Origin of the sequence: Actinomycetospora chibensis (assembly GCF_028737215.1) — a bacterium.
In the GTDB taxonomy this organism is placed as follows: Bacteria; Actinomycetota; Actinomycetes; order Mycobacteriales; family Pseudonocardiaceae; genus Actinomycetospora; species Actinomycetospora chibensis.
Window position 1 is genome coordinate 282,687 of sequence record NZ_JAQZAM010000004.1, and the last position, 88,982, is coordinate 371,668.

At 74.2% G+C, this 88,982-nt stretch carries 87 protein-coding genes, 3 tRNA genes and 1 other RNA gene (1 of these 91 only partly in view); 61 read left to right on the top strand and 30 right to left on the bottom strand.

Annotated features, from left to right (window positions below; genetic code table 11):
- Positions 1-966, bottom strand: partial view of a ThiF family adenylyltransferase gene (locus PH189_RS08170; protein WP_274188266.1) — the 5' portion only. It extends 33 nt beyond the left edge of the window; only the first 966 of its 999 coding nucleotides appear in the window; the start codon lies at positions 964-966; its stop codon lies off the left edge, out of view.
- An 82-nt stretch (positions 967-1,048) separates the two neighbouring features.
- Between PH189_RS08170 and PH189_RS08175 the strand changes: the two genes are divergently transcribed.
- The gene (locus tag PH189_RS08175; RefSeq protein ID WP_274188267.1) at positions 1,049-1,633 is read left to right on the top strand and encodes a M48 metallopeptidase family protein; all 585 of its coding nucleotides are present in this window, start codon (positions 1,049-1,051) and stop codon (positions 1,631-1,633) included.
- Positions 1,634-1,636: 3 nt separating this feature from the next.
- On the opposite strand, the gene PH189_RS08180 is transcribed toward PH189_RS08175, so the two are convergent.
- Positions 1,637-3,094: a zinc-dependent metalloprotease gene (locus tag PH189_RS08180; RefSeq protein ID WP_274188268.1), complete on the bottom strand. Its 1,458-nt coding sequence runs from the start codon at positions 3,092-3,094 to the stop codon at positions 1,637-1,639.
- A gap of 176 nt (positions 3,095-3,270) precedes the next feature.
- Between PH189_RS08180 and PH189_RS08185 the strand changes: the two genes are divergently transcribed.
- The 3 genes from PH189_RS08185 to PH189_RS08195 all read left to right on the top strand — a co-directional run bounded on the left by PH189_RS08185 (position 3,271) and on the right by PH189_RS08195 (position 7,661).
- Positions 3,271-4,314, top strand: a complete 1,044-nt coding sequence (locus PH189_RS08185) for a YlbL family protein (protein ID WP_274188269.1) — start codon at positions 3,271-3,273, stop codon at positions 4,312-4,314.
- A gap of 173 nt (positions 4,315-4,487) precedes the next feature.
- Positions 4,488-7,502, top strand: a complete 3,015-nt coding sequence (locus PH189_RS08190) for a UPF0182 family membrane protein (protein ID WP_274188270.1) — start codon at positions 4,488-4,490, stop codon at positions 7,500-7,502.
- Positions 7,503-7,587: 85 nt separating this feature from the next.
- Positions 7,588-7,661, top strand: a tRNA-Met gene (locus PH189_RS08195).
- A 258-nt stretch (positions 7,662-7,919) separates the two neighbouring features.
- On the opposite strand, the gene PH189_RS08200 is transcribed toward PH189_RS08195, so the two are convergent.
- Both PH189_RS08200 and PH189_RS08205 read right to left on the bottom strand, forming a co-directional pair.
- Positions 7,920-8,309, bottom strand: a complete 390-nt coding sequence (locus tag PH189_RS08200; RefSeq protein WP_274188271.1) for a DUF952 domain-containing protein — start codon at positions 8,307-8,309, stop codon at positions 7,920-7,922.
- Between the two features lie 6 nt (positions 8,310-8,315).
- The gene (locus PH189_RS08205) at positions 8,316-8,870 is read right to left on the bottom strand and encodes a GNAT family N-acetyltransferase (protein ID WP_274188272.1); all 555 of its coding nucleotides are present in this window, start codon (positions 8,868-8,870) and stop codon (positions 8,316-8,318) included.
- Positions 8,871-8,977: 107 nt separating this feature from the next.
- On the opposite strand from PH189_RS08205, the gene PH189_RS08210 reads away from it, so the two are divergent.
- Both PH189_RS08210 and PH189_RS08215 read left to right on the top strand, forming a co-directional pair.
- Complete coding sequence (locus tag PH189_RS08210) at positions 8,978-9,262, top strand: YggT family protein (protein ID WP_274188273.1); 285 nt, start codon at positions 8,978-8,980, stop codon at positions 9,260-9,262.
- Between the two features lie 98 nt (positions 9,263-9,360).
- A complete protein-coding gene (locus PH189_RS08215; protein ID WP_274188274.1) occupies positions 9,361-9,954 on the top strand; it encodes a class I SAM-dependent methyltransferase in 594 nt (197 codons plus the stop codon).
- A 3-nt stretch (positions 9,955-9,957) separates the two neighbouring features.
- Here the strand turns inward: PH189_RS08215 and PH189_RS08220 are convergent, their stop codons facing one another.
- Positions 9,958-10,917, bottom strand: coding sequence for an alpha/beta fold hydrolase (locus PH189_RS08220; RefSeq protein WP_274188275.1), 960 nt, complete (start codon positions 10,915-10,917; stop codon positions 9,958-9,960).
- Between the two features lie 119 nt (positions 10,918-11,036).
- Here PH189_RS08220 and PH189_RS08225 point away from each other — a divergent pair, with 119 nt between their 5' ends.
- From PH189_RS08225 to PH189_RS08235, 3 genes are all read left to right on the top strand, one after another.
- The gene (locus PH189_RS08225; protein WP_274188276.1) at positions 11,037-12,248 is read left to right on the top strand and encodes a glycoside hydrolase family 3 N-terminal domain-containing protein; all 1,212 of its coding nucleotides are present in this window, start codon (positions 11,037-11,039) and stop codon (positions 12,246-12,248) included.
- A gap of 61 nt (positions 12,249-12,309) precedes the next feature.
- A complete protein-coding gene (locus tag PH189_RS08230; protein ID WP_274188277.1) occupies positions 12,310-13,482 on the top strand; it encodes an acyl-CoA dehydrogenase family protein in 1,173 nt (390 codons plus the stop codon).
- Between the two features lie 11 nt (positions 13,483-13,493).
- Positions 13,494-14,603 (top strand): acyl-CoA dehydrogenase family protein, encoded by a 1,110-nt coding sequence (locus tag PH189_RS08235; RefSeq protein ID WP_274188278.1) that lies wholly within the window; start codon positions 13,494-13,496, stop codon positions 14,601-14,603.
- 6 nt (positions 14,604-14,609) lie between these two features.
- On the opposite strand, the gene PH189_RS08240 is transcribed toward PH189_RS08235, so the two are convergent.
- Positions 14,610-15,206, bottom strand: coding sequence for a TetR/AcrR family transcriptional regulator (locus PH189_RS08240; RefSeq protein WP_274188279.1), 597 nt, complete (start codon positions 15,204-15,206; stop codon positions 14,610-14,612).
- Between the two features lie 89 nt (positions 15,207-15,295).
- Between PH189_RS08240 and PH189_RS08245 the strand changes: the two genes are divergently transcribed.
- From PH189_RS08245 to PH189_RS08325, 17 genes are all read left to right on the top strand, one after another.
- Complete coding sequence (locus PH189_RS08245) at positions 15,296-16,030, top strand: SDR family NAD(P)-dependent oxidoreductase (protein ID WP_274188280.1); 735 nt, start codon at positions 15,296-15,298, stop codon at positions 16,028-16,030.
- A 124-nt stretch (positions 16,031-16,154) separates the two neighbouring features.
- Complete coding sequence (locus tag PH189_RS08250) at positions 16,155-18,281, top strand: elongation factor G (RefSeq protein WP_274188281.1); 2,127 nt, start codon at positions 16,155-16,157, stop codon at positions 18,279-18,281.
- Between the two features lie 70 nt (positions 18,282-18,351).
- Complete coding sequence (locus PH189_RS08255) at positions 18,352-19,668, top strand: MFS transporter (protein WP_274188282.1); 1,317 nt, start codon at positions 18,352-18,354, stop codon at positions 19,666-19,668.
- 60 nt (positions 19,669-19,728) lie between these two features.
- On the top strand, positions 19,729-20,844 hold the full coding sequence (gene prfB, locus PH189_RS08260) for a peptide chain release factor 2 (RefSeq protein ID WP_274188283.1): 1,116 nt from the start codon (positions 19,729-19,731) through the stop codon (positions 20,842-20,844).
- A 37-nt stretch (positions 20,845-20,881) separates the two neighbouring features.
- Complete coding sequence (ftsE, locus tag PH189_RS08265) at positions 20,882-21,571, top strand: cell division ATP-binding protein FtsE (RefSeq protein ID WP_274188284.1); 690 nt, start codon at positions 20,882-20,884, stop codon at positions 21,569-21,571.
- A complete protein-coding gene (gene ftsX / locus PH189_RS08270) occupies positions 21,572-22,468 on the top strand; it encodes a permease-like cell division protein FtsX (protein WP_274188285.1) in 897 nt (298 codons plus the stop codon).
- Positions 22,469-22,491: 23 nt separating this feature from the next.
- Positions 22,492-23,001, top strand: coding sequence for an SsrA-binding protein SmpB (smpB, locus tag PH189_RS08275; RefSeq protein WP_274188286.1), 510 nt, complete (start codon positions 22,492-22,494; stop codon positions 22,999-23,001).
- A gap of 10 nt (positions 23,002-23,011) precedes the next feature.
- Positions 23,012-23,947 carry an amidohydrolase family protein gene (locus tag PH189_RS08280; RefSeq protein ID WP_378014940.1) on the top strand — a complete coding sequence of 312 codons (936 nt, stop codon included), beginning with the start codon at positions 23,012-23,014 and terminating at the stop codon, positions 23,945-23,947.
- A gap of 81 nt (positions 23,948-24,028) precedes the next feature.
- Positions 24,029-24,403: a transfer-messenger RNA gene (gene ssrA, locus PH189_RS08285) on the top strand.
- Between the two features lie 204 nt (positions 24,404-24,607).
- Positions 24,608-25,954 (top strand): protein kinase family protein, encoded by a 1,347-nt coding sequence (locus tag PH189_RS08290; protein ID WP_274188288.1) that lies wholly within the window; start codon positions 24,608-24,610, stop codon positions 25,952-25,954.
- Positions 25,955-26,109: 155 nt separating this feature from the next.
- Positions 26,110-27,432, top strand: a complete 1,323-nt coding sequence (locus tag PH189_RS08295; protein ID WP_274188289.1) for an MFS transporter — start codon at positions 26,110-26,112, stop codon at positions 27,430-27,432.
- Positions 27,433-27,473: 41 nt separating this feature from the next.
- Complete coding sequence (locus tag PH189_RS08300) at positions 27,474-29,003, top strand: cryptochrome/photolyase family protein (protein WP_337994138.1); 1,530 nt, start codon at positions 27,474-27,476, stop codon at positions 29,001-29,003.
- 86 nt (positions 29,004-29,089) lie between these two features.
- A tRNA-Ala gene (locus PH189_RS08305) sits at positions 29,090-29,162 on the top strand.
- 206 nt (positions 29,163-29,368) lie between these two features.
- Positions 29,369-31,123: an aa3-type cytochrome oxidase subunit I gene (ctaD, locus tag PH189_RS08310; protein ID WP_274188365.1), complete on the top strand. Its 1,755-nt coding sequence runs from the start codon at positions 29,369-29,371 to the stop codon at positions 31,121-31,123.
- Positions 31,124-31,176: 53 nt separating this feature from the next.
- A complete protein-coding gene (gene serB / locus PH189_RS08315) occupies positions 31,177-32,421 on the top strand; it encodes a phosphoserine phosphatase SerB (RefSeq protein ID WP_378014939.1) in 1,245 nt (414 codons plus the stop codon).
- Positions 32,418-33,197, top strand: coding sequence for an aminoacyl-tRNA hydrolase (locus tag PH189_RS08320; protein WP_274188291.1), 780 nt, complete (start codon positions 32,418-32,420; stop codon positions 33,195-33,197). Before serB ends, PH189_RS08320 begins: the two co-directional genes overlap by 4 nt.
- Positions 33,194-34,072, top strand: coding sequence for an ATP-grasp domain-containing protein (locus tag PH189_RS08325; protein WP_274188292.1), 879 nt, complete (start codon positions 33,194-33,196; stop codon positions 34,070-34,072). Before PH189_RS08320 ends, PH189_RS08325 begins: the two co-directional genes overlap by 4 nt.
- 43 nt (positions 34,073-34,115) lie before the next feature.
- Here the strand turns inward: PH189_RS08325 and PH189_RS08330 are convergent, their stop codons facing one another.
- The 3 genes from PH189_RS08330 to PH189_RS08340 all read right to left on the bottom strand — a co-directional run bounded on the left by PH189_RS08330 (position 34,116) and on the right by PH189_RS08340 (position 38,187).
- Positions 34,116-36,203, bottom strand: coding sequence for an ATP-dependent DNA helicase (locus tag PH189_RS08330; RefSeq protein WP_274188293.1), 2,088 nt, complete (start codon positions 36,201-36,203; stop codon positions 34,116-34,118).
- A 90-nt stretch (positions 36,204-36,293) separates the two neighbouring features.
- On the bottom strand, positions 36,294-36,863 hold the full coding sequence (locus tag PH189_RS08335) for an isochorismatase family protein (RefSeq protein WP_274188294.1): 570 nt from the start codon (positions 36,861-36,863) through the stop codon (positions 36,294-36,296).
- A gap of 85 nt (positions 36,864-36,948) precedes the next feature.
- Entirely contained in the window at positions 36,949-38,187 is a 1,239-nt protein-coding gene (locus PH189_RS08340) for a nicotinate phosphoribosyltransferase (protein WP_378014938.1), read from the bottom strand.
- Positions 38,188-38,366: 179 nt separating this feature from the next.
- On the opposite strand from PH189_RS08340, the gene clpS reads away from it, so the two are divergent.
- From clpS to PH189_RS08375, 7 genes are all read left to right on the top strand, one after another.
- Positions 38,367-38,669, top strand: coding sequence for an ATP-dependent Clp protease adapter ClpS (gene clpS / locus PH189_RS08345; RefSeq protein ID WP_378014937.1), 303 nt, complete (start codon positions 38,367-38,369; stop codon positions 38,667-38,669).
- A gap of 19 nt (positions 38,670-38,688) precedes the next feature.
- A complete protein-coding gene (locus tag PH189_RS08350; RefSeq protein ID WP_274188297.1) occupies positions 38,689-39,246 on the top strand; it encodes a DUF2017 domain-containing protein in 558 nt (185 codons plus the stop codon).
- Between the two features lie 39 nt (positions 39,247-39,285).
- Entirely contained in the window at positions 39,286-39,768 is a 483-nt protein-coding gene (locus PH189_RS08355; protein WP_274188298.1) for a M67 family metallopeptidase, read from the top strand.
- Positions 39,769-39,888: 120 nt separating this feature from the next.
- A complete protein-coding gene (locus tag PH189_RS08360; protein ID WP_274188299.1) occupies positions 39,889-40,167 on the top strand; it encodes a MoaD/ThiS family protein in 279 nt (92 codons plus the stop codon).
- A gap of 22 nt (positions 40,168-40,189) precedes the next feature.
- Positions 40,190-41,140 carry a PLP-dependent cysteine synthase family protein gene (locus PH189_RS08365; RefSeq protein ID WP_274188300.1) on the top strand — a complete coding sequence of 317 codons (951 nt, stop codon included), beginning with the start codon at positions 40,190-40,192 and terminating at the stop codon, positions 41,138-41,140.
- An 80-nt stretch (positions 41,141-41,220) separates the two neighbouring features.
- Entirely contained in the window at positions 41,221-41,871 is a 651-nt protein-coding gene (locus PH189_RS08370; protein ID WP_274188301.1) for a rhomboid family intramembrane serine protease, read from the top strand.
- Between the two features lie 86 nt (positions 41,872-41,957).
- Positions 41,958-42,716 carry an MBL fold metallo-hydrolase gene (locus PH189_RS08375; RefSeq protein WP_274188302.1) on the top strand — a complete coding sequence of 253 codons (759 nt, stop codon included), beginning with the start codon at positions 41,958-41,960 and terminating at the stop codon, positions 42,714-42,716.
- Here the strand turns inward: PH189_RS08375 and PH189_RS08380 are convergent, their stop codons facing one another.
- Positions 42,717-44,135, bottom strand: a complete 1,419-nt coding sequence (locus tag PH189_RS08380; protein WP_274188303.1) for a DHA2 family efflux MFS transporter permease subunit — start codon at positions 44,133-44,135, stop codon at positions 42,717-42,719.
- A 60-nt stretch (positions 44,136-44,195) separates the two neighbouring features.
- Between PH189_RS08380 and rph the strand changes: the two genes are divergently transcribed.
- The 5 genes from rph to PH189_RS08405 all read left to right on the top strand — a co-directional run bounded on the left by rph (position 44,196) and on the right by PH189_RS08405 (position 47,175).
- Positions 44,196-44,939 carry a ribonuclease PH gene (gene rph / locus PH189_RS08385; protein ID WP_274188304.1) on the top strand — a complete coding sequence of 248 codons (744 nt, stop codon included), beginning with the start codon at positions 44,196-44,198 and terminating at the stop codon, positions 44,937-44,939.
- Positions 44,936-45,547, top strand: coding sequence for an RdgB/HAM1 family non-canonical purine NTP pyrophosphatase (rdgB, locus tag PH189_RS08390; RefSeq protein WP_274188305.1), 612 nt, complete (start codon positions 44,936-44,938; stop codon positions 45,545-45,547). The genes rph and rdgB overlap by 4 nt, the downstream gene beginning before the upstream one ends.
- A 3-nt stretch (positions 45,548-45,550) precedes the next feature.
- On the top strand, positions 45,551-46,150 hold the full coding sequence (locus PH189_RS08395) for a class I SAM-dependent methyltransferase (protein ID WP_274188306.1): 600 nt from the start codon (positions 45,551-45,553) through the stop codon (positions 46,148-46,150).
- Positions 46,147-46,983, top strand: coding sequence for an alpha/beta fold hydrolase (locus tag PH189_RS08400; protein ID WP_274188307.1), 837 nt, complete (start codon positions 46,147-46,149; stop codon positions 46,981-46,983). The genes PH189_RS08395 and PH189_RS08400 overlap by 4 nt, the downstream gene beginning before the upstream one ends.
- Before the next feature lie 119 nt (positions 46,984-47,102).
- A tRNA-Leu gene (locus PH189_RS08405) sits at positions 47,103-47,175 on the top strand.
- Between the two features lie 4 nt (positions 47,176-47,179).
- Here the strand turns inward: PH189_RS08405 and bcp are convergent.
- Entirely contained in the window at positions 47,180-47,653 is a 474-nt protein-coding gene (bcp, locus tag PH189_RS08410; protein ID WP_274188308.1) for a thioredoxin-dependent thiol peroxidase, read from the bottom strand.
- 82 nt (positions 47,654-47,735) lie between these two features.
- Between bcp and PH189_RS08415 the strand changes: the two genes are divergently transcribed.
- The 3 genes from PH189_RS08415 to PH189_RS08425 all read left to right on the top strand — a co-directional run bounded on the left by PH189_RS08415 (position 47,736) and on the right by PH189_RS08425 (position 50,170).
- Positions 47,736-47,957 (top strand): DUF3618 domain-containing protein, encoded by a 222-nt coding sequence (locus PH189_RS08415; RefSeq protein ID WP_274188309.1) that lies wholly within the window; start codon positions 47,736-47,738, stop codon positions 47,955-47,957.
- 81 nt (positions 47,958-48,038) lie between these two features.
- Positions 48,039-49,766, top strand: coding sequence for an AMP-binding protein (locus PH189_RS08420; RefSeq protein ID WP_378014936.1), 1,728 nt, complete (start codon positions 48,039-48,041; stop codon positions 49,764-49,766).
- Positions 49,763-50,170 carry an acyl-CoA thioesterase gene (locus PH189_RS08425; protein ID WP_274188311.1) on the top strand — a complete coding sequence of 136 codons (408 nt, stop codon included), beginning with the start codon at positions 49,763-49,765 and terminating at the stop codon, positions 50,168-50,170. Before PH189_RS08420 ends, PH189_RS08425 begins: the two co-directional genes overlap by 4 nt.
- 7 nt (positions 50,171-50,177) lie before the next feature.
- On the opposite strand, the gene PH189_RS08430 is transcribed toward PH189_RS08425, so the two are convergent.
- The 3 genes from PH189_RS08430 to PH189_RS08445 are packed head-to-tail and all read right to left on the bottom strand — an operon-like array spanning position 50,178 to position 53,018.
- Positions 50,178-50,555 carry a hypothetical protein gene (locus PH189_RS08430; protein ID WP_274188312.1) on the bottom strand — a complete coding sequence of 126 codons (378 nt, stop codon included), beginning with the start codon at positions 50,553-50,555 and terminating at the stop codon, positions 50,178-50,180.
- Positions 50,556-50,586: 31 nt separating this feature from the next.
- Complete coding sequence (speD, locus tag PH189_RS08435) at positions 50,587-51,858, bottom strand: adenosylmethionine decarboxylase (RefSeq protein WP_337994139.1); 1,272 nt, start codon at positions 51,856-51,858, stop codon at positions 50,587-50,589.
- A complete protein-coding gene (locus PH189_RS08445) occupies positions 51,855-53,018 on the bottom strand; it encodes a type III PLP-dependent enzyme (protein ID WP_378014928.1) in 1,164 nt (387 codons plus the stop codon). Before PH189_RS08445 ends, speD begins: the two co-directional genes overlap by 4 nt.
- Positions 53,019-53,271: 253 nt before the next feature.
- Here PH189_RS08445 and PH189_RS08450 point away from each other — a divergent pair, with 253 nt between their 5' ends.
- Both PH189_RS08450 and PH189_RS08455 read left to right on the top strand, forming a co-directional pair.
- The gene (locus tag PH189_RS08450) at positions 53,272-55,047 is read left to right on the top strand and encodes a hypothetical protein (RefSeq protein WP_274188314.1); all 1,776 of its coding nucleotides are present in this window, start codon (positions 53,272-53,274) and stop codon (positions 55,045-55,047) included.
- A 36-nt stretch (positions 55,048-55,083) separates the two neighbouring features.
- Positions 55,084-55,494: a pyridoxamine 5'-phosphate oxidase family protein gene (locus tag PH189_RS08455; protein ID WP_274188315.1), complete on the top strand. Its 411-nt coding sequence runs from the start codon at positions 55,084-55,086 to the stop codon at positions 55,492-55,494.
- Between the two features lie 12 nt (positions 55,495-55,506).
- Here PH189_RS08455 and PH189_RS08460 read toward each other — a convergent pair whose 3' ends face one another.
- The gene (locus tag PH189_RS08460; protein WP_274188316.1) at positions 55,507-56,436 is read right to left on the bottom strand and encodes a TIGR03854 family LLM class F420-dependent oxidoreductase; all 930 of its coding nucleotides are present in this window, start codon (positions 56,434-56,436) and stop codon (positions 55,507-55,509) included.
- On the bottom strand, positions 56,433-57,155 hold the full coding sequence (locus PH189_RS08465) for a type 1 glutamine amidotransferase (protein ID WP_274188317.1): 723 nt from the start codon (positions 57,153-57,155) through the stop codon (positions 56,433-56,435). The genes PH189_RS08460 and PH189_RS08465 overlap by 4 nt, the downstream gene beginning before the upstream one ends.
- 58 nt (positions 57,156-57,213) lie before the next feature.
- On the opposite strand from PH189_RS08465, the gene PH189_RS08470 reads away from it, so the two are divergent.
- Both PH189_RS08470 and PH189_RS08475 read left to right on the top strand, forming a co-directional pair.
- Complete coding sequence (locus tag PH189_RS08470; protein ID WP_274188318.1) at positions 57,214-57,636, top strand: HIT family protein; 423 nt, start codon at positions 57,214-57,216, stop codon at positions 57,634-57,636.
- A 217-nt stretch (positions 57,637-57,853) separates the two neighbouring features.
- Positions 57,854-58,165: a hypothetical protein gene (locus PH189_RS08475; RefSeq protein ID WP_274188319.1), complete on the top strand. Its 312-nt coding sequence runs from the start codon at positions 57,854-57,856 to the stop codon at positions 58,163-58,165.
- A gap of 25 nt (positions 58,166-58,190) precedes the next feature.
- On the opposite strand, the gene PH189_RS08480 is transcribed toward PH189_RS08475, so the two are convergent.
- On the bottom strand, positions 58,191-59,216 hold the full coding sequence (locus PH189_RS08480) for a tryptophan--tRNA ligase (RefSeq protein WP_274188368.1): 1,026 nt from the start codon (positions 59,214-59,216) through the stop codon (positions 58,191-58,193).
- 74 nt (positions 59,217-59,290) lie between these two features.
- Here PH189_RS08480 and PH189_RS08485 point away from each other — a divergent pair, with 74 nt between their 5' ends.
- From PH189_RS08485 to PH189_RS08500, 4 genes are all read left to right on the top strand, one after another.
- Positions 59,291-61,408 carry a S9 family peptidase gene (locus tag PH189_RS08485; protein WP_274188320.1) on the top strand — a complete coding sequence of 706 codons (2,118 nt, stop codon included), beginning with the start codon at positions 59,291-59,293 and terminating at the stop codon, positions 61,406-61,408.
- Positions 61,409-61,570: 162 nt separating this feature from the next.
- Positions 61,571-64,441 carry a cutinase family protein gene (locus tag PH189_RS08490; RefSeq protein ID WP_274188321.1) on the top strand — a complete coding sequence of 957 codons (2,871 nt, stop codon included), beginning with the start codon at positions 61,571-61,573 and terminating at the stop codon, positions 64,439-64,441.
- A gap of 76 nt (positions 64,442-64,517) precedes the next feature.
- Positions 64,518-66,182, top strand: coding sequence for an acetolactate synthase large subunit (locus PH189_RS08495; protein WP_274188322.1), 1,665 nt, complete (start codon positions 64,518-64,520; stop codon positions 66,180-66,182).
- A gap of 130 nt (positions 66,183-66,312) precedes the next feature.
- Positions 66,313-67,068, top strand: coding sequence for an ANTAR domain-containing protein (locus PH189_RS08500; RefSeq protein ID WP_274188323.1), 756 nt, complete (start codon positions 66,313-66,315; stop codon positions 67,066-67,068).
- Positions 67,069-67,073: 5 nt separating this feature from the next.
- Here PH189_RS08500 and PH189_RS08505 read toward each other — a convergent pair whose 3' ends face one another.
- Positions 67,074-68,360, bottom strand: coding sequence for a cytochrome P450 (locus PH189_RS08505; RefSeq protein ID WP_337994140.1), 1,287 nt, complete (start codon positions 68,358-68,360; stop codon positions 67,074-67,076).
- The gene (locus tag PH189_RS08510; RefSeq protein ID WP_274188324.1) at positions 68,357-68,905 is read right to left on the bottom strand and encodes a PadR family transcriptional regulator; all 549 of its coding nucleotides are present in this window, start codon (positions 68,903-68,905) and stop codon (positions 68,357-68,359) included. The genes PH189_RS08505 and PH189_RS08510 overlap by 4 nt, the downstream gene beginning before the upstream one ends.
- A gap of 125 nt (positions 68,906-69,030) precedes the next feature.
- Between PH189_RS08510 and budC the strand changes: the two genes are divergently transcribed.
- A complete protein-coding gene (gene budC / locus PH189_RS08515; protein WP_274188325.1) occupies positions 69,031-69,804 on the top strand; it encodes a meso-2,3-butanediol dehydrogenase in 774 nt (257 codons plus the stop codon).
- 20 nt (positions 69,805-69,824) lie between these two features.
- Here the strand turns inward: budC and PH189_RS08520 are convergent, their stop codons facing one another.
- The 3 genes from PH189_RS08520 to PH189_RS08530 form a co-directional block, all read right to left on the bottom strand.
- Entirely contained in the window at positions 69,825-70,244 is a 420-nt protein-coding gene (locus PH189_RS08520) for a hypothetical protein (protein ID WP_274188326.1), read from the bottom strand.
- Positions 70,245-70,342: 98 nt separating this feature from the next.
- Positions 70,343-70,786, bottom strand: a complete 444-nt coding sequence (locus PH189_RS08525) for a universal stress protein (RefSeq protein WP_274188327.1) — start codon at positions 70,784-70,786, stop codon at positions 70,343-70,345.
- Between the two features lie 26 nt (positions 70,787-70,812).
- Entirely contained in the window at positions 70,813-71,121 is a 309-nt protein-coding gene (locus PH189_RS08530; RefSeq protein WP_274188328.1) for a Dabb family protein, read from the bottom strand.
- A gap of 47 nt (positions 71,122-71,168) precedes the next feature.
- Here PH189_RS08530 and PH189_RS08535 point away from each other — a divergent pair, with 47 nt between their 5' ends.
- Together PH189_RS08535 and PH189_RS08540 are read left to right on the top strand one after the other, a co-directional pair.
- Positions 71,169-71,876 (top strand): M24 family metallopeptidase, encoded by a 708-nt coding sequence (locus tag PH189_RS08535; RefSeq protein ID WP_274188329.1) that lies wholly within the window; start codon positions 71,169-71,171, stop codon positions 71,874-71,876.
- 210 nt (positions 71,877-72,086) lie between these two features.
- Positions 72,087-72,509 carry a PPOX class F420-dependent oxidoreductase gene (locus tag PH189_RS08540; protein ID WP_274188330.1) on the top strand — a complete coding sequence of 141 codons (423 nt, stop codon included), beginning with the start codon at positions 72,087-72,089 and terminating at the stop codon, positions 72,507-72,509.
- Here the strand turns inward: PH189_RS08540 and PH189_RS08545 are convergent, their stop codons facing one another.
- Entirely contained in the window at positions 72,510-72,875 is a 366-nt protein-coding gene (locus PH189_RS08545; protein ID WP_274188331.1) for a MerR family transcriptional regulator, read from the bottom strand.
- Positions 72,876-72,995: 120 nt separating this feature from the next.
- Positions 72,996-73,472 carry an Hsp20/alpha crystallin family protein gene (locus PH189_RS08550; RefSeq protein WP_274188332.1) on the bottom strand — a complete coding sequence of 159 codons (477 nt, stop codon included), beginning with the start codon at positions 73,470-73,472 and terminating at the stop codon, positions 72,996-72,998.
- A 129-nt stretch (positions 73,473-73,601) separates the two neighbouring features.
- Between PH189_RS08550 and dinB the strand changes: the two genes are divergently transcribed.
- Entirely contained in the window at positions 73,602-74,801 is a 1,200-nt protein-coding gene (gene dinB, locus PH189_RS08555) for a DNA polymerase IV (RefSeq protein ID WP_274188333.1), read from the top strand.
- A gap of 300 nt (positions 74,802-75,101) precedes the next feature.
- Here the strand turns inward: dinB and zwf are convergent, their stop codons facing one another.
- The 3 genes from zwf to PH189_RS08570 are packed head-to-tail and all read right to left on the bottom strand — an operon-like array spanning position 75,102 to position 78,176.
- Positions 75,102-76,598, bottom strand: coding sequence for a glucose-6-phosphate dehydrogenase (zwf, locus tag PH189_RS08560; protein ID WP_274188334.1), 1,497 nt, complete (start codon positions 76,596-76,598; stop codon positions 75,102-75,104).
- A gap of 54 nt (positions 76,599-76,652) precedes the next feature.
- Positions 76,653-77,081 carry an SRPBCC family protein gene (locus tag PH189_RS08565; protein WP_274188335.1) on the bottom strand — a complete coding sequence of 143 codons (429 nt, stop codon included), beginning with the start codon at positions 77,079-77,081 and terminating at the stop codon, positions 76,653-76,655.
- Positions 77,082-77,141: 60 nt separating this feature from the next.
- Complete coding sequence (locus PH189_RS08570; RefSeq protein ID WP_274188336.1) at positions 77,142-78,176, bottom strand: NAD(P)-dependent alcohol dehydrogenase; 1,035 nt, start codon at positions 78,174-78,176, stop codon at positions 77,142-77,144.
- Between the two features lie 90 nt (positions 78,177-78,266).
- Here PH189_RS08570 and PH189_RS08575 point away from each other — a divergent pair, with 90 nt between their 5' ends.
- From PH189_RS08575 to PH189_RS08590, 4 genes are all read left to right on the top strand, one after another.
- The gene (locus PH189_RS08575; RefSeq protein WP_274188337.1) at positions 78,267-78,851 is read left to right on the top strand and encodes a TetR family transcriptional regulator; all 585 of its coding nucleotides are present in this window, start codon (positions 78,267-78,269) and stop codon (positions 78,849-78,851) included.
- Between the two features lie 95 nt (positions 78,852-78,946).
- Positions 78,947-79,879, top strand: coding sequence for an endonuclease/exonuclease/phosphatase family protein (locus PH189_RS08580; protein WP_274188338.1), 933 nt, complete (start codon positions 78,947-78,949; stop codon positions 79,877-79,879).
- 129 nt (positions 79,880-80,008) lie between these two features.
- Positions 80,009-80,485, top strand: a complete 477-nt coding sequence (locus PH189_RS08585) for a DUF2243 domain-containing protein (RefSeq protein WP_274188339.1) — start codon at positions 80,009-80,011, stop codon at positions 80,483-80,485.
- Positions 80,486-80,490: 5 nt separating this feature from the next.
- Complete coding sequence (locus PH189_RS08590; protein WP_274188340.1) at positions 80,491-81,333, top strand: cytochrome c oxidase assembly protein; 843 nt, start codon at positions 80,491-80,493, stop codon at positions 81,331-81,333.
- Here PH189_RS08590 and PH189_RS08595 read toward each other — a convergent pair.
- Complete coding sequence (locus PH189_RS08595) at positions 81,293-82,987, bottom strand: alpha-keto acid decarboxylase family protein (RefSeq protein WP_274188341.1); 1,695 nt, start codon at positions 82,985-82,987, stop codon at positions 81,293-81,295. The two genes, PH189_RS08590 and PH189_RS08595, sit on opposite strands and share 41 nt — an antisense overlap.
- 16 nt (positions 82,988-83,003) lie before the next feature.
- Positions 83,004-84,518, bottom strand: a complete 1,515-nt coding sequence (locus PH189_RS08600; RefSeq protein ID WP_274188342.1) for a class I adenylate-forming enzyme family protein — start codon at positions 84,516-84,518, stop codon at positions 83,004-83,006.
- A gap of 91 nt (positions 84,519-84,609) precedes the next feature.
- Here PH189_RS08600 and PH189_RS08605 point away from each other — a divergent pair, with 91 nt between their 5' ends.
- The 3 genes from PH189_RS08605 to PH189_RS08615 all read left to right on the top strand — a co-directional run bounded on the left by PH189_RS08605 (position 84,610) and on the right by PH189_RS08615 (position 87,343).
- Complete coding sequence (locus PH189_RS08605) at positions 84,610-85,539, top strand: pseudouridine-5'-phosphate glycosidase (protein ID WP_274188343.1); 930 nt, start codon at positions 84,610-84,612, stop codon at positions 85,537-85,539.
- Between the two features lie 77 nt (positions 85,540-85,616).
- Positions 85,617-86,471: a GAF and ANTAR domain-containing protein gene (locus tag PH189_RS08610; protein WP_274188344.1), complete on the top strand. Its 855-nt coding sequence runs from the start codon at positions 85,617-85,619 to the stop codon at positions 86,469-86,471.
- Positions 86,472-86,485: 14 nt separating this feature from the next.
- The gene (locus tag PH189_RS08615; protein ID WP_274188345.1) at positions 86,486-87,343 is read left to right on the top strand and encodes an adenylate/guanylate cyclase domain-containing protein; all 858 of its coding nucleotides are present in this window, start codon (positions 86,486-86,488) and stop codon (positions 87,341-87,343) included.
- Between the two features lie 134 nt (positions 87,344-87,477).
- On the opposite strand, the gene PH189_RS08620 is transcribed toward PH189_RS08615, so the two are convergent.
- Positions 87,478-88,461 carry an AraC family transcriptional regulator gene (locus PH189_RS08620; RefSeq protein ID WP_274188346.1) on the bottom strand — a complete coding sequence of 328 codons (984 nt, stop codon included), beginning with the start codon at positions 88,459-88,461 and terminating at the stop codon, positions 87,478-87,480.
- Positions 88,462-88,595: 134 nt separating this feature from the next.
- Here PH189_RS08620 and PH189_RS08625 point away from each other — a divergent pair, with 134 nt between their 5' ends.
- Positions 88,596-88,922 carry a DMT family transporter gene (locus PH189_RS08625; protein ID WP_274188347.1) on the top strand — a complete coding sequence of 109 codons (327 nt, stop codon included), beginning with the start codon at positions 88,596-88,598 and terminating at the stop codon, positions 88,920-88,922.
- The last annotated feature ends 60 nt before the right edge of the window (positions 88,923-88,982 follow it).

Here is an 88,982-nt window from a genome sequence, read left to right on the forward strand (position 1 = left end):
CGGACGCACGGTCAGAGCCCGGCACCCGCAGTCCGGGTGCCGCCGGGCCGGTCGGGACCGGTGGGTGCCGTCCGGCTCGAGCACGAGCGCCGCGCCGCGCGCGGCGGGGACGGCGCCCTCGAGGTGCGCGAGCGACTGGCCGGCGGCGAGCGCGGCGGTCGCCGCGGCGAGGGCCACCGGCACGGCGACACGACGGCCCGCCAGCTCGGCGGCGACCCTCGGCCAGACGGGGTCCACGTCGGTGCGCCGGAGGTCCTCGCACCGCAGGCAGGGCGTCATTCCGGGCACGACGAGCGGCCCCACCGTGCCGACGCCGTCGACGACGCCCACCGGGAGGTGGACCCGGCCCGCGACCACGAGCTCCGACGTCGCCACCGGATCGGGACGGGCGCCGTCGGCGAGGACGACGAGGTCGGCGCGGGCCGCGAGCCAGCGGCGCGCCGGGGCGTCGGCCGGTGGCGGGATACCGGGCGACGCCCGCGCCACGGCGTCCGCGACCGCCCACGCGGACGGACGACCGACGTCCCCGGCCAGCAGACCGGTGCCGACGTCGTCGCGCACCACCGTTCCCCCGGCCTCGACGAGCACCCGCCCGACACCGGCCGCGGCGAGCAGACAGGCCACCGACACCGCGACCCGGCCGGCGCCGCGCACGACGACCCGGCAGCCGGCCAGCGGGTCGGTGCGCGGTGCTCCGACGAGCAGGCCTGCGGCGTGCAGGTGCTCGAGCAGGTCGCGCGCGGCGACCGGGGCCGCGCCGGCGGCGACGGCCTCGGCCAGCACGCGCGCCGGGGAACGTGTGCCGTCGAGGGCGTCGACCATCCGCACGAGCGGCGGCGTCAGGCCGTCGACGACCACGGCCTCGGCCGGGTCGGCGCCGAACTGCAGGACGTCGGGCGCGCGGTGCAGCGCCGCGTGTCGCAGACGCGGCCGGCCAGGGAGGGACGAGCGCGGGAGGGTGGGCACGGGGGAGAGCACGGGAGCCGGGAGCACACCTGGTTCGACGCAGCGGAGGGCCGTCCGGATCCCGCCTTCTAGGCTCGACGCCATGGTCGAATCGCGTCCCGAGGTCGAGGTGCGTCGCAGCGCCCGGCGGCGGCGGACGGTGGACGCCCACCGCGAGGGCTCGACCGTCGTGGTGAACATCCCGGCGTCGATGTCGCGGGCGCAGGAGCGGCACTGGGTCGAGGAGATGCTCCAGCGCCTGGAGCGCGCCGACGCCCGTCGCCGTCCGGGCCGCCGGGCGGGGGACGCCGACCTCGGTGACCGCGCCGACGCCCTGGCGCGCGCCCACCTGGACCCGATCGCCCCCGACGGCGCCTGGCCGCGGCCGGCGTCGGTGCGCTGGACGAAGCCGATGCGCACCCGGTGGGCGTCGTGCACGCCTGCCGACGCGACGATCCGCGTCAGCGAGAAGCTCCGCGAGGTGCCCGGGTGGGTGCTCGACCACGTGCTGGTGCACGAACTCGTCCACCTGCGCGAACCGCGGCACGGCCCGGCGTTCCGGGCGGCCGAGGCCGCGTACCCGCGCAGCGAGCGCGCGATCGGCTACCTCGAGGGCCTCGCCGCCGGCGCCGGGCTCCCGATCACCGAGACCGACGGAGAGCCCGACGAGGCCCCTGCCGAGGACTGAGTCCTAGGACGACGGACCCTCGCCCTCCTCGGGCTCGTCCTTCGTCGGCTCCTTGGCGTCCTTCGCCTCCTGCTCGGCCTTCATCTCGGCCTCGAGGCGCGCCAGCGGGTCGTCGAGGTCGGCGAAGCTCTCGGCCGAGCCCTCCGCCGCGCCGCTCGCCACGGTCTTCGTGCCCCCGACGAAGGCGGCCGGGTCGTCGAGGTCGTCGGCGGTCGGCATGAGGTCGGGGTGCGACCAGACCGCGTCGCGGCCCTCGATGCCGCGCTCGTCGGTGAGCGCCCGCCACAGCGCGGCGGCGTCGCGCAGCCGGCGCGGCCGCAGCTCCAGCCCGACGAGCGTGGCGAAGGTCTGCTCCGCGGGCCCGCCGGAGGCGCGGCGGCGACGCAGCGTCTCCCCGAGGGCGGAGGCGCCGGGCAGGCGCTCGCCCACGGCGTCGGCGACCACCACGTCGACCCAGCCCTCGACGAGCGCGAGGAGGGTCTCGAGGCGGCGCAGCGCGACCTTCTGCGACTCGGTGGTCTGCGGCTCGAACATCCCCGAGCTCATGAGCTGCTGCAGGGACTCGGGGTTCATCGGGTCGACGTCGCGCGCGAGCTCCTCCATGCGTGACGTGTCGATGGAGATGCCCCGGGCGAACTCCTCGACGGTCGCGAGCAGGCGCTGGCGCAGCCACGGCACGTGCCCGAACAGGCGCTGGTGCGCGGCCTCGCGGGCGGCGAGGAAGACGAGCACCTCGCCCGCCGGGCGGTCGATGCCCTCGGTGAAGGTGGTGATCGCGGCCGGCAGGAGCGCGGCGGTGCCCTCCGGGCCGAGGGGCAGGCCGACCTCCGAGGAGGTGAGCACCTCCTTGGCGAGCTGGGCGAGCCCGGCGCCGAGCTGCGAGCCGAAGGCCATGCCGCCGACCTGGGAGATCATGCCGAGCATCGGGCCGGCCATCTGGCGGGCCTCCTCGGGCAGGCCCTCGACCCAGGCGCCCGCGACGCGCTGCGCCACGGGGTCGCACAGGCGCTGCCAGGTGGGCATCGTCGTGTCCACCCACTGAGCCGGCGACCAGACCGCGACCTGGGAGGTGCCCGACGGCAGGGTCGTCGCGTCCTCGAGCCACAGCTCGGCCAGACGCACCGACTCCTCGGCCGCGCGCTGCTGCTCGCTCGTCGGCTTCGCGGTGCCCTCGGCGCCGAGCTGCTGGTGCGCCATCTGCGCGGCCAGCTTGTAGTTCACGGGGCCCTCGGCACCCGGGCCCGACGACTGGCTGAGCATCTGCCCGAGCTGCGTGAGCATCTGCCCGAGCTGACCCATGTCGAAGCCACCGGGGCCGCCGGCGCCGCCCATCCCGGGCAGGCCGAAGCCCATCGGGCCGCCGGGACCCCCGGGGCCGGAGCCACCGGACCCGCCGGAACCGGAGCGGCGGGACTCGTCGTCGGGGTCGGACGGCCCGAAGCCGAAGGGCAGGTCACTCATGGTGCCGACGGTACGCGGCCCCGACACCCCCGTGGGCCGTCAGCGCACGCCCACGGCGAACGCCCAGGAACTTCACAGTCGGGGGGTCCGCCCCCGATGCCCTCCGAAGAACGACTCCGGCACCCGACACGGGTGCGGATCGGCCGCGTCCGAGCGAATCACTACCCTGAGCGCCCGTGACCCGGCTGCGCGCGACCCTGGCGCTCGGACTCGTGCTGGCCGGGGTCCTGGGCCTGCTGGGCGCCACGGTGCGGGTGCCGTTCGTGGCACTCGGCGACGGCCCGACGTTCGACGTCCTCGGCGCGGGCGCGGACGGGCGCACGGTGGTGGACGTCAGCGGCCCGGTCCCCGTCTACCCGACCACCGGCCAGCTGCGGATGACGACGGTCGCGGTGACCACGCAGGTGACGCTCTTCGGCGCGATGGCCATGTGGGCCTCGGGCGAGGAGCAGGTGCTCCCGCGCGAGTCGGTCTACCCGCCGGGGCGCTCCAGCGAGCAGGTCGACCAGGAGAACACCCGCCAGTTCGCGCAGTCGGAGACCGACGCGGAGGCCGCGGCCCTGCGCTACCTCGGCTACCCGACCGCCGTGCAGGTCGGCTCGGTGCTCGACAACTCCCCGTCCGCCGGCCGTCTCGCCCCCGGCGACCGCATCGTCGCGGTCGACGGCCGCCCGGTGACGACGCCGCAGGAGGTCGTCGACGCCCTGGCGCCGACCCGGCCGGGTCAGACGGTGACGGTGACCGTGCAGCGCGGCCCGCTCGGGGCGCCGGGCCCGCGCACCGACATCGCCGTCGTCGCCGCGGCCCGTCCCGACGGCGACCCGCGCGGCTTCCTGGGCGTGACCCCGACCAACGTCGTCGACTCGCCGGTCGACGTGCGGATCAGCCTCGGCGACATCGGCGGGCCCTCGGCCGGGCTGATCTTCGCCTCGGCGATCGTCGACAAGCTCACGCCCGGCGACCTCGTCGGGGGACGGGTCGTGGCCGGCACCGGGACGATCGACGCCACCGGACGCGTCGGCGACATCGGCGGGATCCGCTTCAAGATGGACGCCGCCCGCAACGACGGCGCGCAGGTGTTCCTCGTCCCCGCGGGCAACTGCGCGGAGGCCGTCACGGGCGTCCCCGACGGGCTGCAGCTGGCCAGGGTCGGGACACTGAGCGAAGGGATCGCCGCCCTCGAGGCGATCCGCGCCGGGCGCGCGCCGACACCCTGTTGAGGTCCCGACACCCCTGGTGAGGGGGCCCACCGCCCCCGGAGCAGGGCATGAGGGGATCCGGACATGCCGGGCCACGTCGACCCCACACGGTATTCGTAGAGTGGCGCCCTGAGATACACGCACGCCCGGCCACGATTGCGCGTCCGGCCCCCCGCTATCAGGAGAGTGACCCCGTGGCCAACCGGCCCCCGACGGCGACCCCCCAGCTGTCGCGACGGACGAAGACGCTGCTGATCGTCGGCGCGGTGGCGCTCGTCGTGCTCCTCGGCGGCGCGCGCCTGGTCGACGTGTACGTCGACTGGGCCTGGTTCGGCGAGGTCGGCTTCCGCGGCGTCTTCACGACCATCCTGTGGACCCGTGTGCTGCAGTTCGTCGTCGCCGCCGTGCTCATGGGCGGCCTGCTCGCCCTCAACCTGGTGATCGCCTACCGGGTGCGGCCCGTGTTCGTGCCCGTGGCCGGCGCGGCCGGCGAGGACCCCGTCGCCCGGTACCGCACGGTCGTGCTCGCGCGCCCCCGCTGGTTCGCGATCGGCATCCCCGCGGTCGTCGCGCTCATCGCCGGGCTCTCGGCGCAGGCCGACTGGCAGACCGTGCAGCTCTTCCTGAACTCGACGCCGTTCGGCGTCGCCGACCCGGTGTTCGGCCACGACATCTCGTTCTACGTCTTCCAGCTGCCGTTCTACCGCTGGCTGCTGAGCTGGCTGTTCGTCGCGATCGCCGTGAGCTTCGTGGCCGCGCTCGTGGCGCACTACCTCTTCGGCGGCATCCGCCTGGCCGGGCGCAACGGCGCGGTCGCCCCGCCGGCCCGCGCCCACCTCGCGGTCCTCGCGGGCACGTTCGTGCTGTTCAAGGCCGTGGCCTACTTCTTCGACCGCTACGAGCTGCTGTTCTCCGACCGCAAGGCGGCCGAGGGCGGCGCCAACTTCTTCGGTGCCACCTACACCGACCTCAACGCCGCGATGCCGGCGAAGCTGATCCTGCTGATCATCGCGGTGATCTGCGCGGCGGCCTTCTTCTCCGCGGTGGTGCTGCGCAACCTGCAGATCCCCGCCATCGCGCTCGCGCTGCTCGTGCTCTCCAGCGTCCTGGTCGGGGCGGCGTGGCCCGCGGTGCTCGAGCAGTTCTCGGTGCGCCCCAACGCCATCGACCGCGAGGCGGAGTCGATCTCGCGCAACATCGCGGCGACGCGCCAGGCCTTCGCGCTCAACAACGTCGGCGTCATCCCCTACGCCCCGCAGGTCGCGTCGGCCGCCGGGAACGCCGCCATCCCGCCGCAGGACGTCGCCAACAGCCAGGCGACGCTGAACAACATCCGCATCCAGGACCCGTCGCGGCTCAACCGGACGTTCGCGGTCCAGCAGCAGCTGACGAACTTCTACAGCTTCTCGCCGGACCTCGACATCGACCGCTACACGGTCGGCGGTCAGCGGCAGGACTACGTGCTGGCCGCGCGCGAGATCAACCCCGACGCCCTGATCGGCAACCAGCAGGACTGGATCAACCGGCACCTCGTCTACACCCACGGCCAGGGCCTCGTGTCGGCGCCGGCCGACCGCGTCAACGCCCCGGCGAGCGCCGAGGCGAGCCAGGGTGGGCTGCCGCAGTTCGAGGTCAGCGACTCGAGCAACCCGGGGCCGTTCGGCATCAGCCCCGACGGCGCCCGCATCTACTACGGCGAGTTCCTCGGCGGCGCCGACGACTACGCGATCGTCGGCGGCAACCCCGGCGAGCCGGGTCGTGAGTACGACGGCCCCGGCCGCCCGGCCACGGCCTACGAGGGCCCCGGCGGCGTCCCGGTGGGCAACTGGGCCCAGCGGCTGATCTTCGCCGCCGCCTACGGCGAGCGGAACATCCTGTTCAACGGCTCGATCGGCGAGAACTCGCGGATCATGTACAACCGCACGCCCGTCGAGCGCGTCCAGAAGATCGCGCCGTGGCTGCGCACCGACGTCGACCCGTATCCCGCGGTGGTCGACGGCCGGATGCAGTGGATCATCGACGGCTACACGACGCTGCCGCGCTACCCCTACGCCCAGCAGGTCGACCTCGGGCAGGCCACCAGCGACTCGCTGCGCCCGGCCACCCCGAACGGCTCCGCCGGCTACATGCGGAACTCGGTCAAGGCCACCGTCGACGCCTACAGCGGCGAGGTGCACCTCTACGCGGTCGACGAGCAGGACCCGGTGCTGCGCACCTGGATGGGGGCCTTCCCCGGCGTCGTCCAGCCGTCCTCGGACGTCCCGCCGTCCCTGCGGGCGCACTTCCGGTACCCGGAGGACATCTTCAAGGTCCAGCGCGACCTGCTGACCCGGTACCACGTCGAGAACCCGCGCGACTTCTTCTCGACCCAGAACTTCTGGACCGTCCCGGAGGACCCGACGCGGGAGAGCAACGCGTCGATCCCGCCGTACTACCTGCTCGCGGGTGACCCCCGGCCGGGCGCGGCGCCGGACACCCAGTTCCAGATGACGAGCACGCTGCTCGCCCTCTCGCGGCCGAACCTCTCGGCCTACCTGTCGGTGAGCTCGGAGCCCGAGAGCTACGGGCGGATGACCGTCCTCGAGCTGCCCGCGCAGCTGACCGGCGACCAGCGGGGCCCGCAGGGTCCGCAGCAGGTCCAGGCCGAGCTGCTGACCAGCCAGTCGGTCAACGGTGGGCTGTTCACGCTGCGGCAGTCGGGCACGCCGGTGCAGGTGCAGTACGGCAACCTGCTCACGCTGCCCGTCGCCGGCGGTCTGCTCTACGTCGAGCCGATCTACGTCGAGCGGAACGCGCAGACGTCGTTCCCGCAGCTGTTCGGCGTCATCGCCCGCTTCAACAATGGCGACATCGGCTACGCGCCGACGCTGCAGGGCGCGCTGCAGGCCGCGTTCCAGGGCGTGCCGCTCCCGCCGGGGCTCAGCGTCCCGGGCCTCGGTGCGGTGGCATCGCAGCCGCCGGCACCGGGCGTCAACACCGGTGGCGGGCCGCTGCCCACCGGCGCGCAGGGCCAGACGCTAAGCCCGGAGCTCAACCAGGCCGTCACCGGGATGAACGACGCCCTCGACCGGCTCTCGCAGGCTCAGGCCGCGCGGGACTTCCGGGGCATCGGTGACGCCGAGGCCGCGCTCGACGCCGCGATCGCGCAGTTCCGGGCGGCCACCGGGGCCGCGCCGGCCACCCCCACGCCGGCCACCGCCGGCGGCTGACGGGTCCCCGGACGGGCTGCCGGCCCACCCCACCCCCTCGGCGGGGTGGGGTGGGCGCCGGTGTACCGTTACGGGCAGAACGCAGCGCGGGGTGGAGCAGCTCGGTAGCTCGCTGGGCTCATAACCCAGAGGTCACAGGTTCGAATCCTGTCCCCGCTACGCGAGGCGACGGCCCCCGACCATCAGGTCGGGGGCCGTTGTCGTGTCTGGGTTCGCCGTCGTGTCGCCGGTCGCCGGTCGCCGGTCGCCGGTCGCCGGTCGCCCGTTCCGGCGAAGGGCGCCGATCGCCGCTCTATCCGGCTGATGGTGCCCTTCGCGCGATACCCCGGCTCCGGCCCGTTCCGGCGAGGGGCGCCGATCGCCGCTCTATCCGGCTGATGGTGCCCTTCGCGCAGTACCCCCGCTCGGTGCCCCGGCTCAGGAGCCCGGCATGGTGGCGTCGGCGACCGCCTGCGGCGGCCGGAACGTCCCGTCCGGCTCCGCGACGAGGTCGTGCACGGCCACGACGGCATCCATGGACAGCGCGCCGTAGGCGTGGGGGAACCAGGGGCCCCGCGCGTCCTCGGTGCCCTGCGGGCCCACTCCGGGCTCCCAGCGCACCGGCACGCCGTGGTCGGCCAGGCGGACGGGGTCGACGACGAGCACCACCACGTCGTCGCGGCCCGCGTAGAGCCGCGAGGCGGGCAGGTGCACGGTCCCCGGGTCCGAGAGGTGGACGAACCCGACCTCGTCGAGCGACGGCGGCCTGCGTGCCCCCTCCGCCCGCGCCGCGGCGAGCTCCTCGCGGGTGCACAGGTGCAGGATCACGGTCGCTCAGCGGGCCGGCGCGGCGTTCGCCCGCGTCGGCCGGTGGGTCTCCCACCGCCACACCGTCCCGCGCACCGCCCCACCCGGACCCGACTCGTCGCGCCGGCGCGACTGCACGCGCACCAGCCCGTTCGCGATCAGGACGCTCGCGGCCGGGGCGCGCTCGGGCAGGGTGTGGGCCACGACGGTGTGTACCGACGGGTCCTCGAAGGCGCGCGCGACGAGCGTGCGGGTCATGGCCGTGGCCCAGCCGCGGCCCTCGAACGGCGGGAACGTCCAGAACGCGATCTCGACGCGTCCGCCGCGGACGGGCCCGCGGAAGCCGCAGGTGCCCACCACCTGGCGGTCGCGGGGGTCGACGGACAGGAACGTCCGGGGGTGCACGTCGGTCTCGGTACCGCCGCGGGGGATCGGGCCGGTGGTCTCGGGCGACGGCGCGACGTCGATCTCCGAGCGCAGCACGGCCTCGACCAGCGGTTCCACCCCGTCGGCGCACAGCTCCGCCAGCCCGGGCGCACCCGGGCCCGTGAGCCGCTCGTCGACCGGCACCAGGACGACCACGCAACCTCCTGTCCTGCGTTCCCACGGCGGTCGTCGACGGTAGCCAATCGATCGGGGAACCGGCAGGCGGGTCTCCGTCTCCCCGAACGGTCAGGCACTCTGGAGACATGGAGCTCGCCCTGCTGCTCGTCTACTACGCGCTCTTCTTGCTGTGGCTGTTCATCGTGGGGCGGCTCGTCGTCGAGATCGTGCGCAGCTTCGCCCGCGACTGGCGCCCCGCCGGGAGCACCGCGGCGGGGCTCGAGGTGCTCTTCATGGTCACCGACCCGCCGGTGAAGCTGCTCCGCCGCATCATCCCGCAGGTGCGCATCGGCAACGTGAGCCTCGACCTGTCGATCATGATCCTGCTGCTCGTGACGTTCATCCTGATGCGAGTGGTGGACCCCCGCTGAGCCGGAGGGACCACTGCGCGAACCCGCAGGACGGGGAGAGGCGCGCGCCACGTCTCCCGAGTGGGCGACCACCGCGGGGAGCTGACACTGTGGTCCCTGTGAGTCCTGTCCGAGACTTCGTCACCTTCGTCTCCTCGGCCGTGCGCTCCCCGGCCGTCATCGGTGCCGTGGCGCCCAGCGGGCGGGCGCTCTCCGACCTGCTCGCCTCCGTGGCCCCCGCCGAGGGGCAGCCCGTGGTCGTCGAGCTCGGGCCCGGCACGGGCGTGGTCAGCGCCGCGCTGCGCCGGCGCCTTCCCGAGGGCGCGCGCCACATCGCCGTCGAGATCGATCCCGGCATGGTGGAGCACCTGCGGCGCACCCGGCCGTGGCTCGAGGTCGTCGAGGGCGACGCGGCCGACCTGCAGAAGCTGCTCGCCGACATCGGGGTCGACCAGGTCGACGCCGCGATCAGCGGCCTGCCGTGGACGCTGTTCCCGGAGTCGGCGCAGCGCGGGATCATCGACCAGGTCACCAAGGTGCTCGCCCCCGGGGCGCCGTTCACCACCTTCGCCTACAGCCACGTCACGCGGCTGCCCACCCAGCGCCGCTTCCGCGGGGTGCTGGAGAGCGAGTTCAGCGAGGTGCACGTCACCCCGACGGTGTGGCGCAACCTGCCCCCGGCGCTGGCCTACCAGTGCCGGAACCCCCGCTAGGACTCACGCCCCGCGCGACGCCACCCGCGGGCCCAGGCTCGCGACGTCGATCTCGGCGGGCGCGTTGGCGTCGCAGAACTCCGTGAGCAGGGCCGCGAACCGCTCCGGCTCGTAGCAGTGCGGGAAGTGACCGGCGCCCTCGAAGATCTCCAACCGCCCGTGCGGGATGAGCTCGCCCGCCCGGCGCGCGTGACCGACGGGGATGACGGGGTCGCGGTCGCCCCACACCACGAGGGTCGGCAGGCCCTCGGTGAGGTAGAGCCGGTCGGTGCCGCTGATCCGCTGCCCACCGGGGCCGATGACCGACCGGACGGTGTCGACGAACGCGTCGAGGTGGGCGCGCTCGGTGAGGGAGGCGGCGTGGCGGGCGGCCTCGCGCAGTCCCACCGCCCCGGGGCCCGTCGTCGGCAGCGAGGCGGCCAGGCGCAGCCCGCGGGCGCCGAGCCCGAGCAGCCCGGTCGAGGCCAGCACGGGCAGCACCCACTCCGCGCCGGGGAGGGCCGCGAGGCGCAGGACCGGGCTCACGCCACGACCCAGGCCCCCGGAGGCGACGAGCACGAGCCGCGAGCACATCTCAGGGAACTGGTACGCGAACTGCATCGCCACCCCGCCGCCGAGCGAGTGCCCGACGACGGTCACCCGGCGGTGCCCGAGCACGGCGAGCAGGTCGCGCAGCCCGTTGGCGTAGGCGCCGAGCGAGAAGTCGCCGCCCACGCCGGCGGACTCCCCGTGCCCGAGCAGCTCCGGGGCGAGCAGGAGCCGGTCGCAGCCGGTGGCCTCGAACGCCTGCAGCACCGGCGTCCACGTCTCGGCGCTGCCGGCGATGCCGTGCACGAGGACGACGACCTCGGGGTCGTCCCCGGCGTCGTCCCTGCCGTCGGCGCTCCGTACCGCGTCGGGGCACGCCTCGACGTACGACATCCGTTGCCCGTGCAGGGTGCGTGTGCGGCGCGTGGCGGTCATCGGAGGCCATCCTGTCGTCCCGCGCCCGGGCGTGCTCACCCGTGTCCCGGCACTCAGGCGCACGCACACGCCCGGAGGGCACCGAGCCCGTCCACGCCCGTAGGGCACACTGCCCCGCGATGCCCGGTGCCCGTCGCGTCCCCGTCCGCGTGCTCGTCGCCGTGACGGCGGTGCTGGTCCTCGGCCCCAGCGCCTGCACCGGGGAGCCGGCCGCACCGGCACCGGCGCCCGCGAGCGACGCGCCGAGTCCCCGGGCCGCGACGCCCCCGTCGGCGCAGGCACCGGCCGATCCCGCCGCGGCCTGCGTGGACAGCGTCGTCGGCAGCATGGACACCCGCGAGCGGGCGGCCCAGCTGGTGATGGTCGGCGTGCCCGCCGACGGGCTCACCGCGGCCGGGCGCGAGGCGCTCGGCGAGGGGGCCGGCGGCGTCATCCTCACCGATGCCGCCGGGGGCGAGGCCTCCCGCGCGCAGGTCACGGCCACCACGCGCGCGGTGCAGGACACCGCCCGCGTCCCCGTGACGGTCGCCGTCGACCAGGAGGGCGGCAAGGTCCAGGACCTCAAGGGCAGCGGCTTCACCCGCATCCCCGCGGCCGCGACGCAGGGCCGTGACCCGGCCGGCCTGCGCGCCGACGCCCGGGGGTGGGGCGAGGAGATGTCCGGCGCCGGGGTGACGCTCGACCTCGCCCCGGTGGCCGACGTCGTCGACCCGGACCTGGGGGAGGCCAACCAGCCGGTCGGCGCCCTCGACCGCGGCTTCGGCACCGACCCCGCGCGGGTCTCCGACGCCGTGACCGCCTTCGTCGAGGGCCTGGACCAGGGCGGGGTGCACGCGACGCTCAAGCACTTCCCGGGCCTCGGGCGCGTGCGCGAGAACACCGACTTCGCCGGCGCCGCCGACACCCGCACCGGCGTCGACGACCCCGGGCTCGCGTCGTTCCGCGCCGGGATCGCGGCTGGCGCGCCCGTGGTGATGATGTCGTCGGCTGTCTACGAGCGGATCGACCCCGACAACCGCGCCCTGTTCAGCCGCGCGGTGATCACCGACCTGCTGCGCGGGCGCCTGGGCTTCACCGGGGTGGTGTCGACCGACGACGTCGGCGCGGCGGCCGCGGTGACCGACGTGCCGGTCGGCCAGCGGGCGACCCGCTTCGTGGCCGCGGGCGGCGACCAGGTGCTGACGATCGAGGCGTCCGACCTGGGGCCGATGGTCGAGGCGCTCACGGCGGAGGCCGACGAGGACCCGGCGTTCGCCCGTCGCCTCGAGGAGAGCGCGCGCCGCGTCCTGACGCTGAAGTCGGACCGCGGGATCCTCCGGTGCGGGCCCTGATCCCTACCGGCGGGTAGCCCGACCCTGCGGAGGGTCGGGGGGTTCTGCCAGAGTGGCGTCCGTGGACCTGAGCTACACGGCCGAGGAGGAGCAGTTCCGCGAGGAGCTGCGGACCTGGCTCGCGGCCAACATCCCCGACGAGTGGACGCAGCCGGGCTTCTGGCGCGCCCTCGACGACGACGAGTCGTTCCGGCTCCGGCGGGACTGGGAGGCCTCCAAGACCGCCGCCGGCTTCTCGGGCATCGAGTGGCCGACGGAGTACGGCGGCCGCGGGGGCACGCCGGGCATGAAGGCCATCTACGACGAGGAGATGGTGCGCGCCCGCGCGCCCCAGACCGTCAACGTGCTGGGGCTGACCTTCCTCGCCCCGACGATCATGGCGATCGGCACGCCGGAGCAGAAGGCCGAGATCATCGGGCCGATGCTGCGCAACGAGGTGATCTGGTGCCAGGGCTTCTCCGAGCCCGGCGCGGGATCCGACCTCGCGGCGGTGGCGACGCGCGGTGTGCGCGACGGCGACGACTACGTCGTCAACGGCCAGAAGATCTGGACCACGAACGCCGTGCACGGTGACAAGATCTTCACGATCGTGCGCACCGAGCCGGGCTCGGAGCGCCACAAGGGCCTGTCGATGATGCTCATCGACATGGACCAGCCGGGCGTCGAGGCCCGGCCGCTCAAGCAGATGAGCGGGGCCAGCGAGTTCGGCGAGGTCTTCTTCACCGACGCGCGGGTGCCCGCGAAGGACTGCCTCGGCGAGATCGGGGCGGGCTGGCGCACCGCGATGCTGCTGCTCTCCTTCGAGCGCGGCGCGTCCGGCGTCGGCCAGTACACCGAGTTCCGCCGGCAGTACGACGAGATCGTCGCCGAGGCCCGGCGCTTCGGGCGCTCGGACGACCCGGTGGCCCGCCAGAGGCTGGCGAACTGCCTCGTGGAGCTGGAGTGCCTGCGCTACCACGCGATGCACATCCTCACCCAGGTCGAGCAGGGCCGTGACCTGGGCTCCGAGTCGTCGATGACCAAGCTCCAGTGGTCGGAGACCTTCCAGGACCTCTGGGAGGCGTTCGACGACGTCCTCGGCCCGGAGGCGAGCCTCGCCCGGCCGCGCCCCGACGTCGACCTCACGCCGTTCCAGCACCAGGCGATGTGGTCGCGGTCGGTCACCATCTGGGGCGGCTCGTCCCAGGTCCAGCGCAACATCGTCGCCGAGCGCGTGCTCGGCCTCCCCCGCTGAGGAGCTCGCAGGTGTTCTTCGCGCTCACCGACGACCAGCAGGCGTTCGCGACCACGGTCCGCGAGTTCCTGGCCGACCGGTTCGACCTCGACGCCGTCCGCGGCGTCGTCGAGGACCCGCACGGCGACGGGCATCCCGTCGGCCTGTGGAAGGGCCTCGCCGACCAGGGCGCGCTCGCCGTCCTCGTCCCCGAGGAGCACGACGGCCTCGGGCTCGGCCTGCTCGACGCGCAGGTCGTCGCCCGCGAGCTCGGCCGCGGCGTGGCGCCCGGTCCGTGGACGGCCACCGTGCTCGCCGCCGAGGCCCTGCGTCTCGCCGGCTCGCCCGAACAGCAGGCCGTCTGGCTTCCGGGTCTCGCCGCCGGCGACACCATCGGCACCGTCGCCCTGCGCGGCGAGGCCGGGACGTGGGACGGCCGGGGCATCACCGTCGACGCCTCGGGGGAGCGGCTCTCCGGCACGGCGTCGCCGGTCGACTACCCGTCGGTCGCCGGGCTGATCGTCGTCGCGGCCACCGACCCGTCCGGGTCGCCGGGCCTGTTCCTCGTCGAGAGCGGGGCCTCCGGGCTCGTGATCCGCGACCAGGAGACCTACGACGGCACGGCCCGCGTGGGCGCGGTCGAGCTCGCCGACACCCCCGCCGAGCCCCTGGGCGGCGGGACGCTCTCCGGCGCCGACGCGGTGGCCGCGCTGATGGCCCGCGGTGCGGTGCTGACGGCGGCGGACCTCGTCGGCGTCGCCCGCGAGGCGCTCACCCGCACCGTCGACTACGACCGCGAGCGCAAGCAGTTCGGTGTGCCCGTCGGGTCGTTCCAGGCGATCAAGCACACGATGGCCGACCTCCACGTCGCCGTGACGATGGCCGAGCACGCCGTCCTCTTCGCGGCGCACGCGGTCGACACGCAGGACCCCGGTGTCGACGTCGCGGTCGCCGTCGCGAAGGCGAAGGCCGCCGACGCCGCGTGGGCCACCACCGGGGCGATGATCCAGTTCTTCGGCGGCATCGGCTTCACCTGGGAGCACGAGGCGCACTTCTTCTACAAGCGCGCCCGCCGCCGCGCCCCGCTGTTCGGCTCCGCCGACGAGCACCGCGCGCGACTGGCGGCCCTCACCATCGACTGAGCGGCGCTACGGCGCCGGCGCGGGCAGTAGCCGCGCCAGGGCCGACCGCGCCACCTCGGTGAGCGCCGCCACGTCCATCCCGGTCCGCCCCAGCGCCACCACCCCGAGCTGGGCGGCGAGGACCGCGCGGGCGACCTCGGCGGCATCGGCGTCGGGATCGACGTCCCCTTCCCGCTGCGCGCGCTCGAGCGCCTCGGTGAGGATCGCGGTGATCGCCTCGTAGCTGCGTCGAGCCTCGGCGGCGACGTCCGGATCGTGGGTGGCGAGCTCGGCGGTGCTGTTGGCCAGCAGGCAGCCGCGTCGCGCGGCGGCCCCGGTCGGGTCGTCGGCCACGTCGTGCACGAACTCGCGCACCATGTCGACCCCCCGTGCGGCGGACCCCAGGCGCTCGCGCAGCCCGCGCAGGTTCGCGTCGTCGTACTCGCGCAGCACCCGCAGGAACAGGCGGCGCTTGTCGCCGAAGGCGCCGTACAGGCTGCCCTTGCCCAGTCCGCTGACGCGCAGCAGGTCGTCCATCGACGTCGCCGCGTAGCCCCGGTCCCAGAACGCGTCGCGGACGGCGAGGACGACGTGCTCCTCGTCGAACTCCCGGGGGCGTGGCACCCCTCGACGGTACGAGTTCTGGACCCGACAGGCCAGAACCGGTCCCGGGATGTTGACCGCGCGGTCCAAAACTCGAGGAGGTGGGCGGCATGGCCGTCCTCACGGGCAAGGTCGCGGTGGTCACCGGCGGCAGCAGCGGCATCGGGCTCGCGATCGCGCGTGGCTTCCGCGAGGAGGGTGCGACGGTGTTCATCACCGGTCGCCGCAAGGATGCGCTCGACAAGGCGATCGCCGAACTCGGCGAGGACGTGACCGCGGCGGTCTGCGACGCCGCCGTGCCCGCCGACCTCGACGCCCTGTACGCGACCGTCCGCGAGCAGGCCGGGCACGTCGACGTCGTGGTCGCCAACGCCGGGATCGGCATCGACGTGGCGTTCGGCGAGGTGACCGAGGAACAGATCGACAGCCAGTTCGCCACCAACGTCAAGGGCACGATCCTCACCGTCCAGGGGGCGCTGCCGCTGCTGCGCCCGGAGGCGTCGATCATCGTGACCGGCTCGACCGCCGCGACACGGCCTCAGGCCGGCCTCGAGGTCTACGGGGCGACCAAGGCCGCGGTGCACAACCTGGTCCGCGGCTGGGCCCACAGCTCGCGCCGGTACGGCTTCCGCGTCAACGTGCTCGCGCCGGGGATGGTCCCGACCCCGGGCCTGCTCGACCTCGTCCCCGCGGAGGTCCGGTCCCAGGCCGAGGAGGTGATCCCCCTGGGTCGGCACGGCACCCCCGAGGAGATCGCGGCCGCGGCCGTGTTCCTGGCCTCGGACGCATCGAGCTACGTCAACGGCTCCACCCTCGCCGTCGACGGCGGCGTCGCGCAGGTCTGAGCCTGCGAGGTCCTCCGGTGGCGACGGACCCGGCCCGAACCCTTGTCGTGATCTCGGTCACTCCGGTGGACTGACGGGGTCGGCGCGGTGGCGCGCCGAGGTCGACGGAGTCGGGGTGATCGTCATGGGCGGATCGAAGGCCGACAGCGCCCGGAGAGGTCGGGGCGGGCGTGCGGGGGAGCTCGCGCCGGACGATCCGGCCGCCGTGCGCTCGGTCGCGATCGTCGGGCCGATGGCCGCGGGCAAGACGACGCTGGTGGAGGAGCTGCTGGCCGTGGCCGGCGTGATCCCGCGGGCCGGCTCGGTGGCCGCGGGCACGACCGTCACCGACCACGACCCCGACGCCCGCCGTCAGCAGCGGTCGGTGGCCCCGGCCGTCGCGTCGCTCGTGCACCGGGATATCAAGATCAACTTGATCGACACCCCGGGCTGCCCCGACTTCCTCGCCGAGGTCCGCGCGGGCCTGCGCGCCGCGGACGCGGTGCTGTTCGTCGTCGGGACCGCGGACGCCGCCGACGGCGTCGCGGCCCCGACGTCCGCCCTGCTCGCCGAGTGCCGCCGCGCCGGGCTGCCCGCCGTGCTCGTGCTCAGCCGCCTCGATCATGCCCGCGCCGACGAGACGGCCGCGCTCGTGACCTGCCGTCGGGTGGCGGAGGGGTCCGGCGAGGTGCTCGTCCCCGTCACGCGGACCGAGCGGGGCACCGACGGCACGGTCACCGTCCATCCGTTGCTGGCCGGCGACGACCCGACCGCCGAGGAGCCCGACGACCTGCGCCGCGAGCTCGTCGAGACCCTCATCGAGCAGAGCGAGGACGAGGCTCTGCTCGAGAGCTGGATCGGCGGTGAGCCGGTCGCCCTCGACGCCCTGCGCGCCGACCTGGCCACGGCCGTCACGCGCCGGTCCCTCGTGCCCGTGGCCGGCGTGTGCGCGCCGACCGGGGCGGGGCTCGACGCGCTGCTCGACCTCGTCGTCGACGCCGTGCCGCCCCCGACCGCCCACCCGCCGCTGCCCGCGCACGCTCCCGACGGCGCCGGCCACGCCCCCGTCGACCCCGACCCCGACGGCCCGCTCGTCGCCGAGGTCGTGCAGACCGGCACCGACGCGCAGGGCAGCCGCGTCTCGCTCGTGCGCGTGTTCTCCGGCCGGCTGCGCCCCGACACCGCCCTGACCGTGTGCGCGGACCCGCTGCGCATCCCTGCCCCTCGCGACGGGGAGGACCCCACCGGCGCCGAGGTCCGGTCGGGCGGCGAGACCGTGCGCGTCAACCGGGTCTACGCCCCGCTGGGGGCGACGCTGCGCGAGGTGCCCTGGTGCGTCGCCGGCGACCTCTGCGCGCTGACGAGGCTCGGCCCCGTGGGCACCGGCGACACCCTCTGCGCCGCCGAGGACCCCGTCGGGCTCGACGGGTGGGAGCTGCCCGAGGCGCTGCTCCCGGTGGCCGTCACCGCCGCCGACCGCACGGCCCAGGACGCCATGGCCCGCGGCCTGTCCCGCCTGGCCGCCACCGAGACCACGCTGCGCGTCGAGCGCAACGAGGACACCCACCAGATCGTGCTGTGGTGCACGGGCGAGGCCCACGCCGACGTCGTGCTCGCCCGGCTGCGGGCCTCGGGCGCGAACGTCGAGGTCACCGACGTCGCGGTGCCCGAGCGCGAGACCGTCGCCGGCCCCGCGACCGGGCTCGGACGGCACGTCAAGCAGTCGGGTGGGCACGGCCAGTTCGCCGTGTGCCGCATCGAGATCGAGCCGCTGCCGCGCGGGTCGGGCGTCGAGTTCGTCGACCGGATCGTCGGTGGGGCGATCCCGCGGGCCTACATCCCCGGCGTCGAGAAGGGGGTCCGCGCCCAGCTCGAGTCCGGGGTGACGCCGGGCCGCCCGGTCGTCGACGTGCGGGTGACCCTGGTCGACGGCAAGGCGCACAGCGTCGACTCCTCCGACCAGGCGTTCCAGACCGCGGGAGCGCTCGCGGTCCGGGAGGCGGTGGCGGCGGCGGGCACCGTCGTGATGGAGCGGCTCTACGAGGTCGAGGTCTCGGTGGACGACGGGCAGCTGGGCGCCGTGCTCGGCGACCTCTCCGCCCGTCACGGCCGCGTCGTCGGCACCGAGCCGGGCGAGCCGGGGTGCACCCACGTGCGCGCCGAGGTCCCCGAGCAGGCCCTGCTGCGCTACGCCGTGGACCTGCGCGCCCTGACCTCGGGGACGGCGTCGTTCACCCGGCGCTTCAGCCGCTACGAGCCGGTCGGAGGGTGACGCCGAGGGCTTTCCGAACGTCCGTTCGGCTGATTACCCTCCCGGCGCACCGACCGAGAGGGAGCCCGCGATGACGCAGAGCCCGCCGACGTCCACCGAGGACCCTGCTGCGGTACGCCGGGTCGCGCTCGCGAGCCTCGTCGGCACCACCGTCGAGTGGTACGACTTCTTCATCTACGCCAGCGCGGCGGGGCTGGTGTTCAGCCAGCTGTTCTTCACCGCGCTCGACCCGGCCACCGCGCTGCTCGCCTCGTTCGCGACCATCGGCGTCAGCTTCGTCGCCCGACCGCTGGGCGGGGTGATCGCGGGCCACCTCGGCGACCGGCTCGGGCGCAAGCGCATGCTCGTCGCCACCCTGCTGATCATGGGCCTGTCGACGGTGGGCGTCGGCCTGCTGCCCACCTACGCGAGCATCGGCGTCGCCGCCCCGATCCTGCTGCTGGTGCTGCGCCTGCTGCAGGGGCTCTCGGCGGGTGGCGAGTGGGGCGGTGCCGCCCTCATGGCCGTGGAGCACGCCCCGCCGGGCCGGCGCGGGTTCTTCGGCACGTATCCGCAGGTCGGCGTGCCCATCGGGCTGATCCTCGCCAACCTGGTGTTCCTCGTGGTGTCGACGTCGACCACCAAGGAGCAGTTCCTGTCCTGGGGCTGGCGCATCCCGTTCCTGCTCTCGGTGGTGCTGATCGGCGTGGGCCTGTTCGTCCGGGCCCGGGTGGACGAGAGCCCGGTGTTCGCGCACCTGCGCGCGCAGCGCGCCCGCCGGTCGGCGCCGATGCTCACGGTCCTGCGCGACCAGCCGCGCGCCCTGCTCGTCGCGATCGGGCTGTTCATCGCCAACAACATGATCGGCTACCTGCTGATCGCCTTCATCACGTCGTACGGCACCCGCGTCCTGGGGCTCCCGAGCTCGACGATGCTCGCCGTCGGGATCGTGGGCGCGGTCGTGTGGGGCGTCGCGATCGTCTGGTCCGGCGCGTGGTCGGACCGGGTCGGGCGGCGGCGGGTGTACCTCGTCGGCACCATCGCCCTGCTCGTGTGGTCGTTCCCGTTCTTCCTGCTGCTCGACACGGCGTCGCTGCCGCTGATGCTGCTCGCGGTCGTCGTGCTCGGCGTCGGGCTCGGGCTGACGTACGGCCCGCAGGCCGCGGCGTACGCGGAGCTCTTCCCGGCCGACGTGCGCTACAGCGGCGCGTCCTTCGCCTACGCGATCGGCGCGGTGCTCGGCGGCGGGTTCGCGCCGCTCATCGCCCAGGCGCTGATCGGCGCGACGGGGACGTCGCTGTCGGTGTCGGTGTACATGGTCGTCGTCTGCCTGATCACGCTCGCCGCCGTCCTCGCGATGCGCGAGGGGACCGCGGCGGAGCGGGAGGCGTTCGTGGTCGGGACGTGATCAGGCCGCTCCGGCCGCCGTCACGGGGGTGTCGGCAGGCCGGGCGATTACGCTGGGGGAGTGGATGACACGACCGCGACCGAGCTGAAGGACCTCGCCGCCTCCCTGGACAGTGTCGAGGCGGCGATGGACCTCGACGGTCTGCGGCGTGAGGTGGCCGAGCTCGAGCAGCAGGTCCAGGCACCCGATCTCTGGGACGACGTCGCGACCGCGCAGAAGCTGACCAGCGCGTTCACGCACAAGCAGGCCGACCTCAAGCGGGCCGAATCGCTGCGCTCGCGCCTCGACGACCTCGGCACGCTCTACGAGATGGCCGACGAGGAGGCGGGTCAGGACTCGACGGACCTGCGCGCCGAGGCCGACACCGAGCGTGCCGCGCTGCTCGCCGACGTCGCGGCCTTCGAGGTGCGCACGCTGCTCTCCGGCGAGTACGACGAGCGCGACGCGCTGGTCACCGTCCGGGCCGAGGCGGGTGGCGTCGACGCCGCGGACTTCGCCGAGATGCTCATGCGCATGTACCTGCGCTGGGCGGAGCGCCACGGCTACCCGACCGAGGTCTACGACACCTCCTACGCCGAGGAGGCCGGCATCAAGTCGGCCACGTTCAAGGTCTCCGCGCCGTACGCCTACGGCACCCTCTCGGTCGAGCAGGGCACCCACCGGCTCGTCCGGATCTCGCCGTTCGACAACCAGGGCCGCCGCCAGACCTCGTTCGCGGGCGTCGAGGTGGCCCCCGTGGTGGAGTCGACCGACCACGTCGAGATCGACGAGAAGGACCTGCGCGTCGACGTCTACCGCTCGTCGGGGCCCGGTGGTCAGGGCGTCAACACCACCGACTCCGCGGTCCGGCTGACCCACCTCCCCACCGGCATCGTCGTGTCCTGCCAGAACGAGCGCTCGCAGCTGCAGAACAAGGCGTCGGCGATGGCCGTGCTGGCCGCGAAGCTCCTCGCCCGGCGCAAGGAGGAGGAGCGGGCCCTGCTCGACTCCCTCAAGGACTCCGGTTCGAGCTGGGGCAACCAGATGCGCTCGTACGTCCTGCACCCTTACCAGATGGTGAAGGACCTGCGGACCAACCACGAGACGTCGCAGACCTCGCAGGTGCTCGACGGCTTCATCGACGACTTCCTCGACGCCGGCATCCGCTGGCGCAAGCAGAGCGAAGCCGCCGCGTGACGAGCGGCGGATCTTCGGCCCAGTAGCATCCCCGGCCGTGATCCGGCTGGAGAACGTCTCGAAGGTCTACCCGACCTCCGCACGGCCGGCGCTCGACGACGTCAGCGTGGAGGTCGAGCGGGGGGAGTTCGCGTTCCTCATCGGTCCCTCGGGGTCGGGGAAGTCGACGCTCCTGCGGCTGCTGATCCGCGAGGACGTCCCGAGCTCCGGCACCGTCTGGGTCGCGAACTGGAACGTCGGCGGTCTGGCCGGTCGCCGGGTGCCGCGGCTGCGCCAGCGGATGGGCTGCGTGTTCCAGGACTTCCGGCTGCTGCCGAACAAGACCGTCGCCGAGAACGTGGCGTTCGCCCTCGAGGTGATCGGTAAGCCGCGGCACACGATCCGCACGGTCGTGCCGGAGGTGCTCGACCTGGTCAACCTGGCCGGGAAGGCCGATCGCATGCCCTCGGAGCTCTCCGGCGGCGAGGCCCAGCGGGTCGCGATCGCCCGGGCGTTCGTCAACCGGCCGCTGGTCCTGCTGGCCGACGAGCCCACCGGCAACCTCGACCCCGAGACGTCCGCCGGGATCATGACGCTGCTCGAGCGGATCAACCGGACCGGCACCACGGTGGTCATGGCCACGCACGACCGCCAGATCGTCGACAGCATGCGCCGCCGGGTGGTCGAGCTCTCCGCGGGCAGGCTCGCGCGCGACGACAACCGGGGCGTGTACGGGGTGGCCCGCTAAATGATGTTCGTCTGGCGCGAGGCCTTCGCGGGGCTGCGTCGCAACCTGACGATGTCGATCGCGATGGTGATCACCACGGCGATCTCGCTGGGCCTGCTCGGCGCCGGCCTGCTCGCCGTGCGCACGATCGACCGCACCGAGGACCTCTACTACTCGCTCATCGCCGTGCAGGTCGCCCTCGACGAGCCGACCAGCGCCGACGACCGCGACTGCTCGAGCCCGGTCTGCACGGGGCTGCGCGGCGAGCTCGAGGCGAACCCGCTGGTGGCGTCGGTGGAGTACGAGAGCCGCGACGACGCCTTCGCCCGCTTCCAGCGGATCTACGCCGGGCAGTCGATCCTGCAGCTCGTGCGGCCCCAGAGCCTGCCCGCGACGCTGCGCGTGACGATGGCCGATCCGCTGCGCGGGGAGGAGATCGTCACGCAGTACACGGGGCGCCCCGGGGTGCGCAACGTCGTCGACCAGCGCAGCACCGTCGCCGACCTGTTCTCGTTCCTCGGCAGCGTGCGCAACGCGACGTTCGGGCTGGCGGTCGTCCAGGCCCTCGCCGCGCTGCTGCTGATCTCCAACACCATCCAGCTCTCGGCGTTCACCCGGCGGACCGAGGTCGGGATCATGCGGCTGGTCGGGGCCTCGCGCTGGTACACCCAGGTGCCGTTCCTCATCGAGGCCGTGGTCACCGGTGTCGTCGGGGCGGTGCTGGCCACCGGTGGGCTCGTGCTCGGGAAGATCTTCTTCCTCGACCGTCTGATGTCCGGACGGCTCCTGGCGAACACGATCCCGCCGATCGGGATGAGCGACGTGCTCGGTTACGTTGGACCGGTGTTGGTGGTCGTCGGTGCAGTGATCGCCACCGCCACGGGGTACGTGACCCTGCGGCTGTACGTACGCACGTAGGACGAGGGAGCGGAGGAGGGCTGATGGCACCGAAGACGGCTCCGAAGAAGGCCAGCAGCAACCGCCCCGAGGAACGCCGCAAGATCGTCGCGACGAACCGCAAGGCGAAGTACGACTACGAGATCCTCGACGTCTACGAGGCCGGCATCGCGCTGCAGGGCACCGAGGTCAAGAGCCTGCGGGCCGGGCACGTGTCGCTGAACGACGCGTTCGCGCTGGTCACCGACGGCGAGGTCTTCCTGCGCGGCCTGCACATCCAGGAGTACGACTTCGGCTCCTGGACCAACCACGAGCCCCGGCGCGTCCGCAAGCTGCTGCTGCACAAGTCGGAGATCGCGCGGCTGGTCGGCAAGACCCGCGAGACGGGCCACACCCTCGTCCCGCTGTCGCTCTACTTCTCCGGCGGCCTGTGCAAGGTCGAGCTCGCCCTCGCGCGCGGCAAGGCCAAGCACGACAAGCGCGAGGCGATGGCCGAGCGCGACGCGAAGCGCGAGGCCGAGCGGATCGTCGGTCGGCGGATCAAGGGGTGGTGACGCGGGCGTGGTGAGTCCCGCCCGCGATCCGCTGGCGACGCCGCCGGTGGACGACGCCGACGTGCCGGCCTGGGTGGCCGCCACCGGGGTCGACGGCCTGGTCGACCTGCACGTGCACTTCCTGCCCGACCGGATGCTGCAGAAGGTGTGGGCCTACTTCGACCAGGCCGAGACGCACTACGGGCGGGCCTGGCCGATCCACTACCGCGAGCCCGAGCAGACGCGGATCGACCTCCTGCGCGGGTTCGGGGTACGCACGTTCGCGCCGCTGGTCTACCCGCACAAGCCGGGGATGGCGGCCTGGCTGACGTCCTGGGCGCAGGAGTGGGCGGCGGAGGTGCCCGAGGCGGTGCCGACCGCGACCCTCTTCCCCGAGGAGTCGGTGACGGCCTACCTCGGTGACGCGCTCGATGCCGGCGCCCGGGCGGTCAAGGCGCACGTCCAGGTCGGCGGCTACGACCCGCGCGACCCGCTGCTCGACCGTGCCTGGGGCCTGATCGCCGAGGCGGGGGTGCCCGCGATCGTGCACTGCGGCGACGGCCCTATCCCCGGCGCCCACACCGGCATGGACATCTTCGCCGAGGTCCTCGAGCGCCACCCGCGCCTGACCGCGGTGCTCGCCCACGCCGGCCTGCCCGAGTACGAGCGCGCGCTGGGCCTGCTCGAGCGCTTCCCGCGGGTGCACCTCGACACGACGATGGTGGGCACGGCCTACACCGAGCAGTTCGCGCCGCTGCCGCGCGACTGGTCGGCGCGGCTGGTCGACGTGGCCGACCGCGTCGCGCTCGGCACCGACTTCCCGAACATCCCGTACGCCTACGCCGAGCAGCTGACGGCGATCGCCTCGTGGGCCGCCGCCGACGACCGGCTGGGCGCGCCGTTCCTGCGCTCGGTGCTGCACGACGTGCCGGCCCGGTTGCTGGGTGCTCCCGACCCCGTGGGATGAACCGGGTGGGACGAACCGGGCGGATGAAACGGGGAGTGCCGCGCGTTATGATCGGTGGCCGTCCGCAGAGCGCGGGCCCGAGGGGGTGACTGGTTTCGACTCCGAGTGGTTCATCAGGAGAAGCGTGCCGAGGAAGGCAACGATGATCTCGTTAACCATGCGTTGCAATGAATTAAGCGCCGAGAGTTCTCAGCGCGACTTCCAGCTCGCTGCCTGACAGCGAGTAGGGAAGTCTGTCGGCCCGGGTTCGTCCCCGGCCCGGTCGCCGGCATCAGCTAGGGGTCTCACCGTCGGGCTCGGTCGCGGAGCCCGGCGGGACATCACACAGCGACTGGGATCGTCACACCGGCTCGTTCGCAAGACCGGTGGATCCGAGCAGAGACGTCGCGGACTGCGCACGGAGAAGTCCTGATTGCTGATCGGAGGACCCGGGTTCGATTCCCGGCACCTCCACCCCCCTCACCCCGGGCCCGGAGAGCACCCGCTCTCCGGGCCCGGGGTCGTTCCGGAGTCGTTCGGGCGGGCTCTCCTCGTCCCTTCGGCCGGTCGGCTCTGGCCGATGGACCGGTCGACGCAGCGTCACCTCGGGCGCTACCGTGGGCACACACGCTCACTCGTCCGGAGGAGCTTGTTCGGACGGTCGTGCACCGACGAAGGGGGGTGAGGGCGACGGATCGGGAAGAGGCGCGCCCCGCCCCACCCGCCGGCCCGGGCGCGGCCGACGCCGCCACGCGCGGGCTCGATGCCGTCCTGGGCCGCGAGGTCGCGATGGTGACGCTGCCCCCGGTGCACGGCGAGGACCTCGTCGTGCGCACCGAGCAGGTCCGCCGCCTCGCGGGCCTGCACCACGGCCACCTCGTCGAGGTGTTCGACGTCGACGGTCTCGCCGAGGGCACCGAGAGCACCCTGGTGCTCCAGAGCGTCGACGGCCGTCCCCTCGACCCGGCGTCCGACCGCTCGCGCTGGGCGCCGATCACCGTCGCCGAGGTGGGGGCCCAGCTCGCCTCCGGGCTCGCGCACGCGCACGCGCGCGGGGTGGTGCACGGCCGGATCGGGCTCGCGAGCGTGGTGCTCGGCGGCACCGTCGGAGCGCCGCACGCCTGGCTCACCGGCTTCACGGCGGCGCTGCGTGCCGCGCCGCCCCTCGATCCCGGGCCCGGAGCGGCGCCGCCCCACCCGGCCGACGACGTCGCCGCCCTCGGCCGCACGCTCGGCGCCGTCCTCGACCCGGCCGCGCCCGCAGCGCCGGCCCTCGAGCACGCCCTGGGCGATATGTCCGCCGGGAAGATCGCCGCCCGCACGGCCGCCGAGACCCTCGCCCGCGTCGCCGAGGCACTGCGCCATGTCGACGACGACGAGACCGGCATCGTCCCGCTCGTGGTCGCCGCGTCGGCCGTGGCCGCCGCGACCGCCGCGTCCGTCGCCTCTCCCCAGGTCCCCGCGCCGCGGGACCGGGAGCGTCTGCCCGCACGGTTCGGCCGGCGCGCACGCCTGGCCGGGCGCGGCGTCCAGCTCGCGGCCCTCGGCGGCGCCGCGCTCACGGTCGCCGCGGCGTCCGGGATCTTCCTCTGGGCCGCCGAGGACCCCGGGACGCCGCGCGAGGCCGGGGTGTCCGACCAGACGACGCCGGCCCGGCCCGTGGCGCCGCCGGTCGCGGTCGCCCCGCCGGGGTCCTCGGGCCCGGACGGCGCGGGGTCGTCCGAGGCGTCCACCTCCCAGGACGACGACGGCGAGGACACCGAGGTCCGCGAGACCTCGTCGCCCGGCTCCCACTCCAGCCCCATCACCAGCGACGTCACGACGCTGCCGGCCCCGCCCGTCGTCCCGCCGACCGTGCCCCCGACCGTGCCCCCGACCGTGTCGCCCACGGTGTCCCCGACGGTGTCGCCGACGACCACCCCCACCACCGGGCCGACGACCGGGCCGACCACTGGGCCGACCAGCACCACCACGACGCCCGTCGCACCCCGCACCGCGAGCACCCCCGCCACCCTCGCCGCGCCCTGATCCCCGGCGCCCGCCTCTGAGCGGGGGCACACGGAGCGGGGGCACACGGAGCGAGGGCACACTGGTCGGGGGCACACTGGTTCGAGGGGCACACTTGGCCGCCGGGCCACCCCGTGGCCCCGTGTCCCCGAGCAGCGAGGGAGCTCCCCAGCCCCATGGGTGCCGCACCGCAGCGGAACCGCACCCCCGAGGACCCGACTCCCGACGCCGACTCGTCCGCCGCCTCGCCCGCCGCGCGACCGTCGCTGCCCTGGGAGGTCTGGGCCCTGCTGGCGGGCAGCTTCCTGGTCGCGGCCGGGTACGGCATCGTCGCGCCGGCCCTGCCGGTGTTCGCGCAGAGCTTCGGGGTCGGGGTCACCGCCGCGTCGGCGGTGGTCAGCGCCCTGCCGGTGATGCGCCTGCTGTTCGCGCCGGTGTCGGGGCGTCTGGTGGCCCGCACGGGCGAGCGCACGATGTACCTCACGGGTCTGCTCGTCGTCGCCGCGTCCACCGGAGCCTGCGCGCTGGCCACCAGCTACACCCAGCTGCTGATCTTCCGCGGGCTCGGCGGCATCGGGTCGACGATGTTCACCGTCTCGGCGTTCTCGCTGATGTTCCGGCTCGCCCCCGACGGACGGCGCGGGCAGGCGAGCGGGCTGTTCACCGGCGCGTTCCTCCTCGGCGGGGTCACGGGCCCGGCCTTCGGCGGCGTGCTGGTCACCGTCGACCTGCGCGCGCCCTTCATCGTCTACGCGCTCGCCCTGGTGCTCGCGACGCTCGTCGTCGGCACGCTCCTGGCCCGCTCCACGCACGTCGGCGCACGGCCCCGGGACCCCGACGCGACCACGTTGACGATCAGCGCGGCGCTGCGCAGGCCGACCTACCGCGCGGCGCTCGTCTCGAGCCTCGCCACCGGCTGGGCCGTGCAGGGCGTGCGCGTCGGCCTGCTCCCGCTCTTCGTGGCCGTCGCCCTGGGGCGCGAGCCGCTGTGGGCGGGGATCGCCCTCACGGTGTTCGCGGTGGGCGACGGGCTGGTCCTGCTCGCGACCAGCGGCCTGTCCGACCGCCGGGGCCGGCGCCCCGTGGTCATCGCCGGGCTCGCGCTCGTGGCTGCGGGCACCGCCTCGCTCGCCCTGGCCACGCTGCCGGGCACCGCCGGCCTCGTCGTGCTGCTCGCCGCCTCCGCCGTGGCGGGCGCCGGGGCCGGCCTGCTCCAGCCCGCGCAGGGCGCCGCCGTCGCCGACATCGTCGGGTCGCGGCGCTCCGGGGGCCCCGCGCTCTCGGGGTTCCAGATGGCCGCCGACGTCGGGTCGATCGTCGGTCCGGTCGCGGCCGGCGCGCTGGCGGAGAACGCGTCGTTCGGCGGGGCGTTCGTGCTCAGCGCGTCGATCGCCCTCGTCGCCCTCGTCGTGTGGGCCCGGGTGCCGTCGGGGAGCGGTCCGGCGGGCGATCCGGCCGGAGGTTCGTCGGGGGAGGACGCGGGCACCCGCCGCGCATGACCCGCCGCGCCGGGGACGTGTCGGACGGCGTCCCAGATGGTGTGACCGACACCCACGCCCACGGGATCGACGCCGCCCTCGAGGGTGTCGACCCGACCGCGCCGCTGTGGGTCTTCGGGGACCAGCTCGGCCCCGCGGTGCACGGGCTGCCCCAGCACGCCGAGCGCGACGTCGTCCTCGTCGAGTCCTCGGCCGTGCTGCGCCGCAGGCGCTACCACCGCCAGAAGCTGCACCTGCTGCTCTCGGGGATGCGCCACCTCGACGACGAGCTCGGCGACCGGTCCACCTACCACCGCACGACGACCTACCGCGAGGCGCTGGAGAAGGTCGGCCGCCCGGTGGTCGTCCACCAGCCGACGTCGCACACCGCCGTCGAGTTCGTCGAGAGCCTGCGCGCGGAGGGGCTGGTGGAGGCGGTGCTCCCGTCGACGACGTTCGCCCGGCCCCGCGCGGAGTTCGAGTCGTGGGCCGGCGAGGACTCGTCGTTCACGATGGAGAACTTCTACCGCAACCAGCGACGACGCTTCGACGTGCTGATGGAGGGGGAGTGGCCGGTCGGGGGGAAGTGGAACCTCGACCACGACAACCGGGAGTCGCCGCCGAAAGGCGCGCAGACCCTGGGCGTGACCGACCCCTGGTGGCCGACCGAGGACGAGATCGACGCGCAGGTGCGGGACGACCTCGACGGGATGGACCTGCCGACCGTCGGCGCCGACGGACCGCGTCTGTTCGCGGTGACGCCGGACGAGGCCCGCACGGCGCTGCGCCACTTCATCGAGCACCGGCTCGACACGTTCGGGCCCTACGAGGACGCGATCCTCTCCGGCGACCCGTGGATGGCGCACTCGCTGCTCTCGGTGCCCCAGAACCTCGGCGTGCTGCACCCTCTCGAGGCCGTGCACGCCGCCGAGCAGGCGTACCGCGACGGCGAGGCGCGCCTGAACTCCGTCGAGGGCTTCGTGCGCCAGATCCTCGGGTGGCGCGAGTACATCTGGCACCTGTACTGGCACTTCGGCAAGGGCTACTCGACGCGCAACGAGATGGACCACCGGACGGCGCTGCCGACGTGGTGGACCGAGCTCGACGGCGACGCCGTCAGCGCGGCGTGCCTCTCGGAGACCCTCAAGGGCGTGCGCGACCGCGGCTGGGTGCACCACATCCCGCGGCTCATGGTGCTGGGCAACCACGCCCTCCAGCGCGAGTACCGGCCGGGCGCCCTGTCCGAGTGGTTCACGACGTCGTTCGTCGACGGCTTCGCGTGGGTGATGCCGCCCAACGTCGTGGGGATGAGCCAGCACGCCGACGGCGGGAAGCTCGCGACGAAGCCGTACTCCTCGGGCGGCGCCTACATCAACAAGATGAGCGACCACTGCGGCGACTGCGTCTTCGACCCCAAGGTGCGGGTGGGGGAGAAGGCCTGCCCGTTCACCGCCGGCTACTGGCAGTTCGTGCACCGCCACCAGGACCTGCTGCGCGCCAACCAGCGCACCGCCCGGGCCGTCGCCACCATGGACCGGCTCAAGGACCTCGACGCGGTCCTGGAGCAGGAGAAGGGCCGCACCGACTTCTAGCCTGTCGCGCCGAGGAGGGGCGCTCCGGGGGTCGCGCCCCCCCCGGGTCGTCGGGTGTTCATCGGCGTGTACCGTTTCCCGGCGTTGGGGCTGTGGCGCAGCTGGTAGCGCATCACACTGGCAGTGTGAGGGTCAGGGGTTCGAGTCCCCTCAGCTCCACCCATGCACGAGAGGACCGTCGCCCGCGGGGCGGCGGTCCTTTTTCGTGGTTCCACCAGGTCACGTCGCCGCCTACGACCGATCGTCGTTGAAGCGCTCACCCGGCGAGCCACAGGGCCGCACGGCGGTTACGATCCCTCTCGTCCGCACGTGCGGCCTCCATGGCCGCCGGGGTGGAGGAGACCCATCGTGAGCAGGAGGCCCTCGTGACCGCCGTCGCACCCAAGCCGATCGCGACCACGCCGTACCCGGCGCGGGAGACGAAGCGCGGGTCGTTCGTCGGGCGGATGCTCAAGACGACGGACCCCAAGGACATCGCGATCCTGTACCTGGTCACGTCGTTCGGGTTCTTCCTGATCGGCGGGCTCATGGCGCTGCTGATGCGCGCCGAGCTGGCCCAGCCGGGCCTGCAGTTCCTGTCGGTGGACCAGTACAACCAGCTGTTCACCATGCACGGCACGATCATGCTGCTGCTGTACGCGACGCCGATCCTCTTCGGCTTCGCCAACTACATCGTCCCGCTGCAGATCGGTGCCCCGGACGTCGCGTTCCCCCGGCTCAACGCCTTCTCGTACTGGCTGTTCCTCTTCGGCGGCATCATCGTCGTGTCCGGGTTCTTCACCCCGGACGGCGCCGCCTCGTTCGGCTGGTTCGCCTACACCCCGCTCTCCGACGTCGTGCACTCGCCGGGTCTCGGCGCCGACGTCTGGATCGTGGGTCTGGTCGTCTCCGGTCTCGGCACCATCCTCGGTGGCGTCAACTTCGTGACGACGATCGTCTGCATGCGCGCCCCGGGCATGACGATGTTCCGGATGCCGATCTTCACCTGGAACATCCTCGTGACGGCCGTGCTGGTGCTGCTGGCCTTCCCGATCCTCACCGCGGCGCTGCTCGGTCTGGCCGCCGACCGCCACCTCGACGCGCAGCTCTTCGCTCCCGAGGCCGGCGGCGTGATCCTCTGGCAGCACCTGTTCTGGTTCTTCGGGCACCCCGAGGTCTACATCGTCGCGCTGCCCTTCTTCGGCATCGTGAGCGAGATCTTCCCGGTGTTCAGCCGCAAGCCGATCTTCGGCTACAAGACGCTGATCTACGCGACGCTGGCGATCGCGGCGCTATCGGTCGCCGTCTGGGCCCACCACATGTACGCCACCGGCGCCGTGCTGCTGCCGTTCTTCTCGTTCACGACGTTCCTCATCGCCGTGCCCACCGGCATCAAGTTCTTCAACTGGATCGGCACGATGTGGAAGGGGCAGCTGACCTTCGAGACGCCGATGCTGTTCTCGGTCGGCTTCCTCGTGACGTTCCTCTTCGGCGGCCTCACCGGCGTCCTGCTGGCCAGCCCGCCGCTGGACTTCCACGTCTCGGACTCGTACTTCGTGGTGGCGCACTTCCACTACGTGCTCTTCGGCACGATCGTGTTCGCCACCTACGCCGGCATCTACTTCTGGTTCCCGAAGATGACCGGCCGGATGATGGACGAGCGGATCGGCAAGGTGCACTTCTGGCTGACGTTCATCGGCTTCCACATGACGTTCCTGGTGCAGCACTGGCTGGGCAACGAGGGCATGCCGCGCCGGTACGCCGACTACGCGGCCACCGACGGGTTCACGACGCTCAACACGATCTCCACGATCGGGGCGTTCATCCTCGGGGCCTCGACGCTGCCGTTCCTGTGGAACGCGTTCCACAGCTACCGCTACGGGCGTCCGGTGGAGGTCGACGACCCCTGGGGTCACGGCAACTCCCTGGAGTGGGCGACGTCCTGCCCGCCGCCGCGGCACAACTTCACCGAGCTGCCCCGCATCCGCTCCGAGCGCCCGGCGTTCGAGCTGCACTACCCGCACCTCACCGAGCGCATCCGGCTCGAGGCGCACATCGGTGGTCGCGAGAGCATCGGTGAGGCGGCGGCCGGGCAGACCGGCCAGGAGCACATCCCCGGCAGCGACCCCCGGAACAAGTGACCCGGGCGCTCCCCGACGACCAGTCCGGCGACGACTTCCCGGAGTCTCCGGTCGTGCTCTCACCGCAGGGCGACGCCGGGCCCGACCCGGTGCCGGTCCTCGTGACCGTCACCGGGCCGGACTTCCCGGGGGTCAACGCTGCGCTGTTCGCGGTGCTGGCCGAGCACGAGGCCGCCATGCTCGACGTCCAGCAGGCGACGATCCACCGGCGGATCACGCTGAGCGCGCTGGTCACGCTGCCCGGGGATCCGGCGCGGCTGCAGTCGGCGCTCGATCTGACGATGCCGTCGCTGGGGCTCTCGGTGACGGTCGAGATCGGCGGCGACGCGTCGGCGGTGCACCCGTTCTCGTCCCACGTCGTGCTGGTGCTCGGGCGCCCGATCACCGCGGCGAACTTCGCGGAGGTCGCGCGCGGCCTCGCGGCCCTGCGCGTGAACATCGACCGCGTGCGGCGCATCGCCGACTACCCGGTGACCGGGCTCGAGCTGCGGGTGTCGCTACCCGTCAACGACCCGCCCAACGACACGGCGCTGCGCCAGGCCCTCGCCGCGGCGGCCCGGCGCGCCAAGTGCGATGTCGCGGTGCAGCGGGTCGGTCTCGCCCAGCGGGCGAAGCGCCTCATCGTGTTCGACGTCGACTCGACCCTGATCCAGGGCGAGGTCATCGAGATGCTCGCCGCGCGGGCCGGGTGCGAGGACGAGGTCCGCTCGATCACCGAGGCGGCGATGCGCGGTGAGATCGAGTTCGCGGAGTCCCTGCACAAGCGCGTGCAGACGCTCGCGGGTCTGCCGGCGAGCGCGCTCGAGGACGTCGCCGCGGAGCTGGAGCTCACACCCGGTGCCCGGACGACGGTGCGCACCCTCAAGCGCCTCGGGTACCGGTGCGGCGTGGTGTCCGGCGGCTTCACCGCGATCATCGACCGTCTCGTCAAGGACCTCGGGCTCGACTTCGCCGCGGCGAACGAGCTCGAGGTGATCGACGGGCGCATCACCGGCCGCGTGATCGGCGAGGTGATCGACCGGGCGGGCAAGGCGACGGCGCTCGAGCGCTTCGCGCAGGAGGCCGGCGTGCCGATCGAGCAGACCGTCGCGGTCGGCGACGGCGCCAACGACCTCGACATGCTGGCGGCGGCCGGCCTCGGTGTGGCGTTCAACGCCAAGCCGGTGGTCGCCGCGGCCGCCGACACCGCGCTGTCCTACCCGTACCTCGACGCCGTCCTGTTCATCCTGGGCGTCACCCGCGACGAGATCGAGTTCGCCGACGCCGCCGAGGGGCTGCTGCGTCGGGTGCCTCTGTGACGTCGGTGGCGCTGACCCCGGCGCTCGCCCCGCTCGCGGCGCGGGTGTGCCCTTGGCTCGTCGACTCCGTCGCTCCCGATCAGGACGAGCCCGAGGACGGTGTCGTGCGCGCGATGACGCTCGTCCTGCGTCTCGAGCGCGACGCCCCGACACGGACGGCGGTCCTCGAGTCGGCGGCCGCCGCCGCGCTCGCGCTCTGCCTCGACGAGCGCGCCGGGCCCGACGGGCCGTGGTTCGACGCCGTGACGGCGTGGGCCGGGGCCGGGCGCATCCGCAAGCTCTCCCGGCGCGCCCGCACGGCGCACTGGCGGGCGGTCCAGGAGATCGACGGTGTGACGGTGGGCGAGCTGGTGCGCGCGTTGGTCCCCGGGCCGGTCGACGACGTGCCCCACGAGGTCCGCCGGCTCCAGATCGGCGGCACCGACCTCCCGCCCGACGAGCCTGGCCCACCCCTCTCGGCGTGCTCCCCTTCTGCCAGGCCCGTGATCTGGCTGAGCCCGGAGGTCGAGCAGACCGTCGGCAAGGCCGCCGCCCAGGTCGGGCACGCGAGCATGATCCTCGCGACGGTGCTCGCGGCCGAGGGCGCCGACCCCGCGCGGGCGCTGGACGCGGCGGTGCGCCCGGCCTCGCGGGAGGACTGGGCGCGCTGGGCCGAGGCGCTCGCGGCCGACCACGACGGCCGCACGGCGTGGGACGAGTACGGGATCGCGCCGGTGCGCGACGCCGGGTTCACCGAGGTCGCGCCGGGCACGGTGACGTGCGTGGCGGCCCGGTGACCCGGGTCGTCGTCGCGGGCTCGCGGGTGCGCAGCGAGCGCTCCGAGATCGAGACCCGCCCGCTGGTCGACGCGCTCGCTGCCCGGGGTGTCGACGCCACCGACGCCCCGTGGGACGACGACGCCGTCGACTGGGGCGGCGCCGACCTCGTCGCCGTGCGCACCACCTGGGACTACACCGAGCGCCGCGACGACTTCCTCGCGTGGGCGGGTGGCGTCGACGCCACCACCCGGCTGGTCAACCCGCTCGCCGTGCTCACCTGGAACAGCCACAAGCGCTACCTCGCCGAGCTCGCCGAGGCCGGGGTGCCGGTGGTGCCGACGACCCTGCTCGACGCCGGTTCGGCGGTGCCCGACGACCTCGGGTCCGGCGCCCTCGTCGTCAAGCCCGCCGTCTCCGCGGGCGGTCGCGGCACGCACCTGGGCACTTCGCAGGACCTGCACGACACGGTCGCCGACCTGCTCGCGGGCGGCGACGTGCTCGTCCAGCCCGCCGTCGAGAGCATCGGGCGCGACGGCGAGGTGTCGTTGATCAGGATCGGGGCGACGTGGTCGCACGCGGTGCGCAAGCTCCCGGCCGCCGGCGGCTTCCTCGTCCACGAGAAGCACGGTGGGGTGCTCGAGGACCACACCCCGACGAGCCGCGAGGTCGAGGTCGCCGAGGCCGCCCTCGCGCAGGCCCCGGCGGCCCCGGACACTCTCGTCGCGGCCCGCGTCGACCTCGTGCGCCTCGACGGCGAGCCGGTCGTGATGGAGCTCGAGCTCATCGAGCCCGAGCTGTTCCTCCGCCGCGCCCCGGGCGCCCCGGACCGCCTCGCCGAGGCCCTCCTCGCCGTCGTCCGAGGTACGGGGTTGTCAGCGTGGGGGCCACGCTGACGTACCACGTCAGGAAATCCACCACGATCACCGGAGGCCGGGCTCAGGCGCCCCGCAGCCGCTCCAGCGCCCCACGCACGACCGCCGGGTCCTGCGTGCTCCAGAACGGCGGCAGCGAGCCGCGCAGGAAGCCCCCGTACTGCTTCGTCGCCACGCGCGAGTCGAGCAGCGCGACCACCCCACGGTCGCCGGTCCCGCGCAGCAGCCGCCCCGCCCCCTGGGCGAGCAGCAGCGCGGCGTGGGTGGCCGAGACGGTCAGAAAGCCGTTGCCACCCCGGGCGTCCACCGCCCGCTGACGGGCGGAGACCAGCGGGTCGTCGGGGCGCGGGAACGGGATGCGGTCGATCATGACGAGCTGCAGCGACTCGCCGGGCACGTCGACGCCCTGCCACAGCGACAGCGTCCCGAACAGCACGCTCTCGACGTCGGCGGCGAACTTCGTCACGAGCGTGCCCGTCGCGTCGTCGCCCTGGCAGAGCACGGTGCCGTCCCAGCGGGTGCGCAGGTCCTCGGCGGCCTGCTTGGCGGCCCGCATCGAGGAGAACAGCCCCAGCGCTCGGCCGCCCGCGGCGCGCACGAGGGCCTCGATCTCGTCGAGGCACGCCGGCGACAGCCCGTCGCGTCCCGGCGGCGGCAGGTGCCGCGCCACGTAGAGGATGCCGGCCTTGCCGTGCGCGAACGGCGAGCCGACGTCGAGGCCGTGCCAGACGAGGTTGGTCGCGGGGTCCCTATCGGCGTGCTGTGTTGGATCGTGCCCCGAGCCGTCGTCGGGGACGGGTTCGGTGATGGCGCGGTCCCCGGTCGAGGCCGGCAGGCCCCACTGCCGCGCCAGGGCGTCGAACGAGCCCCCGAGCGCGAGCGTCGCCGACGTCAGCACCACCGTCGAGCGCCCGAACAGCCGGCTCGCGAGCAGCCCGGCGACCGAGAGCGGCGCGACGTGCAGAGCGCGCGTCCGCGTGGAGTTCCGCTCGGTCTCGGAGCACCACACGACGTCGGGGCGGGTCGCCGGGTCCTCGCGGTCGAACGCGGTGAGCAGCCGCCCGGCGACGTCGTGCACCTCCTCGACCAGGGCCAGAGCGAACTTCCGTGCCGTCGCGTCGTCGTCGCGGCCGCCCTTCTCCCGGTCGGGACCGAGCGCCTGCCGGCACGACCAGGACGCGTCGCGGATCCCCGTCAGCATCCGCCCCACGCCCTCGGGCAGGCGCTCCCAGCGTCCCGGGACGACCTCGGCGAGCACGGTGTCGAGACCCTCGCCCGCGTCGAGCAGCGCGTCGGAGAGCGCCTGGTCGACGAGCTTCCCGCAGCGGCGCGCGGCGGCGCTCACGGCGGCCGCGGTGAGCTCGCCGGTGGCCACCGAGGTCACGCGGTCGACGAGGTTGTGCGCCTCGTCGACGACGACCACGTCGTGGTCGGGCAGCACCGCGCGCCCCTCGATGGCGTCGATCGCGAGCATCGCGTGGTTGGTGACGACGACGTCGGCGCTGCCGGCGGCGCGGCGCGCGTGCTCGGAGAAGCAGTCCTCGGCGACGGGGCAGCGCGAGGCGCCGAGGCACTCGCGGGCGGACACCGACACCTGGCGCCACGCGCGGTCCGTGACGCCGGGGACCAGCTCGTCGCGGTCGCCGGTGGTCGTCTGCTCTGCCCACTCGTGCAGCCGGGTGACCTGGCGGCCCAGCGCGGAGACCTGGAAGGGGTCGAACAGCTGCTCGTCGCCGGGGTCGTCCGCGGCCGCCTGGGCCCCGCTCTCGATCTTGTGCTTGCAGAGGTAGTTGGCCCGGCCCTTGAGGATCGCGAACGTCGGCTCGCGGCCGAGCACCGGCTGGAGGGCCTTGGTCAGGCGGGGGAGGTCGCGGTCGACGAGCTGGGTCTGCAGGGCGATCGTCGCGGTCGACACGACGACGGCCTGCTCGGACTCGAGCGCGTGCCGGATCGCCGGCACGAGGTAGGCCAGGGACTTCCCCGTGCCCGTCCCGGCCTGCACCGCCAGGTGCTCACCCGTGCGCAGTGACCGTTCCACCGCGCCCGCCATCTGCTGCTGGCCCTCGCGCTCGCTGCCGCCCAGGGCCGACACCGCTGCGGCGAGCAGCTCGGCCACCGGGGGCGGGCCCGTCGCCGTGCTCGTCTGCCCCACGACGGTTCAGACTACGAGCCGGGCCGATCGGTTCCCTCGGGACGCACCGGATTCACGGGCCCGGCTCCCACCGCAGCCGGTCGTAGGCGGTCAGCGCGGCGTCCCGGTGAGCGCGACCCCGGCGCCGGCCATCTCCTCCTGCGCGCGGGCGGTGGTGCGCGGCAGGACGCCGGCGGTGAGGTCGAGGCGCACGGTGGTCGCGAAGCCCGCGCGCACCGCGTCGAGCGCCGTCGCCCGCACGCAGTGGTCGGTGGCGATGCCGACGACCTCGACGGCGTCGACCCCCCGTGCGCGCAACCACGGCGCCAGCGGCTGCCCGTCGGTGGCGTGGCCCTCGAACGCGGAGTACGCCGCCACGAACTGGCCCTTCGAGAAGACCTCCTCGAGGCGGTGGACGTCGAGGTCGGGGTGGAACGCCGCGCCGGCGTGCCCGACGCGGCAGTGCGGCGGCCAGGTGTCGACGAAGTCGGGCGTCGACGAGAAGTGGTCGCCCGGGTCCTCGTGGTAGTCGCGGCTGGCGACGACGTGCGCGAACCCGCGCCCGTCGGTCGCGAGGAACCGGCTGATCGCCGCGGCGGTCGCGGCCCCGCCGTCGACCCCCATGGAACCGCCCTCGCAGAAGTCGAGCTGCACGTCCACCACGATCAGCGCGGTCGTCATGCTCTCGAGCCTAGGCGCGCGCCGTGGGTGATCGAGGGGCCTTTCCGGACGTCGAACGTCAGCATGGCCCCCGGGCTGACACGGGTCAGGGGAGGAACGTCGTCGGGATCGCCGGTTCGCCGCGGGAGAGCTTGAGCCCCTCCCACGGGACCGCGACCAGGCCGCGGCGCAGGCGCTCGCGGGACTCCTCGAGGGTCGGCTGGTCGCCGGTCGGCTCGCCCTTGACCAGCAGCGGGACCGGAACGACGCGGTCGTGCTCGCCACGCTCGACGTCGGCGTCGAGGCGGTGCACGACCTCCTCGACGGCCGTGCCGGTCGGCTTGTGGCGGCGCAGCGCCGACTTCGCCCCGCCGCGCGACTCCTTCGACGAGCTGCGCTTGGCGACGGGCCGGCCCTCGACCTCGACGAGCTTGTAGACCATGCCGGCGGTGGGCGCCCCGGAGCCGGTGACGACCGAGGTGCCCACCCCGTAGGCGTCGACGGGCTCGGCGCGCAGGGCGGCGATCGAGTGCTCGTCGAGGTCCCCGGAGATGACGACGCGGGTGCGGGTCGCCCCGAGGTCGTCGAGCTGGGCGCGGGCACGCTGGGCCAGGACGCCGAGGTCGCCGGAGTCGATGCGCACCGCGCCGAGCCCGGTGCCCGCGACCTCGACGGCGGTCGCGATGCCCTCGGTGATGTCGTAGGTGTCGACGAGCAGCGTGGTGCCGACGCCGAGCGCGTCGACCTGCGCGCGGAAGGCGTCCGCCTCCGAGTCGTGCAGCAGCGTGAAGGCGTGCGCGCTCGTGCCCGTCGTCGGCACGCCCCAGCGGCGGTGGGCCTCGAGGTTCGAGGTGGCGGCGAAGCCGGCGAGGTAGGCCGCCCGCGCCGACGCGACCGCCGCCTCCTCGTGCGTGCGGCGCGACCCCATCTCGATGAGGGGACGGCTGTTGGCCGCCGTCGTCATCCGCGCGGCGGCCGAGGCGACGGCGCAGTCGTGGTTGAGCACCGAGAGCACGAGGGTCTCGAGCAGCACGCACTCGGCGAAGGTCCCGGTCACCGAGAGCACCGGCGAGCCCGGGAAGTACAGCTCGCCCTCCGGGTAGCCGACGACGTCGCCGTGGAAGCGGTGCCCCGAGAGGTAGTCCGCGGTGCGGTCGGTGGCGGCGCCGGCGCTCTGCAGGACCGCGATCTCGGCGTCGTCGAAGGTGAAGCGCGGCAGCGCGTCGAGCAGGCGCGCGATGCCGGCCACGACGCCGTAGCGGCGGCCGTGGGGCAGGCTCCGCGCGAACACCTCGAACGTGCACCGCCGCTCGGCGGTGCCGTCGGCGAGGGCGGCGTCGAGCATCGTGAGCTCGTACTGGTCGGTCAGGAGCGCGGTGCTCGGCCCCGGGAACGTCACCGGGCCAGGGTAGGCGGGAGCAGCCGGTCCCCGTGCGCCCCGGGCGCCCGGGGTGTCACGATGGAGGCATGTCTCCGGCCCCCCTCGCGGCAGCTCCGCCGCGCGTCGTGCCGCTCGACGTGCGTCTGTCCGCCCCGGCCGAGCCGGAGGTCGACGAGCGGACCGAGGAGGCCGTCGACGAGGCCACCCTCGCCGACACCCCCTGGCAGACCATCGTCTGGAACGACCCCGTCAACCTCATGTCGTACGTCACCTACGTGCTCCAGAAGCTCTTCGGCTACGACAAGGCCAAGGCCACCGCGCTGATGCTCGACGTGCACCACAAGGGGCGCGCCACCGTGTCGTCGGGCAGCCGCGAGAAGGTCGAGGGCGACGTGTCCCGCCTCCACGCGGCGGGTCTCTGGGCGACGATGCAGCGGGCGAGCTGACGCGGGTGAAGGCTCCCCATTGAAGGCATGGAGACGGCAGGGCCGTGGCGATCGCGTGCGCTACGTCGCGGTGCTCGAGCGGCCCGAGGCATCGGTGCTGCGCGGGCTCATGGGCCAGATCGAGCAGATGCTCACCGGCCGCGGCGCCGAGGCGCCCGACGACGAGCTCGCCGCCCTCACCGGCATCCGCACCGGCCCGTCCACCCCACCCGAGGACCCGGTGCTCGCGCGCCTGCTGCCCGACTTCGCGTCGTCGGAGGAGAAGGACGCCGACGACCTCTCGTCGGCACTGCGCTCCATGCACGAGCCCGAGCTGATCGAGGCCAAGCGGGCGGCCATCGCCACCGTGCTCACCACCTGCCCGGCCGGTGGTGGACGGGTGGAGCTCGCGCCGTCGCAGGCCGAGGAGTGGCTGGCGGCGATCAACGACGTGCGGCTCGCGCTGGGTGTCGCGCTCGAGGTCACCGAGGACATGCCCGAGCAGCTGCCCGCGGACGATCCCCGTGCCGACCACCTGCCCGTGTACCACTGGCTGACCTGGCTGCAGGACTCGTTGGTGATGACGCTGACGGGCTGAGGTCCGACGCGGTCCGGCGGTCTTCCGTAGACTGGCGCCGTGCTGGTGATCCGGGCCGACCTCGTCGAGCAGATGGTCGCGCACGCCCGTCGGGACCACCCGGACGAGGCCTGCGGCATCCTCGCGGGCCCCGACGACGGCTCCGACCGGCCCGAGCGCTTCGTGCCGATGGAGAACGCCGAGCGCTCGCCGACCTTCTACCGCTTCGACTCGATGGAGCAGCTGAAGGTCTACAAGGCGATGGACGCGAACGACGAGATCCCCGTCGTCGTCTACCACTCGCACACCGCCACCGAGCCGTACCCGTCGCGCACCGACATCTCGCTGGCGCAGGAGCCGTTCGCGCACTACGTGCTCGTCGGCACCCGCGATCCCGAGGAGCACGAGCTGCGCTCGTACCGGATCGTCGACGGCGAGGTCACCGAGGAGGAGGTGCAGGTGGTGGAGAACTACATGTTCAGCCACACCGGCGCCTCCGACGTCCCCGATCAGGCCGGCGTGCCGGATCCCACCCGCTCCTGACGTCCCTGGTCGGCGTCGCCGCAGGTCCGCGCGGGTAGGCCCGCACGGACGCGGAATGTCGCGCCACCATGGGACGCTGTCCTCTCTGTACCGACGTCCACCCCGACCCGGAGGGAACCCGTGTCCGCCACCGTCTCGATCCCGACCATCCTGCGCACCCACACCGGGGGCGAGAAGCAGGTCAAGGCCGAGGGCAAGACCCTGCAGGAGGTCATCACCGACCTCGAGGCCAACCACCCCGGCATCAAGGACCGGCTGGTGACCGACGGCGCGCTGCACCGGTTCGTCAACGTCTACGTCAACGACGAGGACGTCCGCTTCACCGGGGGCCTCGACGCACAGGTGCCCGACGGCGGCACCGTGACGATCCTTCCCGCGGTGGCGGGCGGCTCGCGCTAGGAGCGCTTTCGAGGAGACGACGATGGCCCGGTACGAGTCCCTGATCCACGCCCTGGGGGAGACGCCCCTCGTGGGGCTGCCGTCCTTCTCCCCGGCGCCGCACGTGCGGCTCTGGGCCAAGCTGGAGGACCGCAACCCGACGGGCTCGATCAAGGACCGGCCGGCGTTGCGGATGATCGAGAAGGCCGAGGAGGACGGTCTGCTCACCCCGGGCTGCACCCTCCTCGAGCCGACGTCCGGCAACACCGGCATCTCGCTGGCGATGGCGGCCAAGCTCAAGGGCTACGAGCTCGTCTGCGTCATGCCCGAGAACACCTCGGCCGAGCGTCGCCAGCTCCTCGAGATGTACGGCGCCAAGATCATCTTCTCGCCGGCCGCCGGAGGGTCGAACCAGGCCGTCGCGACGGCCAAGGAGATCGCCGCCCAGCACGAGGACTGGGTCATGCTCTACCAGTACGGCAACCCGGCCAACGCCCTGGCGCACTACGAGGGCACCGGGCCCGAGGTCCTGCGCGACATGCCGACGATCACGCACTTCGTCGCGGGCCTCGGCACCACCGGCACGCTCGTCGGCACCGGCCGTTACCTGCGCGAGCACAAGCCGGACTGCCAGATCATCGCGGCCGAGCCCCGTTACGGCGAGCTGGTCTACGGGCTGCGCAACATCGCCGAGGGCTTCGTGCCGGAGCTCTACGACCCGGACGTGCTCACCGGGCGGTACTCGGTCGGCGCCTACGACGCGCTGCGCCGCACCCGCCAGCTCGTCGAGCAGGAGGGGATCTTCGCGGGCATCTCGACCGGCGGGATCCTCCACGCCGCCCTCGCCCAGGCCGAGAAGGCCGCGGGGGGCGACGACGACGCCGACATCGTCATGGTGGTCTGCGACGGCGGGTGGAAGTACCTGTCCACCGGCGCCTACACCGGCACGCTCGAGGAGGCCGCGGAGGCGCTCGAGGGCCAGCTCTGGGCTTAGCGTCGTGGTCGCCACCCCGGGCATGGTCCAGGGGTTCCACCCCACGCGGATCCGGCGCCCCCGGTCGTAGTGTCGGGAGCGTGACCAGCCCGTCCGGTGTCCCGGCGAGATCCGCGCCCCGCATCTGGCCCGCGCAGCCGCTGCGTGCGGCGGTGACGATCACCGCGATCGTTGCGCTCCTGTGGGTGCTCGAGATCCTCGACCGCACGGTGTTCGTCGCGATCGACCCGCCGCAGGGTCTCGACGACGACGGCATCATCCCGCGCACGTTCGACGGCCTCGGCGGCATCCTGTGGGCGCCGTTCCTGCACGGGGGCTTCGAGCACCTGGCGAGCAACACCGTCCCGCTGCTGGTGTTCGGGTTCCTCGTCCTCGCGGGCGGGCTCGGCCAGTTCCTCGCCGTCACCACGGTGATCTGGGTGGTCAGCGGGGTCGGCACCTGGCTCATCGGCAGCCCGGGCTCGACGATCGGCGCCTCGGGCGTCATCTTCGGATGGTTCGCGTTCCTGCTGGTCCGCGGCTTCTTCGCGCGCTCGGTGGGGCAGATCGTGCTCGCCGTCGTCCTCTTCGGAATCTACGGGTCGCTGCTGTTCGGCGTGCTGCCGAGCAACCCCGGCATCTCGTGGCAGGCGCACCTGTGCGGAGCGATCGGCGGGGTCGTCGCGGCCCGGTTCACCGTCGCGGCGGACCGTCGCCGGCCGGGGCCGACCACGGCGCCCGCGGTGTCGTGAGGCAAGGGGGTCCGTGATCGTTCCGTGACCCGGGTGGTCCTCCCGGGCCTGTGCGTTCGGAGAGGTCAGGCCCGTAGGGTGCGCTCGTGGAACTGACCGTCCTGGGGTGCTCCGGCAGCGGCGCCGGCCCCCACTCCGCGGCCTCGAGCTACCTCGTCACCGCGGACGACACGTCCGTCGTGCTCGACCTCGGCAACGGCGCGTTCGGGGTGCTCCAGCGGCACGTCGACCCGTTCGAGATCGACGCGGTGGTCCTGTCCCACCTGCACCCCGATCACTGCGCCGACATCTCCGGGCTGATCGTCCACCGGCGCTACCACCCCGACGGGCCCGGCAAGATCGTTCCGCTGCACGGCCCGACCGAGTCCGAGGTGCGCCTTGCCGTCGCCTACGCGCCGTCGTCCGACGAGCGGGTCGCGACCGACCTCAGCGACGTCTTCATCCATCGCCCGTTCGCGCTCGGGCCGGCTGCGATCGGGCCGATCGCGCTGACGAGCGCCCCCGTCGACCACCCCTGCGAGGCCTACGGCACCCGGTTCGAGCACGAGGGCCGGACGCTCGTCTACTCCGGCGACACCGGGCCGTGCCGCGAGCTCGTCGAGCTCGCCCGCGACGCGGACGTGCTGCTGTGCGAGTCCACGTGGAGCGACGGACCCGAGCGGCCGCGCGGGGTGCACCTGTCGGGCAAGCAGGCCGGGCGCACCGCCCGCCAGGCCGGCGTCAAGCGCCTGCTGCTCACCCACGTCCCCGCCTGGGCCGACGGGCAGGCCCTGCTCGCCGAGGCCAAGGAGGAGTACCCGGGTCCGGTCGAGCTCGTCGTCCCGGACGGGTGCTACGAGATCTAGCTAGACCCGCGCCGGCTCCGGCGTCCCCGCCCGCTGCGGGGCCGGGACGAGCAGCGCGACCAGCGCCGCGATCGCGACCACGACCGCCGCGACGGTGAACGCCGCCGTCGTGCCCGACGTCGAGGCGACGGGCGCAGGCGCGCCCTCGGCGGTCAGCGTCGCCGTGTGCGCGGCCGCCAGCGTCGAGAGCACCGAGAGGCCGACGGCGCCGCCGATCTGCCGCGAGGTGGTGACGAGCCCGCTGACCAGGCCCGCGAGGCCGCCGTCGACCCCGCTCGTCGCCGCCGTCGTCACCGCGGGGAAGACGATGCCCATGCCGAGCGACACCGCGATGCCCGGCCCGAGGATGCCGGCCGCCCAGCTCGTGGTCGGCGTCAGCAGCGAGAACCACGCGAAGCCCGCCGCGGTCAGCGTCGCCCCCGCGACGATCATCGCCCGGGCGCCGAGCCGGGACACCAGCCGCGAGGAGATCTGCGAGCCGACCACCACCGACGCGGACTGCGGCAGGAACGCCAGGCCCGCTGTCAGTGCGTCGAAGCCCAGGACGCCCTGCATGTGCAGCGAGACGAAGAACCACATCGAGAACATCGCCGACGTGATGAGCAGGATGACGACGTTCGCGGTGCTCACCGCGCGGATGCGGAACACCCAGAGCGGCACCAGCGGGTGGCGGCTGCGGCGCTGGACCACCAGGAACGCCGTGAGCAGCACGACCGCGCCCGCCATGCTGCCCAGCACGCGCGCCGAGGTCCACGGCGAGGACTCCAGCGACACCACCCCGTAGACCAGGGCGACCAGGCCCGCCGTGACCAGGACGGCGCCGGCGACGTCGAGCCCCGGCCGCTGCTCGGCGCGGGTCTCGCGGACCACGGCGAGGGTCAGCAGCACGGTGAGGGCGACGACGGGCACGTTGACCAGGAAGATCCAGCGCCAGCTCAGCAGGCCCACGAGCACGCCACCGGCCAGCCCACCCGCGGCGCCCCCGACTCCGCCCATCGCCGACCACCAGCCGAAGGCCTTCGCGCGCGCCGCGCCCTCGGCGTACGTCGTCTGCAGGATGACCAGCGACGCGGGGGAGAGCACCGCCCCGCCCAGGCCCTGGGCCGCGCGGGCGGCGAGCAGCAGCGCCGGGTCGTTCGCGAGCCCGCCGACGAGGCTGGCGAACCCGAAGAGCCCGAGCCCGACGAGGAACATGCGGCGTCGGCCGAAGTAGTCCGCCGCCCGGCCGCCCAGCAGCAGGAACCCCGCGAACGCCAGCGTGTAGGCGTTGACGACCCAGGCCAGCCCCTCGGCGTCGAACCCGAGCGCGGTGCGCATCGCGGGCAGCGCGACGTTCACGACCGAGACGTCGAGCACGACCATGAACTGGGCGAGGCAGCTCGCGAGGAGCACGAGCCCGGTCCGGCCGTCGGTACGCACGACCGTCGAAGTTAGCCCGACGAACCGTCGCGTGCCGGGTGGCTCCTAGGGTGGTCGCTCGTGGCACGCAGCGATGGCAGGCAGGACGACGAGCTCCGCGAGATCAGCATCCGGCGCGGGTTCCAGCAGCACCCCGCGGGATCGGTGCTCGTCTCGTTCGGGCAGACGACGGTGCTGTGCGCGGCGAGCGTCACCGAGGGCGTCCCGCGCTGGCGCCAGGGCAGCGGGCTCGGCTGGCTCACCGCCGAGTACGCGATGCTCCCCTCGGCGACGCACAGCCGCAGCGACCGGGAGTCGGTGAAGGGCCGGGTCGGCGGCCGCACGCACGAGATCAGCCGCCTGGTGGGCCGGTCGCTGCGCGCGGCGATCGACCTGCGCGCGCTCGGCGAGAACACCATCCAGCTCGACTGCGACGTCCTGCAGGCCGACGGCGGCACCCGGACCGCGGCGATCACCGGCGCCTACGTCGCCCTGGCCGACGCCGTGACCTGGCTGCGCGCCCACAAGCGCCTCGCCGACCCCCAGCCGCTCTCGTGCTCGATCGCCGCGGTGTCCGTGGGTGTCGTCGACGGACGTGTGCGCCTCGACCTGCCCTACGAGGAGGACTCGCGGGCCGAGGTCGACATGAACGTCGTCGCCACCGACACCGGCACGCTCGTCGAGGTCCAGGGCACCGGCGAGGGCGCCACCTACACCCGCGCCACGCTCGACGCGATGCTCGACTCGGCGCTCGCCGGCTGCGCGCGGCTCACCGAGCTCCAGGTCGCCGCACTCGCCGAGCCGTACCCGGGGGAGCTTCCGTGAAGGTCCTGCTGGCCACCCGGAACGACGCCAAGCTCGCGGAGCTGCGCCGGCTCGTCGAGGGACGGGGCTTGGAGGGCTTGGAGATCAGGGGGCTCGACGACGTCCCCGAGTTCCCCGAGGCCCCCGAGACCGGCGCGACGTTCGAGGAGAACGCGCTGGCCAAGGCCCGCGACGCGGCCGCGGCGACGGGCCTCGTGGCTGTCGCCGACGATTCCGGGCTCGCCGTGGACGCGCTGAACGGGATGCCCGGGGTGCTCTCGGCGCGGTGGTCGGGGCGTGGGGGCGCGCGGACCGAGCGCGACGCCGCGAACCTCGCGCTCGTCCTCGACCAGATGGCCGACGTCCCCGAGGACCGGCGCGGCGCCGCGTTCGTGTGCGCCGCGGCCGCCGCCCACCCCGACGGCCGCGAGGTCGTCGTCGTCGAACGCTGGCCGGGCCGGCTGGTGCGTTCGCCGCGGGGCCTCAACGGCTTCGGCTACGACCCCGCGTTCGTCCCCGAGGGCGAGTCGCGCACCTCGGCGGAGATGGCGCCGGAGGAGAAGGACGCGGTCTCCCACCGCTCGCGGGCGCTGCGGGCGCTGCTGCCCCGGCTGTCGGAGCTGGGCTAGCACGTGACCGACCAGTACTTCTCGGAGCAGCCCGGGTCGGCGTCGGACCCGGTGTCGTTCCGTCTCGAGGTCGGCGGGGTCGCGCTCGACCTCACCACCGACGCCGGGGTGTTCTCGCGGGGCCGGCTCGACAAGGGCACCCGGGTGCTCCTCACGCACGCCCCCGAGCCGGCCGAGGGCGACCTGCTGGACCTCGGCTGCGGCTACGGGCCCATCGCGCTCTGGCTCGCCGCGCAGCGACCGGGGGCGACGGTCTGGGCGGTGGACGTCAACGACCGCGCCCTGGACCTCGTGCGGGCCAACGCGGCAGCGGCGCGCCTGTCCAACGTCCGTGTCTGCCGGCCCGACGAGGTGCCCGACGACGTGCGGTTCACCCAGCTCTGGTCCAACCCACCGATCCGCTCGGGCAAGGCCGCGCTGCACGAGCTGCTGCTGCGCTGGCTGCCGCGCGTCGACGGGCCCTCCTACCTCGTCGTCAGCAAGAACCTGGGCTCGGACTCGCTCGCCCGCTGGCTCGCCGAGCAGGGCCATCCGACCACCCGGCTGTCGTCGAACGCGGGATTCCGGGTGCTCGCCGTCGAGAGATCGGAGACCGTGGCGTGATCTCCTACGCGCACGAGGGCAACGGCGTCCCCGTCGTCTGCCTGCACGGCTGGCCCGGGGCGGCGTCCGACTACCGCGCGCTGCTGCCGCTGCTCGAGCGCGACGCCCAGGTCGTCGTGCCCGAGCTGCTCGGCTTCGGGGCCTCCTTCACGCCGTCCGACATGGACCGGCCGGCGACGGACTTCGGCCGCGATGCCCAGTCCGCCGCGGTGATCGAGCTGATGGACCACCTGGGCTTCGACGACGCGGTGCTGGTCGGGTACGACGTGGGCTCGACGACGGCGTCGCACCTCGCGCGGACCCGTCCCGAGCGTGTCCGGGCCCTGGTGCTGGGCAACGCGATCCACCCCGGCTCGGCGGCGGCCTCGCTCGACGACGACCACCGCGCCGAGTTCTGGTACCAGGACTTCCACCAGCTGGCGCTCGCGTCGCGGCTGGTGGACGGGTCCACGGCGAACGTGCGGGCGTACCTCGAGCACTTCTGGTCGCACTGGGGGCACCGGGCGATCGCGACGGACGGGGTCACCGACGAGCTGGTCGAGGCCTACGCGCGTCCGGGCGCGTTCACGACCTCGGTCAACTGGTACCGATCGGGGTCGGCGACCCTGGCCACGGCGCTCGCGATGCGCGGGCAGGAGCCACCGTCGCCGGTCACCGTGCCCACCACGGTGCTCTGGGGCGACCAGGACCCGCTCTTCCCGCCCCGGCTCGCCGAGGGGCTGGAGCGGGCGTTCACCGACCTGCGCGGCGTGCACCACCTCGAGGACGTGGGGCACTTCGTGCCCCTCGAGGCGGCGAACGAGGTCGCGGCGGCGGTGCGGGCGCTGCTGTAGGGCTTGATCGCTCCCGGTGCTCCAGCGGGCCCGCTGGAGCGGGCTCGTCGGAGCACTCGGAGCGATCATGACCCGATCTCGTATCGTGAGGTCGGTCGCGGTTGTCGACCAATGGCAGAGCCGACGTAGCCCAACGGCAGAGGCCCGCGGCTTAGGACCGCGCCAGTGCGGGTTCGAATCCCGCCGTCGGCACTCCCTACAGCTTCAGATCCCGCAGCAACCGGCCCACGTGGCCGGTGGCCTTGACGCCGTACTGCGCCTCCTCGATCTTCCCCTCCGCGTCGATGAGGAACGTCGACCGGATGACGCCCACCGTCGTCTTCCCGTACATCGTCTTCTCGCCGTAGGCGCCGTACGCCTCGAGGGTCGACTTGTCCGGGTCGGAGAGCAGCGGGAAGGTCAGCCCCTCCTTGTCGCGGAACTTCGCGAGCTTCTCCGGCTTGTCGGGCGAGATCCCGAGGACGGCGACGTCGGCGTCGTTGAACGAGGCCAGGTTGTCGCGGAAGTCGCAGGCCTCCTTCGTGCACCCCGGGGTCATGGCGGCCGGGTAGAAGTAGACGAGGACGCGGTGCCCGCGGTGGTCGGCGAGCGACACCGTCGACCCCTGATCGGAGGTCAACGAGAAGTCCGGCGCGGGTTGACCGGGGGCCAAGCGGGTATCGGCGGTCACGGGCGGGCAGGATAGCCGCCGACCACCGGCCGGTCGCGAACGAGCGACGGTCAGCGCGACCGACGAGGACACGGGAGGTGTCGTGGCACGGGACACGGACGCCATCGAGAAGGAGATCCAGCAGGCGCGCGAGGCGCTGGCCGGAGCCCTCGACGAGCTCTCCGAGAAGGCCAGCCCCCAGCGCCTCTCGGAGCAGGGCAAGGAGATGGCCGCCCAGAAGTGGGCCGACCCGAGGATCAAGTACGCCGTCTACGCCGCCGGCGCACTGGTGGGGCTCGTGATCCTGCGGAAGCTGTTCACGTAGCGGGGGACCGTCGCGTCTCCCGGGTCCGATGGCCGAGGTGGTAGAACCGCCTCGGCCATCGGCGTCTCGAGGGAAGGGCCCATCGTGTCGGAGCTCAGCAAGGCCGCGACGGAGTTCCGCCGGGCGCGGGATCTGCTGCTGGAGCGGCGCGAGGACCTCGACGCCGCGCTGCGCGACTTCGCGTGGCCGCAGCTCGACGAGTTCAACTGGGCCCTCGAGCACTTCGACGCCATCGGCTCCGACCCCGGCACCGCGCAGCGTCCGGCGCTGTGGATCGTCGAGGAGGACGGGCGGGAGACGAAGTACTCGTTCGCCGAGATGAGCGAGCGCTCGAACCGCGTCGCCAACTGGCTGCGCGCGCAGGGCGTGGGCCGCGGCGACCGGGTCATCCTCATGCTCGCCAACCAGGTCGAGCTGTGGGAGACCATCCTCGGGGTGATGAAGCTCGGCGCGATCCTCATCCCGTCGACGCCGATGCTCGGTGCCGCCGACCTGCGCGACCGCATCGACCGTGGCCACGCGAAGCACGTCGTCGTCCGCGACGTCGACGTCGACAAGTTCGACGACGTTCCCGGCGACTACACGAAGATCGCCGTGGGTGACCGCATCACCGAGCCCTGGCTCGACTTCCACGCCGCGTACGACGCTCCCGCCGAGTTCACGCCCGACGGACCCACCAAGGGCAGCGACACCCTGCTGCTCTACTTCACCTCGGGCACGACGGCGAAGCCGAAGCTCGTCGAGCACACGCACACGACCTATCCGGTCGGCCACCTGTCGACGATGTACTGGATCGGCCTGCAGCCGGGCGACGTGCACCTCAACGTCGCCTCGCCGGGCTGGGCCAAGCACGCGTGGTCGAACGTCTTCGCCCCGTGGATCGCCGAAGCGACGATCTTCATCTACAACTACACGAAGTTCGACGCCGACAAGCTGCTCGACGTGATCGTCGAGAAGGGCGTCAGCACGTTCTGCGCGCCGCCGACGGTGTGGCGGATGCTGATCCAGGCGGACCTGACGCGCGTGCAGGTGCCGGTGCGCGAGCTCGTGGGTGCCGGCGAGCCGCTGAACCCCGAGGTCATCGAGCAGGTCCGCGAGGCCTGGGGCATGACGATCCGCGACGGCTTCGGCCAGACCGAGTCGACACTGCAGATCGGCAACCCACCAGGACAGCCGGTCAAGGACGGCTCGATGGGCCGCCCGCTGCCGGGCTACCCGATCGTGCTGGTCGACCCGGTCACCGGCGAGCGCGGCGACGAGGGCGAGATCTGCATCGACCTCGCCGACCGCCCGCTCGGGCTGATGGTCGGCTACAAGGACGACCCGGAGCGCAACGACGAGGTCATGCGCGACGGCGTCTACCACACCGGGGACGTCGGCTCCCGCGACGCGGACGGCTACATCACCTACGTCGGGCGCTCCGACGACGTGTTCAAGGCGTCGGACTACCGCATCAGCCCGTTCGAGCTGGAGAGCGTGCTCATCGAGCACGACGCGGTCGCCGAGGCCGCCGTCGTCCCGTCGCCCGACCCGCTGCGCCTGGCCGTCCCCAAGGCCTACGTCGTGCTCTCGACCCGCTACGAGGCCTCGCGCGAGACGGCGCTGGCGATCCTGCGCCACGCCCGCGAGAACCTGCCGGCCTACAAGCGGGTGCGCCGCCTGGAGTTCTACGAGCTCCCGAAGACGATCTCCGGGAAGATCCGTCGGGTCGAGCTCCGCGGCCGGGAGGACGAGCTGCGCCCGAGCCCCGACGCGGCGGCCCCGGCCGGCGAGTACCGGGACGAGGACTTCCCCGAGCTCCGCCAGTGACCTACTCGTTCTCCGTCGTCCCGCGCTACGCGGAGATCGACCAGCAGGGCGTGGTGTTCAACGGCCACTACCTGACCTGGTTCGACGAGGCCTTCACCGGCTTCCTCGACCACGTCGGCCTGCCCTACCCCGAGCTCATCGCGTCGGGGGTCGACGTGATGGTCGTGCACTCCGAGCTCGACTACGGCGGCTCGGTGCGCTGGCGCGACGACGCCCGCGTCGAGGTCACCTGCGAGCGCCGCGGGACGACGAGCTTCACGCTGGGCTTCGCGGTGTACCGGTCGGCGGACGAGGTGGCCGTGGTGGGCCGCAACGTCTACGTCGTCGTGGTGCGGGACCCCGAGACGGGGGCCTGGAGCAAGGCGCCGGGCATACCGGAGAAGCTCGCGGCGGCTCTGGGCTGAGGCCTCGTCAGTCCTTCTCGCGGGCGTCGTCGTCGAGGGCGGCGAGGTCGCCGGGACGGAGGCGTCGCGGGGGCGGCGGATCGCGTCGCCACCGGGCGACCACCCGGACGCTCCCGAGCCCGACCAGGTAGCCGCCGCCGACGACGAGCATCGACGCCACCGGCAGCCACGGCCGGCCGCCGGCCGCCCCGTCGCCGGCGATCGCGACGAGGGCCAGGACCACGGTCACGGGCACGGACAGCCAGCCCAGGAACGCGATCACCCACCCCGGCAGGAACCCGGGCGGCGGGTTCCCGACCGCGGCGAACGCGACCAGGACGCCCGGCGCCGTGACCAGCCACAGCAGCCCGAGGATCGCCCAGACCACGGTCAGTGCGACGCCCACGCTCCGATCATGGCCTGTGCGGGAGCCCGGGTCAGGACACGGGCGTGCGCGCACGGAGTGCGAACGGCAGGATCGCGCCGCGCCGCAGGGCGTCGGCGTCGATCGAGGTCAGCTCGGGGAAGCGGTCGAGGCGCGAGATCGCGAGCGCGACGGGGTCGGGCACCGGCTGCACACGGCCGCTGAGGTAGGCCCACTCGTGCTCGTCGGAGCAGTAGGGCAGCACCGCCGCGAACACGTCGTCGAAGCGGTCGGTCATCCGCTGCAGGGTGTCGTTGCGCCACAGGGTCGGACAGCCCGCCTGCGAGCACACGACCCCGCCGGGGGTGAGGACGTCGGCGCACCGGCGGAGGAACTCCGCGCCGTAGAGCCGCGCGTGCTGGGCGGGGTCGGTCACCTCGACCGGCTCGTCGGGCAGGTCGACGATCACGACGTCCCAGCGGTCGCCGCGCGCGGCGGCGTCGGCGAGGAACCGCCAGCCGTCGGTGTAGTGCATCCGGACCGGGCCGTCGCCCACCTCGGCGGCGGCCAGCTCGGCGGGCGTGTAGCCGTAGGGGAGCAGCTCGGCGCACCGGCGGACGCACTCGGTGTCGATGTCGACGTGGTCGACCCACCTCGCCCCGGCGGCCACCGCGAGCTGCGAGACGACGCCCTCCGACGAGCCGACGACGAGCACGGAGCGCAGCTCGTCGGCCAGCAGCATCGGGGGGACGGCGAGCGCCTCGTGGTAGACGAGCTGGCTCTGCTCGGTGGACTGTCGCTCGCCGTCGCAGAAGAGGGAGACGCCCTGTGCGGTGCGCGCGACCATCATGTCCTGCCACTCGGTGCGACCCCGCCAGAGCACCTCGTCGAGCCGCCAGCGCCGGCGCATCCCCGCCGCGAGGGGCTCGTCGACCTCCCGGCCGCCGCCGGCGGGGGCGAGCCCGGCGCCACGGGCGACGACCTGTGCGCGCACCTCCGCCGCGCCCAGCCCACGTCCCAGGGCGTCGACGACGAGCTCGGGGTCGGCCTCCACGCCGCAGGTGAACACGTCCACGAACGCTGCGGAGGCCTCCGGGTACGCATGCACCGAGGCGTGCGACTCGGCCAGCAACGCCATGACGGTGGTGCCCTGGGGCTCGAACCGGTGCGTGACGACGTCGAGCACCCTCGCGCCGCCCTCGTCGAGGGCGCGACGCAGGGCGTCCGCCACGGCGTGCTCGTCGCCGAGCAGGGCGGGATCGACCCCGCGCAGCTCGGCGAGCACGTGGCGGCCCGCGAACGACGCGGGGTCCGTCGGGTGTGTGGTCGGGGTCGTGGTCGTCAATTCCCACCTTCCTCCGGGGTCTCGTGCACGTACGTGGACAGGGGCGGCAGGCCGTTGAAGCCCACCGAGGCGTAGCTGGCCGTGTAGGCGCCGGCGCCGAGGAACTCGACGACGTCGCCCGCCGCGAGGTCGAGGGGCAGGCGGACGTCGGCGTGGCGGTAGAGGACGTCGTCGCCGTCGCAGGTGGGGCCGGCGAGCACGACGGGGCCGGTCCCGCCGGTGCGGCCGGGGGTCCGGAGCCGGTAGACGATCATCTCGCCCTCGGTCTCGGCGAGCCCCTGGTAGCGGCCGACGTCCAGGTAGACCCACCGCCGGCCGGCGCGCTCGGCGACGAGCACCACCTCGGCGCACAGCGTCCCGGCGTCGGCCACCAGCGCCCGACCCGGCTCGGCGACGAGACGGGGACGCCACCTGTCGGCGTGGCGGGCGAGGGCCTCGCGGATCGCGGCGGCGCAGGCGGCGAGGCCGGGTGTCGGCCCGCCGGCGTGCGTGGTGGGGAAGCCGCCGCCGAGGTTCAGCTCCGACGGCGCGTGCCGGCCGAGACGGGCGGCGACCCGGGCGGCGGCGTCGATCGCCCGCGCCCAGGCGCAGGGATCGCGCTGCTGGGAGCCGACGTGGAACCCGATGCCGGCGGCGTCGAGACCCGCCGCGCGGGCGCGGCCCAGGAGCGCCACGGCCTCGTCCTCGCTCGCCCCGAACTTGCCCGCGAACGGCGTCGCCGCGCCGTCGTCGCCGACCGCGAGCCGCACGCCCACCGTCGCGCCCGGGGCTTCGCGGGCGAGCAGGTCGACGTCGGCCGGGGCGTCGGTGGTGAACCGGGCGACGCCGGCGGCGCGGGCCGCCCGGACGTCCGTGACCTTCTTCACCGGGTTGCCCCAGGACAGCGTCCCGGGACGGGCACCGGCGAGCAGACAGAGGTCGAGCTCGCCGACGCTCGCCAGGTCGAACGAGGCGCCCTCGGCGACGAGCAGGGCCAGGACCTCGGGCTGCGGATTGGCCTTGACCGCGTAGCAGAGCTCCACATCGGGCAGCAGCCCGCGCATCGTGCGATAGGCGTTGCGCACGACGGCCAGGTCCAGGTCGAGTCGGGGGGTCGGCGTCTCGACGGTCGACGGGCGCGCGACGTCGCGCGCCCCGATCTCGGCACCCACGCCCTCCATCGTGCCCGCCGGGAAGCCCCAGGAATCACGAAACGGCTGACCCGGGCCGCGGGAGCGGCGTACCGTACGGATCTCCGAGGTCGTGGGGGCCACGGACCGCTGTCGGGGGCGGGCTGGATTCGACGCTGGATTCGATGGGGGTTGAATGCCGTCCACCTCGTCCCGAGGGTGGAACCCGGCGCCGCGTCCGCGACCGTGGCCCTTCCGCACTCCGCGCAACATCGTGGTCACCGGGTTGTTCACGGTCGCCCTCGTGGCCGCCCTGTTCGGCGTGGGCACGGCGGTCGTCCCGGCGGGCCCCCGCGAGGACGCCACGGGCCTCACCGGCAACGCGTCGGACGCCCCCACCACCTCCGAGCCGGTCGACGGCTCCTCCGAGGGCGAGCCGGCCACCGACGCGCCCGACGGGTCCGCCCCGTCCACCGACGACCCGCAGGCCCTCCCCGGCGGCTCCCTGCCCGACGGCTCCCTCCCCGATGACGTGGCCCCGCCGCTCACGCCCATCCCGCTGCCCGGCTCGCGTCCGCTCGGCACGCCGTCGGCCCCGGCCGGCGAGCCCGCCCATCCGGGCTCCGAGCAGCCCGTCACGCCGCCTCCGGGCTTCGACCAGCTCGCGCCCGAGCTCGACCCGGTGCCCCTGCCCGGTGCCGACAGCCCGCCCGACCTGATCGAGCCGCCGCTCGACCCGAGCATCCCGCTCGACACGGGAGGTCCGGCGCCCACCTCGCCGCCGGAGACGGTGCCGCGGGAGACCGGACCGCGGGAGACCGGGCCGCGGGAGACCGGACCGCGGGAGCCGGCGGACGACGACGCCGGCCCCGTCCTCGACCTCCCGCTCCTGCCCGACCCGACGCGCGACGAGCCGACCGGCTCGCCCGGCGGCAACGGCGGCGGCCGGGGTGACGGTGGCCGGGCTGACGGTGGCCGGGGTGACGATGGCCGGGGCGAGGGCAACGGTGGCCGCGGCGGCGACCGCGGTGACGGCGGCGAGCGTGGCCGTGGCGAGGGCGGCGGCCGTCTGCCCGACCTGCTGCCCCGCGGTGCCGACGAGCCGTCCTCGCCCACCGGGACCCCGGCAGAGACCCCCACCGAGCCACCGGCGGAGACCCCCGCCGACCCGCCCGGTCGCGCGTCCACCACCCCGCCGGCCACCACGGCCGACGACCCCACCCTCGAGCTGCCCACCGGCTCCCGCACCGTGGCGACCACGCCCGAGGGCTGGCCGACCTACGGGCAGCCCACGGAGAGCGCGGACGCCGACAGCAGCGCCCCGGAGCCCGCGCCCGGGGACGGCGCCGCCGAGCGCTCCCTGCCCACCACGACGCCGGAGGGCTGGCCGCTCCCGACGGATGCCACGGTCGCGCCGGACGACGACGCCTCGGGGAGGTCCGCGGCGCCCACCACGACCACCGACCCGTCCACCGGAGTCACCACGACCACCGATCCGGAGCAGGGCACGACCACCACCGTCGACCCCACCACCGGGGCCTCGCTGACCACCCGCACGAGCGCGCCGGACGACAGCGACCCGGGGTCCGACGACAACGACGCCTCCGCGCCGGACACCACCGAGGCCGACCCCACGTCGACGGCGGCGCGGTCCGGCCGCCCGTCCGCCTCCGCGTCGGCCGGCGGGGCCGAGGCCTCGGCCGGTGGCGCGTCGGCGTCCGCCTCGGGCGGGGAGGCGTCGGCCTCCGCGGGCGACGAGTCGGTCACCGCGACGCGGCCCCGGACGACCACCCGGGCCACGGCCGACGACGACCCGACCACCCGCAGCTCGGCCACCGGGGGCCCGACCTCGCGGCGCACCGTGGCCACCGGGGACAGCGACCCGGGCGGCTCCAGCTCCGACAGCTCGGACAGCTCGGACAGCTCGGACAGCTCGTCGGACCGGACGTCGACCGGCGCGGCCGAGGTCGAGCCCCAGATGGTCATCCCGACCACGTCGCCGATGGACCCGCGCTTCTGGGCGTGGCTCACCGACACCGTCACCCGGTCGACGTCCCCGGTGCCGCCGCAGGGCGGGTGACCGGCCCTCGCACCCGGCAGGGCACCATCGGCGTCCGTGACCGTGACACCGGCCGACCTGCACGCGCGCGGCGAGGAGTTCGCGCAGTTCTGGTCGGAGTACCACCTCTGCACGCTGACGACCCTGCGCCGCGACGGGTCGCCGCACGTCGTGCCCGTCGGCGTCACCCTCGACCTGGGCACCGCGATCGCCCGGGTCATCACGTCGGGCACCAGCGCCAAGGCCCGCCAGGTCCGTGCGGCGGGCGAGGGCGGCGCGCGGGTCGCGGTCAGCCAGGTCGACCGCGGCCGGTGGTCGACGCTCGAGGGGCTGGCGGTGGTCCGGGACGATCCGGAGTCGGTGGCCGACGGCGAGCGTCGCTACGCGCAGCGATACCGCGTCCCGCGGGAGAACCCGAGGCGGGTGGTCCTGGAGATCGCGCTCACCCGGGTCATGGGCAGCCGCTGACGCGGCGCGACATCACGTCTCGAGCGGGACGAGGTGCTCGGCGAACTCGTCGAGGAACCCCGGCCACGACGCCGGCGCGACGGCCGGGCGGACGACGAACTTCGTGATGCCCTCGTCGACGAACCGCTGCACCTGACGGCGCGCGGCGTCCCAGCCGTCGACGACGAGCTCGTGGGGGTCGATCTCGGGGCGACGGTGCGCCGACGAGGCGCGGGCGCGGTCCGCGTCCTCCGGGGACGTGCCGGGCGGCAGGACGAGCAGGTTCGTGCCGTAGTGGTCGTCCTCGACCTCGCGGCCCGCCTCGTCGGCCGCGGCGGCGATCGTGCGACGTGCCTCGCCTGCCTCGGCGGGGGTGACGAACGAGGCGAGCCACCCGTCGGCCAGCCGCCCGACCCGGCGTAGCGCGGCCGGGACGAGTCCGCCGAGCCAGAGATCGAGCGGGCGGGCGGGGCGCGGCGCCACGACGGCGTCGTCGAGGGTGAAGAACGACCCGTGGAACGTCACCGACTCCTCGGTGAGCAGGCGGCGCACGACCGTCAGGGCCTCCTCGAACACCGCAGCCCGCGGCCCCGCGACCGGGTACGCGGTGCGCTCGGCCGCGGTGGCCGGGCGCAGGCCGAAGACCGGCAGGATGCGCTTCGGAGCCAGGGCGGCGAGGGAGGCCAGCTGGGCCGCGACGACGGCCGGGTTGCGCCCCGGCAGGACGATCACGCCGCTGCCGACCTTCAGCGAGCTCGTGCGAGCGGCGGCCCAGCCCATCGCCACGAGTGGCTCGATGGCGGGCGCGGCGATCCGGTCGGGGAACCACACCGAGTCGATGCCCCGCGCCTCGCAGCCGTCGACGAGCTCGAGCGTGGCGGCCGCCGGGTCGTCGCGGGAGGGACCGGCGCCGATGCCGACCCGGACCTTCATCGGGTCACTCGTCATCTGGGCGCCGCTCATCGGGCCACTGTGCGGTTGACCAGTCCCGCCCGCTCGGCGAACGCGTCGAACAGGCCCCAGCTCGCCAGACGCGACTCCTCCCCGCGCGCGACGGTCTCGGCACGCAGGGCCGCGGGGTCGATGCCGAGCTCGAGCAGGCGCTCCGGCGACAACCGGCGCATCCAGAGATCGAACTCCTCGGGAGTGACCTCGGGGTGGAACTGCAGGCCCAGGTGCGGGCCCTCGCGGAACGCCTGGTCGCAGCGGGGCGAGGTGGCGAGCACCTCCGACGACGGGGGCGCGGTGAACGTGTCGAAGTGGAACTCCATCCACGGCCCGGCGGGCACCACGTCCGGGACGGTGGTGGTGATCTCCTGCCACCCGTTCTCGCGACGCCCCGAGGCGGGCTCGGCCCGGCCGCCGAGCACGCGCGCGAGCAGCTGTCCGCCGAAGCAGATGCCGAGCACCGGGGTGCGGGCCTCGATCGCCGACCGGAGGTGGGCGATCTCGGAGGCGAGCCACGGCACGCTGTCGTCCCAGGCTCCCTGGGCCGAGCCGAGGACGGCGACCGCGTCGACGTGGGCGGGATCGGGCATCGGGGCGCCGGCGACGACGGGCACGACGGTGACCCCGCGGTCCGCCGCCCAGGTGGTCAGGGTCCCGGCCAGCACGGGCACGGTGTCGGTGTCCGTCTCGTGGCCGATCACGAGCAGGGTCGGGGAGTCCGTGGCCGAGTCCATGGTCGTCCCAACGCCCCGGGTGCGTCGATCCATCCGGTGACCCTGACACGCTGCGACCGTGAGCAAGCCCTGCGCCTTCTGTGCGGTCGTCGCCGGTGACGCGCCGGCCGACATCGTCCTCTCCGGCCCCACGACGGTGGCGTTCCTGGACACGAAGCCGGTCTTCCCGGGCCACGTCCTGCTCGTCCCGCGGACGCACGTCACCACGCTCGCGGACCTGCCCCCCGACGAGCTCCCGGCGTTCTTCACGCTCGCCCAGCGCCTCGAGCGGGCGGTGGAGGGCGCCCTGGACGCGCCCGGCTCGCTCGTCCTGATCAACAACGTGATCAGCCAGTCGGTGCCGCACCTGCACCTGCACGTGATCCCGCGCAGGCCCAAGGACGGGCTGCGCTTCTTCCTCGGCCCGCGCCACCCCTACGGCTCCTCGGACGAGTCGGCTGCCATCGCTCGGCGTATCGCTGCTGGTCTTGAAGCCGGATGACTCTCACCGTTGGTGGTCGGCCCCGACGGCGCGCCGAGAGGTTGTTGTGTAGCGCTCAACGGTGGCCGACACCCGCAGACGGTCCTCCAGGATCGCCCGGCGGTTGGCATCTGGACATCCAATCGAGTGAGACCCTACCCGTGGGTCCGCGCGGGATGTCATCCTCAGTGCAACGCACGCGGTGGTTCTCCGGGCACGCTCGGTCACCGCGCTCCCTGTGACGTCGGAGGTGCTCGTGCCGGTCCTCATGTGGGTCGCGATCGTGGTGACCGGCTGGTGCGTCGCCTCGATCGTCACGGCGCTCGCGCTCGGCACCTGGCTGCGCCGGCGCGCCGAGGCCACCGACCCCGCCGGCGCGCTGCGTCCGCTCGACACGGGCCCGCTGCGGCTCTGGCTGGGTGAGGTGCCCGAGGTCCCGGAGACGCCCGAGGAGATGGGCCGCCGCGGTGGCTGGGACGGGCTGGTCGCCGGTCTGCCCGCGCCGCGTCGCGAGTCGGCCGTGATCGCCGAGCGCACCACCATCGGCTGACGCGGCGGGTCCGGCCGAGCCGGGCTCAGACCTCGACGCCCACGGCGCGCCGCACGCCCCGCAGCACGCGCGACGCCTGCTCGCGGGCCACCTCGGCGCCGCGGGCCAGGATCGCGTCGAGCTCGCTGTCCGGCGCGACGAGCTCGTCGTAGCGCGCCCGCAGCGGGCCGAGCTGCGCCTCGAGCACGTCGGCGAGCTGGTTCTTCAGGTCGCCCCAGCCCACGCCGCCGGCCTCGAGCCGCTTGCGGGTGTCGGCCACGACGTCGGGCTCGGCGAACTGGGCGAGGATCTGGAACACCGCCGACGAGTCCGGGTCCTTCGGCGCCTCGACCGGGGTCGAGTCGGTGGGGATGCGGCGCACCATCTTCTTGAGCTTCGGTGCGGGCAGGAAGAGCGGGATGTAGTTGTCGTAGGACTTGCTCATCTTGCGGCCGTCGAGGCCGGGCAGCGTGTGGCCCGTCGTCTCCGGGGGCACCACCGCCTCGGGGATGCGCAGCCGGAAGCCCTGGCCGTAGCGGTGGTTGAAGCTGCCCGCGACGTCGGCGGCGATCTCGACGTGCTGGAGCTGGTCGCGCCCGACGGGCACGAGGTCGGACTCCATGATCAGGATGTCCGCGGCCATGAGCACCGGGTAGTCGAAGAGGCCGAGGTTGATCCCGGCGTCCGGGTCGTCGCCGGCTTCGACGTTGCGGTCGCGGGCCGCCTTGTAGGCGTGCGCCCGGTTCATCAGGCCCTTGCCGGTGACGCAGGACAGGATCCAGGTCAGCTCGAAGGTCTCGGGCACGTCGGACTGCTTGTAGAAGACCGTGCGCTCGGGATCGAGGCCCGCCGCGATCCAGGCCGCGGCCACCGAGCGGGTCCACGCCGCGATGTCGCCCGCCGCGGGGGTGCCCGTGAGCGCGTGGTGGTCGGCGATGAAGTACCGCGAGTCGAAGTCGGCCGTGCGGGCGAGCTCCAGCGCCGGCCGGATCGCCCCCACGTAGTTGCCCAGGTGCGGCTCGCCGCTGGGCTTGATCCCGGTCAGGGCGATCTTGCGCCGCTCCGTCTCCACCACGGGCCGAGCCTAACGGGCGGGGGCGAGGTGGGTTCGGGCGTCGAGGGGGTGGCAGCAGGCAGACTCGGCCCGTGACCGCCGACCCCGCCGCCTCCGATGCTCCGGCCAGCTTCCCGCGCCGCCAGGCCGCCACGCGCCGGTTCACCCTCGGCGCCCCCCGCCGACCCACGGTCTCGCCCGACGGGCGCCGCGTGGTGCTGCTGCGCAGCCGCGCCGGCGACGACCCCGTCACCTGCCTGTGGCTGCTCGACGTCCCGTCCGGCCAGGAGCACCTGCTCGTCGACCCGCGCGACCTCGACGTCCCCGGCGAGGAGGAGCTGCCGCCGGAGGAGCGCGCCCGCCGCGAGCGGGTCCGCGAGCAGTCCGGCGGGATCGTCGAGTACGCCCTCGACGCCGCGGCCAGCCTGGCGGTCTTCGTGGTGTCGGGCCGGGCGTTCACCGTCGACCTGGTGCCGGGGGCGAGCCCGGAGCCGCTGCCGGTGGACGGGCCCGTGATCGACCCGCGGCCCGACCCGACCGGCGCCCGCGTCGCGTTCGTGCGCGCCGGCACGCTGCACGTCCACGAGCGCGCGACCGGCACCACCCACGTCCTGGCCGGGCCCGAGGAGGGCGACGGCCCCGGGGTGAGCTGGGGGCTCGCGGAGTTCATCGCCGCCGAGGAGATGAACCGCTACCGCGGGTACTGGTGGTCGCCCGACGGCTCGCAGCTCGCCGTCGCCCGGGTCGACGACGCGCCGGTGAGCCGCTGGTGGATCGCCGACCCGGCGCACCCCGACCGCCGTCCGACGGAGATGGCCTACCCCGCGGCCGGCACCGCCAACGCCGTCGTCGACCTCGCCCTCGTCGACCTCGACGGCACGCGCACCGCCGTCGACCTCGGTGCGCACACCGCGTACCTCGCCGACGTCGCGTGGAGCGTGCACGACCTGCTCGTCACCGTCTCCACGCGCGACCAGCGCCGTGTCGAGGTCCGCCGCGTCGACCCCGATACGGGGGAGTCGACGGTGGCCGTGGAGCAGACCGACGACGTCTGGGTCGACCTCGTCGGCGGCGTGCCCACGCACCTGTCCGACGGCGCCCTCGTCCGTTGCGCCGACCGGGACGACACGCGCCGGCTGGTGGTCGACGGCGTGCCCGTCACGCCCCCCGGGCTCCAGGTGCGGGGCGTCGCCGACGTCGACGGCGACACGGTGCTGTTCACCGCCTCCGAGCGGCCCGAGGACGTCACGGTGTGGACGTGGTCGCGCGCGGGCGGGCCCGTGCGGCTGGGGCCGCAGTACGGCGTGTGGACCGGACGGCGGGCGGGCGGGGTCACCGTGCTCGCCGGCGCCGACCTCGACTCCGACGGCACCCGCACCACGGTCCTGCGGGCCGACGGCAGCTCGGTCGGGGTGGTGTCGTACGCGCAGGCGCCGGGGCTCGTCCCGCAGGTGCGGCGGGTCGCGACGGACCCCGGCGGTCCGTCGGTGGCGGTGCTGCTCCCGCACGACCACGTGGCGGGGTCCCGACGGCTCCCGGTGCTCCTCGACCCCTACGGCGGTCCGCACTCCCAGCGGGTCCTCGCGGCGCGCGGGGCGTTCCTCACCAGCCAGTGGTTCGCCGACCAGGGCTTCGCCGTCGTCGTCGCCGACGGCCGCGGCACCCCGGGGCGGGGGCCCGCCTACGAGCGGGCCGTGTTCGGCGACCTCGCGACCCCGGTGCTCGACGACCAGGTCGCGGCGCTGCACGCGGCGGCCGAGCAGGTCGGCGACCTCGACCTGGACCGCGTCGCCATCCGCGGCTGGTCCTTCGGCGGGTACCTCGCTGCCCTGGCGGTGCTCCGCAGGCCCGAGGTCTTCCACGCGGCGGTCGCGGGCGCGCCGGTGACCGACTGGCGCCTCTACGACACCCACTACACCGAGCGCTACCTCGACCACCCGGACACGCGCCCGGACGCCTACGAGCGCTCCTCGATCCTCGACGACCCCGGGACGACGGCTCCGGCGCGGCCGATCATGCTCGTCCACGGGCTCGCGGACGACAACGTCGTCGCCGCGCACACCCTGCGGCTGTCGTCGGCGCTGCTCGCGGCCGGGCACCCGCACACGGTGCTGCCGCTGTCGGGGGTCACGCACATGACGCCCCAGGAGGTCGTCGCCGAGAACCTGCTCCTGCTGCAGGTCGCCTTCCTGCGCGACGCGCTGGGGTAGCCGCGGGTTTGCACTCGGGAAGACTTCGCCGACTTGTCCGAAACCGCACCCACGCGCCGGCGCGCTCGCCGATGCTGACCGCGCGAGGGCGATCCGGCGCCGAGTGACCGGTCGCGGCCCCGCCCCGGCCCCGGCCGGGTCCCGCGTGGTGGAGGGGCGTGCATGCGGTCGGTGCGGGGCGGTGGTGAGCTCGTCGACCGGTTCGGACGCGCCGTCCCCGCCGCGCCGGTGGTGCGGCTGCGGGTCGACCCCACGCCGGGGGGTGTCCCGCTGCTCGTCGACGACGTCGCCGTCCCCGTGCGACGCGGCGCCGACCCGCACCGCGCCGGCCTCGCCGCCGCCGCCCGGCGTGCGGCGCACCTCGGGCGGCCCGTCCGCGTCGAGATGGCGGCGCGATGGAGCGCGTGGCCGCTGGTCGTCCACCCCGACGGCGCCGTCGACGACGCGCGGGCGCCCCGCGCGGCGCCGGTGGTGGGCACCCGGGGGGCGTGGGACGACGTTGCCCCCAGGTCTCGTCGGAGGGCGCCGGTGCTCGGGGGGGTGGCCGACCGCCCGCGGCGGCGCCCCGTGGGCGTCCTCGCCGTGGCGGGTGCGCTGGCCGCGACGTTGCTGGTCGGCGCCCTCGGGACGGGCGTGGTCACCCTGGCCGCTCCCGATGCTGCGCCCGCCGAGTGCCGTGACGTCACGCTGTTCGCGGTCAACGGCAGCGGCGCCGCAGGGGGCGAGACGCTCGCAGCCGTCACCGACCCGCTCGTGCAACAGGTGGGGGAGCGGCTCGCCGTGGTCGCCGTCGCCGGGCCCGAGGTCGGGGCGTCGTACGAGGCGAGCGAGCAGCAGGCGGTCACCACCCTCACCGACCAGGTGGCCGCGCAGCTCGCCGCGTGCCCGGGCAGCCGCGCCATGCTGTTCGGCTACTCCCAGGGCGCCCACGTCGCCGGCGACGTCGCCGCCCGCGTCGGGGCCGGTCAGGACCCGCGCGTCCCCGCCGACCGGGTCCTCGCCGTCGGCCTGTTCGGCGACCCCGCCCGCAGCGCCGGGGTCCGCACCGTCCCCGCCGGTGTCACGGGGCAGGGCGTGCTGCCGGCCCGCGAGGGCGGGTTCGGTGCGCTGGCCGCGCGCACCATCGAGGTCTGTGCGCCCCAGGACCCGGTGTGCGCCACCGCAGCCGGCGCCACCCCGCCGTCGCTCGAGCAGGCCGTCGCCGCCCCGGCACACATCGACTACCCCCAGCTCACCGTCGCTCCGGACGCCCCGGCGACGCGCTGGGCGTCCGAGTCGCTGGTCCGGCTCATCACCTCGCTGCCCGCCCCCGGCACGACTCCGGCAGGCGGGCAGCCGGCCGGCACCGCCACAGGTGCTCCGTCCGCGGGGACGACGGCGCCGGGAACGACGGCGCCGGGAACGACGGCGCCGGGAACGACGGCGCCCGGGACGACAGCGCCGGGGACGACGGCGTCCGGGACGACGGCGCCGGGGACGGGCACCGACCCGAGCTACGACACCGGGGCCGGCGCGGCCGAGCCCACGGGCACCTCGGCTCCCGGGACGAGCGCGGGCGGCGGAGCCCCCCGTGCGGCCGATCCCGGTGCCGACACCGGCTACGACACGGGAGGGGGCACGGGCAGCGGCTCGGGCGGGGCGACGGCCACGACAGCGCCGAACACGGGGTCGGGCTCGGGCGGGGCGCCGGACTCGGGCGGCGCCGGCTCGGGCTCCGCGCCGACGGGCTCGCGGGCTCCGACCGCCACCACGCTGCCGCGGACCGGCGGGACGGGATCAGGCACAGGCACGGGATCCGGGTCGGGATCCGCGGACAGCAGCTCGACGCCGCGGTCCACGACGCCCCCGGACGAGCCGCCGACCACGGGGCGCGGCCGCGGGACGGGCACGGACAGCACCGGCACGAGCACCGGAAGCGCTCCGGGCTCCGACGCGTCGAGCTCCGGTGGTGAGGACGGCGGCGGGGATGCTTCGGATTCCGAAGCGTCCGGTGCCGACGTTTCGGGTTCCGGGGGTGTGGGCGCCGAGCCCACGACCACCCGCACCACGCCGTCCGACGCGGGTGGCGACCCCGACCGGTCGGGCGACGGCGCACTCGGTGACGACGCAGCCGACGAGGCCGGCAGCTCCGGCCAGGCCGGCGACTCGCGAACCGGCAGCGCGGGCGAGGCCACCGACGCCCTGTGGTCGCTGACATCGGGGCTGGCGGGCTTCCAGGACTCCAACGGAGGCAACGTCGAGGGCGGCGGGCTGGACCCGGAGGAGGCCGAGAGCCCCAACGTGCCGGGTCGGCAGGTGGTCAAGCTCGAGGTGCCCGGGGGCGCCAAGCGTTCGGAGGTCCGCCCCGAGGAGGCCCAGGACATCCGCGCCGGCGAGCACCTGTTCTTCGGCTACAGCGCGTTCCTGCCGGCCGACTTCCCGGTCGACACCTCGGACTGGCAGGTCATCTGGCAGCTCCACGACGGCGGCACGAACACCTCGCCACCGGTGGCGCTGGAGATCGTCGATGGCAACCTGTGGCTCGCCAACGTCGGCGACCGCGTGCGCGACCTCGGGCCGGTGCAGGCGGGCCGCAACCTCGACGTCCAGCTGGACATCGAGTTCGAGGAGGGCGGCGGCTCGGTCTCGGTGTACCGCGGGGGCCGGCAGGTGCTGCAGGACTTCCGGCCGCCGCGCGGCACGATGATCGACTCGTTCGACTACCTGAAGACCGGCATCTATCGCCACACCGGCGGGCCCGCCGAACCGGCGACGATCTTCCTCAACGACCTCAAGATCGGCGAGACGCTCGAGTCGGTGTCGGGCCTCGCCGGCGCCGAGGCGGGCGGCGGGTCCGGGCAGGGCGGCGCGCAGACCGGGGACGCCGACGGCGGCACCGACGCGTCCAACACCGGGGCGGGGACGGGCACCAGCACGCGCACCGGTGCCGGGCCGGCGTCCACCGGGGCCGGCTCCACGGGGTCGGCCGGCGCCGGCACGTCGGCCACCCGCGGCGCCGCGAGGCCGTCCGAACTGCCCCGATCGCCCGGATGAGTGTGCCGAGCGCGCCCTGCGGGCACTTGACCACGGTCCGACGTGCGCCGAGACCCCGGGGAGTGGGACCGAATCCATGAGGGCCAGCGATCTGTTCATGCGTTGTCTCGAGGCCGAGGGCGTCGAATACGTCTTCGGGGTTCCCGGTGAGGAGAACGCCGACCTCCTCATGTCGATGCGCGAGTCCTCGGTGCGGTTCGTGCCGACGCATCACGAGGCCGGCGCCGCCTTCATGGCCGACGTCTACGGCCGCTTGACCGGCCGTCCCGGCGTGTGCCTGTCGACGCTCGGGCCGGGCGCGTCGAACCTGGTCACCGGCGTCGCCAACGCGAACATGGACAACTCCCCGGTCGTGGCGATCACCGGGCAGGGTGCGACGACGCGCCTGCACAAGGAATCGCACCAGGCGATGAACGTGGTCAACATGTTCACGCCGATCACGAAGTGGACGACGTCGCTGCGCGACGAGTCGACGATCCCCGAGGTCATCCGCAAGGCGTTCAAGCTGGCGGTGGCCGAGAAGCCCGGCGCCACCCACGTGGAGCTGCCCGAGGACATCGCCAAGCACGAGATCGAGGGCGCCGCCCCGATCGTGCCGCCCGAGAAGGTCCGCCGGCCCGTGCCGGACGAGAAGAGCATCCAGGCCGCCCTCGACCTCATCGCCCGCGCCGAGCGCCCCGTGCTGCTCGTCGGTCAGGGCTGCGTCCGCACCCGCGTGAGCCGCCAGCTGCAGCGCTTCGTCGAGTCCACCGGCATCTACGCCGGCATGACCTTCATGGGCAAGGGCGCGCTGTCCGACCGCCACGAGCGCAGCCTCTACGCCGTCGGGCTCGGCTCGCGCGACTACGTCACCGAGGTGTTCGAGGCCGCCGACCTGGTCATCGCCGTCGGCTACGACATGGTCGAGTGGCCGCCCGCCCGCTGGAACATCGGGCGCACCAAGCGGCTCCTGCACATCGACTTCGACCCCGCCGAGGTCGACGACGCCTACCGGCCCACCGTCGAGATCGTCGGCGACGTCGCCGCCACGCTCTGGGCCATCAACGAGGGCCTCACCGAGGAGCACCACTACCCCGACATCGACCTGCACCGCCGGGTCCGCCGGTCGCTCACCGAGGAGATCACCGAGGCGGGGGCGGGCGCCGAGTCCGAGACCGGCGACTTCCCGATGAAGCCGCAGCGGATCCTCGCCGACCTGCGCGCGGAGATGGACGACGAGGACGTCCTGATCAGCGACGTCGGCGCGCACAAGATGTGGGTGGCGCGGCACTACCCGACCTACGCGCCGAACTCCTGCATCATCTCCAACGGCTTCTGCTCGATGGGGATCGCGGTGCCGGGCGGTGTGTCGGCGGCGCTCGTCTCGCCGGAGCGTCGCGTGGTCGCCCTCTCCGGCGACGGCGGCTTCATGATGAACATGGCCGAGCTCGCCACCGCGACGCGTCTGGGGGTCGCCCCGGTCAACGTGGTGTGGGAGGACAACGACTACGGGCTGATCTCCTGGAAGCAGGAGGTCGAGTTCGGCCACCATTTCGGCACCGAGTTCACGACCCCGGACCTCGTGACGATCTCCGAGGGCCTCGGGTGCCACGCCCGGCGCATCGGCTCGGCCGACGAGTTCCGCCCGGCGCTCAAGGAGGCGTTCGACCGTCGCGACAAGCCGTCGGTGATCGTCGTCCCCGTCGACTACACCGAGAACGTGAAGCTCACCAAGCGCCTGGGGCAGCTCATCGCCCGCTAGAGGCGGTGGGACGGGGGCCGTGACGGTGCCCACGGGCTGGTCCGCCCGTGGGACCTGGACGTTGCGCGAAGCCGCGGGTCGCGGATACTTCCGCAGAACCCGTCCACGCCGATCCCGTGAAGGTGCCGCGATGACCATCGACAGCCCGTCGGACTCCGGCGAGATCGACGGGGGTCTCGTGACGGCGTTCGTCGGCCTCGCCGACGCGCTGTTCGCCGTCGATCGCGACGCCGGGGTGGTGGGTGTCGTGGAGCGGGTGATCGATGCCGCGCGGTCGATCGTGCCGGGGGCCGACGTCGTCTCGGCCGTCCTGCGCGGGCCCGACGGCCGGCTGGACACCGTCGCGTTCAGCCACCCGGCGGCGCAGAAGGCCGACGGGCTGCAGGACGAGGCCGGCGAAGGACCCAGCCACACGGCGATGCACAGCTCCGGGGTCGGCGCGGCCATGGGCCATCTGAGCGGCAGCGACCCGTCGTGGCCCGCGTTCGCGGAGCGGGCCGCCGGCGAGCTCGGCCTCCACGCGGTGCTCTCCACCGGCATGTTCCCCGGAGGAGCGCCGCCGCGCTTCGGCGCCCTGAACTTCTACTCGTGGTCGCCCGACGGCCTCGACGACGCCGACCGCGACATGGCGCTGGTCCTCGCGGCCCACGCCGCGACGGCGATCTCCGCGGTGCAGGCCCGTACGGCCCACGAGCTGCGCGAGTCCCAGCTCCAGGAGGCCCTCAGGAGCCGTGACGTGATCGGCCAGGCCAAGGGCGTGCTCATGGAACGCCGCGGCCTGGACGCCGACGAGGCGTTCGACGTCCTGCGCCGCACCTCGCAGGATCTCAACGTCAAGCTCCGCGACGTCGCCGAGACCCTCGTGACCCGGCGAGCGGAGCTGTAGGGCCCTCACCAGGTGACGGGCAGCTCGTCGAGCCCTCCGGTGAGGCGCTCGGTGTGCAGGGTGAGGGCGTCGGGCTCGACGGCGAGGCGCAGCTGGGGCAGCCGATTGAAGATCGTCGCGAGGCCCACGCGCAGCTCGGTGCGGGCCAGGCTCGCGCCGATGCAGAAGTGCGGGCCGTGCCCGAACGACAGGTGCGGGTTCGGGCTCCGGTCGGGGTCGAACGCACCGGCGGCGTCGAAGGCGCTCTCGTCGCGGTTGGCGGCGCTGGTGACGATGACGACGCCGTCGCCGGTCGCGATGGTGACCTCCTCGTCGCCCTCGCCGACCGTGACGTCCTCGTGCGCGTAGCGCAGCAGCCCCATCCCGCCGGGCTCGGCGAGTCGCAGGACCTCCTCGACGACCGCGTCGACCGATCCGTCGGGGTCGGCGACGAGCCGGTCCCGGACCTCGGGGTTCACCAGCAGCAGCACGACGCCGAGCGAGAGCCGGTTGACCGTCGTCTCGTGCCCGGCGAAGAGCAGCCCGACGGTCAGCTCCGCCAGGCGCGCGTCGGTGAGTCGCGGGTCGTGGGCCTGCGCGGCGACGAGGTCGGAGATGACGTCCTCGCCGGGCTCGGCGCGCTTCGCCTCGGCCAGCTGGGCGGTGTAGCGCTCGAACTCGGCGCGCGCCACGGCCGGGTCGTCACCGGTCAGCGTCGCCATGCGCTCGGAGAGGCCCTTGAAGTAGACGCGGTCCTCGACCGGCACGCCCAGCAGCTCGCAGATCACGAAGATCGGGAGCGGGACGGAGAACCCGGCGTGCAGGTCGACGGGGTCGGAGCCGCCGTCGTGCGCGGCGACGAGGCCGTCGACGAGACCCTCGGCGAGCTCGGCGACCCGGTCGTGCAGGCGCCGCATGCGCTTGGCGGAGAAGGCCGGCGTGAGCAGCCGGCGCATCGAGGTGTGGTCGGCGTCCTCGTGCTCGTGGTCGCCGCTGGGCCCGGCCATGACGCCGGCGTCGGAGACGCGCGCGGCCTCCTCCGGCTTCGGGTGGGAGCGCCCGAGGCGCCTGTCGGCGAAGAGGGTCCGGGCCTCCTCGTACCGCGACACCAGCCACACGATGTCGCCCGCGGGCGTGCGCACCCGCGTCACCGGACCGGCCGCGCGCAGGCGCTCGTAGAGCGGGGAGATGCGCAGGACGCCCTCACGGGCGAAGGGGAGCTGCGGCAGGGCGGCGTCGTCGTCGTGCACGGTCGAGGTGGTGATGGTGGTCGGCTCGTGCGTGGACGGCTCGTGGGTGGACGCACTGGTCACGGCATCTCCTCGGTGGGGTCGTCGGCCCGGTGGGTGAGGCGGTCCAGCCAGCCCTGCTCCTCGCGGATGCGGCGCAGGACCTCGTCGAGCACGAGGGCGGCCCAGGGGTCGCTCGCGCCGATGGTGGTGTCGGCCGGTGCTGTCGCCTCCGCCAGCCCGGCGAGCCGCGTCCGGCGCTCCGCGAGCACCCGGCTCCGGGCCGCGAGCACGCCACGGCGCTCGGACGGGGTCAGGCGGCCGAAGCCGGCCAGGCGCGCGAGGAACTCCGCCTCGTCGCCGGCGAGCTCGTCGGGCAGGTCGGCCAGCTGGTCGTGCAGGAGCTCGCGGCCGACGTCGGTGAGCGTGTAGACGTGCCGGGCGGGGCGGCCGTCCTGCGGTTCGAGCGTGCGCGTCACCGCGCCCGCCTCCCCGAAGCGCTTGAGCGCCGGGTACAGCGAGTTGTTGTGCAGCTTGATCCCCGTCGCCGCCTCCACCCGCCGGCGCAGCTCGTAGCCGTGCGACGGGCGGCGGGCGAGCTGGCTCAGCAACAGCACGTCCACCCACACATAGGTCAGCGTGACCTAGGTACGTCTGACACGCCACTCGACGTGAACTTCTCGGCACCACGGGTCACGGCCGGGCGACCGGGTAACCGGGCCTCGTCCAGCGTTCAACCGTTCGAGGAGGACTCGTGGCCGAGGGCCGTTTCACGGGCAAGGTCGTCGTCGTCACCGGCGGGGGCTCGGGCATCGGCGCCGCCACCGCGCACCGCTTCGGCGCCGAGGGCGCCACGGTGGTCATCGCCGGACGCACGCAGGAGAAGCTCGACAAGGTCGTCGCGGACGCCCCGCAGGGTGCGACGATGGTGGCGCGTGCCGCGGACACGTCCGACTGCGCCGCGATCACGGCCCTGATCGACGACGTGGCCCGCGAGTACGGCCGCGTCGACACCCTGGTCAACAACGCCGCGATCGCGCGCCCCGGCACGGTCGAGGACCTCGACGTGGAGACGTTCCGCGAGGTCATGGCGATCGACGTCGAGGGCGTCTTCCACGCCTCGAAGGCCGTTCTGCCCCACCTGCGCGCGGTCGGCGGAAGCATCGTCAACGTCGGCTCGGTGTCCGGTCTCGCCGGCGACTGGGGGATGGCCGCCTACAACGCGGCCAAGGGCGCGGTCACCAACCTGACCAACGCCATGGCGCTCGACCACGGGCAGGAGGGCATCCGCGTCAACGCGGTGCACCCGAGCCTGACCGCCACCGAGATGAGCGAGGGCGTCCGGGAGGACGACGAGAACATGGCCGCCTTCCGCGCCCGGATCCCGATCGGTCGCCCGGCCGAGCCCGCCGAGGTCGCCGACGTGATCGCGTTCCTCGCGAGCCACGACGCGCGCTTCGTCAACGGCGCGCACATCCCCGTCGACGGCGGGCTGGGCGCCTCGAACGGTCAGCCCAACATGAGCTGAACCATGACGTCGGGCGGGGATCAGACCTGGAGCAGCGTGCGCCAGACCCGCCCGGCGCCGCGTCCCTGCAGCACCGAGTGGACGGTGACGCCGCGGTCGGCGTCGGAGCGGCCCGCCCCGATCACCGGCTCGACGTCCTGGCCCATCAGCCGGGCCGGCGGCAGCGCGGAGCCGCGCGGGCGGTGCAGCGACACGCGGTGCCGGCGCCCGCCCACGGTGACGCGCAGGCCGGCCGCGCCCTCGTACCAGGGGAACGCCAGCCGCTCGATCGCGCCGAGCGGCGCGTCGAAGACCACGCCCTCGCCCGTCACCAGACGGAGCCGACCGGCGTAGAGGCTCAGCACCCCCGGCTCGTTGGTCAGCCCCCGGAGCAACCAGGCCGGCGTCGCGTACGACGGGGCGAGGTGGGTGGGGCTGGCGGGCGTGAGATGCGTGGTCACGGCGACCTCGGAGGCAGGGCTGGAGCGGCGACCAGAATGACTGTAGGTGAAGTGCCGCCGGCATCACTGGTACACATGGGTGATGAGGCGCCGAACGGCTAGGGAACGACGGTGACCGGCCACTTCCCGGCCCGCACCAGACGACCCGCCAGCGACCCGACGATCCGGTGCCCGGCCTTCGCCGACGCACCGACCACGACCCCGTCGACCCGACGCTCGTCGGCCAGCCGCACGATCTCCGTATAGGGGTCGCCCGCGACCTGCACGAGCTCCCCGGTGAGCGACAGGTCCTCGAGGTACCGCCGTGCCTGGGCCTGGACGTCCGTCGCGAGGTCCTGGGCGGTCTCGCTGAGCACGGCCAGCGCGCCGGGGGCCATCGCCGCCATCGCCGGCGTGGTCGCCACCGTCACCACCAGCAGGTGTGCGTGCTGTCGCCGGGCCAGCCCGGCGGCGTAGGCGCCGGCCCGCAGCGAGGTGATGGAGCCGTCGACCGCGGTGAGGATGGTGCCGGGGCCGTCGGTCCCGAGCTCGAAGCCCGTCATCCCCCCGATCCTGCTCCGGGGTCGGCCTACCCGGCGAACTGGACCGCCGTGCGCTGGCCCACCCTGTGCGCGATCTGCTCGGTGATGATCCGCCGGTGCTCCGGGTGATCGCGGTAGACGGCGAAGGCGTCGACGTCGTCGAACACCCCGACTACGGCGAAATCGGCGTTGCCGGTGGCGATCCCGGCGTCGCGCCCGCAGCTCCACGACCGCAGCCCCGGGAGGTCGGCGTCGGCGATGAACCGCCGCAGGGCGTCGGCGATGCCGTCGACGACCGCGGGGTCCTCGGCCGCGTCGCCGGTCCAGGAGAAGGTGACGACGTGCGTGAAGCTCATGCCGAGCATCCTGCCCGTCAGTCCGCCCAACGGGCAGGATGCAGGACATGAGCGCCGCCACCGGGACCGACGAGGACGAGCGCGCGCGGGAGCTGATCGAGGCCGAGAAGAAGGCGGTCGCGCTGTTCGAGGAGGTCCTCCGGCGCGGGCTCGTGGGGCCGGGCCGCACCGAGAAGCAGGTCAGCGACGACGTCCGCGACCTCGGGGCGGAGCTCTTCGGCACCGACAAGCACTGGCACAAGCGGGTCGTGCGCGCCGGCGAGAACACGCTGCGGCCGTACCAGGACAACCCGCCGGACCGCGTCATCGCCGACGACGACATCGTGTTCCTGGATTTCGGGCCCATTTTCGAGGCCTGGGAGGCCGATGTCGGGCGCACGTTCGTGCTCGGCGACGACCCGCACAAGCATCGCCTCGCGGCCGACCTCGACGAGGTGTTCGAGGCCGGGCGCGCGTTCTTCGAGGCCCACCCGGACGTCACGGCCGCGCAGCTCTACGCCGAGATGTGTGACCTCGCGCAGGCCCGGGGCTGGGAGTTCGGCGGATGGCACTCCGGGCACCTCGTCGGCGAGTTCCCGCACGAGCACATCGACACCGAGCGGGTGCACAGCTACATCACCGAGGCCAACGACCTGGTGATGCGCACCGTCGACGCCTCCGGGCGGCGGGCGCACTGGATCCTCGAGGTGCACCTCGTCGACCGCGAGCGGGGCATCGGCGGGTTCTGCGAGCAGCTGCTCAGCCTGCGCCGCTGACGGCGGGGTGCGCGTCGCCGGGCGCGCTCGGGGGTGATCCCGAAGTCGAGCAGCCCCACGGCGCCGGCGTCGATGTGGATGGTGCGCGCGGCGACCACGGCCGGTTGAGCACGGCCTGGTCGCGGCCAGGATCATCGTGGTGGCCACGGGACTCCTCCCCTGTCGCGCCCCTGTCGCGCGGTGCCACGTCCTCCGTGCTGGAGTGGACCGGTGAGTGCGCCCACGGACCTCTCCGCCCTCGGCGACGAGCCCTTCGTCTCCCTGACGACCTACCGGCGCAACGGTGAGGCCGTGTCGACGCCGGTGTGGGTGGCCCGGGACGGCGACGACGCGAGTGTCCTCGTCGTCATCACGGGAGCGGCCAGCGGGAAGGTCAAGCGGGTGCGCCGCGACCCCCGTGTCGTCCTGCGGCCCTGTGACCGGCGGGGCACCGTCGCGCCGGACGCCCCGAGCGCCGAGGGGCGGGCCGAGGTCGTCGACGATCCCGACGCGCAGGAGGGCCCGCGGCGGGCGCTCGCGGCGAAGTACGGCGTCCAGTGGCGTCTGGTCTCGCTGCTCGGGCTGGTCGGGCGCGTGGCGCAGCTCCTGGGCCGGGCGCCCGGACAGCGGGTCATCCTCCGGCTGCGCGACTGATCAGCGCCGGTCGTCGCGCAGTCGGTCGAGGTCCGCGCGGGCCTCGTCGCGCTCGGCGCGGGCCTCGTCGCGCTCGGCCCGGGCGTCCTGCAGGTCGCGCCGGGCGTCGGCGAGGTCGCCCTGCAGGGTGAGGATCGACGCCGCGCCGGCGATGGTGTGGCCCTCGTCGGCGAGCTCGCGCACGCGCGCGGCGAAGTCGACCTGGCGTCGTGAGTAGCGCCGCTGCCCGCCGTCCGACCGGTGGGGGTGGAGCAGGTCGGCGGCGTCGAGGCTGCGCAGGAACGCCGGCGCGACGCCGATGAGGTCGGCGGCCTGCCCGATCGTCAGGGCCGGGTAGTCGTGGTCGTCGAGGCGTTCGACGCCCATGGTGGCCTTCCTCTCGGTGCACCGACCGCCGGGGCGCGGACCGCCGGGGCGCGGACGTGCGCGAGCACCCGCCGGGGGCCCGGCGGGTGCTCGCGGCTGGGGAGACGGTTCGGACGGTGATCAGGAGGTGGGCGCCTCCTCCGTGTCCTGCTGCTCGTGGGCACGCTTCTCCGTGGTGCCCTCGATGCTGGTCGTGGCGCCCGCATGCTGGATCTCGATGCGGCGCGGCTTGGCCTTCTCGGCGACCGGGATCGTCAGCGTCAGCACGCCGTCGGTGTAGGACGCGTGCAGCCGGTCGGTGTCGAGGTCGCGCCCGAGCAGGAGCTGACGGCTGTAGCGCCCGCGCGGCCGTTCGGCCACGAGGTAGTCGCCGTTGCCGCTCGGGGCGGTCCGGGCGGCCGTGACCGTCAGCGCGTTGCCCTCGACCGACACGTCGATCGAGCCGGGGTCGACGCCGGGGAGGTCGAACGAGGCGACGAAGTGGTCACCGGCGCGGTAGACGTCCATCGGCATACCGCTGACGGCCTGGTGCCGGGACGAGCCGGCGAGACGGTCGAGCGCACGGAACGGGTCGAAGGGGTCGTAGTTCAGCAGCACGATCGGTCAGCTCCTTCCGTTGCCGCACTGCAAACCTGCTGTTCCTGACGCACATTGTTATAGCTCTATCTACAGGTTTTCGTCAAGCATCTCAGAGGGATCGCGTCCGTCGGTGCGGCATGCGAACGTGTGTTCGTGTCCGGCGAGCCGACGATCCTGCACGCGGATCTCGACGCCTTCTACGCCTCGGTGGAGCAGCGCGACGACCCCGCGCTCCGCGGACGCCCGGTGATCGTCGGGGGCGGCGTCGTGCTCGCCTGCAGCTACGAGGCCAAGGCGCGCGGGGTGCGCACGGCCATGGGCGGGCGGATGGCGCGGGCGTTGTGCCCCGACGCGGTCGTCGTCCCTCCGCGCATGGAGGCCTACACCGGCGCCAGCCGGGCGGTCTTCTCGGTGTTCGGTTCCGTGACGCCGCTGGTCGAGGGGATCTCGATCGACGAGGCGTTCCTCGACGTCAGCGGCCTGCGGCGCATCGCCGGGCCGCCGCCGGAGATCGCGGCGCGTCTGCGGCGGGAGGTGGCCGACGACGTCGGGCTGCCGATCACCGTCGGGGTGGCGAGCACGAAGTTCCTGGCCAAGGTCGCGAGCCGCGTCGCCAAGCCCGACGGGCTGCTCGTCGTCCCGGTGGGCGGCGAGCTCGAGTTCCTGCACCCCCTGGCCGTCGAGGTGCTCTGGGGTGTCGGCGCGGTGACCAGCCGCAAGCTGCGCGGTCAGGGCATCACCACGGTCGGCGACCTCGCCGCCATGGGCGGTCCGGGCCTCGAGTCGCTGCTCGGGAAGGCCGCCGGGCGGCACCTCGACGCCCTGGCCCACGGGCGCGACCCACGCCGCGTGCAGGTCGGGCGCCGCCGGCGCTCGGTCGGCGCGCAGCGGGCGCTCGGTCGCGAACCCGTCTCGCCCGCCCGTACCGATGCGGTGCTCATGGGCCTGGTCGACCGGGTCACCCGCCGGATGCGTCGCGCCGGGCGCACGGGCCGGACGGTGACGCTCCGGCTGCGCTTCGGTGACTTCAGCCGTGCCACCCGCTCACACACCCTCGCCGCGCCGACGGCCGAGACCGACGCGATCCTCGGTGCGGTCCGCCTGCTCGCCGAGGCCGCGGCCCCGATGATGTTCGAGCGGGGGCTGTCGATGCTCGGTGTGGCCGTCGGGAACCTCGACGACTCCGGCAGTCACCAGCTCGAGCTGCCCTTCGCCGGGGACGCCGCGCCCCTCGCCCTCGACGTCGCCGTCGACGACGTCCGCGAGCGCTACGGCCTCTCCGCGGTCACGCGGGCGACGCTCCTCGGTCGGGAGCAGGGGCTCGAGATGCCGATGCTCCCGGACTAGGACGACCCCGGCCACGGCGGCCAGCGCCACGCGCGCCTGCGCGATCCCCGGGGCGGCCTCTGGTGGCTCTACGGGCACCGGGTGCTGGGTAGCGGCGCCGGGCCGCGCCGGGTCCGGCGGGTGTACCGGCAGATGCTTCGGTTTCCGAAGCGTGGGTGTGTCGGTCCGATATCCCCTGGCGCTCGGGTCGGTCCTCGATCTCGGCGGTCTCCGCATCGGCCGCGGCCATTTCGATCTCTCGACAGTGCCGTCGGCGTCGCAACCCTCCCGACACTGTCGGGAGATCGATGTGGAGAGCTCCTACTTCTTCTCCCGCCACGCGCGCTCGAACGGCAGGCGCCAGGCGTTGGGCGCGATCAGCTGGTGGATCGCGTTCGGACCCCACGAGCCGACGGGGTAGGGCTTCACCGGCGGGGGATCGGCGAGCAGGGGGATGGAGCGCTCCCACAGCGACTCGATGCCCTCGGAGGTGGTGAACAGCGTGTGGTCCCCGCGCATGGCGTCGAGGATCAGGCGCTCGTAGGCCTCGAGGACGTCCGAGGCCTCGCCCGTCTCCTGGGTGGAGAACTGCATCGAGAGCTTCTGCAGCCGCATCCCCGGGCCGGGTCGCTTGCCGTAGAACGACAGCGAGACCCGCGAGGAGTCCGCGAGGTCGAAGGTCAGGTGGTCCGGGCCCTGGGTGCCGACGCCGGAGCCCTGCGGGAACATCGTCCGCGGGGCCTCCTTGAACGCGATCGAGATGATCCGCTGGCCCTCGGCCAGGCGCTTGCCGGTGCGCAGGTAGAACGGCACGCCCGCCCAGCGCCAGTTGTCGAGCCCGACCCGCAGCGCGATGAACGTCTCGGTGTCCGAGTCGCCGGCGACGTCCGGGTGGTCGCGGTAGCCGCCGAACTGCCCGCGCACGACGTCGTGGGGGTGGATCGGGAGCATCGAGCGGAAGACCTTGTTCTTCTCCTCGCTGATCGACCTCGGCTCGAGCGCCGTCGGCGGCTCCATCGCCACGAACGCCATCACCTGCATGAGGTGCGTGACGACCATGTCCTTGTAGGCGCCCGTGGCCTCGTAGAACGACGCGCGGGTGTCGAGCCCGAGCTCCTCCGGGATGTCGATCTGGACGTGGTCGATGAAGTTGCGGTTCCAGATCGGCTCGAACAGGCCGTTGGCGAAGCGGAACGCGAGGATGTTCTGTGCCGCCTCCTTGCCCAGGAAGTGGTCGATGCGGAAGACCTGCGACTCGTCGAAGACCCGGTGGACGAAGTCGTTGAGCTTCACCGCGCTCTCGAAGTCGTGCCCGAACGGCTTCTCCATGATCACGCGAGCGCCCGAGGTGAGGTCGGCGTCGCGCAGCATCTCCACCACGGCCTGCGCGGCCCTCGGTGGCACCGAGAGGTAGTGCAGCAGCCGCGCGTCGTCGCCGAGCTGCGACTGGGCCTCCTTCACCGCCGAGGTCAGCCCCTCGGGGCCGGCGCCCTGGGGGACGTAGCTCAGCCGGGCGGCGAAGTGCTCCCAGTCCTCGTCCCTGAGCCGGTGCATGCCGTAGTTCTGGACCGCGTCCTTGGCGAGCGCCCGGAACTCCTCGGTGTCGAAGTCCTCCATCGCCGTGCCGACGATCCGGATCGCGGGGGCGAGCTCCGACTCGGCGAGATAGGCCAGGCCCGGCAGGAGCTTGCGCTTGGCGAGATCACCGGTACAGCCGAACAGCACGATGACGTGCGGGAGGATCGGGTCGAGATCGCGGCGGAAGGGACGCGACCCGGGGCCGGGGTACGCCACGGACTCCACCTCGCGGTCGGTCATGTGAAGGGACCGTAGTCGGAGAGTGTGACGTCCGTGGGTCCGCGATGCGAGGACTCAGGAGCTCGCAGAACTCTCGCTCCTCTCGAGGATCCGCCGCAGCGTCTCGAGGTCGCGGGCGACGTGCTCGGCGTCCGCCGCGAACTCCTCGTCGCTCATCCCGTCCCGCCGGCGCACGTGGAAGACGAGCTCGGCGCCGTCGCCGAGGGGGACCACCCGCAGCGGGTTCGGCATCTCGAGGCCGTCGGCCAGGCGCACGACGTGGTCGAGCACGCCGAACTCGTTCTCGGGCACGAACTCCACCTCGACGCGCCCCATCGGCGAGTCGGCGATCCACGTCCCGGGCCGGTCGGGGGCGGGCTGCACCTGCGCCTTCGCCAGCCCTCCGGCCCAGTCGACGAGGTGACGGGGGTCGGACGCGTACGCGTACACCTCGCGCCAGGGCCGCGCGATCGTCGTCGTCACGAAACGGGTCTGCGTCGTCATGGCGACGATCCTCCGACCCGTCTCCGGGCCGCGTCGTGGACGCATCGGACGGGCGGGTGGTCAGCCCAGGTCCACCGAGAAGCGGAAGCGGACGTCGCCGCGGGCGAGGCGGTCCATCGCCTCGCCGAGTCGCTCGACCGGCACGACCTCGACGTCGGCGGTGATCCCGTGCTCGCCGCAGAACGCGAGCATCTGCCGTGTGTCGGGCACACCCCCGCTCCCGGTGCCGGCGATCCGCTTCTCGCCCACCACGAGGCTCATCGGGTCGATGCTCAGCGGGCGGGTCGGGATGCCGGCGAGGACGAAGGTGCCGTCCACGGCGAGCGCCGCGAGGTAGGGGGCGAGGTCCAGGCTCGCGCCGGTGGTGTCGAGGACGATGTCGCAGCGCCGGTGCTGCGCGTCCATCTCCTTGGCGTCCGAGGAGAGGACGACGTCGTCGGCCCCGAGGGTCCGGGCGGCGTCGGCCTTCGAGGCCGAGGAGGTGAAGGCCACCGTCTCCGCGCCCAGGGCGTGCGCGAAGCGGAGGGCGAGGTGTCCCAGGCCGCCGACCCCGACCACGCCGACGGTGGTGCCCGGCCCGGCGCCGAACCGGCGCAGCGGTGACCAGGTGGTGATCCCCGCGCACAGCAGCGGGGCGACACCGGCCGGGTCGAGGCCGGTGGGGGAGGCGTGGACGAAGTGCTCGTCCACGATGATCTCGCGGGAGAACCCGCCCTGGGTGATGCCGCCGGAGACCCGGTCGACGCCGCCGTAGGTCAACGTCGGGAACTCCCGGCAGTCGTTCTCGCGCCCGGCACGGCACTCGCGGCAGACCCCGCAGGAGCCGATGATGTTGCCGACGGCCACCGCGTCGCCCGCGGCGAACCCCGTGACGCCCGACCCGACGGCGGTCACCTCGCCGACCATCTCGTGCCCCGCGACCAGCGGGAAGCTCGCGGGGTCACCGTGGCGCAGCGCGTGCAGGTCGGTCGCGCAGAGCCCGCAGTACGTCACGCGCACCACGACGTCGCGCTCGCCCGGGTCGCGGCGCTCGAACGTCCACGGCGCCGGCGCCGCCCCCGGCGCGTGCGCCGCCCATCCCGTCACCTCGTGCATGGTTCCTCCGCAAACAAACCGGTTGGTTACTCACGGCCCACGCTAGGCCGGTGCGGTGCGTCGTGCAAACCAACTGGTTATTCTCTGGCCGTGGGCGACGGACAGGCGACGCGGCGACGGCTGCTCGACGCGGCGACCGCCGAGTTCGCGCGGTACGGGATCGCCGGGGCGCGCGTCGACCGGATCGCGGCCTCCGCGCAGGCGAACAAGGCGCAGATCTACGCCTGGTTCTCGTCGAAGGACGGCCTGTTCGACGCGGTGTTCGTCGAGCACCTGTCGCTGATCGTCGACCTCGTGCCCCTCGACGCCACCGATCTCCCCGGCTACGCGGTGCGCCTCTACGACGCCTACCTCGACCGCCCGGAGGTCGTGCTGCTCGCGACGTGGGCGCGCCTCGAGCGGGTACCGACCGGCGACCTGCTCGCGGTCGCCGCCGACGACGTCGCGGCGAAGCTCGCCCGGATCTCCGAGGCGCAGCAGGCGGGCCTGGTCGATCCCGCGCCTGCGCCCGCCGACGTCTACTCGATGGTCATCGCGCTGTCGATGGCCTGGTCACCGGCCAGCGTGACGGTCGCGGCGTCGACGGACGACGACCCGGCGGAGCACGAGCGGCGCCGCACGGCCCTCGCCGCGGCGGTCCGCGGGGCATTCGCGCCGCGCGCCGGAGCGACGTGACCGGCCGACCGACCGCCTGACCGACGCGATCACGGCGAACCGATCCCCGACCCGCCACGATGATCGGCGACGGCTGCCGAGGCGGGGAGGATCGTGTGACGCGCTGGCCCGCGGGACTCGCGACGGGCGCCGCGGCGGCGACGGCCCTCCTGGTGCCCGAGGCGCTCGGGATGGAGCGCCGGCCGCCCTGGCCGGTCCTGCTCGCCGCGCGCCCGGCGTTCGCGGGCGGCCTCGGCGTGGTCGCGGGGGTGCTCGCGGCGCGCTCGTCCCGGGCGCGGCCGGCGGCGCTCGGCGCGGCGGGTGTCGCCGGGTTCGTGCTGGCCGCGGGCAGGCGACCGGGGGCGACGTCGGCGGGCCCGGTCACGCTCACCGTGCTCGTCGCCAACGTCTGGCAGGGCCGCGCCGACCCCGAGGCGCTCGCCGCGATCGTCGAGACCGAGCGCCCCGACCTCGTCGTCCTGCCCGAGTCCGGCGAGCGGTTCCGGGCCCGGCTCGAGGACCGCCTCAAGCCCGACCTGGGCTACGTCGCGCACTGCGCCCCGCCGCCCCGGCCGCACCGCCACGTCCCGGAGCACCCCGACGGCCCGTGGACCACGGTGCTCACGGCGCCGTCGCTCGGCGACGTCCGCGTCGCGCGCCTGGTCTCCGGCGGGCTGTACGGCTGGCTGGAGGTCACCGGCGGGGAGCTGGGCGCCGCCCGCGTGCTCGCCACGCACACCGTCGCCCCGGTGCCCGGCCTCGTCGACCGGTGGGCCGACGAGCTCGACCTCGTCGCCGCGTGGCGCGCCGCCGCCCCGGGTCCCACTGTGGTCGCCGGCGACCTCAACACCACCGTCGAGCACCGGGCCCTCGCCGCACTCGGCGACGGCGGCGTCCCGGGCCCGCCGACCTGGCCGAGGCGCTGGCCGCGGTGGCTCGGCTTCCGCATCGACCACGTCCTCGCCGGCGGAGGCCTCGCCGTGCGCACCGCACGCGTGCTCGACCTGCCCGGCAGCGACCACCGGGCGGTGCTCGCGCACCTCGGGTGATGTCGGCCTGAGGGAATGTCAGCGGAGTGCCGTCGCAGACGTTGGGTGTCCGTACCGCCACGCACTCGCGCGCCCGGCACCAGCCGGCCTGAGGGGTTCGGCCGGCGCCGTCCCCGGGCACCACGCCGCATGGACACGACAGCGACGCGCCCGGCGACGGGACGGTCCGTCCTCGCCGGGGTGCTCATCGGGGTGGGCGTCGCGGCGTTCCTCGACGAGACCGTCTTCCACCAGCTGCTGCACTGGCACCACTTCTACGACGGCGCGGGACTCGAGGCCGGGCTGGTGTCCGACGGCGTGTTCCACGCCGGGGGCTGGCTCGCGATCGTCGTCGGCCTGTTCCTGTTCGCCGACCTCCACCGCCGTCGCGCGACGGTGCCGAAGCGCGTCTGGGCCGGGGGCTTCCTCGGCTGGGGCGTCTTCCAGGTCTACGACGGCCTGTTCCAGCACAAGGTGCTCGGGCTCCACCAGATCCGCTACGAGGTCGACCTCCTGCCCTACGACCTGGCCTGGAACATCTCCGGCGCGGTGGGCGCCGTGGTCGGGATCGTGCTGCTCCTGGGGCCCGCACGCCCGATCGGCGTACGCCCCGGGGACGAGGCCTGACCGCCGTGGAGCACGGGGTCCACGACGCGCCGGTCGGGCCCGGGGCCTGGGTGTCCGCCCTGCTGGTCCTGGTCGTCGCCGCGCTCTACGCCGCCGGCGTCCTGCGCCTGCGCACGCGGGGGGACCGCTGGCCCACGGCCCGGTCGGCCGCGGCCGCCGGCGGCATCGCGGCGATGGGCGCCGCGCTGCTCCCGCCCCTGGGCGACCGCCCCGAGTTCGTGGCGCACGTCGTCGGCCACCTGCTGCTGGCCATGGTCGCGCCGCTGCTCCTCGCGCTGGCCGCGCCCGTCACGCTCGCCCTGCGCGCGCTGCCCATCACCGGGCGCCGCCGGCTGCTCGCCGTGCTGCACAGCCGCCCCGCTCGGGCGCTGACGTGGGCGCCCCTCGTCGCCGTCCTCGAGCTCGGCGGGATGTACGCCTTCTACCTCACCGACCTGTTCGCGCTGGCCCATGCGCACCCGGCGCTGATGGCCCTCGTGCACCTGCACATGGTGCTCGCAGGCCTCCTGCTCAGCGTGGTCCTCGCCGGCCGCGACCCGCTCCCGCACCGCCCGGGGCTGCTCGGCTCGCTGGTGCTCCTGCTGGTCGTGGCCGCCGGGCACGACGTGCTGGCCAAGCTGATGTACGCGCGCCTCCTGCCCGCCGGCGCCGGCAGTCCCGACCAGCTCCGGCTCGGCGCGCAGGTCATGTACTACGGCGGGAGCGCGGTGGAGATCGCGCTCGCCGTGGCCCTGATGGCCGGCTGGTACGCCCGCGGCGGCCGGGAGCTGCGTCGGGAGCGGGCCCGGGAGCGTGGCCGCGGCCGGATCAGTGCGCCGGCGCCGGCCGGTTCCCCAGCACGCGGGTGAGCGCGGCGAGCAGGTCCGGGACGTCGTCGCGGGGGACGACGGCCTGCACGAGCGTCACCCGCTCGGGGTGGGCGCTCGCGCCGGCGAGGGCCGCGCGCAGGTCGCCGACGGTGCGCACGCGCGAGGCGTCGAGCTGGTCGCCCCCGCCGAGGGCCCGGGCGAGCGCCGGCCAGTCCCAGGCCGTGATGTCGTTGTACGACTCGTCGGGTCCGTGGATGGCGCGCTCGACGGTGTAGCCGTCGTTGTCCACGACGACGATCACCGCCGGGATGCGCTCGCGCAGCACGGTGGCGAGCTCGGTGGCCGTCATCTGCGCGGCCCCGTCGCCGACGAGCAGCACGCCGCGGTGCCCGGGTCGCGCGGTACAGGTGCCGAGCAGCGCGGGGATCGTGTAGCCGATCGACGCCCACAGCGGCTGGCCGACGAAGGTCACACCGGCGGGCAGGCGGTGGGGCGCCATGCCGTAGAAGCTCGTGCCCTGGTCGGCGAGCACGATGTCGCCGCTGCGCAGGAACGCGCTCACCTCCCGCCACAGGCTGCTCTGCCCGAGCGGCTGGTCGTCGGGGGCCGCGACCGCCGCCGTCACGGGCTCGGCCAGCGGGGCGGTCGGCGCGGGCCCGGCGCGCCGGGCGGCGACCTCCGCGACGAGGGGCTCGAGCGCCGCGAGGGCCGTCGGCAGCTCGACCGGCGCGAAGGTCGCGGCCCCCACCGACACCGAGCGCGGTCCGACGTCGACCGTGCGGCTGCGGGTGATGTGCTGGGTGAACATCCCGCTGTTGAGGTCGGTGAACTGGACCCCGGCGACCACGAGCACCGCGGCGTCCTCGACGGCCGTGCGCGTGGCGGGCGGGCTCGCGGCGCCGGTGTAGGTCCCCGCGAACCGGGGCGCGCTCTCGTCGACGAGGCTCTTCGCCCAGGGCGTCGTCGCGTGCGGCAGGGGACCGGCGGCGAGTAGCCGGGCGAGCGTCTCGGCCGCCCCGAGGCGGTGCACCTGGAGCCCGGCGAGCACCGCTACGTCGTCGGGCGACGAGGCCGACCCGAGGAGCCGCCGGGCGGCCTCGACGAAGCCCTCGAGCGCCTCGGGGTCGGTGGTGTCGACGGGCGCGGGCAGCGCGGCGGCAGCCTTCTCGGCCGGCGCCGCGGCCACGTCGGCGGGGACGACGAGGTAGCCGGGCAGGCGCCGGTCGCGGACCTCGCGCAGCACCCGGTCGATCTCGGCGACCGCGTCGTCCTCGGTGAGCGAGGCCCGCGCGACCGTGATGTCGGCGTGCATCGCCGTGAAGTGCCCGAACACCCCGTCGCCGAGCGTGTGGTGCACCGGGCGGCGCAGGGCCTGCGCGGCGAGCGCGGGCGCGCCGACGATGTGCACCACCGGCACGTGCTCGGCGTAGCTGCCCGCGATCGCGTTGATGGCGCTGAGCTCGCCCACCCCGAACGTCGTGCACAGCGCGGCGATCCCGCGCAGACGCCCGTACCCGTCGGCGGCATAGCCGGCGTTGAGCTCGTTGGTGCACCCCGTCCAGCGGACCGTGGGGTGGTGGGTGACGTGGTCGAGCATCGCGAGGCTGTAGTCGCCGGGGACGCCGAAGATGCGGTCGACGCCCAGCTCCGCCAGCCGGTCGACGAGGTGGTCGGCGACGGTGTATCCGCTCACGGGCGGCAGGCTCCCGTCACGACGAGGCCATGGCCATGATCGCGGCCCGGTCGGGTTTGCCCTGCTCGGTGAGCGGGAGGTCGTCCGGCTCGACGACGACCAGCGTGTCGGCGACCGCCCGGCCGTGCTCGGTGGCCACGGCATCTCGGCCGGCCGCCACGTCGACCCCCGCGCCCCAGGGCAGCACCGCCGCGATCCGCCGGCCCCGTGCCGGGTCGGCCACGACCACCGCGTAGCGCACGTCGGGCCGCCGCATGAGCGTGTCCTCGATCCCCGTCGGCGTCACCAGCCGGCCGTCGACGACCGTGCAGTCGGCGGCGCGCCCGAGGACGTGCAGGCGACCGTCGTCGCCGAGGCGCCCGAGGTCGCCGGTGCGGTACCAGCCGTCGACGAAGTGCTCCGCCTGCTCGACCGGCCGGTTCCGGTAGCCGTGCGCCATGGCGGGGGAGCGGACCTCGATCGACCCGTACGTCGGGTCGAGCGCGCCGTCGTCGCGCCGGAAACGGACCTCGACACCGGGCAGGACCGTCCCGGCGCAGGTGGCGCGCTCGGGGTCGGCGGGGTCGTAGTCGGCGGGGCGCAGGGCGCTGACGATCCCGATCTCGCTGGCGCCGTAGGTGTGCTGGAGCACCGGGCCGAGGCGCTCGACGGCACGCCGGCGCAGCGCGGGCGGGGCGGAGGCGCCGATGTGCGTCAGCGTCCGCAGCGAGGACAGGTCGCGGGCGGCCACGTCGGGGTGGTCCATGAGCGCGACCAGCTGGGGCTCGACGAGGAACAGGTCGGTGATCCGATCGGTCTCGATCGACGCCAGCAGGGCGGCGGGGTCGGAGTCGTCGCGCAGCACCACCGTGCCGCCGCCGATGAGGGTCTGGGCGACGAGGATCTGGGTGAGGTAGGCCTCGGGGCCCGAGGCGAGCTGGCGTCGCTCGGGGCGGTGCGGGGTGGCGACCGCCGCGGCCCAGGCGGCGACGTCGCGCACGCTGCTCTTCGGGATGCCCGTCGTGCCGCCGGAGGACAGGACCGTGCCGAGGTCCGCCAGGTGCGCCCGCGACGCGAGCGGTGCGGACGGCTGCGCGGCGGCGAGCTCGTCGAGGCGCTCCGGGACGCCCGCCACGGGGCCGACCGCGACCACGGGGGCGGTCGTCTCCGGCAGCAGGTGGGCGGTCTGCGGGAAGACGACGACCACACGCGGGTCGATCTGCGCGAGCTGCTGCGCACGGCGGTCCGCCCCGGGCGGGGCCGAGACGTACACCGCGGCCGCGTCGATGAGGTGCGTCGCGTAGCGCACCGCGAGCGCGTCGGGCCGGTTCGGCCCGTACTGCGCGACGAGGTCGCCCGTACCGATGCCCAGGCCGGCGAGGGCCCGCGCGTAGCGGTGGATCGCGGCGAGGAGCTCGGCGCCGGTGGTCTCGCCGTCGGGGTGGCGCAGGACGACGCGGTCGCCGGCGGCGTCGAGGGCAGCGACGACCTGCTCCACCGAGGGGTGCGGGGCGGAGGGCGTGCCGGCCGTGTCGGCGGCCGTGTCGGTCACGCTCCGTACCGTCGCGCGGAACGAACGCGGGGGCCATCGGCTGATCGGGTGAGCGATCGTTCACCGCGGCCCGGCAGGCGACACTCGCGACGTGACACCACCCGCCACCCTGTTCGTGGCCGACGAGGTCCGGGACGCGATCGCCGCAGGCCGGCCGGTCGTCGCGCTCGAGTCCACGATCATCACCCACGGGCTCCCGCGCCCCCGCAACCTCGCGACGGCGCTCGAGGCCGAGGAGCTGCTCCGCGACGCCGGCGTGGTGCCGGCGACGGTCGGGGTCGCGGGCGGGCGTCCCGTCGTGGGCCTGTCGCGGGCCGAGCTCGCGCGCCTCGCCGAGACCCCGGACGTCGCGAAGATCAGCGTGCGGGACCTGCCGGTGGCGGCCGCGCGGGGCGCCGACGGCGGCACCACGGTGGCCGCGACCGCGCTGCTCGCCCGGCGGGCCGGGATCGGCGTCTTCGCCACGGGCGGGCTCGGCGGCGTGCACCGCGGGGCGTCGACGACCTTCGACGAGTCGGCCGACCTCGTCGCGCTCGCCGGCGTCCCGATCCTCGTGGTTTCCGCGGGCGTGAAGTCGATCCTCGACGTCCCCGCCACCCTGGAGCGCCTCGAGACCCTCAACGTCACCGTGCTCGGGTACCGCACCGACGCGTTCCCCGGCTTCTACGTGCGCGACTCCGGCTCGCCGGTGCCCGCCCGGGTCGAGAGCCCGCAGGAGGTCGCGGCCGTCGTCCGGGCCCGCGACGCGCTGGACCTGCGCTCGGCGGTGGTGCTCGCGAACCCCGTCGCGGCGTCCGCCCAGCTCGATCCCGACGAGCACCGCGCGGTGCTGGACCAGGCTCTCGCCGAGGCCGCCGCACGGGGTGTCGTCGGCCACGACACGACGCCGTTCCTGCTCGACCAGATGCGGCGCTCGACCGAGGACCGCAGTCTGGAGGTCAACGTCGCGGTCTACCGGGGCAACGTGTCCCTGGGCGCCGAGGTGGCCCGGGCGCTGGCGGGCGGGCCGAACGGCGGCTGACGCGTACCCCTCCCGGTCACCGGGTACGCAACACGAGGCTTGTACGCGGTCGGGGACGGCACGAGAGGAGCGGTGGGGTGACGAGGCAGGGCAGCGAGGTCGACTGGGACGCCGAGCGTTCGGCCTTCGTGGCCGAGGACGCGACCGAGCGTCGCAAGGGCAACGACGGGTACCCGAGCAACGGGAACGCACCGGCCGGGGGACCGCGGATCGGCATGCTCGCCCAGGCGGTCGGCGAGCTCTCGGCGGCGCTGCTCGACACCCCGCTGACCCACGGGGTCAACGAGCTGCTCGAGCGGGTCGTCACCCTCGGACCCCGCGTGGTCACCGCCGCCGACCTCGCGAGTGTCACCCTGCGCCGCGAGGACGACGGCGGATACTCCACGCCCGCACACTCGGACGAGCTGGCCGTCCGGCTCGACGAGGTGCAGTACGACCACCAGGAGGGTCCGTGCGTGCGGGCCCTGGAGGCCGGCGGGCTCGGTGTGGCCCGCAGCGACGACCTCGCGCACGACACCACCTTCCCGCGCTTCGGTCCGGCCGCCGCCGAGATCGGGGCGGGGAGCGTGTTCGCGGTCGGCCTCTTCCCCGTGGGCGGTCCGCGTCCGCTGCGCGGCGCGCTGAACTTCTACCGTCGCGAGGCCGGGGGCCTCGGTCAGGCCGACCGTGAGGCCGCGGTGCTGCTCGCCGCCCACGTGTCGACGGCGCTCGCGTACGTCACGGCCACCGAGGCCGCCGAGCTGCGCCAGACGCAGTTCCGCACCGCGCTGGACTCGCGCGACGTCATCGGCCAGGCCAAGGGCATCCTCATGGAGCGTCGGGGCCTGCCCGCCGACCAGGCGTTCGACGTGCTGCGCCGGGCATCCCAGGACCTCAACGTGAAGCTGCGCGACGTCGCCGCCACGCTCGCCGAGCGTCGCGCCGACCTCTGAGGACCGTCCCGCCCGTGCTGCCCTCCGGCGTCCGGGCGAGGATCACCGGCATGGCCGAGGAGGAGAGCACCGACGGGAAGCCCGGTCGGTGGGCGCGGTTCCGTGCGTCGGCGGCGCAGGCCGGACGCCGGGCGCGCGACCTGGATCGATCGGAGGGCCTGCGCACCGCCGTCGCCCGGGTGCGCCGCGCATTGCCCGGCGACGCGCACTTCGGCGATCCGCTCTCGCTCGGCGGGGCGCGCCACGCGGAGTTTGCCGGCCGCGCCGTGGTCGGGCTGACCGGGAACCGGCCGGGCGTCACGCGCGAGGTGAGCCTGGGCGGGCTGCAGCTCTGGCAGTCGGTGCTCGAGCGCTTCGGCGGCGGTGTGGGCGAGCGCGAGGTCACGATGGTGTTCACCGACCTCGTCGACTTCTCCCGCTGGGCCCTGCGTGCCGGCGACGACGAGGTCCAGCGCGTGCTGCGCGAGGTCAGCGAGGCCTGGGAGAAGCCGGTCACCGACCGCGCGGGCACCGTGGTCAAGCGCCTCGGCGACGGGATGATGGCCGTGTTCGCCGAGCCGACCGGTGCCCTCGAGGCCGTCGTCGAGGCCCGCACGCGGCTCGCCGCGCTCGCCGTCCCGGACTGGACCCCGAGGATGCGGGCGGGCCTGCACCTCGGGCGCCCGCGCCGTGTCGGCGGCGACTTCCTCGGCGTCGCCGTCAACACCGCGGCGCGCCTGGGCGACCGGGCCGGGCCCGACGAGATCCTGATCAGCGGGGACCTGCTCGCCCGCCTCGACGAGTCCCGCCTGCGCGTGCGCCGCAAGCGCTGGAACACCCATCTCAAGGGCGCCCCGGCCGGCCTGCAGATCTTCGCGGTCGAGAAGGCCTGACCCCTTGCCGTGGGTCAGAAGCCGTTGGGGTCGTCGGCGGTGCTCTCGAAGGTGCCGTCGGCGTTGGTGTCGACCGCGGAGGTGTCGACGTCGACGTCGTTCTTCTCCGCGAGCGCGCCGCTACGCAGCGTCATCTACTGCCGCAGTGTCGCGCTGGGCGAACGCCCGTAGTGCTCGCGGTAGACCACCGAGAACCGCCCGGGGTGGGCGAACCCCCAGCGCGCGGCGATCGCCTCGACGCGGTCGCCGCGCGTGGGGTCGCCGTCGCGCAGGTCGCGGTGCGCGTGCTCGAGCCGGACGCGGCGCAGGTACTCGAGCGGCGTCATGTCCCGGTGGCGGCGGAAGGCGAGCTGGAGCGAGCGCGCACCGATCCGCGCGGCCTCGGCGATCTCGGTGAGCCCGATGTCCTGGTGGGCGTGGGTGTCCATGTAGTCGACCGCGCGGCGCACCGTGGCCGGCTCGCCGTTCCCGTCGCCGTGGGCGAACGGGTCGGTGAGCGCCTCGAGGGCGGTGTTCGGGAAGGTCGCCAGCAGGGCCGAGGCGAGCTGCTGCACGACGGTGGCGCGGACCAGCGGCTCGGACATGAGCGCGTCGGAGGCGATGACCTCGTCCTGGAGGTGGTGGCTCAGCCGGGACCAGTAGCCGGCGAGCGGGGCCGACACCGGGGCGGCCGACGTGAACGTGATCGCAGCGGGGTCGAGGCCGGAGAAGCCGGAACCGACGCGGGCGACCTCGGCGGGATCGAGCGCCGTCGCGAGCACGGTGACGTCCTCCCAGCCCGTCTCGAACGCCGACCAGCTCGGTGTGAGCTTGAGCGACCCGGTGACCTCGCCGCGGCCGTCGCGGATCCGGTGCGGCCCTCCGCCCAGGGTCTGCACCACGACCAGGGCCTCCGGGGGCTCGCACCACGCGCGCACCGGACCCGAGTGGCGCACCGTCCCCATGACGACCGGACCGGCGGCGGCGACCTCGGTCCAGAACGAGAACCCGTGCGGATCGATCCGTCCGGGCCGCAGGTCGGTGTAGGTCTCGCGGAGGTACTCGGTCGCGGCGTCGGGATCGGTGCTCGCCCAGCGGTACCGCGTGACCGGCTGCGGCCGCGTCGCCACACCCTCCATGCCTCACCCTCCGATCGGTCGCGCGCGATCGAGTATTGCGGACGAGGGAACGGGTCGGCCATCCGTGGGCGCATACTCGGGTACATTTTGGGCAGATGCCCAGTTTGTTTGCCCGTCCCCGGGAAGGCGGCCCCGTGCCCTACGTGCTCCTTGCCGTCGCGATCGCCTGCGAGGTGGTCGCGACGGTGTCGCTCAAGCTCTCCGAGGGGTTCACGCGGCTCGTCCCCTCGGTCGTCGTGGTCGTGGGCTACCTCGCGGCGTTCGGATTCCTGTCGCAGGCCCTGGCGCGGGGGCTCGGCGTGAGCGTCGCCTACGGTCTGTGGGCCGCCGCGGGGGTCGCGCTCGTGGCGATCGCCGGCACGGTGCTGCTCGGCGAGACCCTGACGTGGGTCCAGATCGGTGGGATCGGGCTGGTCATCGCCGGGGTGCTGGCCCTCGAGCTCGGGGCCCAGCCGACGTGAACACCGCCGACGTGAACACCGCCGACGTGAACACCGCCGACGTGAACACCGCCGACGTGA

Bases quoted from the DNA above. Each gene is read 5' to 3' on its own strand.
- PH189_RS08175 (WP_274188267.1), top strand. From the start codon at position 1,049: ATGGTCGAATCGCGTCCCGAGGTCGAGGTGCGTCGCAGCGCCCGGCGG.
- PH189_RS08180 (WP_274188268.1), bottom strand. From the start codon at position 3,094: ATGAGTGACCTGCCCTTCGGCTTCGGGCCGTCCGACCCCGACGACGAG.
- PH189_RS08210 (WP_274188273.1), top strand. From the start codon at position 8,978: ATGGAGCTCGCCCTGCTGCTCGTCTACTACGCGCTCTTCTTGCTGTGG.
- PH189_RS08220 (WP_274188275.1), bottom strand. From the start codon at position 10,917: ATGACCGCCACGCGCCGCACACGCACCCTGCACGGGCAACGGATGTCG.
- PH189_RS08225 (WP_274188276.1), top strand. From the start codon at position 11,037: ATGCCCGGTGCCCGTCGCGTCCCCGTCCGCGTGCTCGTCGCCGTGACG.
- PH189_RS08245 (WP_274188280.1), top strand. From the start codon at position 15,296: ATGGCCGTCCTCACGGGCAAGGTCGCGGTGGTCACCGGCGGCAGCAGC.
- PH189_RS08250 (WP_274188281.1), top strand. From the start codon at position 16,155: ATGGGCGGATCGAAGGCCGACAGCGCCCGGAGAGGTCGGGGCGGGCGT.
- PH189_RS08255 (WP_274188282.1), top strand. From the start codon at position 18,352: ATGACGCAGAGCCCGCCGACGTCCACCGAGGACCCTGCTGCGGTACGC.
- ftsX (WP_274188285.1), top strand. From the start codon at position 21,572: ATGATGTTCGTCTGGCGCGAGGCCTTCGCGGGGCTGCGTCGCAACCTG.
- smpB (WP_274188286.1), top strand. From the start codon at position 22,492: ATGGCACCGAAGACGGCTCCGAAGAAGGCCAGCAGCAACCGCCCCGAG.
- PH189_RS08295 (WP_274188289.1), top strand. From the start codon at position 26,110: ATGGGTGCCGCACCGCAGCGGAACCGCACCCCCGAGGACCCGACTCCC.
- PH189_RS08335 (WP_274188294.1), bottom strand. From the start codon at position 36,863: ATGACGACCGCGCTGATCGTGGTGGACGTGCAGCTCGACTTCTGCGAG.
- PH189_RS08340 (WP_378014938.1), bottom strand. From the start codon at position 38,187: ATGCTCGACGCCGCCCTCGCCGACGGCACCGCCGAGCGGCGGTGCACG.
- PH189_RS08365 (WP_274188300.1), top strand. From the start codon at position 40,190: ATGGCCCGGTACGAGTCCCTGATCCACGCCCTGGGGGAGACGCCCCTC.
- PH189_RS08445 (WP_378014928.1), bottom strand. From the start codon at position 53,018: ATGGAGGGCGTGGGTGCCGAGATCGGGGCGCGCGACGTCGCGCGCCCG.
- PH189_RS08460 (WP_274188316.1), bottom strand. From the start codon at position 56,436: ATGAGCGGCGCCCAGATGACGAGTGACCCGATGAAGGTCCGGGTCGGC.
- PH189_RS08465 (WP_274188317.1), bottom strand. From the start codon at position 57,155: ATGGACTCGGCCACGGACTCCCCGACCCTGCTCGTGATCGGCCACGAG.
- PH189_RS08490 (WP_274188321.1), top strand. From the start codon at position 61,571: ATGCGGTCGGTGCGGGGCGGTGGTGAGCTCGTCGACCGGTTCGGACGC.
- PH189_RS08495 (WP_274188322.1), top strand. From the start codon at position 64,518: ATGAGGGCCAGCGATCTGTTCATGCGTTGTCTCGAGGCCGAGGGCGTC.
- PH189_RS08500 (WP_274188323.1), top strand. From the start codon at position 66,313: ATGACCATCGACAGCCCGTCGGACTCCGGCGAGATCGACGGGGGTCTC.
- PH189_RS08525 (WP_274188327.1), bottom strand. From the start codon at position 70,786: ATGACGGGCTTCGAGCTCGGGACCGACGGCCCCGGCACCATCCTCACC.
- PH189_RS08530 (WP_274188328.1), bottom strand. From the start codon at position 71,121: ATGAGCTTCACGCACGTCGTCACCTTCTCCTGGACCGGCGACGCGGCC.
- PH189_RS08535 (WP_274188329.1), top strand. From the start codon at position 71,169: ATGAGCGCCGCCACCGGGACCGACGAGGACGAGCGCGCGCGGGAGCTG.
- PH189_RS08545 (WP_274188331.1), bottom strand. From the start codon at position 72,875: ATGGGCGTCGAACGCCTCGACGACCACGACTACCCGGCCCTGACGATC.
- zwf (WP_274188334.1), bottom strand. From the start codon at position 76,598: ATGACCGACCGCGAGGTGGAGTCCGTGGCGTACCCCGGCCCCGGGTCG.
- PH189_RS08565 (WP_274188335.1), bottom strand. From the start codon at position 77,081: ATGACGACGCAGACCCGTTTCGTGACGACGACGATCGCGCGGCCCTGG.
- PH189_RS08570 (WP_274188336.1), bottom strand. From the start codon at position 78,176: ATGCACGAGGTGACGGGATGGGCGGCGCACGCGCCGGGGGCGGCGCCG.
- PH189_RS08585 (WP_274188339.1), top strand. From the start codon at position 80,009: ATGGACACGACAGCGACGCGCCCGGCGACGGGACGGTCCGTCCTCGCC.
- PH189_RS08620 (WP_274188346.1), bottom strand. From the start codon at position 88,461: ATGGAGGGTGTGGCGACGCGGCCGCAGCCGGTCACGCGGTACCGCTGG.